This window comes from Psychrobacter sp. Ps7, assembly GCF_022129225.1.
Taxonomy (GTDB): Bacteria; Pseudomonadota; Gammaproteobacteria; order Pseudomonadales; family Moraxellaceae; genus Psychrobacter; species Psychrobacter immobilis_A.
Genome location: NZ_JADQAH010000002.1, coordinates 1 through 115,343, shown reverse-complemented (window position 1 = coordinate 115,343; position 115,343 = coordinate 1). Strand labels below are relative to the sequence as shown.

Here is a 115,343-nt window from a genome sequence, read left to right as displayed (position 1 = left end):
GCACCTTTTCATAGAACCTTGAGATACCGACTGATGAGCTTACAGATCTCATTGATTGTGCTAAAAATAGTCCTGCATTACTAAAAAGCCTTCGTTTTTCTAATCGGTAAACAAATCAAATATTAATGGAAATTTGTAGACTGATAACCGTTTAATAAAGACGAAAGGTCAATAATCAGCACCAAACGGTATAAAAACCCAAAAACTTGGCTTTTTGCTTGAGCCGATGTATATCAATATTAACAGCAAGGGTTTATAATAGCTGACTTAGTCAACATTTATTCTCCACCATTACTAACTGTTATTTGATTAATTGAATAACCCGTCATAGAGAAAGCGATATGCGTACAGATTCATTCCAGCAAATTTTGGAAGACCTAAACAGCTCATCAGCCGATGTTGAAGCATCTGCCCTTATTTCTAACGATGGTCTGATGATTGCCTCAGCACTACCAACGGGCGTTGATGAAGACCGTGTTGGCGCTATGTCAGCGGCTTTATTGTCATTGGGTGACCGCGCAGGTCGTGAGTTGGCACGTGGTAGTATCGATCGTATTATGATTCAAGGTGAAAAAGGCTACGTGATTATGACCTCATCTGGAGATGAAGCGGTACTTACTATTATGGCAAAACCGAATGCAAAACTTGGTTTGATATTCTTAGATATCAAGCGTGCCTCAGAAGCCCTTGCAAAACTTATCTAACTGGTAAATTTGGATTTTTGTCGATAACACATTTTTTATTATTTAACGTCATATAGCACATAGCGCGACTGATAAATATGACTTTAAATCAAAATGAGGTGACTGTCTCATAAAAAATATTTAAGATGGCACACATTATTTGTATGGAATAATGGCCTGATAAATATTGGGACAACGACTGAGCTGAAAGGCAACCTGATGTTATCGACAACTACCACACCAGATTGGCTTTTTAATCATTATAAATATAACGATAAATAAAGGAGATTACGATGGGTTCTCCAATCCCTGATGCACATAAGCCTGATATGCCCGCTGAGCAGATTACTCTGACTTATTATGATGGTACATCGCGGACTGTCTATGATACTGGTATTGAACGCCCTTATCCTGATGGCAAGCTGATTGTATCGCGCACCGATTTGGATGGTGTGCTGACTCACGTCAACGATGCTTTTGTCGAAATCAGTGGCTACAGCGTTGATGAACTTATTGGTCAGCCACAATCTATTTTGCGCCACCCTGATATGCCAAAAGCCGCTTATAAAGATTTGTGGGATACCGCAGCGGCTGGGCAAAAATGGCATGGCTACGTTAAGAATTTATGCAAAGATGGTAGTCACTATTGGGTCTATGCGACCGTTGTGCCAAACATTCGTCGCGGCGAAACAGTGGGTTATACCTCGGTACGCCGTAAGCCATCACGTAGCAAAATCGAAGCTGCTATGGCTCAGTATGCCCAAATGAATCAAAATGAGGAAGGCTAAATCATGACGACACACAATATGTTAATCGCCCCTGATTTTTCTCCTGAGCGTTTTGCAGGCTGGCACATGTTTAATATTTTGATTCAAAAACGTGCCAACCTAAATATGCATCTGAACATACCTACCTCACATGCTGAACAAGAACAAATCATTGAGGCAGGTGACATTCAAGTTATCTATGCCAACCCATTTGATGCAGCTACTTTGATCCGTGAACAAGGCTATCGCGCTGTTGCACGCCCTATCGGCAAATCGGATGAGATGGTCATTGCTGCTGCGGCAAACAGTGATATCAAGCGCTTAGAAGACATTAAAGCGGGTGCGACCGTAGCAATGGCAGACAACCGTGATGTTAAGCTGATTGGTTTACGCTTATTAGAAGCTGTAGATATAGAAGAGTCTGATCTCAACTGGGATATCACTGAAACTTATCAGGCAGCTGCCCGTAAAGTCATCAAAGGTGATGCTCAAGCGGCTTTTTTCTTGGCAGAGATTTTTCATAGCTTTTCACGCCTGACCAAAACTCAGCTGTCGGTGTTGATCGAAAGTGATTTGGCAGATATCAGTCATGTATTACTAATTAAAGATGACTTTCCTGATACAGAAATATTCATGAATGCGATTCTGAATTTGCATAATGATGACGATGGTAAAGAAGCATTGGCTGAACTTGGCATGCATCAAGGGTTTGAAGCCATGGACGAAGAAGATGCTGAATTTATGATAGATTTGATGCAAACTTTACTTGATTAATTATTACTTATTAATTGGCACGTTGCACCATTTCCCTTAGTGAAGTCATAGGCTATTGTCACTCAATAGTGGCTATATCATTTTGACCATACGATATTAGCCATAAGCTGTTAGCCATATAATAGACACTATGACGTAAAGGACACTATTATGTCTGATTTAGACCTTATTAAAGAAAATGAGATGGAAGCGCGCCGAGTATTTCGTTTATATTCGCGTAAAGTATTTTTGGCACCCAATAACCGTCATTTTCATGAACAACGTATCAATGCCGCATTACTTTTAACCGAAAAAGAGCCGCTACAAGGTGCCGTCGCAGACTTTTTTTATGGCTGTTGGTATGACATTCCTTACGATGTAAATAATCTGTTTACGCGTATTAAAGATCGCTTGTACCCTCATGTCCAGCAAGGGTTTCGCGATTGTATTAGTAAGAAGCGATATATTCAACGCAATAGTATGCTGGCGACTCGCTGGAGTGTCCTGATATCGCCATCTCTCAATGAGCAAAAACAGCGATTGCTTATCAGTAGCGATGACGCCAAAGAAATATCCAAAGACATCACCGCTGAGCTCATGCAGGCGCGTGAAGATAAGGATTGGGGCACGATTGAGCAGATCGAAAACGAATTCTTTGCTCACTGTATCGCTCGCAATGATCGACTTGCCTTCTCGTTAGTATGGTTTCGCTTGGGTAAAAGCGACTGGCAGTTCGATGAGCGCTGGAACAACTGTCAACAGCATCTTGATCAGACCATCAAGACCTAATTTATCGCCGATTTAACCCTTTCATCACAATGGTAGCCGCTATGTCCTCTTACTTAAATGCTGATAAAACGTATCTAACCCTCACTCCAGCCGGTATTTTTGAGGCATTTTCACAAAGTGAGCCCACTGATGAACAGCTGTCATTACAAGACTTAATGTCCTATGGGGAGACGTTGCTCGCCGCTGATTGGCTTGAGCGTTATTCTGACGAATGGCTACAGAGCTTTATAGAACACGGCTGGATTGAAAAGCTGTCTTTGTTGTTACCCGCACCCAATCTGCCGTTGGACCAGTTTTTACCGTATGTGGTTGCCAGCTTATCCGGTAAACGCCGTGCCGCTATTGGCTCTGATGAAGGGTTTTGCCTAGCACGAATCGGTTACAGCCAAGAAGAAGCGGACATGCTAAGTGTTGCAGCTGCTGACTTTTCAGGTTTTATGATCCGCCAAAAACAACGCGGCTGGGCGGTCGAAAGCCAAGCCATCTCGTTTTTTCAACAAGTTGACTTATTGATTCCTGAGACCAGCTTTGTGTTTTTATGGATTGATGGGTCAGGTTACGCCCTCATCATCGATGGCGAGCCTTTGACTAATAGCCGCGCCTTTGTTGAGATGGTATGGGCATTGAAAACGTCTGGCTTAAGATTTCTTAGCTAATTCAACCAAACCACTTGATATACCATTAAATATCAGTATGACACGCTGCCGTACTGACCAGTGCGCTTATATCAAACTAAGCGCACTTCTTTCAATCTCTCACATCTGCTTTACCTTCAATATCTTTTTTTCTTTCCTCTTCTGCTATAGCCGATTTAATACGATTTGTATACAAGGATAAAGTACTACAAATTGCACTTAGCCTTTACGCATTATTAAGATGTGATATTCAAATAAATTATGAAATAAAAAAAAGACGCTTTAAATAGCGTCTTTTTTGTTTGTTGCTAGGGCGTGTCCTCATTTCAAAAATGGTGATAAAAATGATTTAAATTGCCGTCAAACGAGGAAAATAGCGCAGATAATATCGGGATATTAACCAGCTATTTAACGATGTTTGGCAAAATTTAGCCATTTTTAGCCCGTTTAGATATGATCAATTGAATTGAGAACACGCCCTAGAACTAAAATTATATATTGCGCACCACAATTGATTGTATACGTGAATACATGATTAATGATATGCCGTTAGATATCAACTCGACGGCTAACAGTATGCCAAGAATATACGTCGCTGACTGCGGATAACTGGTAAATATCATGATAGCCAATATAATCGAGAGCAGCCCTGAGAGTAATATTGGGATAAAAGCCACTGTCCGACGTAGACCGAAAGCAACAACAACTCTGACTATACCTGTTGCCATAAATAAAATAGCAATTACCATGGTCAAGGTCAATATGCCTTGCAACGGATCTTGTAATAATTCAATACCAATCAATACACCAAGTACACCGCCGATGGCCGCCAGCACTTTTCCAGTGGTACTATGTGCTCGGAACAAGGCAATAAACTGTAAAACACCCACTAAAAGGAAGATAAAACCTGCTAACTGCTCAGCGGCCAAAGTGGCGCTAAGAGGATTAAAAAATGCAAAGATACCGCCAAGAATACTAATGATGCCAATGACTAACCACAGTGTACGATTCATAAGACGACCTTATTTTACATTTAATAGAAAATAAATTCTATCGCAAACCTTACCTTGTGTTGTATAACGGTAGTAATATCTTCGAGTAGTCCTGTTAATATCAGAGTGTAGGCATTGATTTGTGGTCACAAGCCTGCTAACTGATTGTTCCACTGTTGCCGCGTCATGTTATAAAGTACATGCTCAGCCAGCCGATGGTTAGGGTCAAGGGCTGGATGATAGAAGTTGGCTCGGGTATTCATCATGCCAAGGCGCTCCATAACCAATTGCGAGCGCTTATTGATAACCGCTGTGAATGACACAACCTCATCGAGCGACAGCTCAGTAAAAGCAAAATTCAGCGCCGCACGCGCCGCCTCTGTAGCATAGCCCTGTCCCCAATAATCTTTATGTAGTCGCCATGCAATTTCGACAGCCGGGGCAAAAGACATATCTGCGTGAGTATCATTCAAGCCAACAAAACCGATAAAATCATCATATGTTTTGGTGCTATTTTTTAAACATACTGCCCAAAGTCCCCAGCCTTGATTAGCGATAAGCTGCTGGCATTTACTAGCGATGATGTCACTTACTTTAGGCGTTAATAACTTGGGGAAATATTTCATTACTTCAGGATCAGCATTTATTTCAGCAAAAACAGCAAAGTCACTTGCTTGCCATTGCCTGAGGTAAAGACGTTCTGTTTCTATCACATTTATCATTTTTATCACTTATGGATTGACACTATTAATACTATTTATCCAGCCAGCCTTTTTGCTTAGCATGAGCAAGTTGCTCAGGAGTATCGATATCATAGCTCAGTTGATGATTAACAACGGTACTTATCTGACTGGGCGGCAAACCTCTAATTAAATAACGCAGCCCTTTATCGCCTACCAGCAATGCTTGCCACTCTCTGAGTAAATCACAATCAATCGTTAAAGGTAGTCCGATAATATTTTGCTTCAATGCAGTGGCAGCAGACGTTTCATTTAAACTCCTATTATTTAAATGCTGCCAGCTACCATAAGTACTTGCCACTACAGACCGCTTATCTGCCAGCAGTTTTACCAAATGCTGCTCATCGAGTAAAACTTGATCAACACCCATGATTAATACACGCTCGATTAATGAGCTTGTCAACTGTGTGACTGCCTCAATAGCCAAATTCAAACTATACGCCATCCCTATTTCAGGCGTAGAATTTACGACCATTTGAATCATAGAGTACTGAAAAGCCAATTCATTCATCGCACTGGCTATTAATGGTTGATTATCAGGAATGACTATGATAATTGCTTGCGGTTTTGTAGAAAGTGCGAGTTTGGTCATGAAGCAAATTAAGGGTTCGCCATCTTTACACAGTAACTGTTTTGCTTGACCTAAACGCAGGCTCAGTCCACTGGCCAAAATAATGACCACATGGTTTGGTGGATTTGATAGATTTATTGGCTTTAGTTGCGTAGATGCCAAAATAGATGCGTCGCGGCTCATGATAAACTTATCGATGCACGAGCACTTGTAGCAGTCGTCTCTATAGAGTCAATATGTGTAGAAAATAGCGTTGTAAAGTTAGTGTTTGACAGATGAGTGTCTGAGTTTTCTGCTGATAGGTTTTGATTATGCACGACCGCATTGACTTGTGCCATGATACCCAGTGCTAATGCTTCAGGTCCATCTCCGCCCAGCTTATAGCCAATCGGATAATGCAGCTTATTGATACCTAGGTTTAAACTGGCAGGATTTGTAAGCCTTGTACTAATTTCTTCGATTAAGCGCTCGGTACGGTAGCGCGGTCCTAGTTGTCCAAGATATTTATAGTGATTAGCATGCTCTAATAATACGCCAAGGCGAGCACGGTCTTGGCTGAGACTATGCGACATCAAAGCAACGGCAGCATTTTTACTTAGTTTTAGTAAAGTATCACTATCATCTAACGCCAGTACCATCACTCTATTGGCCTGAGGAAAACGCCGCTGCGTGGCATATTGCGCTCGACTGTCTACCACTGTCACATGCCAATCTTGCAGCTTTGCCATCGTAACTAGCGGCATCACATCATTGCCAGCACCACAAATCAGCAAACGTATCTGTGGTTGTAGGCGCTGAATCAGCCATTCTGTGGCTAAATCGTCATTGTCATTGTCATTGTCATTGTCATCTTTTACGATAACGTACTCAGCATTTTTATGGAAAAGTTTATATTCGGATAAACTTTCAACTGCATTGATAAGTGTGCTTGAAGCATTAGATACCACTTTATCTGAATTATTAGCGTCTATAGCGGTGAGTTTTCCTGACTTAATATAATTATCTAGGTTAAGACGCACACCAATTTGAAGTTGAGAATTTGGATTATTTTGGGTATTAAAATAGATTGTAGAGCGGATTAAAGTTGCTACCGTTACCGGCTGCTGAGACTGACGAACCTGACTGATGACATTTAACAAAGGCATTGCCGTTGCCAGCCTTTCAAACAACACGTGTACGCGCCCATTACAGCCTAATCCAAAATTTAACTCGTCCAAATCAATATCTTGTTCATCGTATTTATTATCTGTACCCTTATTATCACTGCCTCTATCAAAATCAAAACCCTCTTCTGATACGCTTGCTTGCGCTGTACCATTTTCAGCATATTCGATGTCGTCACCCGTTTGGTAGACTTGCACGTTTGCACCTTGACGCGTGAGCCAAAAAGCACGTTTAATAATATGTGGCTCCAAACAGCCACCGCTAATCATTCCGACCGAACGACCATCTTCACAGATGAGCATCATTGCGCCTGCGCGGCGATAGGCTGACCCTTCGGTACGCACGACGGTTGCTAATACCGCGTCAACATTTTGTTGCTGAGCCTCGCGTGCCAGCTTAAGAATATCAGCAATTTGATTCATAATGTCTCTTATATACTAGGGTATGTCATCAGTTAGATTGTGAGGCTTAAAGTGAGAAAAATTGTAGATAAACAAGGAAGAAATTGCTGTTAATATGAACATATTGACAAAATTTCTGACGATGTTTAGCAAAATTTAGCCATTTTAAGACCACTAAATGTATTCATGTGATAATTGATGACATACCCTAGCTATCATTGATGTCTATATACGGTCTATATCCATCATGGCCCACTTATAAAACCAGTTTATAAAACCCGCTAACGACTACAATTAGCGGGTTTATATTGTCCATCTATTTGACTAAAAACCTACTCTGGTAGCTCATAAAGTAATTTGTCGAGGGTAATAGGAAAGTCATAAACTCGTACACCCACGGCGTTGTAAACGGCATTAGCAATAGCAGCGGCAGCACCGGCAATCGCCGTTTCCCCAATACCTTTTATATGCATTGGATTGGTATACGGATCGTCCTCTTCTACCAAGATAACATCAAGCTGAGGGACATCCGCATTGACTGGGACATGGTATTCTGCAAGATTATGATTACATAGCCGACCGTCACGCTTATCGTGAATCACCTGCTCCATCAACGCAGAACCAATACCAAATATCATACCGCCATAGCACTGCGAGGTCGCGGTTTTGTGATTGAGGATACGCCCTGCTGCAAAGGCACCAGTCATACGTTTAACGCGTATTTCACCAGTCACTCGGTGTACAGCGACCTCGGCAAAATTAGCACCAAATGACGCTTGGCGATGACTTTTTGCATTTTTACCCGGTGCAATTTGACCTTTGGCACTGACTTTTTGGTCATCATATTGAGCGACGATATCGGCTAATGAATGAGTCTGGAAATTACTAAAGTCATATTCTTTCGATTCAGTTAGTGAGATTCCCGTTATTTCAGCTAATTTATCTTTTAAATCAGCCACTTTATCTACGATGTTATCGCTCAAACCTGCTACTTTTTCTTTTCCTGCTTCTATAACGGTTTCTACCACTGTTTCTACAAAATTAGCATCATGCTCACCTACCTGCTTAATTTGACCGTTATCCAGCTGAATGGTGTCAGGGTATAGACCGACTTTTTCTGCGATCATCTCACGTAGCTGCTGACAAGCAAGGTAAATACTACTGCCTGAACTGGCAGCGCCCATACTCCCCCCTGAACCAACCGCAGGTGGCAAACTGGTATCACCAAGTTTCATTTCAATATGATCTATTGGTAGCCCTAATAAATCTGCAGCAACTTGAGTAAATACGGTATAAGAACCTGTACCGATATCGGTCATGTCTGTCTCAATCACGGCTTTGACGCCTAGCGCTTTTGAGTTATCTACTTGCAGGGTCGCCCGTGCTTCTGATGGCGCTAAGCTGTTGCCGCGAGCTGCCGCTGCCATACCCATACCCACCCACCAATCACCTTCTAAGCGACTGGCAGGCTTAGCATTGCGTTGATTCCAGCCAAACTGTTCAGCCGCTTGATCGATACAAGCGATAAGCTTACGCGTGGAAAACGGGATGTCTTTACTAGGATCTTGCTCAGGCTCATTACGACGGCGCAGCTCGACAGGGTCTAGGTTGAGTTGCTCTGCCAGTTCATCCATCGCACACTCAAGGGCAATCTGTCCGACTGCTTCGCCGGGGGCACGCATCGAGCCTGACAATACTTGGTTCATGTCTACTTGTTGGTAATTGACTCGGCGATTGTCACCGCGATACAGATAATGCGTAGAGAGCGCTGCTGGCTCAAAAAAGGCTTCTCCTGGCAAATTACTAGAGACCGTCTCATGAATCATGGTGTCAATAATACCGTCTTCGCTACAGCCAATTGCGATGCGTTGACGCGTGTTTGAGCGTCTAATAGTTGCCTCCATTACTTGAGGACGTGTCATAGTGATTAACACGGGACGACCCAAGTCCTTTGCGGCGAGTGCGGCGGCTATCGATTCTGGAGAAATCCCAAGCTTGCTACCAAAACCGCCACCGACGTAGCGAGCAATTAATTGTACATTTTCTGGATCCAAATCCAATGCATCAACGATTTGCTTTTTGCACGAGGACAGCATTTGATTAGAGGAGTACATAATCAGCTTCTCACCTTCCCAGTGAGCAAGCGTTGCATGTGGCTCCATCGCTGCGCTGTTTTGACTTGGCGTATGATAAAAGCGGTCAAGGGTTACCGCAGCATCAGCAAGACTTTGTTCTGGATTACCCTTTTCTGAATTTTTATCCGAACCTTTTTTTTCATTAACATCATGAGCATTTGGCAGCTCTGTCGTAAAGTTCAATGCCGCCTGATTAGTTTCATCCTCATAACTCACTTTGAGTGCTTTTGCACCTTCGGTCGCCGCCTCAAACGTCTCAGCAATGACAACCGCGATCGGCTGACCATGATAAAAAATTTCACTAACGCCTTGCTTAGGTGATTTGGTTGCACCGCCCTGTTGGGCATTGCGTAAAAAGTGCTCAGGATCGGTCACCACTTTAATAATGTCAGGAATAGCCTCTAAAGAGCTGCTATCAATTTCCTTAACGCGTCCTTTGGCAATCGTTGCGCTCACCAATACACCATAGGCTTGATTGTCTAAATGAATCTCTGCCGTATAAGGTGCTTGACCACTGACCTTTAGTGATCCCTCAACTCGGTTAATGGGCTTACTCACCAACTTGCTCGCTGTTTTATCAAAAAGCGACTCAACTGGCCCATTCATCATCATCTTTTTGGTCGGTTCTGCTGGCAATATTGAATCCAATAATGACATGATTATGCTCCCTTGCCCGCTAATGCGCGTTGAATAACTTGTTTGAGTAGACGACGAGTCAGCGGTATTTTAAAATCATTTTGACCACTACCTTTAGCCTCTTTTAATAATAAGTCCGCTGCTTGTTTGATGACATTTTCATTGCCATCAGTACCCGTCAGCAATGCCTCAACGGCTTCGTTGCGCCATGGCTCAGTGCCAATACCGCCGAATGCTAGGCGCACTGTGTCCAAACGCCCATTATCAGTCACGTCTATGATCGCTGCACAAGACACTAAGGCAAAAGCATAGGACGCGCGATCACGCACTTTGTCATAAGTGTGCATACCGCTGACAGGCGCTGGCAACACCACATGGGTGATAAGCTCACCAGGCTCTAAAATGTTTTCGATATGTGGCGTGTCTTTTGGTAGAAAATAAAAGTCTTTGATGGCAATTGTACGCGTTGAACCATCCCTTTTTAACGTCTCAATAGTGGCATCTAATAAGCGCATCGCGACGGCCATATCAGATGGATGCTGGGCAATACAGGACTCGCTAGTACCTAAAATTGCCAAGGTACGATTTTCACCATTGATAGCTGGACAACCAGAACCTGGGTTGCGTTTATTGCAGGCGCTGTCTGTCTGATAAAAATAATAACAACGCGTACGCTGTAATAAATTGCCACCAGTCGTCGCTCTATTACGCAACTGTCCCGTCGCACCTGCCAAGATCGCCCGTGATAACACTGGGTAATTGGCAATGACTTCAGGATGCGCGGCCAAGTCGCTATTGGTCACTAGCGTACCGATGCGTAAGCCACTACCTGTAGTCTTCTCAATTTGAGCTAATGCTAAGCGAGTGATGTCCACCAGCTTAATTGGCGTTTCAATCTCTAACTTCATCAAGTCTAAAAGGTTGGTACCCCCTGCGATAAATGAGGCGTCTTTTACACTAGCAGATTGGGCTGCCTGCTCTGGCGCGGTAGCACGGCTATATTCAAAGCGTTTCATGAGCGACCTCCTGACGTGCTAGTTGCCGTCTTATTCTTCATAGATTGACTACCTAGCTGCGCTTCACTAGATGGTGGCGACCAAATACCCGTCACCTCTGATTTTTGTACTGCGTCAGCTTTAGATGAATCATTCATTTCATTTTCTAGTACTTGTGAAATGGCCTTAATAATATTGGGGTAAGCAGAACAGCGGCAAATATTGCCACTCATACGCTCAGCGATTTCTTGTACCAGCAATCCATCAGGGTTTTGCAAATCTGTAGTGACATGACTGGGCCAGTTTTGTTTAATCTCATCGATCAGCGCTGTTGCTGAACAAATTTGCCCAGGGGTACAGTAACCACATTGAAACGCATCATTATCTTTAAAGGCTTGTTGCAACGCTGACAAAGATTCGGGCATGCCAATACCTTCAATCGTGGTAATCTCATCACCATCGTGCATAACTGCCAAGGTCAAACAGGCATTGACCCGACGCCCATTGATAAGTATGGTGCAAGCGCCGCATTGACCATGGTCACAGCCTTTTTTAGGTCCCGTAATTTTGAGGTGCTGACGACAGACATCGAGTAAGGTCGTGCGTGAATCAAGATTGTCGAGCTGATAATCTTGCTTATTAATGGTTAAGTTCAAGGTAGACATGCTGGCTTCTCGCTGGCAGATAATCAGAAAAAATAGGGTTAAACGCTTCTTAAAAGTCGCGCCAATCGATTTATTATGACTTATTAGAAATGTCGATTTGTTTTTACTTTGTAGTTATTACAGTGTAGTTTTTAATCTATGAAAACTTTACTTCTCACTATTTTATCTGGCTTATTCACTATCAATTTTATAAATAAAACTTAAACACCCATTTTATTAGCAAAAAAAATAGCGCTATAAACATGCCGTTTATAACGCTATTTGAGATCAATATAGTCAGTTAAAAATACCAGTCGGGCATTACGCTTTAGTAATTATGCTCGCTTCACTCAATCGAGATTTTGGCAAATCGGCATTAAAATCGTCTTCGCTACGATAACCAAGTGAGATAACGGCAACGGCTGTGTAGCCTTTGCTACGTAGCTCAAATTCTTCATCGAGTGCCTTTAGATCAGCACCTTCCATCGGTACAGCATCAATGCCTAAAGTAGCAGCACCCAGCAATAATGCGCCCATATTTAGATACACTTGCTCGACCAGCCAATGCGGCTCGTCTTTTTGCTCATAACGACGAATGTCCAAAAACATTTTGCGCACTTGATGCATTTGCTCTTTGAATTTTGGTTCTGCGAAGCGACCATCCACCTCTTCTTTATCCAATACTTCATGCAAAAATTCATCATCAGCATAGATACGACTACAGAAAATGATAACGTGGGAGGCTTTCTCTACCTTTGCCGTGTTGAAATCAAACATCCCTTGCGTACCTTTTGCGATACGTGCCTTGCCAGCCTCATCATCAGCGATTACAAAATGCCAAGGCTGAATATTAGTGCTTGATGGGCTAAGTCGCAGGATATCCTTTAAACTTTGAAAGTCTGCTGCTGATATTTTTTTATTGGCGTCAAACTCTTTGGTGCTGTAACGCCAGTTCATGGCTTCAGTAATGTTTTTCATTTATGACTCCAAGATTTTTAGTACCGCCACTTTAAGCAAAAACCCGTTTGATGACCGTTACAGATTGGTTAAGTAGTCACTTATTTTGTTATTAAGTTGCTGATAATTCAGTGCATCGCTGAGTTATTTGAGCCGCCATTTGAACAGTTATTTAAGCAGATACTTATTAGACAGAGACTCATTAAACAGTAACTTAGACGATATTGTAATTGTTCCCTCATTCTCTTAGCATTGGTTAATTAGCATTGATTTATAAGGCGGTCGACCACAGACAGCTTATATATAAAATAAATACTGAATTAGGCAGATAGATATGGAACATTCGAAGCAGTTATCCTCAGAGCAGCCACTACGCATAGATATCGTCTCAGACGTTGTTTGTCCTTGGTGCGTCATTGGTTACCGCCAACTGGCAGAAGCCCTCAAGCAAACCAACACCGAACACGAGATTCACTGGCATCCGTTTGAGCTTAATCCAAATATGCCAAGCGCAGGACAAAATATGCGTGAACATATTATGGAGAAATATGGGTCGAGCAAGCAAGAATCTGATGCTAGCCATGCTCGATTAATGGAAGCGGGTAATGAGGTTGGCTTTACGTTTAACTTTAACGATGACACGCGCATGCATAACACGTTCAACTTGCATCAATTGCTGCACTGGGCAGATCAGCAAGGTCGCATGCATGCCTTAAAGCAGGCGTTATTCGTCGCTCATTTTACCAATGGTCGCAATATTTCTGACAATGCCGTGCTTGCTGATATCGCAGCAGAGATTGGACTAGATCGTGATGAGGCACTAGCCGTGTTAGCAGACCAAAGGTTTGCTAAAGAGGTGCGCGCAGAAGAGCAACATTGGCAACAACAAGGCATTCAAAGCGTGCCAGCGGTGATTTTTAATGAGCGTCATCTGGTTAGTGGTGCACAAGGCGTGGAAAATTTCAAAAATATCTTGCAGCAGTTGGCTGACATGCCAGACTAGGTTTTTTGACAAGATTTCGTTTGCTGTTCAAAAAAGGATCTATTATGTTCTCTGATAAATCTCTCCCTATTATCGTGTTTGATGTCAATGAGACGCTACTCGACATTACCACTCTTGAGCCATTATTTTCTCGCCTATTTGGCAAAAAAATACTACTAAGAGAATGGTTTGCGCAATTGGTGCTATATTCACAAACCATGACGTTATCAGGACTTTATACGCCTTTTGGCGAGCTTGGCGTCAGTGCCTTACAGATGACCGCTGATATTCATAACGTCAGGCTGATAGATAGCGATATCGACGAACTACAAGAGCGTATGAGCAAAATGCCTGCTCACCCTGATGTAGTTCCAGCATTAACCAAGCTGCGTGAGGCAGGGTTTCGACTGGTGACGTTGACCAACTCAGCAAATAGCGCTTCCCCGACCCCGCTTGAAAAAGCTGGCATCAGCCATTTCTTTGAACAGCATTTTAGTGTTGAAACTGTCGGTAAATTCAAGCCTGCGCCTGAGACTTATCAAATGGTCGCTCACGCATTGTCTGTTGAGTTGTCAGATTTGTGCCTAGTCGCTTGTCATCTTTGGGATACCATTGGCGCGCAAGCAGCTGGCTGCCAAGGGGCGTTTCTCACGCGACCGCACAATGCTTTATTATCAGCGCCAAACGTTCCAGCGCCAGACTTTGTCGCAGCAAATCTAACCACGCTTGCCGAACAGATAATTTTTTCCACTAAAAAATAATTGCCAATGCAAAAAAAATGCCGCCCTATATAAGGACGGCATTTTTGGTTTAGCATACTGCTATTTTATAAGGCTAAATCTATGATCACTATTATTAATAATGATTTTTAAAAATGAATAACCGTACGGATACTCTCGCCTTTATGCATCAAATCAAATGCTTCGTTGATATCTTCTAATGGCATGGTATGGGTAATGAAATCTTGTAGTGGAATCTCACCAGCCAAATAACGCTCAACATAACCTGGTAATTCACTGCGACCTTTTACGCCGCCAAATGCTGAACCGCGCCAGACACGACCAGTCACTAACTGGAATGGGCGAGTAGAGATTTCTTGTCCAGCACCAGCGACACCAATGATGACCGACTCGCCCCACCCTTTATGGCAGCACTCAAGCGCCGAACGCATGACATCGACATTACCGATACACTCAAATGAATAATCAACGCCGCCATCAGTCAATTCAACGATGACTTCTTGGATTGGCTTGTCGTAGTCTTTTGGGTTAATACAGTCAGTCGCGCCAAGCTTTTTAGCCAGCTCAAATTTGCTCTCATTGATATCAATAGCAATGATACGACTGGCTTTTGCCATTGCCGCACCGATGACCGCTGATAGACCAATACCGCCGAGACCGAAGATTGCGACCGTCGCACCCTCTTCTACCTTGGCCGTATTCATCACTGCACCCATACCAGTCGTGACTCCGCAACCCAATAAGCAGACTTCTTCTAGTGGTGCTTCTTTGTTCACTTTCGCCAAAGAAATCTCTGGTAACACCGTATATTCAGAGAAGGTTGAGCAGCCCATATAATGATAAATTGGCTCACCATCCTTATAAAAACGCGTGGTGCCATCTGGCATCAGACCTTTGCCTTGTGTCTCACGTACCGCCGAGCAAAGATTGGTTTTACCAGAGGTACACATTTTACAGACGCCACATTCTGCGGTGTATAACGGAATGACATGATCGCCAACTTGCACACTGGTGACGCCTTCGCCGATTTGCTCAACGATACCGCCACCTTCATGACCTAAAATCGCTGGGAATACGCCTTCTGGGTCTTCACCAGATAAAGTAAAAGCGTCAGTATGACAGACGCCGCTTGCCACGATTTTTACCAATACTTCACCTTTACGTGGCAGCATGACATCCACTTCTTCGATAGATAGTGGCTCATTCGGGCCCCAAGCAATGGCGGCTTTTGATTTAATAAATTTATCTGACATCGTTATCTCTCTTTTTAATTCATTTTATGGGTTATTGAGCACAGACCTCTATTCAGCTTATCTTGCTTGTTGAATGGAGGCAAGCGGCAGTTGTAGCAGTCTGTAAAGCTTTATACTGACTATTATAGTTTTTTCTATAGCGATAACAATGTGCTATATTTGCAAATATCTTTTACACAGTGGTAATAATCATGCGCTGGGATGGTATTAGCGAATTTGTTTATGTAGCAGATTACGAAAGCTTTACGCGCGCGGCAAAAGAACTGGGCATTTCTACCGCGCAAGTCAGTCGGCAGATAAGCGCTTTAGAGAAACGACTGAATATTAAACTGCTGTATCGCACGACGCGTAAGGTATCGCTGACTGAAGAAGGTCGCGTGTTTTATCAGCACTGCCGCGGTGTGCTCGATGGATTGGATGCCGCTGAGCAAGCAGTAAGCAATTTACAATCAAAGCCGCAAGGTAGGATTAAACTGACCGCTCCTGTCACTTATGGCGAGCAGCAATTATTGCCACTGGTCAATGATTTCATGGTGCAATATCGCGATATCGAAGTGACGGCGTTTTTGAGCAATCAAAAAATCGACCTCATTGATGGCGGTTATGATTTGGCGATTCGTATCGGCAAATTAAGCGATTCGACGATGATGGCAAAAAAGCTCAGCCGTCGTACCAATTTCGTCTGTGCCGCGCCTGCTTATCTCGAAAAATACGGCATACCACATTCTTTGAGCGATCTGAGTCAGCATAACTGCTTACTTGGCACGCGTGACTATTGGCACTTTATAGAAGATGGCAAAATAGATTCTGAAAAAAACGCTGATAAAGAAAAAAACCTGCGCGTGTCTGGCAGTGTCCAATATAACAGCGGTCACAGTCTAGTTGATGCTGCGTTAAAAGGTCTGGGTATCGTGCAGCTGCCTGACTATTATGTGCAAAAATTCTTAGCATCAGGTGAGCTGGTCAGCTTATTGAATAACTATCGAGAGCCTGAAGAAAGTATCTGGGCCATCTATCCGCACAACCGTCATTTATCGCCAAAGATTAGACTGCTCGTCGATTATCTAGCAGAGCATTTGGTTTAGCTATGCGTTTTGTCTTAGGCATTGCTTAAGGTGTGTTGCAATGCGAGGCTTTACTATGCGCGGTTTATTACGCACAATGCTACTATCGATGCTACTAAGCACAAGGAATATTATGTTTCACACTAAATATTCGATATTGCCAGCCAGCAATCGCTGAATGAACAATGACAATAAAAGGACTTTTTATGCTTAAGATTCTCTCTATCGCTACCCTAGCGTTGGCCGTATCCTCCTGCGCCAGTGTTGAAAATATTTTAAACGCGCCGGAAAAAGCACCATCAATGCCAGCAACGATGACTGCTATCAATGCCGAAAAAGGCTTGGTTACGCTGCAAAGCAATCATTCCGTGCAAGATACTGCTGATAAACTGGCAGCAATTATTGAAAGCAAAGGTATGAAAGTATTTGCACGCGTCGATCATCAGAAGAATGCCCAAGGTGTCAATTTAACATTAAGACCGACGCAAGTGATTATGTTTGGTAATCCAAAAGCGGGTACGCCATTGATGAATTGTGAGCAAAGCGTCGCTATCGACTTGCCGCAAAAAATCCTCATCAGCGAAGATGCCGATAAAAAGGTCTGGTTGTCTTACAACAATCCCGAATACCTAAAGAGTCGTCACGATATCAAAGGTTGTGATACTGAAATAGCTAATATCGCAAAAGCCCTTGATGGTGTCAGTAAAGCCGCTATTGCAAAGTAATACCAAACCCAAAAAATACGATTAGCTGCGTCAGTTTTGCTTGTTCCGCTCGCCTAGCCTACTAGATGTAGTACTTGCACTCGTTTTCCTTGCTACTCTAATTTTTTGAGAGGGTATAAGCGTTGGGTGAAAACCTAAAGATATAAAAAGGTGGGATGCAAAAGCACTCCCACCTTTTTATATCTTTAAAAGCTTCATTTACTAGCAATGCTCAGACCGTGCTATTTGCTCATGCAACTCTACTTTTAACTTCTTTGCACATTCGATAATTTTTTTTCGACCAGCAGGAATAGCCCCATATTCAATCGCTATTTCTCGCATTTGTACCGTGACGTCATAGTGCGGATAGCTGGCGTTTCGATGGAATAAACGCTTATCCACTTCAATCAGTGCGGCAAAATCATGCAGCTCTTGCAGGGTATCTGCCAGCATATGGCACCACTTATAGCCTTTAAATTCTATCTGCATAAAATCCACATATATCGCCATAGAACCGCCTCCTCTATTATCCTTAATTTTTTATCATGTGCTAAGCAACGCTTTCACAAAACAGCCACTAGAACAATTCACTCGCATCTTTCTTTAGCTGTTTGAGTACGGCTTTGTATTCGCTATGATTGGTTCCAAGTGTGCTTAGACGCCCATAACGGAGCTGACGATAGTCCTGCCTCATCTGCATGATTTTTGCTTGGACAATATCTGAATGACCGCTATCTGTGAGCTTACTAGCTTTACTACTATCAGCGCTACGTGACACATTTACATCGCTATTTACATAACTACCGATATCATTAGTTCGGTCATCAACAGCCCTAGCCAAGCGCTCAAGCCAAGCCAGCTGACCTTCACTTTCATCACGAGCAAGTGATTTATCCGCTTTGCCAATACGTTTTGATAGCTGTGCAAGCGGCTGGTCTGCTGGATGCCAGCGCTTGCGGCGGCGTTGCCAAATGACAAAGACCAAAATCACCATGACAGTAATAGCACTCGCTGCCAACCAGATAATTTGCTGCATCACTGAGCGGATATTAAACCATTTAAGCAGCGAGTCAGCTTGTTTGTCCTGATCGTAACCAACGACGTCTTTTTGCCAATAATAGCTTGCTTGATCTGAGAGGCGGCGTAAGGTTTGTAGCATTTGATATTGCTGATAGCTGATTTGTGCGCTAGCGCCATCGCCGAACATTGCCGCTCCTTGTGCCTGCGTCAGCGCATCCATCCCTTGCTCGACACGCTCAGGCGCAACAAAAGCCGTCGGATCGACACGTACCCAGCCTTGACCCTCAAGCCAAACCTCCGTCCAAGCGTGCGCATCCTTTTGCCGCACCTCCCACACATTGCCACCGCGGCTCAGCTCACCACCTTGATAGCCGGCGACGACGCGCGCGGGTATGCCAGCGGCGCGCAGCATAAAGGTAAAACTGGAAGAATAATGCTCACAAAACCCAGCTTTGGTCTCAAATAAAAACTCGTCAATACGGTTATTATTCAGCCGTGGCGGTGATAACGTATAACGAAAGTCCGTTTGGTTAATCCAGCGTTCAATAGCCGCCATATAGCGCACTGGGTCTGAGTCTGATTGCGCAAATAGCTGCTGTGCCAGTGCTCTTGCTTGCGGATTTCCGTCGGCTGGCAAGGTAAGATTTAGACGTCGTAACTCATCAGAGAGAACAGGGTCAATGCGCATCGGTGCAAATTGCAATACTTCATAACGTAACTGCTGAGTGACGGGCTGATCTTTTAATAAGGTAAAGTTTGAAGTAATACTGACATCTTGGCGCTGGGCAAAAGGATAATCAAGTCCAAATAGCCAGTTTTGCTGCGTCGGCTCTAAGATAATTTCATAGCTAGTAGGCGCAACTTTTACTTCATCAGGGACAGTTGCAAAGGCATTCTCAATCCAAGATGGCATTTGCGGTGCAGGTCGCCATTGTCGTTGCTGAGGGCTAGGACGCCATGTAATACCGTCAAAGTCGCTAAACACCAAACCACGCCAATATAACTGCTGTTGTGGCGGGCGATTATCTGCAAACTCTACCCGAAACGCCAGCTCAGTCGATTGTCCCAAATTGGCAAAATCCCCGGGTGACATACTGTCGGACACGCCAGTGGTTGCTTGCTGACCTGATAGCTGTACTGACCATAGTGGTGGCAAGCGCGGGAAGAACAAAAATAGCACGACTAATAACGGCAACGCCCCGATACCCAGCACACCCAAAGTACGCAAGCGACCATCACCGCGAGTGTTGCCGTCATCATTAAGCGCGATAAATGCCAATAAAATGATAACTGCACCAACAATCACTTCTAAAGTCGTCACAAGACCTTGATCCATCAAAAACAGCGCGGCAAGGACAAATAGTGATAAATTTAGGACCACATAAGCATCACGCCGTTTATACATCTCCCACAGCTTGCTGATGAGACAGAGCACTAAAAACGCCACGCCCATATCCAGTCCAAACGCTGTATTGTAAGTCAGCCATAGACCTGCCAGTCCCAATAAAAAGCCGAGCATTTGCATGCCTTGATAGACACGTTTTAAATGCGCTATTTTTTTAAACTTAGCTTTTATAGACGGCAGCTGTGCGGCGATGCTGACCACCGCAAAACCTATCAACCAAAACGGCAGATGCGCCGCATGAGGTAAAATAACGGTAATTTGAGCAATTAGCACCCAATAATAAGCAGGCAAGGCGAATAGCTTACGAGTCCATTTTGCAGCGCTATCCTGTAAAGCACGATCAGTGACGTTTTGACCCAGTGCCAACTGCTCAAAGCTTGTGGGACTTGTTTCAGGAAAACCTATAAATGTGTTTTCAGCGTCATTTGTAGGGAGTTTTTTTGAGTTGCTCCTATTTGAGTTGCTCCTATTAGTCATTGTGCTTTCGCCAACCTTAGCAAGCACGCTTGTGCAAAACTGTCGCCTTCACCCATTGGTGCAGTAGAATGGGTATCATTGGGTAAGCGCATATGAAATGTCACGCCCAGCTCACCTAATTTCATCGCCCCATACGCCAGTTGTGCGAGTTTTTGCTCATGATGTGCTGCTGGCATATCCGCATAATCCAACGTTTGCTCATGACCGACTGGATCAGCAAAGTGCTTGGTCAACATGCCTTGACCACGTGCTACATGTCCCCACGACACCCGTGCCAGCGACTCGCCTTCAACGTAGTTATCTAGCCGCTCAAAATCATCTTGACCTTGCCGATATTGCCCACCTGTTGGCAAATCCTCCTGACTGGCAACGACATATTGCGTCTGCCAATCAAACACTTCAGGTTTTGGATAGACCCAAGCAGTACGGGCAAAATAAACATAGGACCACGCCCGCATAATACCCAAAGGATAAACCGTTTTTATTTTTAAGCGTGGTAATTCAAACTGCCCACGATTCTGCGTCGGTACTGGCAAGCGAATCACTTGCTCGCCTTGCAGTCGTGTCACCAGTATTGACTGTTTATTATCAGCGCCATGTTTGATTTTTTTATGGGCTTTTTTATCTGTCTTGCTATTAAGCTTGCTATTAGCCTTGTCATCAGCCTGCTCGAAGCTAAATAACAACTGTCGTCTTGGTTGACGGCTCTCACTACGCAACTGCAAAGTCACCCAAACAGGCGCGCCCGCTTCTGCCATAGTCACTTCAAGCAAACGTACTTGCAGACCTGAAATGTGCGCAAAGGTTACATGAAAGCTGATAAGCCAGACGCTGACCAAATAAAAACATAAACCTAATACCAAGTTATTGCCATAGTTAATGCCAGCGATAAAGGTAATAATTAATAACACTGCATATAGCGTCCCTTCACGGCTAAAAAAGATATAGACGTTACGCAAATTGAGGGTGGCGCTATCGCTTTTGGGCGCACGCGAGGCGAACCAACGGCTTAATGCGGAAGTGGCTGGTACGGTTAAGGCTTTTGGCAAAAAGCGCATGACTACCCTATCCTTACCATAAAATTGATACTCTCATTCATAATTGGTGATAGCTTTAAAAACAAATACGCTATGAAACAACAAGCAGCTGAAAAATAAATACTCAGATAACAGTGATTGAAATAACAACTATTGTAATAACCATCATTTAACTGATAACAGCCACTTCTGCCAATATACGTTGCGCGATAGTCTGCGTCGCCTGCCCACCAGTCACATGCGCTGGGACAAAGCGCTGACCGAGACGATGATCTGTGACCGCGGCAAATACCGCTTGGATATCCTCAGGTGTCACTTCCATATGCCCCGATACATACGCATAAGCCTGCGCGGCACGCTGTAGCGACAATACTCCACGCGGTGATAAGCCATGATACTCGGAGCTTGCTCGTGTCTTTGCGACCAATCGCTGCAGATAATCCAAGACCACATCCGCGACATAAACGTGTTTAACACCTTGCTGTGCTAATAAGACCGCCTCGGTATCAAGCAGCGCATGTAAATTTTTTAGTAGCTCGCGGCGATCCTGACCTTTTAATAGCTCACGTTCTGCGGTAGGCGACGGATAACCAAGCGACAAGCATAGTAAGAATCTATCTAGCTGCGATTCAGGAAGCGGATAGACACCTGCTTGCTGCAAAGGATTTTGGGTTGCAATGACAAAAAACGGCTGCGGCAAAGGATAGGTTTGCCCATCTTGAGTGACTTGCCGTTCTTCCATCGCTTCTAGTAACGCGCTTTGCGTCTTAGGGCTAGAGCGATTAATCTCATCAGCGAGTAGCAGCTGAGTAAAAATAGGACCTGCTCGAAACTCAAATTGCTGTTCCTTTTGATCATAAATGCTCATGCCTAAGATATCTGCTGGCAGCATATCATTGGTGAACTGTACACGACTAAAGCTCAAGCCTAATAATTGCGCCAAGCCTTGCGCCAACGTCGTCTTGCCCATACCCGGCAGATCTTGCAGTAACAGATGTCCACCTGCCAAAATACCACTCAGCGCAAGCTTAACCACTTGCGGCTTATCCAGTACTATTTGATTTAACTGCGCCATAAGTTGGGCAATTTTTTGCTGATTGTGACGACAGTCGGCAGCGCTAAAGGTCGACTTATGAATCACCTCTGCTGCTGATTGATGTGGTGTTGTAATGGCTATATCGATAGCTGCGTGGGTCATAGTCAATTATTGGCTCATTTCTTATGGGATTAGTGTTTCTAGGGCGTGTTCTTATTTTGAAAGTGGTGATAAAAATGAGATAAATGGCAGCCAAACAAGGAAAATAGCACAGATAACATCAAGATATTAACCAATTGTTTGACATGATTTGGCAAAATTTAAACATCTTTAGCCCATTTAGTCGCTTTCGTTTAGCTTAAGGACACGCCATAGATTGTCTATTGCTTTGAGTCATCTTCAGTTATCGGCGCGGCACGAAGCGTTGACAGATAAGCGATGACATCTGCGCGTTCTTGCGCATCAGGCATCGGGTTTGATAGCATTTTTGAGTCTAGCATGGCTTTTTCTGCATCCGCAATATAAGGGTCGAGCGTTTGCGCATCCCATACCCAACCTGATGTTTTCAGCCCGTCACTATAGGTGTAATCTTCTAGCTCTGCGGCGGGCGCACCGTATATATTCATCAGCTGCGGACCTTTTTTGTTGAGCCCCGCATTCAGCTGATGACATTGACCACAAGCGTCTTGATAAATGATCGCTCCGTTATCAGCATCACCTTCCGTATAGAGCGGCAATGTTACAGCAGCACGATGATCCGGTGGCGTACTTTCTCCACAAGCGCTGAGCAATAAAACAGCAGCAAATATACTGCTTATTTGATATTTATTAATGATGGGCATTTTCGGCAATCTTTGGTTAAGGAATGTCAGCTATAGGTGAACAATATAGATAATAAGGTAGGGTCAAACACATGCAAAGTGGAACCCTCTTCACATCTAAACAGCTGCTTGTAAAAACATAACGTTATTTATTGGGGCATATCGAGCCAATAAACAACGCTTATAGGACAGTTTGAGTAAGGCTTTTGTAATGTATGACGATAAAGAATTTATGGACTATTAAGCCGTGTAGAATATTCCATAAATAGGCACTGTTGATAGTTACATATCAAACGCGCCCTAAATGACTTTAGGTCGCAACTTTTATCGTACTGCTGGGTTCTTCTAAATAATAGCCTTGTAAATAGCGCGCGCCCACGCTCCAAGCAACGGACATGGTCGCCGCATCTTCAATATAAGGCATCAATACGTCCACATTGACTTCATTAGTACGCATAATAAGTGATTTGACAGTTTCTAAATTGTCTGCTGAGTCAATGCCATCCACATAGCTGCGTGCTAAACGCACCATATCTGGCTGCACAAAACTGACAATCTCTATGGATTTGGCAGAAGAACCGAAGTTATTGATGCCCATCTGACAGCTGACTTGACTAAGGGCGGCAAACTGTGTTTTTGCCACTGTAAGATGGTCTGAGACGTCTTTTTCGTTGAACTGCAAGGTGAGCACACCAGCTGCACCGCCCACCGCTTTTATAAGCTGACTGGCAACACTAGGCAGTTTTTTGTCTATCAATGAGGCACTAGTCAATTGCACTAGCAATCTGGCTTCAGGATGTGTTTTACGTACCTCATTGACCTTTTTACAGGCATTGATGAGCACCCAACGATCTATTTTTTCGAGCAATTTATGCGTCTTGGCGACTGCCATAAATTGATCAGGTGTCAATATCGTATTGTCCGCATCCGCCAATGGCAACCGCAGATATACTTCAAAAAAGTCGCTTCGGTCATTGTTAATATCATATATTGGCTGGAATGACAGCTCAAAACGGCTATTGGCAATGGCATCAACTAAAGATTCGGCAAGCGCATGATCATCACTATTGGCATGCTCGCTTGGATCGTACAAATGATAAGTGCCGCCATGATTAGAGGTCTCTATCATAATCTGATTGATAGCATCCATCGCACGTTCGAGCACGATACTTGGCTCTGCTGTATTGGTTTCGATTTTGACAATACCAATACTGACAGTCGTACTGGTCGTACGCTTATCTACTTCAATGAGCATATCACTGATACGTGAACCAATTTGCTTAGCCAGTGTTTCAAGCTCTGTGGTGCTCTTGTCCTCGACCAGTATGGTAAAGGCGGTATCACTGAAACGACTCACATGCCCGTCTGATATCAGCTCATCTAACGCATAGGCGACTTGCTTGACGGTCGCATCTACCCCTTGCAAACCTAGACTGCTTCTTATTTTACCGACATTATCGAGCTGAATATACAAAAGCCCAGCCGTCAGTACACCTTGACGTGCTTGCTGGTACACGATTGCCATTTGTTCTTCAAAGCCGCGGCGGTTGTTGATTCCTGTCAGGCTATCTTTACATTCAGCGGCCGCCAAACGCTTGGCGACTTCCGCACTGTTATTATGGTTTTGTTGGATAATAACCTGCGTCACTGGCTCGCCATCTAAGGTCGCGGCTGCTAATTGTAGCTTTGCCTCAAAAGTACTGCCATCCATCCGCTTACTTTCAAAATTGAACTCGACTTCTTGGCGGCTACCTTTATCAAATTGACGTAAGAACTGTTTGAAACCCTTAACGTTATCACCGCCTGCAATGAGGTCAACAACAGGCACGCCTATGGCATCATTCATTGACTCAAAACCAAAAAGCTGAAGATAAGGGTCATTGGCAAAAATATGGATACCCTGATCAATATAGGCGACCGCACTTTTAGAGTTTTTAATCAATACGTTGGCGCGTTGCTCTGCTTCAGAGAGAACATGGCGCAACGTTCTAAGCTCACGGCGACTGCGTAAATTATCATGCTGTAGGCAGATAGACATCACTACTGCCATCTCTTGGTCTACTTTGAGCGATTTGACCATCGTGCCACTAATAATATCAGGTAGCCCCTCATCATTATTGGTGGACGCTGCCATCTCTTCATTGAATAGGCAGATCATAGGCAAATCAATACTTTGCTCTTGAACGACGCCCACCACATCGGTGAAACTCATATCATAAGCATTGCCAAACACCAAGACATCCCACGGTTGTCGAAGTGACTTTAACAGCTCCTCTTTATCGTCCAAAAACCCTAAATTGATGGTGTCATAATAGCAACCTAGTAAGTGCACAAGACGCTCAGCGTAGAGCTGATCGTCATCAATGACTAAGAGGTTTAAGATGGACTGAGTACGCATAAGAAGCCTTTTGGATCTTGTGATCTTATTTTTATGTTTGATACCCTACACCTTTTCCAAGCATTAACCCAGCAAGGAGAATACTATCAGGGATAGGCTTAGCGGTTTTTAGTAGATTGGCATCGTCTTTCGAATCAAGGCGACATCTTGGCGAAGCAAAAACATCGTATAAACGAACATAACTGTATCAATCATTATAGACAATAACTTGACTGATTGCAGACTAACTTATCATCATTATTCAGTACATTTATTCACTGCTATTATCGAATAAAAAAATTCAATGAAGTAATCTTTAAACCAGCATTTATTGACATTACTATTTGACAATTTTCAATAGACGCTCAAACAAACTAAAGCTGCACCACCTCATACTGGCTGAACTCATCCGTAATCAGCAACCTCTGTCCCAAACGTAAAGGGGTTTGTTTGCTATTAATACGCATAATGACTCTATCATCGGTCTGAAAGTAAGAAGTCGGTACAATCAGAGTACCAGTGGTTTGTAGTCGCTCATCTCTACCAAGGATAAATGCTGGCACAAAATGGCGACTACGCGTTTCTCTGCCTTCACCTTCTAAACGCAAGCCACAAGCCACTAGCTGATGTCCGAGTACTTGCCACTCGATCTCTGGGTTTTTGCTATCAAAATCAAGCCAGCGCGCCACGCCCATCGACCAATCAGGCGGCGTGATTGTATCAGATCGACAGACTAAAAAAAGGCTCATCATATGTAATGCTGGTGGTGCAGTCGTCGCAGATGCATTCTCATCAGCCACTATGTTAAGACTGTCTTTATGAACACTGTCTTTATGAAAGACATCTTTATGAAAGACATCTTTATGAAAGCGGTCTTTATTTAAAGTATCTACTGTTGATGATAATCGTAGGGTACGAAATAATGACAAATCATCATTACGATCAAAGGTTTCACTGGCTAATACGTGGCTGCTGTCTTGTTTTTTATTCACGGTATCATAACGAGGACGCTGCTCATCTGGTAACTCTTTTATAGCGATTAAACTGGTAAAGCTATGCGAATGGCTCACCCGGTAATGAATATTATTAAAACCTGTAATCAAAACAGCGTCTTCTTTCGCACTATGTTTAGTCGCTAGGGTGAGCGGCGGCTGTAAATAGCGGTAATTGAGCGTCATCGCTATTTTATTAAGCAAGTGACTCTCAACGCCGTCACCCCCTTCCTTAACTAAAGCCTGTTTGCGTCGTTTAAGATACTCAACCAGCGGGGCAATTTCTATAAATAAACAGTGATAGCGATCATCGTATGGGTTGATTGTAGAACTGGCCGTCAGGTAAGTTGGCGGATTGTCACTTTGTAAATCAACGAACACGCGGGTCTCGGTGGTTGGCTCAATCGTCGCAACGATATGCTTAGCCCATTCAGGTAACAAACGTTGGACGAGCAGAATATTGGGACGACGCATGGCACGTACATTTAATAGACTGTATAAACAAATTTGGCAATACAGCTGATGAACCGTCTTGGCACGCTGGGTGCCTGCCGTAACACTCATATTAATCTCAGCCGCATGGTACTGATAAGCAAGGTAATACAGCTGATTGATTTTGTGCCATAAGTAAGATGAGGGTTTTTGATAGCACAGTGCTTCTTCGCCCAATAGCTTCTGATACATCTGCAGCGTCTGATAAATAGCAATGGCGAGTGTCGTTGATGAAGACTTATCACCATTAAAATAGCGCTGCCAGCCATTGCTTGCAGCGTATTTTCGCTGATTATTGAGCAATGAAGTTTTATGACGTATCACTCTGTCATAGACCATAATCATTGAATAATATAGCGACTTTATTTGAGCCACATAACCTATTTGAATGTCGCTAAGCGCACCTGTCTCATAAATATAAGACTGTCGCAAAGTGGCAATTAACTGATCTGAGGCGTCTATCACTGTCGCCATAAGGGTAAGACGTTGCGAATCATCTATATTGGCCACGCGTAGTACCGTAAGTATTTTTGCCAATTGTTCAGCTTGCTGTGCTTGCGTTTGCGAAGGTAACGCTGCCAACAATTTTAGCAAATAACCTTCTTGGCCATTAGCGGATCGCTTAGAAACTAGTGGCAATGCCTCTGTAGAAGATAGGTGCTCTTGAAACGTCGATAAAGTTATCATCAGTATTCCTAGTAACCTTGAGTAACTTGGCAGGAGGCAAATATTCAACCATGCCGTATGCAACAACACAAGATAAAAGATACAAATCAGCAGCAACCATCGAAATCGACAGCACCCATTTTTAGTAACGATTAAGTTCTATAGCATCATCTAACCGCACGCCTATCTTCTAAAAACCACGCTTTGTTCACTAATTTTTCAATATACCATAGTGCCTATATTAACGATCATTGTAAATATCAATCGGTACTTTGAAAGGTTTATTTGGTAGCTCTCTCACCAGCTTGGGTACCAAATAACCAGGGAGTGCTGCCAACAATGACCAATACAGCTCAATTGCGAAGCGCTCATCATTATCGAAATGTGCGGCACCAGCAACTTTGTCTAATACATGTAGATAATAAGGCAGTACCCCACATGAAAACAAACGCTGACTTAATTGCATTTGAACAGCAACGCTATCATTGATGCCTTTTAATAGCACCGCTTGATTCAATAAAGTGATGCCAGCCGCTCGAGCACGTTGCAGATGCTCTGCTGTTAAGGCATCGATTTCATTGGCATGATTACAGTGGATGACCATCACAATATGACAGCGACTTTGAGACAGTCTGGTCAATAACGCATCATCCAAACGCGCTGGTATGACCAGCGGCAAGCGTGTATGCAGACGAATAGTGGTCAATTGGGGAAGTGACTCTAAAGAATCTAGCCAAGCAAACAGGCGTCTATTTGTCACATTCAGTGGATCACCGCCACTCAAAATTACCTCATTAATCTCGGGGTGTGCAGTAATGTAATCAATGATATTTTCTTTGGCCTCAGCCGTCGGCATATTGGCACTATAATCAAAATGCTGACGGAAACAGTAACGACAATGAATGGCACAAGCACCTGTCACGGTCAATAATACTCTGGATTGGTACTTATGCAGCATACCCTTGACTGGGTTTTGCGTATTCTCGCTCAAGGGATCCGCCACATAGCCCGTTACCTTGATTTGCTCGCGCTGATCAGGCAATACTTGTCTCAGTAAAGGATCATTGCTATCGCCGATACTCATTTTTGCCACAAATCCACGTGGTACGCGCAGCTCAAAATGCTTAGGCACATAAACCTCTGCACGCAATGATTCTAGCTTTAGGATGCTTAACAGCTCATCGATAGACGTAATGGCCTCGGATAATTGCGTTTGCCAGTTTTTTTGTGTGATTAAATGGTTTATCATGACAACCTAATACCTGTGCCCAAAAGTCGCTATTATACGCGCTTAGTGCGTAGCCTATCAAAGCATACGACCTATCCTTTAAACACTTAGCGTAATAAGCGATTTTAACGCAGCAAGCTATTCATTCCCTTATCTACCACCCTATTTATAACCCCTAGGAGTTTCTTGTGGCAAGTTTTTCTACTAATGAATTTAAAGCTGGTCTAAAAGTCATGCTCGATGGCAACCCTTGCGCCATTCTTGAAAACGAGTTTGTCAAACCAGGTAAAGGTCAAGCCTTTAACCGTGTTAAATTGCGCAACCTTCGTAGTGGTAAAGTATTGGAACAAACCTTTAAGTCAGGCGATAGCTTAGAAGCTGCTGATGTCATGGACACTGAAATGAACTATCTATATAACGATGGTGAGTTTTGGCATTTCATGCACCCTGAAAGTTTTGAGCAGATTCAAGCGGACAAAACAGCGATGGGCGATTCAATAAAGTGGCTAAAAGAAAACAGCAATGCACTATGTACCATCACTTTATTCAACGGTACTCCTCTTTCAGTAACACCGCCTAACTTCGTTGAGTTGCAAATCACTGAAACAGATCCTGGTGTGCGTGGTGATACTTCAGGTGGTGGCGGCAAACCTGCCAAGTTAGAGACAGGTGCTGTCGTCCGTGTGCCATTATTTGTACAACAAGAAGAAATCGTACGTGTTGATACTCGCACAGGTGACTATCAAACTCGCGTTAGCCAATAGTATGTAAAAGTCATAGCCCTCGATATAATATGACTTATATAATAGGACTTAACAGTTAGCCTCTAGCTGTTATTCCACAAAAAAGCTGAACCACTGATAAAGCGGTTCAGCTTTTTTTATTTATGAATATTGCCTTTGATATTGTCTCTGTAGTTAATTTGATTGAAAAGTATTCCAAAACAACCGAGTAAAAATCGATATGGAGTATGTCAAGCAAGATTAACGCTGTGGTTTTTTATAGTGGATGAACTGTCGCTATTGATGACAGCGATGATAAATAACCTTCTATAAATATCTACCAAACCACTACTCTGCTGATGAGTGTTTCTGTATCAGCCAATATTGTACCAATGCATTCAACTGCTCTTGTTTAAAAGGCTTGGTACAGTAATCTTGCATCCCAACTTTTAAATACTTTTCGCGCTCACCATCCATTGCATTGGCGGTCAACGCGATAATAGGTGGTAATGATTGAGGATCATAGAGTTCATGCAATTTAATAGTGGCCTGTACGCCATCTAAAATAGGCATATGATGGTCCATTAAAATGACATCATAACGCTCAGGTGAGAGCGCAAAAATCTCAATAGCCTGCTGCCCATCAGTGACATGCGTGACCGTATGACCACTATTATTCAGGGCTTTTTTAGCGATGATGGCATTGACGGTATCGTCTTCAACTAACAATATATGACCAGCACGCTCATGGGTCGGCTCAATCATCGTAAAGTCATTTGACTCTTGCCACATCTCATACTGGTTTTCATCGATAGTCGGTAGCGGTAATAAAACACTGAACGTAGTGCCCACACCCACTTCGCTATCCACATCGATATAACCGCCCATCAAATCAACCAAAGACTTACAAACCGAGAGCCCTAGACCTGTGCCACCATAAAGACGGTGGGTGAATTTATTTGCTTGGTCATAAGCATCAAATATCGCATCCAATGACTCAGCTTTGATGCCGACACCCGTATCTGTGACTTCAATGCATAGGGTCATGACTTCATGATAGATGGTATTACTGATAGCTTCTTGAGCCGTTATTTTGCTGAGATCACTTGCCGAAATACCTTGAGCGCGATATTGGTCAGCGCTGTCGTCGTCAAAACCATCACAATGACAATTGGGTACATGTTTGACATCAATAGTGACTCGCCCACCCTCACGAGTGAATTTAATCGCATTATTAACAAGGTTTGCTAAAATTTGTTTGAGGCGTACCGGATCGCCTTGCACATAGGGCGATAACGACTCGGTATAATGGTAGTCTAAAATGAGCCCTCGCTGACGTGCTTTGACAGCAAAGAGGCTGACCACCTCATTACATAATGCAGATAAGTTAACAGGAATAGAATCAATGGTCATTTTCCCAGATTCTACTTTCGATAAATCTAAAATCCCGTTAATGATCGCCATCAAATGCTCATTGGAAACTTTGATATTGTCCACGTATTCTTGTTGCTCACTGCTAAGTTTGGTCTCACCAAGCATCTCCACCATACCAATAATGCCATTCATCGGTGTGCGGATTTCATGACTCATATTGGCCAAAAAGTCTGATTTCATCTCATTGGCATGTTTGGCATCACGCTGCTTATCCTGTAGCTGCAAGGCATCAGCCGCCATCATCGCAAATTGAGCCAACACCTTTGCTTTTTGCTCATCAAAGTCATGATTGGGCTTCATATCCATCACACACAGCGAGCCCAAACGATAGCTTTTATTGTCCTCATGCAAGATAATTGGCGCACCAGCATAAAACTGTAGGTACGGCGATTCTGTCACTAGGGGATTGTGGCTAAAACGACTGTCTTTAGTTAAGTCTGGTACTACAAAGACGTCGTTAGAGAGCACGGTATAATTGCAAATAGCCACTTCACGCGTCGTGCGGCAAACACCGCCCAGTCCTTGGACAGATTTTAGATACTGTGTTTCTTCGTCCATGAAAGTAATGGTCACAACTGGTACATCAAAAAATAGCTTCGCCAGATCAATTAGACGCTTAAATGCAGGCTCATCATTGTCATTGAGCACCTGATACTTCCTAAGCTTATTGATGCGTTCTACTTCATCTGCCGCCACTGGGTAGCTGTGTTTAGGTGCGTTCAATATAGACAAGATAGACTCCATTAAATAAGATCAGACGCTCGGCTTGATGCCCGCCTGTTTTATTAATAACTGTAATGCTTCACTCACCATAATCATCGCAACCACCGATGTGACCACTACTGCTGAGCCGTAACCACCACACTGCAAACCGCCTGTCTGACAACTCTTATCTACACGTGGTGGCTCTGTAGAGTAGACACATTTGATCCCGAACTTTTCTTTTAGTGTACTATTAATGCCTTTTTCGTGGCGCAGCTTATTGCGTAATTTGGCAAGTAAAGGATCTTGGTAACTGTCACGCAAGTCGCTCACCCTAATCTGACTAGGGTCTATCTTGCCACCTGCGCCGCCTGCACAAACCAGTTTTAATTTATTAAAACGACAATGTAGCGCGATGGCAAGCTTGGCATTCATATCATCTACGCAGTCCAAAATAACCATAGGTCTGCCTTGAGCAACAGCGGCTTTTGCTTCATCGCGACTTGGCAATAAAGTGGCGACGTTTTCTACAGTTAAAAAATCATCGATCAAGTTTAGCGTTACTTTGGGATTAATTTCACGAATACGGGTGGCCATCGCTGCAATTTTACTCTCACCAAAGGTGCTGTCTAGTGCAGGCAACTGCCGATTGACATTGGACGCAACCAATACGTCCAAATCGATCAACGTAATAGTGCCCACTGCCGTTCTTGCCAAAGCCTCAGCTGCCCAAGAACCAACGCCTCCAACGCCAATAACGTATACATGCGCATCGGCAAAAGTAGTGACAGCTGTCGTACCATAAAGAGTGCGCGTACCTTGAAAACGGCGTTCATATTGCACATTGTCTTCGCTCAGCTCTTCTGTCTTTGTAACGTCTTCGGTGCCAATGGACTCTGTCATTGTTTGCTCAAATGGTTGTATTTCACTCATAACAGATTAAATGCTCTTTTAAATTATTTTGGTGGCGCTTATATTACGTCAATTTCTTGATTCACGGCTATATCATTCACTATCATATCAATGGCTAGCCATACAATAAACCGTCAGTGACTAAAATATGTGGCACTACGATAACGGATAATCCCATTTTGTTTGCAAAGCACTGCAACTGTTGTGCCACAATTGCTTAGCAAGACTGGCGGGTGGTACATTGAGCAACTCACTCAAGCTTAGCAACACCCATGGCAAGTTGGCAGGTACATTTCTATTATGTACGGCTGTACTCCTCCTTGCACTGTCTGATTTTTGAGTTGGCACTGATGAATCATGGTCAGATATTTGGCACATGATAGGCGTCATATCAGGGCAATCCGTTTCTATTACCAAACATTCAACACCATAGCTATCAACCGCTGCTTGAATGGCGCGGCGCAGTTTCTTAGCATTGGGATTAGTGATTTGACCAGTAACCCCAAGCTTAAATCCCAACTTAACAAATGCTTTGGCTTCTTGCGTCCCACCACTAAAACTATGCGCGATACCGCCAAGTTTGTGCGCATCGTAGTCATGCGCTTTTAGTATGGCCAATGCTTCTGCATGTGCTTTACGAATATGTAGCATCACTGGCAGCTGATGAGTTACCGCCATGTCCAATTGTGCCTTAAAAAATCGTACTTGTTTGGCAAATATGTCAGGCGCTTTCATCGCCTCAGTGAAGGTGTCTAAACCAATCTCGCCGATTGCTAATGGGCGTTTATCAGCAATCCTTTTTGCCATAGCGGTTAAATGAGCGTCAGTATGCTGTTTGATATAAAAAGGATGCAAACCGACCGCAATATGGCTACTAAAATTTGACACTTTTTGTCTATCGACATTGGCTGTCGTAGGTAATGACAGCGTATTTAACAGGCGTTCAGTCTCATACATCCGCTCAAAACGCTGATATAGATAACCCACTAATATCAGATGGCGTACCCCCTGATTGTGAGCCTGCTGCATCAGTATTTCTCTATCATCATCAAATATAGGGGCATCAAAATGAGTATGCGTGTCAATGAGAGGATAAATAGTAGGTAAGGGCTGTTTGATCATCTTAGGTGAATCGATAGGGGTCATTGATAGACTCCAAAATTAATAGTTTTCAGCGAGGCGTTCCGTGATTTGTCATTCAATAGACATTATTTGTCATTTTATAGCAATCATCACGTCAATGAACACTTTAGGATGGCAACTTTATTTAAAATGATTTCGACAGTTAAAAAATGCCAATCAACAAAAGAGCTTTTGATAAGTAAAGAGACCTTCAACATGCCCTATTAGTATTATCATGATTGGCTTTTGCATTGTGCCCATCTGAGTGCTCATCTGATACATTGTGCTCATCTAACGGTCTGGTATCAGCTTGTCGACTGCTACGCCGAGGAATCACCAATAAGGCGGTGGCAGCGACTGCTAATAAAAACCACTTTTTAGTATTTGTATGACTTGTCATTGCTTCCACCCCTACCTTTATATCATCATCTGCAATATTTATCAGCAAGTGTTCATACTTACTACTCAATTACTCATTAGTATACTGCGATATAAAAACTGCTATGTTTATCTGTGTTATGAATACGCAAGCTAATGTACGGCGTAGTTTATTTATTACACCGTGTCTCTACATGCTATAAGAATAGGAGGCAAGCGCTTTATTAACCTATCATTAATAAAGCGCTTTTTTGAGTGCTTAACGATTCAAAGGATAAGTTGTCATACCATTATTAGGACTGTCTACTTTGGTAAAACCTTGAGACTGAGACTTTGGTGTCTGATCGCGCTTAGGAACAAGGGGATTGAGCGGCATCAATTCATAATCTGCACTAACATCGCCATTCCAACCTTCCGTACCGCTCAATGGCAGCTGTTTGATGGTACCGTTTTTATCAATGACCAATTGTAGGACGCGCATTTGGTTAAATTTGCGCTCGGTGACACTGGCGACTGCCCTGCCATCACGTAGGATGGTTGGCTGTAAAAATATGATTAAATTACTTTTTTGCGTCGTGTCATTGTCAGAGCGGAACAGTCGACCAATGACTGGTACATTACCCAAGCCAGGGACTTTTTGTTGGCGCGTGGTGCTATTTTCACGCATCAAGCCACCGAGAGCAATGGTCTGCTGATCATCAGCCAGAATCGTCGTATTGATGAGACTTTTATTGGTGATCAAACCACTGGCGTTACCCGTACTGCCCGGCACCACCGAAGAGACTTCTTGTGAGACTTCCAAGCGTACGGTGCCATTGTCGCCAATATGAGGAATGACATTTAGGTTGATACCAATATCCTGACGATCAATGGTTTGAAAGGGATTGCTAGAATCGTTGCCACTGGTGGTAAAGGAACCTGTCACAAAAGGCACGTTTTGACCCACTAAAATACTGGCTTTTTCGTTGTCCAATGTCAAAATTGATGGCATAGACAGCAGATTGGCACTGGTAGAAGAATCAAGTGCTTGCAAGATAGCCCCATAAAACTGGGTGTTTCCCTGACTGTCTTTGCTGCTATCACCAATACCAATCAAAGCACCAGCTATCGATCCTGCTGCTGCACTGATACTGGCGGCACCGCCACCCAACGCCGCGGCAGCAAGTGCTGTAGCACTCGCGCCTACGTTATTGAAGTTTACGACTCCGTAGCCGCTATTGGCATTGCCAAGCGCCCATTGAACACCAAGCTGGGTCGCATCATCACCTGACACTTCTACAATAGCCGCTTGAATCAATACTTGCGCGCGGCGACTGTCCAACTGATTGACCGCATCTTCAATCTCAAACATTAGCTCAGGTGCTGCATTGACAATAACGGCATTTTGGGTTTCATCAGCGATAATACTAAAAGGTCGCCCGCCAACACCTGTACCAGCACTACTCGAATTGGCACCAGAGGTCGCTGAGGTCGTCGCATTGTTCGTTGTGTTAGTGCTAGACTCATTAGTCAAAGTAGCGCCCGTGCTACTGGAATCGTTCAATGATGCCGACTCTAACGAGGACGTTGCTCCAGCGCTATTAATAGATTGATTGGCGAGCAACCCGCGTAGCATATCTGCAATATGACCTGCACTGGCGTATTTTAATCGAAAGACGCGCAGACCACTCAAACGCCTTGTAGGCGTGGTGTCCAATTGATTGACCATCTCTTTGACTTTAGCAATCATCTCCGGACTGCCTTTCACCAACAATCTATCACTAGAGGTGTCAGCGATGACTTTAAGCTGGTTATTACCACCTTGTGCTTGCCCGCTACCAGCGCTTGCAACCAAGGCGCTAATCAATTCCATCATACGTTCAGCATCGACGTGACGTAGTGGTATCACTTGCAAACTGTCATTGACGTTGCTATCTAAATCGCGGATGAGCGACGTCAGCTGATTAAGACTATCTGCACGATCGGACAATACCAAGGCATTGACACCAGGCACGGCAGCGGCATGAGCTGATTGGGGCATAAGCGGACGGATGACACCCAGCACTTCTGCGGCTTGGGTATTGGTTAAATAAATAACACGAGTAGCTAATGCCTCACCAACACTGTCACCGCGTAAATCAACAGCCACGCCAGATTGTTTGGCGACATTATCTGGCACCAATTTGATGGTCGTTCCCGAGTCAATCGCTGCAATACCGTTGACTTGCATCACACTCAAAAACAGCTGATATATTTCGTCACGCGACAAGGCTTTGTTAGAAATCACCGTCACATTGCCATTAATACGTGGATCAAGGACAAAGTTTTGGTCAGTGATGGTTGCCACCTCATTAATAAAGGCTTTGATATCGGCATCTTGTAAGTTGACTTTCCAGCTCTCAGCACTCGCAAGACCCGTACTGGCAGCCCATAATGGTACGGCGAGGCAAAGAGGACGACACAGGCGCATCAGGCGCTGCAAAACATGGTACAGAGGCGTGACTGAAAAATTATGAAAACTTACCATATTGATGATTACCTACAGTGATGTCGCTTAGTATGTACTGGATTTATTGTGTGCTAAGGTGCTCAATGATTGCTTTGCTCACTTAACGTTCTGCCCACAATGGCATTATTTAAGTGGCACTATCTAAATACTTATTTACTTAAAACTTGTTTACTTAAAATAAGAGCTCTCACCCATTTATTGTGCTTAAAACTGCTGACGAATGGTAATGACTTGATCGCCGCGTTGTACCTCTATTTGCGCCTCACCTGATTGCTGTACCTGTTGCAGCACACTAGCATCTTGGGCAGGATTACTACCCACGCTTTGACCATTAACCGTTAGCACTTTATCACCTGGCTCAAGTCCTAGACGATTACGCAGCTTTGCTGGCATTGCAGGTGTTACCTGATAGCTTTCCCCTGCTGCCATAACCCCCATCCTACTCAAATAACTGGCGGGGTTTTCTTGCAATTCTGTCACCGCCTCATCGATAGCAGATTGCGGGCTACTGTCACTGCCTGTCTCAGCGGACTCTTCCTCAGTATTTTGTGTAGGCTGAGAGGCGTTTGGCAGCATGCTGTTCTCTGGCAAGCGCTGATTACTGACGGCACCTGCGATCATGTCACTTTGGTCTAGCGGCATCGCGGCTGGCATGCTAATGACGGTTTGCTTGTCGCTAGCATCAGCGATGACAACCGAGTTCCAGTCGACAGCGACAAGGGTATAGCCACTGTCTTTTAGCGCATCACCGATTCGATAGTTTTTCACTTCACCATTGATATCCAGTAGTGCCGAGGACATGCTCTCTGGCATTGCTAACAGAACGCCTTTTAGATTGACATTGGGCGGTGGCTGCACTGCTGCTGCAATAGGATCAGGGTCTGCAAAAATAGCAAATAATCCACTATAGTCCTTGCCAGATGCCGATGTGTTTTGCAAAGGTGCTGGTGGCAACATCGGTGCCAATGGTGCTGCGAGCAACAACCATAGTAATCGAGCCGCTGTCCAACATAACCAAGCAACAGCCAATAACAATACCCAACCTGAGAATCGATTAAGGGTGTTAAGCACAGGTTTTAAAGTTGTAGAAACATTCATCATCTAGCGTGTCCCCAGCCCATTTAGCAACGGCTGACGCACACTAACAACTGGCGTATCTTGAGGTGCTTGCCCTTTATACTCAGGCATACTTTCTAATAAACGCTGCGTCAAACTGACATCCAACATATTATCGCCATCGATATATAAGTCGCCCAAGCGCTTATCTTGATTGTTTAATAAATTGATATGGAGCAGGTTTTTATTGTTTTTTTGCTCGGCACTTAACTCAGCACGCATCGCAGGCATGGTCAGATAAAAAACCTTGCCACCGCTAGGATAACCTATCTCACCGCCGACCCATGTCAACTGACCATCCGCTTGACTAAAACCAGATGAATTTTTTGTTGAAGCGTTTTCTGCGGCGGCACTTGAGCCAGACTGACGGCTGAGCGAGACATTATTGACCTGAATCGGTGTATTGGGCAATTGCCAATCAACCAAACTTGCCAACGTCTCAGGTGCTATCTTGCCGCTCATATCATCCACTTGCCATGAGCTGGTGCCTATTTTTACTTGTCCATTGAGGCGAGTTTGTGCTGAATTAATATCGACCTCTGCACTTATCTTACCCAATAACAAATGCCATGGCTGCCACGACCATTTTGCCGTACCTGTGAGCGGTGTCGCTGCTAAAGGCATCTGCCAGATAACGGAGCCTTGCCATAAATTACCCGACACATGCTGTACATAAGGCGTTTCGGGAGCATACTTTTCAAGCAGCCACGCCGCTGGCATTTGCAACACAGCAAATAATGCAAATAATACAAACCCAACCAGCCACCACAGCTTACGAGGGCGCTTATGAGACGACGCAGATACTTGGGGCACGGTTGCATAACTCTTATATAAGACAAAAACGTCATTATCATAACAAACAATGGCATACAGATGACAGAAAAAAAGCCAGTATCTTTTTACCAAAATAATGGCAATAAAGATACTGGCTTTTATCAGCTTCTAAGACGAAAGGACTATCACGATCCAACGCTATAATTGCACACAAATCATGAGAAACAAGCCCGATGATCAGAGTAGATGTAACATGGTGCTTTTTTAAAACAGAACTCATTTAAACAAGCGCTTATTTTAGATAGCCTTTAGTAAAAATTGCACCTTGCTAAATCTAAACCGACATCATCCTGTTAACCATTACACTATCTAGATAGCAAAATCTTCGATACTACGACCTGCTGCTAGCGCTTCAACCAACCACGTTGGCTTGCGACCACGGCCAGTCCATGTTTCTTCGTTATTGTCAGTATTGCGATACTTGATGCTACGTTTTTTCTCTAGCGTTTCACCAGCTTTTAGAATCTCTTCGATAGAGGCATTGCTGTCTTCTGCAATTTTCTCAAACTGCATATAAGCGTCATACAAACGCTGATGTTGTTTTTTGGCAATAAGCTGCTGGGCATTTTCAGTGATGGCACGTAGCTCATCAACGTTCAGGTTTTCTAAATCAATGGCGGTATTTTTGCTCATAATAAATCCAACTGTAAGATAAAAAATATAACCTTAATAGATATTATTCACTATTAAGAACTAAGAATGACTTATTCATCATTAAATACAACGATGAATGTCAAAAATCGATATTTTTTCAACCAAATAAAATATTGTTAGCCACAATACCTAAGGGCGTAGATAATATAAACAAAAAACCTTGCTATCACAACAGTAGATTATTATTTGTTCTATAACAAAGGTCAGTGAATAGTAAAATCGGGTAAATAAAAAATCACTATTTATTTAATAGTTATTCGTAAACAGTTATTAATTTTAAGATAAAACCAGTCTCTATAAACAATGTCCTAAAAACGGTTAAACGAATAACTCAGCAAACATAAATCTATTAAAAATAGCGACCAATTTATATATACCTACCGATTAGTTAAAAGCGCCATTGATTAATCATGCTGATCGCTAAGCTCATTCATCAAATTATAGGCTGCTTCGGCGCTCAATAAATAGGGATTAAAATCAATCGTTGTCGAATATTTTAAATAAATCGCCGCATTTTTTTCAGTCGGGGAAGCATAATTCATGGACCATTTAGACCATGCTCGATGCTTTAACTCACGTGTTTCAATAACCTGTAAGTCATGATGACGCGGATCAGCAATTAAACTATATAACAGACGATTGATCTGTGCTCTTGGCCCTTCAACGGTTTGCAAAAAATAATCTTTATTAAACGTCAGCATACCAGTGATGCCATTGGCGGCATTATTTACTTGTGCTTGCTGCAAGATTTCGTTGAAGTCGTTGGCCGATACATCTGGGTTGGCACGGCTAGCGTATGTCATGCTCATCAAAATGTGTGCATCTTCCATTGCTGATGTCATATCTTATCTCTTGTAAAATGTCATGGGTGTGATGGTCCTTAGCGTTTATAAACGTCAGTCAATTAGCCAATAGAAAACCATGGTTTCTTCTTTTTGGCGGCGCTCACTGCTTCTTGCTCTTGAAGGTCTGATAACGTCTCAATCAACATCATGATTTGATTGGTGTTCATCAAATAAGGATTAAACTGAGTACCTGTCGAAAATTTGAGCGCAAGTCCTTTGTTTTCATCGCTTGGAATCAAATACTTCATTGACCATTTACTCCAATGGCGCAACTCTACTTCACGGCATTCGATGATTTGTAAGGCATGATGCCGATCATCTTTAACCAGTTTTCTGAGCAATTCATTGATGACGGGTCTCGCTCCTTCAATACTTTGCAAAAAATAATTGTGATTGAACACCAAAGCACCTGTAATACCATTGCGCTCATTGTTTTGCTGAGCTTGTGTCAGGATGCGCGTTACTTCACCTTCAGGATTGTCGGTGTTATAGCGGCTAATATAAGTTAAACGTAAAATAATATGCTCGCCATGATGCATTTTTAGGCGATTTAATTCTGAAAGCTCAGCTGATTCCACAAAACACTCCAATTAGTTTGCTAAATTTTTCACCTATCACCACCCAGCTACTGCCTTTTATAACCGAGTATTTGTGGTATAAGTCATTTTTTTTATAACATAAGTCGCGTATATATTAACGTTGAATTTTTTTGATAAAATCATTCATGCCGCGCGATAAATTACTGCTACTGGTGCTCTGTATTTCTTTGACCAAGCTCAATAATTGCGAGCTATCCGCGCATTGTTCTAAACTCAACAAGTAACCCCAAGCTTCTACTGGTGGGGCGTTTTTTTCAATATAGTTGGCCAACTCTGACTTTATCGTTTCGTAGCTCGCACCAGACAACCTAGCCTTGAAAATACTACTGATTGATTTCTTGCCTAATGCTGCCATTTTATTGAGACCTTTATCATTAAAGGTGCGATCAAACTCTGTCTCAATATTTCTTTCAGACGACGATGCTTGAGACTGATAAGCCGTCGATGCTTGCGGCGCAGTGAATGTTTGGGAGGCAGCATTATCAGCGCCCACTATCTCTATGCACTCAAGCCCTAACAGCAACTCAAATAGTGGTGCAACACCGCCAAAATCGGCAAACATTTTGCTACGATCAAGCGTATCAAGATAGCTTTGATACGTGCGTTTGCCATCGATCATAATAAGCAATGTTCTCGCTTCACGCGGCAATATGCCGAGACTCTGAGATTTAATCTCTTCTCTGCCCAAATTAGTTTTTTGAAACACATCACCATCTTTCATTCTTTGTACTCAGCACTAGCAGTAAGGTGGGCACTTTTATAGTCAATTGATTATAAAAGCGTGACAGCTTTAACCTTTCACATTGAACCAACCCTATCGTAAGCGGTCGACCAGATGAATTTTTATTATTTCGACTATTGAACAGTCAAATTTTGACTTTTTATTGGTTAATAAAAATTACTTTAAATCAAAGCCCCACATTTAATATTGTTTGAATTATTGATTCGAGTGGATTATATCAACCCATTTAATGAACCGTTAGCATTAATTAAATCCAATAGAACAGACGGTCTATATAGGATATGAAAGGTAGTTTTCATAGATTTCAATATAAAATTTGATAAAACAATAAGAATAAAAAAATCGATAAACTCAATAAGGCAGGCTAATATTTATCCGTTTTATCTTCTTACTAAATCGTTTACCAACCAATAATTAACTTTCTATTCTTTAAAATAACCATCAAGGCGCAACTTTAAAAACAAACAAACGTTTTACTTTTTTAGCGAGATAATATAGCAATTGACAAAGTCTATCTTTCTTAACGCGCTCACTCTCATACGACCTTTATGCGCACTATAGAAAATCTATTTTTTTAAGTCATTTATCCCTAGCCATAAAAAAACCCTGCAATTGCAGGGTCTTCTATAGATTATTCTTAACAGATAACTCTAAGGTATATCCTAAAACGGAATATCATCATCGACAGGACCGTCAGGCATTGCTGTTGGCTTTGACTGTGCAGGCTTTTGCGCAGGTTGATTGAACTGATTCTGCTGAGCAGGTGCGCTTTGATTGTTAAAGCTGTTTTGACCACCTTGAGCAGCTGACTGGTTGTAACCGCCTTGCTGTGCTGGCTGATTGTTTGCTTGCTGACCAAAGTTGTTTTGATTGCTTTGACCACCTTGATTGCCATAGCCACCACCTTGACCCTGATTTTGACCGCCAAAGCTATTATCACTTTGACCACCAGTCGCACCATCTAGCATTTGCATTTGCTCAGCACGAATCTCAGTAATATAACGGTCTTGACCATTGGGATCTTGATATTTACGGGTACGCAAACTGCCTTCGATATAAACTTTACTGCCTTTACGCAAATACTGCGCGGCAATTTCACCCAAACGATTAAATAGAGAAATACGATGCCATTCCGTCGCTTCTCTTTTTTCGCCACTTTGCTTGTCGGTCCACTGCTCTGACGTTGCAACCGAGATATTGGTCACGCTACCGCCGTTATTAAATTGACGTGCCTCAGGGTCTGCTCCAAGGTTACCGATGATGATAACTTTATTAACTCCGCGCATGATACCGTCCTTTTACTTATGAATAATTTTATGAATCGCTTTAATGACTGTGCAGCTAAGCGCATTCATTAATGATTTTACTGTAATCAATTTTTATTGGAATATCTACAAGCTATCTATTAAAGACGACAATCTATGTCGTTTAGATATATATTATAATTTCTGGGTTTAAAAAACCATGATATTGCTATTTTGCCATTTTATTAAGCGAATTAATACTATTACCAGTTACTGACTTATCAACTCACTCTGTCCTTTATAAACTTATTTAGAATCATTGCTCTCATTATTGCGATGCATGCTCAAAGTGACGCTACCCAGCTCTACGCCAAATTTTTTCATGACTGAGCGATTGAGCATGACGTTTTTATCGACCAGATACATCCAGTCATCAAAATTCACTTTGTAGGTTTTATCCTCAACGGGTAGCTCTAACAAGTAATTCCAATGCAAGGTATTGCCAACCACTTTCCCTGTTGCCTCGCCAATGACATCGCCTGCTGTTCCTTTCCAGCTACCATCAGCTTGTTTGGTCAATCGCCATATACGCTGTGATTTTGACCCATCTGCCCATGCGAACTTCTCATCTAAAACGATGACATTATCGCCTTCGTGAGTGGCATCAATATCGACGTAAAAGCGTTTTTTAACCTCGCCATTGCGACCTTGAAACATGCCCCAACCATCGATTTGACCTGAGAAGAACTCATGCATATCGAGCGTGGGCGTGCTGTTCTGATAGGCTTGGATATTTTGCGTGGCACAGCCAGAGGTCAGTAGCGTGGCTGACAGCCCAAAGCCTATCGCTAGCTTTTTAAACTTACTCATATTAATTCCTTTTAAATAGAGATGAACGATTAAAATTCGCTTATTAATAATGACTGCCTATTCAGTTGTGTCTATACAGTGTTATTTATATCAACCTAAGAGTGTTGCTTATGTACGTTTTAAATATCTAGTGGACTCTGTGCCAAACTCGATAGCTGCATCCGCGAGTCATCTGTCAATTGTGTCTTGTCTAGCTTGAGATAGGCAACTTGCTCTTTTGCCATCACGACCAGCTCATCGACGCCATCTACCGCCAGCATTTGCCGTGACCAGTCTTGGATATTAATGTCTTTAGGGATGGTCACCGTGGTACTCGATAAATACGGTGGCTGAGCAATCGGAATGATAATGAGTAGTGCCACGCCCATAATGACGGCTAAAATACCCCACGCCAGCAAATTCGGCTGACTTAATAACAAACCACCCATCGCCCCGCCGACAAAAGCGCCGAAGAACTGGCTGGATGAATTTAGCCCCATCGCTGTGGCTTTATTGGCGACAGGGGCGCGCTTAGATATCCACGAAGGAATCGTTGCCTCAAGCAAGTTAAAGCCCATAAAGTACAATAACAGACCTAATATAATACCAACGCCAACCTGACTGCCAATGGCCAATATCGCTAAAGCAGCGGTCATTAACGCAATCGCGCCTAAGAATACTTGGCGCATTTTGCGTTTCTTTTCAGCGATGATAATAAAAGGAATGGCGACGGCAAAACCAATAAATAACAGCGGCAAATAAACCAAGCCTTGCTGACGTACCGACAGACCCATCACTTCATTAAGCTGATGCGGCAATATCACAAATATCGCCGTCATGGTTAGATGCAGAGCAAAGATACCGATATGTAAACGGTTTAAATCACCGATTTTGAGGACGGTCGCTAATTGTTGACCAATAGTTTTATTGTCTAAATTGTGTTTAAGTACTCGTAGCGGTGTCGGCACAAACAACAGTAACAGCATCGCCAAAACAGCAAAGCCTGAGGTCAACCAAAATAAACCAGAGATACCCAGCGAGCCAACCAATAACGGACCAAAGGCAAAAGCGAGCATGATAGAAGTCGCAATGGTCAAGCCCATCGTTGCCATCGCTTTGGTACGCATTTCTTCGCGCGTCACATCAGCCAATAATGCCATCAATACTGCAGATACCGCGCCACTACCCGCCAGCGCCCGACCAATGATAACTTCGTAAATATCAGTCGCATTTGCCGCAATGATACCGCCGAGAGCAAATAAGATGAGTCCTAAAAAGATAATCGGCTTACGCGGGAATTTATCCGCAGCAAGACTCATAGGAATCTGAAATATCGCCTGCCCTAGACCATAAATACCGACCGCCAAACCAATCAAAAATGGCGTCGCGTGCGCATAATTGTCACCATATACAGAAAACACAGGCACAATCATAAACAGACCAATCATCCGCAAAGCAAATATACCACCGACCCCGAGGATTGCCCGTTTTTCTACGCTATTCATACTTGCCTCACTGGTTCGTCATTGCTGATTTATCACTACTGCGCTGCTTATACTATTGTGATGCTATCAATACTTTAGCTACAAATTAAGCCCACTAGTATAAGACATTCGCCGTTTGCTTGCCGAGACTTTTGTCTTATTGGTGCAGCCTCCTATACCGTCTCAACCCAAGCCATTCATATTACGCGATTATTTTGTTACCAACTGCATCGGATGCGCAATCACACCTTGAATAATGCGGTCGCCATGACAATAAAGTAAGGCGTCATAAACATTATTACTCGTCAGCTAGAGCGATCGCTTAGATGACAAACTCCTCTATAAAATGACATTTTGGTCAAAACCATGACAAAAGGTGACTACTACTTAACATTGATTTGATTTAGATTTGCTTAGTCATACGAAAACCAATCACCTCAAAGGCTGTAGAATAAGAAAACAGCAAAATGAACGCCAAGCAGCATACCGCTCAGCAATTATAAAAATTAAAACAGTAAATTAGGCATCTATAGCTCTCACTTCATCAACGTATGAACACTTTATAAAAATATTATTTATAACAAAATCTTTGATAATAAAACTATTTATAACAACATTATAAATTTACAGAATATCCACGTTTTTAACCAACCATTTAATTGATCTGTATTTAGCTTTTAATTTGAGATATTTCCAACCCCCTTTTAGCAAATAGGAAACCTAACACCGATGGCACACGAGTATATTAAGGTTCGAGGCGCACGCACTCATAATCTAAAAAATATCGATTTAGACATTCCACGAGATAAGTTCGTAGTAATTACAGGTTTATCAGGCTCTGGTAAATCGTCACTGGCATTCGATACGCTGTATGCCGAAGGGCAACGTCGTTATGTCGAAAGCTTATCGGCCTATGCACGTCAATTCCTCTCACAAATGGAGAAACCTGACGTCGATAGTATCGAGGGCTTATCCCCTGCGATTGCTATCGAGCAAAAATCGACCAACCATAACCCGCGCTCAACTGTGGGGACGATTACCGAAATTTATGACTATCTGCGCCTACTTTATGCGCGTATCGGTACGCCGTTTTGCCCTGAGCATGGCGAGCCAATGGTCGCGCAGTCGGTCACTGAAATGGTCGATCAAGTCATGGCGTTGCCAGATGATACTAAGATTATGATCTTAGCTCCAGTGATTCGTGAACGTAAAGGTGAGCATACGGTGTTGCTTGAGCAATTAATTGGTCAAGGTTTTGTACGTGTGCGTGTCGATGGTGACGTATATGACACCGATGAGCTACCAACACTCGATAAAAAGAAAAAACACACCATCGAAGTGGTCGTTGATCGCTTTAAAGTCCGTGATGATTTGGGTAACCGTGTTGCTGAAAGTTTGGAGACGGCGCTACGCTTGGGTCAAGGTCTGGTCACGCTACACTTTATGGATGGCAATCCTAAAGAAGGCGGCGACGCTAACCAAGTCATGTCAGCCAAACACTCCTGCCCTGTTTGTGATCGTGCCGTGCCTGAGCTTGAGCCGCGTATGTTCAGTTTTAACAATCCATATGGCGCGTGCCCAAGCTGTGACGGTCTCGGTAAACGTCAGTATTTTTCGGCTGAAAAACTGATTACTCATCATGAAAAATCTCTCAATCAAGGGGCGATTAATGGTTGGGATAAGCGTCATGCCTATTACTTTGGTTTGCTCTCTACCGTTTGTAATCATTTCAAAATTGACATGGATGCACCGTGGCAAGATTTGCCAAAAGAACAGCAAGACCTTATCATGCAAGGCTCAGGTAAAGAAAAGCTGACTTTTAATTTCACTGATGAGCGCGGTCGTAAAACCAATAAGACCGTGCCATTTGAAGGCGTATTGCCTTATTTAGAACGTCGCTATGCCAAAACGCAAAGCAATCTCGTGCGTGACGAGCTAGCCAAATATCTGGCTGATACCACTTGTAATGTCTGTGATGGCGCGCGACTCAATGAAATTTCACGTAACGTCCGTGTCGAAGATCACACCATCGCCGAAATCGTCAAGCTGTCTATCGGTGACGCAGCTGACTATTATAAAACGCTAAAAATTGGCGGTCATAAAGGCGAAGTCGCGGAAAAAATCTTTAAAGAGATTAACGAGCGCTTAAACTTCCTTGTCAGTGTCGGTCTTGATTATCTATCCCTTGCTCGCTCTGCTGAAACGCTATCGGGCGGAGAAGCGCAGCGTATTCGTCTTGCCAGCCAAATTGGCGCAGGTCTGATGGGCGTGATGTATGTCCTTGATGAACCATCGATTGGTCTACATCAACGCGATAATGATCGCTTGCTGAAAACTTTAACGCGCTTACGTGATTTGGGCAATACGGTACTGGTCGTTGAGCATGATGAAGACGCCATTCGCCAAGCAGATCATGTGATTGATATCGGTATTGGTGCAGGTGTACATGGCGGTCATATTATCGCTCAGGGCACGGTCGATGACATTATGGCAAACAAAGAATCGCTGACTGGACAATATATGTCTGGTAAGAAGAGAATCGAGATTCCAGCCATTCGTCATAAAGCCAAAACGATCGATATGGAAGTCAAAGGTAAAGCCAAACCCAAACAAGTTCCGATGACGATTGAGCTCAAAGGTGCGTCAGGCAATAACTTGCATGATGTAGATTTGACCATTCCCATTGGTATTATGACTTGTGTGACTGGTGTCTCAGGTTCGGGCAAATCAACGTTGATTAACCGTACCCTTATGCCATTGGCAGCGACGCAATTGAATAATGCCTCAACGCTCATCGCGGATAAGCATGACAGCATCAGCGGTCTTGAGCATCTGGACAAAATGGTTGACATCGATCAAAGCCCAATTGGGCGTACGCCGCGCTCAAACCCAGCGACTTATACGGGTGTGTTTACCCCTGTGCGTGAGATGTTTGCCCAAACTCAAGAAGCGCGTGCTCGTGGTTATAAGCCGGGCCGCTTTAGTTTCAACGTAAAAGGCGGACGCTGTGAGATGTGTCAAGGTGATGGTCTCATCAAGGTCGAAATGCATTTCTTACCGGATATGTATGTGCCGTGTGATACCTGTGAAGGCAAGCGCTATAACCGCGAGACTTTAGAGATTCACTATAAAGGAAAAAATATCGCTGACGTACTCGATATGACTGTAGAAGATGCCACTGAGTTCTTCTCAGCCATTCCAGCGATTTATCGCCGCCTGCAAGCATTGATGGATGTTGGACTCAGCTATATCCGTCTTGGTCAGTCTGCGCCAACGCTATCAGGCGGTGAAGCGCAACGTGTCAAACTGGCGCGTGAGCTTGCCAAACGTGATACTGGGCAGACGCTGTATATCTTGGATGAGCCGACCACTGGTTTGCATTTCCATGATATCGATAAGCTGCTGCATATCTTGCATACCCTACGCGACAAAGGTAATACTATCGTCGTCATCGAGCATAACTTGGATGTTATCAAAACAGCGGATTGGGTGATTGATCTTGGCCCTGAAGGCGGTAAAGGTGGCGGACTCATTATCGCGGAAGGTACACCAGAGGAAGTGGCAGAAGTTAAAGGCTCATATACGGGTGAGTTCTTGAAGCCAATGCTTAAGCAAGCGATGAAAGAAGTGAGTTAATCGAATTTAGGTAATAATTAATGAAAGGCTACTCTTTAGGGGGTGGCCTTTTTTGTTAGGGTAGGTTTTGTATTCAATGCTAATATAGACAATATTTTAAGAACATCTGTAAGGTAATAAGTGATGGCAAATGTAGCAAATCTAGAAAAGAAGCTTTTAGAGCTTATCAATAATAAAGACTCTTTTGCTGTTGCTTTGACTGGTGAATGGGGTATTGGTAAGACTCGTTTTTGGAATGACTTCTACAAGGAAAACCATACAGATTTAGGAGTCAGTAAATATTCTTATGTTTCACTATTCGGCATTGATTCAATAGATGCTCTGAAGTTCGAAATTGCACTTAGTACTCATGATACTACACAAAAGAAGGACTACCTTACTGGACTAAAAGGTATATTCAAGAAAGGCTTGGATGCTATAGACTTACCAAAACTTGAAGGTACAGGCGTCACTCTATCTCTTGGTAAAGGTTTAATTAGCAGTGCCATTACCAGTCTTATTGGAGACACTTTGATTTGTATTGACGATATTGAAAGGCTATCTAAAAATATAGATATCAAAGATATGATGGGGTTAGTTAATCACTTGAGCTTAGAAAAAAACTGTAAAGTAGTAGTAATATTACATGAAGGTAAAGCAGACAAAGACTTTAGAGAATATAAGGAAAAAGTGTTTGATGAAGTGTTAACTTTAGATAACTCACTATCTATCATCAAAGAGATAATCATAAATAATGAGCTTTTTCCTATATACGAAAATTTTTATCAAACTATGAACATCAAAAATATAAGGTTTTACCAGCGAGTTGAAAGAACTTTGAAAGCTATACTAGATAATTCAGACGACGACCTGTCTTTCACTAGTAAACAACAAATTTTGGAAGCTCTTTTAATTATACGTACGGCTCATGATATGCCTTCTACTTTTGACAATACTATCGATTTTGATTTCTTTGTGAAGTCATTCAGCTCACCTAGAGTCGATGAGCTTCGCGGTTATGACTTTGATCTTGCATTCAAATTAGATGATGAAGAGAAAGTTGAAGTAGCAAGAAAATTTAAGATAATGGATGATGTTATTTCTCAGTTTTATAGCTACTTTGAACTGTCAGGCTGGAGTAAAATAATAACAGACTTACTCATCAACTTAGATGCAGAAAGTGATGTTATCGAAGAATTAAGTCGATCAGATAGACTCACAGAAACTCAATTAGAAAGCGATAGAGAAAAGCAAGGTTTGATGGCTGAATATCGTAATTTAAACTCAGATCAAAGCTTCAATCAGAGACTGATTGACAATATTAAAGATAGAATAGACAGAGAAGCATTCCCTAATTTGAGCTTCTATTATAATATACTCGAAAAAAATGCTTCTCCTGATTTAGCCAACCAATTTGAAGCGCTAGTGAAACAATATATAGAAGAGAGAGTTAAGAAAGGACCAGAAGAGTGGTTTGTAGGGGATTATTATCTTAGAACTCCAGTAACTCCTGATATTTTTTATAACTTTCTTTTGCAAACCATTGATGATCAAAAAAAGGGACTGGCTCTAAATACTGATACCAGTACTCTATTCGAAATTTTTATGCGATTTTGCAAACATGGAAATGATAGTGAGGATTTTTTTGAAGCTATACAAAATATTAGTAAAGAAAATTTCAGTTCTGTTGTTTGGCAACCACTTGATGATGGAATAGATAGAATTAGATATATTCAAGAATTACTAAAACACCCTGCTTTTAAAGTTAAGATTTCTAATAAAGTTGAGACTGCCAAATTTAACAACGAAGATAGACTTGATACAGCGATTTGGCATTATCAAGAGCTGGTAAATGCTCAAAAGCCGCCTCCTTTTATCCATCAATCAGTTATTATGCAAAGCAAGTTAAATGAAGTTAAGCGATGGACTCTAGAATTGCTTCAAAAGAGACTCGTAGAGAAACCGAATAGTAAAGCAGCTATCGAACATCTTTTAGAACTTACGGATAACTTAGAGAATATATAATCGTAATACTGAATAGCTGTCATGAGACGCGGTTTAGCCCCGATTGTAGCGGTTATCCTACTCAATTGAACGAGTTGCGAGGACTAGATTTTGGATTGGCTACGCGGAGCAAGAGACAGTACAAACCGTAGCCCTCGCCTCGTATCAGTGAGTAGATATGAGCGGAAAGCGGGATTGGCTCCAATACTTAGTTGTTAGATCTCGTACCTCGCCGCTAACCTACTTGACACCCAACACCAAGACGTAAGATGAAATTTAAACCAACCAATTTTCAACATTTATTCGCAAAAAAAGGTAAGTCTTTTGACTTACCTTTTTTGATAACATTTACTTTTGAGAGTATCTACTGAGTTATTTACGTTTAATGGTTCTAGTAGTTACTCCAGTCGTTGCCCCACTAGTTGCGTTAGTAGGTGCTTTAGCCGCCGCTTGATAAACTGGCGTAACCTCAGGTAACAGTGCCTGAATTTTAGCGATACGCTGCCCAGAGTTTGGATGGGTAGACATTAAAGTAGCTATGGTGTTGCTACGACCATTGGCAGCCTCCATTTTTTGCCATACTGCAACGGCAGCTTCTGGATTGTAGCCTGCCTGCGCCATCAAGCGTAGACCACCCGCATCGGCTTGTGACTCCTGACTACGAGAAAATGGCTTATCAAGTCCGTAGTCACTAATCAAACCCAACGCATCATCACTTAACCCTGTTCTTGACTGTAGTTCGGCACCACCTAACTGCAGCGCTAAGCCGGTCAGAATTTTTTGCCCAGCATCTTTTTTACTGTGCTCAGATAGCGCATGGGTCATTTCGTGTCCCATGATTGCCGCGATCTCTGCATCTGTTAACTGTAGCTTTTCTACAATACCGGTATAAAAAGCCATCTTACCACCCGGCATTGCCCAAGCATTTAATTCAGGTGAACGTAGAACAGTGATCTGCCAATCAAAAGGGACGCCTGTTGTATTAGCGCGAACGGCGTAGGGCTTCATACGATTAAAGACGTTTTTCACTCGAATGGCGGTAGCAGAAGTATTATCTACCGCGCCTTGACTACTGGCTTTAGAGACCACTTGAGAGTAACTTTTAGCCGCATCAGTATTTAATGTAGCCGTATCGTACCCTGCCATATCGGCGACCGTAGTACACCCTGCTAAAGTAGTAATAGTAGTCAGCAATAGAGCATTTTTTATGTTATTAAAAGTGATCATTAGACGTCCTGGTTGAGAAATACAATTAAGTTAAATAGCTAAGCTAAAGGCAAGGAATTGATAGACTTAAAATTCCACTATCGAAATCTATGTCTTGCAACACATTAATTGAGAACGATATATAATTGATAACGTAACTAAAATTCAATCAATATGTAATTATCATGTAAGTAATGTGTCTAGATTATCGAGGAAGAGATTATCACTACAGAAAACAAAAGTCTATTAATTTTATAATCTATTATTTGTTTGATATCACAATTCCCAGCCTCCATTTGACGCCTACAACTTTATTCCTTTAATTAAAATCGCTGCTTAGAGAGCATCCTGCAATAGATTCCACCTAAATAAACGCTCGTATCACATTGATCACTCGCGCATCTACCGTACGTTCTATTTTCTCTTTGCCAAAAAAGTTTATAATTTATAGTAGCATCAAACATAATGTCCGATAATGTCTGCGCGTCAGCTCCCAGACCCTTTATAATAGTGTATCAATACCAACCTGCGTATCTCACCCATGACCTCTATCAGCTACGTAAAGCAGCAACGCATTACTCGACTATGCGTGCGCTGCGGCTTACTCCTCATGCAGTATGGCGCTGAGTCTGCCGTGGTGGTGGACTTGTCCAAACGCTTGGGGCTTGCGTTGGGGATGAACAGCGTCGAATGTTCGCTGAATTTTAACGCCATCACCCTGACGACCATCTGTGACGAGCGCTGTATCACCACCACCAGAGACACGATCAATCAAAGCATCAATGTCAATTTATTGGTACAAATTCAGCAAATTATCAATAAAACCGAAGCCACCGTAGACAGTATCGATTTGATTGACCGCACTACCCTTGCCTTTGATGAGTTAGATAAGACCGTATACCCAACGTGGCTGGTGGGCATATTTGTTGGTGCGTCTTGCGCAGCGTTTGCTTATCTGAATGGTGGCAGTTGGTCGATTACCGCCGTGACATTTATTGCGGGTATGGTAGCGATGTTCACCCGTATTTATCTGTCCAAGCATCACTTTAATCCCTTTATCACCGTCATTGTGACGGCTTTTATTGCTTCTTTAATTGGAGCGACGACCTACTATTTTGATATTGGTAATAATGCCGATATTGCGGTTGCCTCTAGCGTCTTGCTACTGGTGCCCAGCTTTCCTTTGATCAATTCTTTCTCAGATATCTTAAAAGGCTATGTCAATATTGGCGTTGGGCGTGCGGTATTTACCTATATGCTCACCCTATCCGCGTGCGTTGGCATCGTGATGGCGCTAGTTTTACTACAAATACAGCACTGGGGGTTTTGACATGTGGTTCATTGAAACCGTTGCGCTATCGTGTATTATTACCCTTGGTTGGACGCTGATGTTTAGCGTACCCAAACGCTATATTTTTCCTTGTTTGCTGATGACTGCTTTTGGCTTCGGATTAAAGACTGCTCTCGTTTATCAGCATGTGCATCTCGTGGTTGCCAGCTTTTTTGGGGCAATGCTTGCCAGCTTTTTGGGCGTGTATTTTTCTAAGAAATATACCTTACCACCCAAAGCACTTATCTCGCCTAGTGTCATTTGTATGATGCCCGGTATCGCCGCTTATAAGGCGATGGTGAGTATGGTGCAGATTGGCTATTTTGGCTTTTCAGACGAGTTATTTAGCCAAATGATGGTGTATTTGTTCGAAGCTTTATTTGTCACCTCAGGATTGGTGCTTGGCTTATCCATTCCGGGACTGTTATTTTATAGACGACGTGCCATTGTTTAAGTAAGTTTAGATGGGTTTAGATAGGATCATTAGATGTCAGGCTATTTTTGCCTAAATGCTTTTATATTCTGATGCTAGCTGGTACATCCTCATAAGCAAAACCTTGTAAGATTAATAATGATACCCATTACAATAGAGTTCAAAACAACAGAATTAAAAAATAATAGACGGCAAAATTGTACCAATACGCATCAATACGTCCTGAATAAAGAGACTTAACCATGACAAAACATTATGATTATATCGCCATTGGCGGCGGTAGCGGCGGCATTGCTTCCATCAACCGTGCGGCGAGCTATGGCAAAAAATGCGCCATTATCGAAGCCAACCAGTTGGGCGGCACTTGTGTGAATTTGGGCTGCGTTCCCAAAAAGGTAATGTGGTATGGCGCGCAAATCGCTGAAGCTATTCATAAATATGCGCCAGATTATGGCTTTGATGTGGATATTAAAGGTTTTGACTTCCAAAAACTGGTACAGAGCCGTCAACAATATATCGAAAACATTCACCGCTCTTATGACAATAATTTGGCCAAAAATGGCGTAGAAGTGATCAAAGGCTTTGCCAAATTTGTCGATACCAATACTGTAGAAGTGAATGGCGAACTGATTACCGCTGACCATATTTTGATTGCCACCGGCGGTCACCCGATTCAGCCAGATATCAAAGGCGCAGAATACGGCATCGACTCTGATGGCTTTTTTGCGTTGAATCATTTGCCAAAACGCGTGGCGATTGTGGGAGCTGGATATATCGCTGTTGAAATCGCAGGCGTGTTAAACAGTTTGGGCGCTGAGGTGCATTTATACGTACGCCAACACTCACCGCTACGCTCCTTTGACCACAGTGTAGTAGAGGCATTGCTGATAGAGATGGAGCAAGACGGTATTCAATTGCATACCAATACCACGCTCACGGAAGTCAATAAAAACGAAGATGGTAGCCTGACTTTGTGTACCGAAAATGGCAGCCTAGACACGACAGATTGCTTGATTTGGGCGATTGGTCGTGCGCCATCGACAGACAATATCAACCTGCAAGTGACGGGTGTGGAAACGAACGAAATTGGCAAAATCAAAGTCGATAAGTTCCAAAATACCAATGTTAAGAACATCTATGCAGTAGGCGATATCATCGAAAACAGTGTTGATTTGACGCCAGTAGCGATTGCCGCCGGTCGCCGTTTATCCGAGCGCTTGTTTAACAACAAGCCTAATGAGCATTTGGACTATACGTTGATACCAACGGTGATCTTTACCCATCCTGCTATTGGTACGATTGGCTTATCTGAAATCGACGCGGTTGAGCGCTATGGCAAAGAAAATATCAAATGTTATAACTCAACATTTACCTCTATGTATAGCGCGGTGACACAGCATCGTCAGAAATGTATGATGAAACTGGTGTGCTTGGGCGATGAGGAAAAAGTCATTGGTCTACACGGTCTTGGCTTTGGTGTCGATGAGATGATTCAGGGCTTTGCCGTCGCCATCAAAATGGGAGCGACTAAAGCGGACTTTGACAATACGGTTGCCATTCACCCAACTGGCTCAGAAGAGTTTGTGACAATGCGCTAGTTTGATAGAAAGACTGGGCTAAGTTAGTAGAAAGGCTACCCTTAATGAGGTAGCCTTTCTTTATAGATAATGACTTGCACTACTTGCTACAAGTCCCTTTTATGCCGAGTTTGAGGTCAGCGATTGCTTCCCTGCCTTCACTTTCAGGTACCAGTTTAACACCCGCACCACCAACAATTAAACCTGGCTTAATATATTGTTTTACAAAGTAGTTATTACCCGCTGTAGTATCAATCATTAAATCATTAGGAGAAAATTCAGATTCGGTAGAAACTTTGTGCGGCATATTGCCGAGTACTTCATGATAGAAAAAAGTGCCTCGTGCAGTTTCACCAATACATTCATCATCTACCCACACATCTTTCTTTAGAGCTCCACCCACCACACTATTGCTACGATAAATATATAGACCAGCATTGTTGGCACTAGGTGCTTTCACTTGCTTGAGTACGCTAGATACTTCGATATTTTCAGTGGGTACAGAAGCACAACCGGCAAATAGTATTGATGTAATCGTTAGAAAAGCGATTTTTTTTAGCATGTTATCTCTCTAAGAATAAAGTAAATGTGATTTGAAAGTTCTGATGATTTTGTTATGAGTAACTTTAAAAAACATAGCTCTGCTTTAATTGCCTAATACCCATTCATCTTTCACTTGATAAACCTTGAAATTGGTCTTGTTAGTGCGGCTCTCCCCCGCGATTGTCTGAGTGATATCAGCGGTACACATATAAGTATTGTCACCCTCGACAGTATCACAGTTGATATTTTCGACGCGTTCAAGCTTTGGCATCATACCCTCCATCATGCCGCTCATCGCCTTTGCCATCTCATCATTGCCTGCATTCGCCATCGCATCGTCCATCATACTATTGGCTTGCTCGTATTGTGCCTCGATTAACGCTTCAACTGTGCTTTCAGAAGGTGCATTAGAGCATGCGACAAATAGCGGTGTTAGTAATGCTATGACTGCCAGTTTTTTCAGATTAGTCATCTCAATCTCAATGTATCTATAATGTTACTTCACTATACAGAATTACTTCTAAATACCCAACTTAATTTTAGAATACAAGGTTAGATTTATGATGAATAGCTTTAATAATTTAGTGAGATGAAGGAATTAACGTGCGGTGTATACTGACAGTACATTCACGATACTGCTATGATGTGGTATTCAAAACCGTTGCGAGATAACTGTGTGGCAGGTGTACTTTTTTATATTACCGATTGGTCTGGGCATTATGACCTTGGCAGCAAGTTTGTTATTTTTGTTTGCCTATCTGATGTCTGATGACAATGCCACGCGCTTGCCCGCTTTTAACTGGTTCAAGCGCTTAATTATCGTGGCATTTATCTTGCTAAGTGTTGGGCTGTTTATGACCTTTGGTCATTTTTGGGGTTAATAAAATCAGCCTTTAAACATTCAAGATTTTTCAATGAACCATTTTTTCTAATTCTAACAATTCCAAATCCTCACGCTTTGGCTCACCATTATTGCCGTCATTTGGAAATGGCATTTTATTACCATTTAGCTCATAACCTCGGCGCTGATAGTAAGCCAACAGCTCAGGACGATGACTTAAAATAGACATGGTCAAACGCGCAGTGTTTTTAGCTGCTGCTTGCCCATCTGACTGTAGATGACGAGTAGCAAAGGTTTCTGCCGCTTGCAAAATCACATTGCCAACGCCATACCCCTGCAACTCTGGATCTACCGCAAACATACCGATGTAGGCTTTGTTATTTGAGTCAGCATCGGTTTTGATATCGACAGCGATACAACCAACTATCTCACCCGTTTCCTCTCCATCACGGTCGCCCGTTGTCGTTTTTGGATAGACAAAGTAATAGTGATTAGGGTCATTAATCACGGCAGCGAGCTCGGCTGACGTGGTTCGAATACCGCCAATTAAATCCGCCTCATTGGTCCAACCTGCGGTCTCGCGATAACAGCGATTTAATAATTGCTCAAGTGCACCAATATCATCGGCTTGCGCTTGTCGCAAAAACACGGACTCTCTCTCCGAGTTATTTTTATCTATAGTATTTTTATTCATATTATAATTTTTCCTTTCCTTGTTTGTATTAAAAAAACTGACCCAAATCGATAGGTCAGCCTTAATAGTAATATGTATCCATCTTGAGTACTAGGGCGATAACGCCTGTGCTTGGTCGATAATATTAAATCCTGCCTGAAGCTGTGCACGCGTTGGCGCATGACCACGGCGGAGCAGTTCAGAAAAGGCAACCAATTCTTTATCACGCCCTAAAGTGCTAGCCGCACTAGCACGTGTGTCTTCCCCATCATCAAAGTAGTATTCGATATAATCTAACGTATCTGGTGAACCAAACAAGATATTATTATCGGGTGTCGCCGCATGTCCACTATAGCGTAAGCTCTTGCCATATTGCATCGTCCAAAAAAAAGGGATGCGCGCGGCGAGCGAGCTGACACTATCATCATTTAATATCGCAGCCGCAGTCACTAAGCCATGTTGCAAGGCCACGCGCCAATGTTCGATGCGCATGCGCCCCATTTGCCCAGAAGCTTTTGCAATATCACCCAAGGCATAGACCCCATCACGCAGCTGTAAATGCTCATCCACTTGCACGCCATCTGGCGCGTTTACTTCTTCGAACAGCTCTATACGTGGTGCTACGCCAGTCCCTAAAATAACGATGTCTGCATCAACTTGCTCACCACTCGCCAGCGTGACGCCGCCCACTTGTGAAAAGGTCTGGTTTTCTTCTTCATTCTCAGACGGATTAACAACCCTTTTGACCTCAGTGATTTCATTGACCCTGGCATCAAAGACAAACTGAATGCCATTTTCCTCATGCAGCTTGATCAGCGCATTACTGACGGTTTCGGAGACGATATTTCCCATCACCCGATGCTCTTGTCCGATGACGGTAATAGAAGCCGTCGTGCCTGCTTGTGCCAATGCGGAAGCGACCTCCATACCGATAAAGCCAGTACCGATAATAACCACACGCTGGTCATGACTGGCCGCTTTGATCAATTTGGCATCATCCATACTACGCAGCGTATAAACGCCATCAAGCTCAGCCCCTTTAAAAGGTGGTATCTTTGGCTCAGCGCCTGTTGCAACTACTAAAAAATCAGCAGTTTGTCTGTCACTACAACCATTTTTATCTTTAATGATAATGGTACGTTCATTGGGCGATACTTCGCTGACGGTTTGATTTAAGCGCAAATTAATATCGTGTTTGCTCGCCCAATCTGCACCGCCTAGTAGAAGCTTCTCTTCAGGCATATTGCCCGCTAAAAATGCTTTGGACAATAATGGACGGTTATAAGGGGCTTTATCATCAGCACTAATCAAGGTGATTTTGCCACCATAGCCAGTGTTACGCAGCTGATGCGCTGTCATAAAACCTGCTGCGCCGCCGCCCACGATGAGCGTATGCGTATCGATCAGCTTATCATTTGCAATCTTTTTGTCTATCTTCGCTGAAGTATTCACCGTCAAGCTGTCGCCATTATCGGTCACTTCATATTGAGTCAATCCTGCTATCGCTACTGGCTCTAACAGCGTGCCATCACGGCTATCAAAAGTCGCATGATGCCAAGGACAGACCACGCGATTGCCACAACGTAAGCCTGTGCCTAAATCTGCGCCTGCGTGCGGGCATTTGCCATCGAACGCCTGAAATTCATCGTCGTCGCGGGTAATCAAAATGATACTATCATCATCTTGCTTGTAAGATTTCATGCCGCCACTGGCAATATCAGCCTTATTAATAGTTACTGTATCAATCGTTGCATTGGTCATAAGTCTTCCTTAACAGTTATAATGGTTCCCTGAATCAAACGTGTTGAAAATAACCCTATTGCATCAGCCAGTTTCAACGAAAAATACCATTCTCGATACGTTTGTTTAAATGCTTTTTTAAAACGCTATCCATTGATAGTAACAAGACACTTTCGCACACGCTGTTTTTTTTGTATGTTTCCTGCGTTGCAAAACGTAATCGTTAACTGTTAATCCCTATGCTTACCTATTTTTTTAAATCTTATCCTCAAAATAAAAGATAACTTTATGACTTCTCGTGATGACATGACCGATATTAATGCTAGCCCTCAATCCGCTCTTGAAAACAATCAATTTGATAATGAGCAGTTTGATACGGCAAGTATAGATATTACCGTAGCGACGGATACTGCGCAGTTACCGCAGCCTCTTCAACCACCTGTGCAGCAAGCAACCTATAAAGCCCACGCAACAGACTTTATCGTTAATGAGCTATTGCCGCTCGAATTCACCGGTGAAGGTGAGCATTTATGGCTGCATATCCAAAAATTAGGGATGAATACCGCTTATCTTGCCAAACTGCTGTCAGAGTGGGCAGAGATTCCTCTGCGTGATGTTGGTTATTCAGGTCTTAAAGATCGCCATGCATTGACAACCCAATGGTTCAGCTTACGGATACCAAAAAAACAGCTGCCAGCTGCTGAGTTTGCACCAGTCGATATCGGAGCCAATGAATCGGTCACGATCATCGACCAGCAATGGCACAACAAAAAGCTCAATCGCGGCACGCATCGTGCCAATCAATTCATCATTACCTTGCGTGATATACAATTTGCTGATTTTGATACAGCATTGCCAGCACCTGAGCAATTATTGTCGGCGAAGCAAGATGTCGAACAGCATTTAGCAAGCATCGCTATAGCTGGCGTGCCCAATTATTTCGGCCCTCAGCGTTTTGGACGTAATGGCAATAATATTAGAGAAGCATTATCGCTTTTTGCGCGCCCACCACAACAAAGTCGAGCACAACCCAAAAAGAGCAAACGCAAGCACGCGCCACGTGAGCAGAATACAATGGAGCTGTCTGCCGCACGTAGCTTAATTTTCAATGAGATATTGGCAGTACGAGTGTGTGATGGCAGCTGGAATACTGGGCTGGCAGGCGAAGTGTTTAACTTAGAAGGTTCAGGGTCAATATTTACTAGCGAAGCCATAGACGACACGTTGCGTGCACGCCTTGAGACGGGTGATATCCATCCCACTGCTGCATTATGGGGCAAGGATAATGATAAAGTCAGCGGCATGGCGGCAAGTACTGAGAAAAATGTGATTCAGCAAAATCCGCTACTGGCTCGCTTAGCCAATGGCTTAGAGCAGCGCGATGTAAAAGCACAGCGACGCGCGCTGCGCCTACCTATTGAAGCGCTGTCTTGGGAATGGCAGGATAAAGATAATGAACAGACATTGGTGCTGAGCTTTACGTTAACGACAGGTAGCTTTGCCACCAGTGTCTTGGCAAGCTTAGTAAAACAATTAGGGCTTGTTGAACATTTACAAATGGGCACTGCTAATAGCTAAAATTGTTCCAGATAAGGCGCAAGTCAACGATAATGTTAATACCTTAGTTAGAATTGCAACGTAGTATGGGGCAATTCTAGTATCAGCCCCGATATTAACAGAAGGGGACAGGACTCTTTTTTGCCGCTTCATTGTTAAAAAGAGACGCTTAGAATGACTAAACTTACTATTTTTAACTTCGAATCGCCTGAAAAATAGTCCCTGTCAGTGCCATGGTCGAATGTTAAACACGCCTTAATACACTAAAGCGTAATTAAACCTTCGACTATGGCAGCTAGCTATGTGCCATAGAGCGCTTCAATATTATTATTTTTTGCTGCCAACATCTCGTTGGCACTCACCACTTGATCACGACCACGGCCTTTGGCTTCATACAAAGCCTTATCTGCCATACAAATTAAGCGCTGGCAAATATCGTGAGGTAGCTGCACTGCGGGAATTTTACGATTCACGCGTTTGCTACTATACGAGGGGATTCTCTGCGGTTTAGCAAGCGACTGCGAGGCATCCTTTTTATTCAGAGTTTCGCAGGCTTGTTTTATACAATTACGCTCACCATGGGTTAGTGTATATAGCCCCAAGCTGGCAGTCACACTAAAGGTTGTATCGTCATCGAGAATGATAACGTGTTTGGCGATAACACGCCGTAATTGTTCAGCAATTATCATAGCTGTGTCGTGCTTCGTATCTGGCAATACAATCAAAAACTCCTCACCGCCATAGCGACTCACGATTGTTTCATCAGTTAAAGACTGCAAGAGCGTCTGCGCGACCTCTACCAATACTCGATCCCCGATCTCATGACCGTAACTGTCATTGACCTCTTTAAACCAATCCAAATCCAATAAAATAACGCTGATATCTTGATGGTCTTCTACTGACTTCAGCACCTGCTTCATTTGCATCATCCCGTAACGGCGACTTTTGAGTTGGGTTAGCTCATCTTGATTGGCATGCTGTAGAATTTCTTTTTTACTGTCATCCAATATTAGTAACAAAGTACGAAACATATAGATAATAAAAATAGCTTTTGGTAGCGCCATATAAATATGTGTAGAACGCCAAAAAAAAGCGGAAGATCGGCGCAACTGATCAACACTGTCCCAATTTAGCGTGCCATTTTGAAAAATAGAGGCAGAGATGGCATTTTCGATTGTCGTAATTTCACTATAATTGATATAACTATAATAGGTATCAAGAGGAATGACCGTGAGCGTCATTTGACGCAGATTGGGCAAAGTAACGCCAAGATAAGGAATAAATGTGACTGCTAGAATGACGGCTGCGTGCCCTAAAAATGCTCTCCATACATAGCGCCGACGTATAAGCATCATCCCCAATATCGCACCGCCGACTAAAGAGACGCCCGCGACCAAGCTACTATGTCCTAGAACTAAAATAACCATTGCAATATAGGCACTATAGACCGTAATGAGTATGCCTTGCCACTTATACAAATTGCTATTGGCTTTTTTGACAGGTGAAAAACGACTGGTCATCCATAATAAAAACAAAGCTACCAGTGTCACGCCGAACCATAGTGGATACAGCAGGGCTATATCGACATAGGTGTCATAAATATCGCGGCGCCACCAAACAAATAAACACCATAGCCAGTGTAAAGATACCTCCATCACCATAAATAAAGCCAGTAATGACGTTTTATCAGCCGCTTGCCACTCAAAAATTGCTTGAGATAGCTTGGTGTAGCCTAGATGAGATATCGATACAGCCATAGTAGGGCTACCGCAAATATTGAAAGTAATTAAGTCGACATTAAAACCATTAAATAAAAATCAAAAGCCTGAATCAACAATAATAAATGATATGACTTTTTACCTTATACCATTCCCAAAAACTTAAGTAGATAAGAATGCGAGTGTCGGTACTACCTTTTGTAAACTAAATGGGAGTTAACCCCGAAATTTCATTTTAAAAAAAATCCCACTCATCTAGTGTGGCAATTTCTGTCGCAGTTATCAATTTATTTAGTACCTTCATGCGTCAATATATGACGCATGTTTTTTGGATAACCTGTCAATTGATGTTTGAGCTTAATCAACATTTAAAACTGTACTCAGCAATGAATTTTTGGCTAAGAAAACATCGCAAAAGACTGCCAAACTCCCTGCTGATCAGGGTTCATTGTCGGTACATCACCCAAACGACGCCACGGCATATTGCTACCATGAAAGTCACTGCCGATCGAGGCGACAAGATTGTGCGCAGCGATACTGCGATCGACCATTCTGCGAGTACTAACCGGTTCGCTATTCGACGGCAGCTCACAAGCATCGCCACCAAGACCAGCAAACTCTTCAATCAGTTTACGGACTCGTGTTGCTGAAAGCTGATAACGCGTGGGATGCGCCAACACCGCCTTGCCACCACAAGCATGAATCAGCTCAATGCCGTCAGCCATGCTCAGTGCATCAATCGCCACATAAGCAGGCTTATTATCTGCCAAATACTTATCAAAGGCTTTTTGTACCGTCTTGACTTCACCACGCTCAAACAATACTTGACCAATATGCGCACGCCCGACCGCTTGTGGATTGCCGCCTGCTTTATCAAGTACGGCTTGCCACAGCTCATCATAGTTAATATCTAATAGCTCGCTGAGCTTTTCAGTGATTCGTTGACCACGCGTGGCACGGCTATCCTGTAATTGTTGCAGCGTTGCATGCATTTTTTCGCGATCGGTAAAATCTAACCCCAGCACATGGATGATTTTATTGGTTGATTTATTTTTGCCATAACCACCAATAAGTGTATGCTCACAGCTTATCTCGACCCCATTAATCAGCTGCATATCGCAGGCAATGGCAGCCGCACGCGCCTCATCAATTCCTGCCAGCGTATCGTGATCGGTCAATGCCAATACATTGACGCCGGCCGCATGGGCGCGCTGCACCACTTCCGTTGGTGCATAAGTACCATCAGAGCAAGTGCTGTGACAATGTAAATCGAATTTCATAAGAGAAGCCTTAGCATTAAAAATTAAAAGTGTAGAAAATAAAAAAATGAGCACATTGGCAATAAGCCGTTATATTTGGCAGTTGTCATGATTATGAGTCATAATCATCAGATATTGCTACGCAGGCTCGTGATATAGCACGATTATCGTGTTGATTGCTTTTTTTTGGCGCAGTAGACGTGTAAACTACCCCATACGTTTTTGTCGGACATCCCCTTTGCTATGAAAGCTTTATTAGACTTTATTCCCTTAATTGCCTTTTTTATTGCTGCTCGCTACAGTGGTATCCTAGCGGGGGCAGGTGCGTTGCTCATCGCCACCATCATTGTTTATGCCATTCATTTTATTCGCCAAAAAGGCACGTTTGATAAACAGCAATGGGTTGTCTTACTATTAACCATTTTGTTTTGTGGTGGTACTTTATTGTTGCGTGATGATATCTATCTGCGTTGGAAGTCACCTATTATCAACGGTATCTTTGCACTAACACTTTTAGTCAGTGCTGCGATTAATAAACCACTGATGCAACTGGCGATGAAAGATGTTTTTTTGCTAACGATGAGTGGTTGGAAAAAACTCACTCTCGCTTGGGCACTATTCTTCGCCTTTATGGGCATACTGCATTATATCACAGCGTTTACGATGTCAGATGAGGCATGGATTAACTTTAAAACTTATGGCTGGATTCCGATTATGTTGGTATTCGTCATCGCCCAGTTTGCCGTATTAAAAAAGCACCTCAACCCTGCGCTCACCGATAAAACCGTCAAATAATACTCAATTTATCATTTTATAATAAAGCCAATGCTATTTCTAAATGCCAATAGCGACAATCATTAATCGCAATTAGCTCGGGCGCATTAAGCAAAACACTTTAAATCAATCATAGTTTTTATTAATCGAGGAAGTCTCATGTCCTTATTTGCCATTATTGGTCATGACGTGGCCAATAGCAGCGCACAACGTCAGATTACCCGCGCTGAACATGTCGAACGCTTGCAAGCTTTAGATCATGACAATCGACTGATTATCGCTGGTCCAACACCCATCGAGCATGGCAAAGGTGAGATGTCAGGCAGCTTAATTATTGCTGACTTTGACTCTGCAGAAGCAGCGCAATCATGGGCAAACGATGAGCCTTACTTACGTGATGGCGTGTACAGTCACGTAGATATCAAACCCTTTATCCATACATTGCCAAAAGCGGATGACAGCGCATCAGTTAAAGTAGCAAAATCGTGATTCAGTGCCTATCTTTGTTAAAAAGTCGCTCTTATCAGCGTAGCATCGTTAGTATGATTTTTATGGCTACTGTTTCAGCACAGGCTGCGCCAACAGTGACGACTATCGATGTGGCTGATCCAACACTCACGACACCCGTGCCAGCTCAACCAATATCGACCGCTCAACCAACAAAAAACTCAGTGATGAATATCAGCGATACATTGGCGGCGCAATTACAACCATCTGATAAGGCCTTATCCGATGCCAATCAGCAGCTATTAAGCCGTAATGCACAGTTGCAGCGCGAGTTGAATGACTTGCAAACTCAAGTGAATGTTTTGGTCTACGAGAGCAAAGGTCAGCTTTTTTTATACGGTGCATTCACTGTCTTAATTAGCTTGCTAGTCGGTATTTTTATTTCTTGGCTGGCGTTTGTTCGCCGTGAACGTTGGTAACTAGTACCACGCGCTTTTTATTGATTTATCTTATGTGACTGTCTATGTCTAAATCCATGTTCGAATCAAAAGATACTGATACATCGTCGACACCCTCTAAAAACACTCAGTCACTAAGCTTTCACTCATCAAATATCACCCCTGCCAAGATTGATTGGCAGATGGATGATACGGGTAATAAAGTGCCGGTATCGGGTGAGTTTGGTGATGTTTACTTCTCAAATGCTGATGGTTTAGCGGAATCGCGTCATGTGTTTTTGGCGCACAATCAATTGCCTGAACGACTGACCAATCTTGCACCAAATCAATGCTTTACGATTGCTGAATTGGGCTTTGGTACTGGACTGAATTTTCTCGCTACATGGCAGCTATGGCGACAGCTGCGGGATATACACCCTCAATTAGCAACTGCAAAACTGCATTTTATTACCACTGAAAAGTTCCCGATACCTCGTACCGACCTTACCCAAATACTTGCCTTATGGGGACAGCGCGCGCCTGAATTGACAACACTGATTGAGCTATTATTAGCGGCCTATCCGCCTCTTATTGCGGGCTGTCATCGTTTGAGTTTCTTTGATGATAATTTGACCGTTGATATATGGTTGGGTGACGCAGCTGAGAGCTTAACCAAACTGGCAAATAACTCTTCTAGCTCGCATGCACCTTATGTTGACGCTTGGTTTTTAGATGGTTTTGCGCCCTCTTGCAATAGTACCTTGTGGGCGGATGGTATTTTTGCACAAATACAGCGTTTATCACGACCCAATACAACTGCTGCCACCTATAGCTGTGCCGGTATCGTCAAACGTGCGCTGCAAGATTGTGGCTTTCAGATTAAAAAAGTGAAAGGCTTTGGTCGTAAGAACGAGATGCTAACGGCGATCATGCTGGATACCATAAATTTAACTGACAATAATAATGAAAACAATAGTAAAGACACAAATAGCAAAGACATAATCTCTTACAATAATACTAGCACCGCCGCGCCCGACAACGATAGCCAATCAGCCAAACCCACTGACAACCTGCCCGCCCATAGCATTGTCATTGGCGCTGGCGTTTCGGGGCTATTAACGGCTTGGTCATTGGCCAATCGTGGTATTCCAGTGACTTTGCTAGATAAATCAGCACCTTTGGCGGGCGCATCAGGCAACCCTCGTGCTCTGCTCGCTCCCAAGATGACGCCCATTCATCATGTCGATGAACATTTGCATACCATAGGCTATCTCTATAGCAGCAGGCTATATCGATGCTTAAATGTAGACGCTAAAAAATCAGGATTAGTGCCAATACTTGAACCAACGGGCGCTCTTGATCTGCTTATGAAAGCCAATATTGGCACAGAGCAAATCGCTGATTATCCCGATGAGATGGCCACCACACTATCCCATGAGCAGGCGCAAACTATCAGCGGGTTAAAAACACAAGATTTATCAGAGAATCTATATTTACCTCAGTCTGGCTTGGTCAATCCACAAGCATTAAAAGATACTATCCTAATGCATCCGCTCATCCACTTTCAGCAAGTAGACGTTAAGAGTATTAGCGAAACAGAAGAAAGTATTTGTATCGAAGGCAGTAATCAGGATAAGCAGACGATATCCATTAGCGCTGATAATGTGGTCATTTGCGCAGCTTTTGAGAGTCATCAACTGGACAAGCGTATTTTTGATTGTCGTAAAATTCGTGGTCAGCTTTCTTGGTTTACGCCCACAACCGAGCAGCTCACCATATTACCCAAAATACCGCTTAAATACAGCGGTTACTGTGCGTTATTTACCGCGCAAACAGGCGATGCACAATTGAACGATGTTGTAGAAAAACGCTCTCAGTTTTTATTAGGCGCAAGCTTTATACGTAATGATACCGACATAGATATCCGCACAAAAGAGCATCAGATTAGCCGCGACAAACTAGTGACTGCCATTCCTGAGATGGACTCGATTATTCCAACAGATATTAGTTTGTGGCAAGGACGGGCGGGGATTCGTACGCAAACGCCTGATTATCATCCTATCGTTGGAGCGTTAGCAGACAGTAAACGAACTTGGGTAATGAGTGCCATGGGTGCTAAGGGGTATGCCATCGCACCAATATGTGCTGAAGCGCTAACAGATATGATGTTAGGAACATTTGCCCCCTTATCAACAGCGATGCTTGCGCGCCTGTCGCCAAATCGTACGCGTTTACAAACACCGCTTACTTGAAATTTTTAGTCAAAGGTTTAATCACTGCCTTCCATTCTAGATTTAACTGCACCAAAAAGTGATTTTCCAGTGTCAGAGTCGCGGGACTCTTGATGACCAGTTTTAGTACTACTTTGAGTGTCAGTCGTAATCATTGGTGCAGTTAAAGTGCGAATTTGTACTTCGTCACGGGTATTTTTTTGAATGGTCACTGCAGCAAATAAACTCATGGTAAATGCCATCATATAAAAGCCTTTTTCACTTAAGCTTAAACTTCCCGCATTCATCAAACCAATCGCGATTAGCGCAATGGACAATCCAAGAGCCGCCCAGCTGATTAGATAATACATATTGGTTGTTGGAATACCTTCACTACGATCACGAAGGGTTTTTTGCAAACTGATTGCTGAATAAAGACCTAGCGCCAGCACCGCTATATAATAGCCTTTTTCATTTAATAACATACTCTGTGCATTCCATAAGCCAAGTAAATACGCTAGGACACCCACCAACATCACCGCCCAAGAAGTCCCGACATAAGCAGTAGTTGGTTTATAAGCGGCTAGCTGACTCTTCGTAATCGTGTCATTATTCATCATCTTCCTTAATTAGAAATAGGCAAGCACTTAGTCGTAAAATATATAGTGGTAAGATACATAATAGCGAGATAAACAGTAGCGAGATACAACTTTTATCGACCGCTATTTTGCCTTAACATAACACAAGCATGTTATATTGTAATCTAAAAACTTTTTTTTAATAAATAGCATTTTTTATGACAGAGTCCCGACATGTCTTTTTTTACCTTACTCATTTTGCTTAGCCTAATTGTTATTGTGCCCATATTTTTTGTGATGAAAGAAAAGTCTAAGCACACACAGATTGCTTCTATACAGCGGCATCAAGAATACTTAGCTTCTGCGAATCTTGTCGCTACCCAGTCTAAAGCAGAGATGGCGGTAAACAACGAGGTAAATCATGAGCGAGCTAACGGGCTCAGCATGATTAATTTTTCAGCTCGACATCCTTTTATCAAGCTACTTTATGACGAGCAAGTACCTAAGGCGTTTCGATCTGTGATGGATGATATTGGACAACAATATGAGTCCACCCATCATGAAGAAATCACTGAATCACAGCTATTTACTCTCAATAAACTCATCACCACACGTGTTCCAGAATTGATTGGCGACTACCTTAGCCTCGATCAACATTATGCCAAAACAGTCATTATCGATACCGACAAACAAAATACCAGCTATGACATGGTATTAGATCAATTAAACTCGATTTTAGACTTTTCTCAAAAGCTCAATATCCAAAGCCAAAGTGGCGTTGTAGACAAACTACTTGCCAGCCGTCGATATTTAGATGACGTGTATAAAGAAAGCGGTATGGCAGCCGACAACCTAAAACTGAAATAATAATGCCTGTAGATAGTAAGCAAGAAATTGATAGTAATAGCAAATGACGGTCATATTTGACTTTGAGGGATAAATAATTCTACGTCGTTCACTATATTTAAACAAAAACTCTGCCAATGGGTAGCCGTATGATTATGAAAATCGATGCTCTTACAATTGTAAAATCAAAACCCTTTTTTCAGGCAATTTCTGCTATTTTTTTAAGTCTCTCACTATTGAGTGCTTGCCAAAAAACACCAGAGCCTGAGACAGATAACGAAACAATCTCTGAAGCGGCAGTACAAACCACACCCGTGCCTACCAACATTAATGTTGATACGACCGCTAATAATGGTGATGATATCGCAAATCCTGAAGTAAGCTCAGAACAAGATGTAAGCTTAACTGAGCTAGAGAATGACCTTGGTGCAACAGAATCGGCAGTAAACAATACTGCCCCAGCACCAAATCCAGAACAAGCTATTAAAGGCGCGCAAATTACTGATGTCCGTTATAAAAATGCGGCTGGTGAAGCACTCTCGGTCGTTTTTGAAACCTCAGCAGCAGGCGTACTCAACGCTATCATCAGCCTACCGAACAAACCAAAAATGACACTAAGTGCACCTGAAGGTCAAGGCAATAACCCGACTTATCGATCAAGCGATGGCAGCATCGAGCTGGTCAGTCATGCGGGTGGTGGTACTATCGACCTTGTCCAAAATAACAAAATTACTAGCTTTGATGCAGTCAGTGCCGAAGCAGAAGTCATCACTGAGTAATTGATTAAAAAATACAGCTTAGAACCTTTAAAAAGTTACATAAAAGAAATCTCTTAAGCATTAAAAAGGCGGCAAATATTTATGATATTTGCCGCCTTTTTAATGCTATTAACTTTTCTCTAGCCAAATCCAGTTACTTTGCCAAACAGACTGACCAGCCAACTTATTACTGCCCACAGTCCCCAACCAATCACTACAATAACGATTAATCCCAACAGATCAGGAATGTGCAAATACAACCACGCAATGATAGGATTGTGCCAAAAAGCGCCAAAACGGCTACGCTGTTTGTCTTCTAGCGATTGATGCAAAAACGGCCGATCCATGTGCATCGTTTCAGTAATGCCATATTCATCGTGCAGATGCTCATGTACGATGCCTAAAGTCTTACGACTGGGGCGAATAAAAATATCGAGCAGCGTGCCAATACCCGGTACGATACCAACGACCATATCAATGAGTGCCAGTCTGACCGCAGGCGTCATTTTATGCGCTGGCACGCCTAACTGACGCCCTAATACAAAAGCATAGCTGGTTAAAGCCAGTCCCGCTAAATCTCCTGCCAGCGGAATCGTCGAAAGCGCCGCATCTGCACCCATGCCTTGTTTGGTAAAAGGCACACGTACCAGCGAATCCATCGTATTAGCAAACTTAGCCAATTTACGCTCGGTGGCGATCACTTGTTCGCGTGTTAATCCGTGCTCAGCTAGCTTTGCTTGATAATCGATGACAGGTGCATTGGCATCAGAAGATTTTTTCGCTTTTGACTTTGAGAGCTTTTTGAAGTTATCCATTAAAAGTCGTCCATAGACAAGCGATTGCAATGAGAGCAAAGACGTAACGCCCTACCCATATATTGGCTAAAAACGCCTGAAAACAGGCTCTTGCATTACGAGTAGCACAAGCGCTATTTTGCTTAGCAAACATCATCGCCACTAACGCCAAGCCAAATACTGGCGTCAGGCCTAAGCTTGTCGGTGCAAAGTAATGCCAAATGACCGCGCCCATGATAAGCAAAAACAATGTTTGTAGCAGCGAGATAATAATCACATCATAGCGACCAAATAATATCGCCGTTGATTTGACCCCAATTTTTAAATCATCTTCACGGTCAGCCATAGCATATTGGGTATCATAAGCCACGGTCCAACACATATAAGCGACAAATAACAGCCAACACCATATATCAGGCGCGCCTTGTATCGCCACATACGCCATCGGTATCGCCCAACCAAAAGCCGCTGCTAAAAACACCTGCGGCAAATGGGTAAAACGCTTCATAAATGGATAAATGAATGCCAATAACACTGCGCCAAGCGACCAGTAAAATACGGCTATCGGCAAAAAGAACAGCAAACTGGCACTGAGTAATACCAATACTAAAAAAGCAGCGATTGCTTCTTTAGCAGACAGACGCCCATCAGCTAATGGACGTCCTTTGGTGCGCGTCACATGACCATCGACCTTACGATCGGCAAAATCATTGATCGCGCAACCTGCCGCCCGCATAAAAATTGCGCCAAGCGCAAAAATCACCAACATCTTAAGACTTGGTAGACCTGCACTTGAACCTTGCTGTTGCGCTTGACCCATCGCCGCCAGCATTACGCCCCATAGCGTTGGCCATAATAATAGCTCAATACCTACTGGTTTATCAAAGCGCGTCAGCTGCAGGTAAGCTTGTAGTTTGTCATCGAATGTCATGGTATTTTAATTATCACTGATAGAATATTCTGTATGCCTATTTGTATTTATATAACTGTCTGAAAGCCAATAGATTAAGCTAATAGATTGGCGAGCTACTGAATTTGCTGCCACAATTTGTTGGCCTCGATGAGCGACAGCTCAGGATATTGTTTGCGTAAGGCTTTAATGGCAGGGATTTTGTCTTTTGGTGCGGCTTGTTGACGCAAAAATGCCACATAATCTTCAGGACGACTGAACTCTTTTAAACGGGCTTCTAGCCTTAATATTCGAGTGCGCAAAATGATATTTATTAATAATAATCCTGCACCCATGATCCAAATAATTAGCGTCGACATTCCCTGCTCCTAAATTCCCTAATTCTAAAAATACAAACTTGTTAACTGAGCACAGTCATTATCATAAAAAATGGCTATTAAACAAAATAACCATCAAAGCGTACGGCTTCGTTATGCCAGCTCTCACTTGGTTGTTGATGCGCAAGTAACGGCGCAAATTGCGGACGCTTAACGACCACGCGGCCAGACGTTTGAGCATTTTGACGGACGACTGCTTGCGCACTTTGTAGCAACTGTTCTTCTTGTTCTAGCGTTGGGGGGCTAGCCAATTGGTGTAAGGCTTGCATGTGCTTACCCACTTTAGCGCCTTTACCCGTTTTGCTATCTTGGTAACTGTCTTCCGGAAACATAGGATCCAGATACACCACATCGACTGCTTTCTTATCGATTTCTTTAGTGTCATTTATTGTATCAGCTGCTAGAGTTGCAAAATAGCCAAGCGCATCGGTATTGATAATATGCAGACGGCTTATCAGCTTTTGCCAATTTGCTAGCCCACTCATACGCTGCTGCTCTACTAACAATAACAATGCCATCAAGGGCTGTTGCTCAAGCATGATGACCTGAGCGCCCGTACTAGCTAATATCAAACTGTCATGACCAAAGCCTGCTGTGGCATCGATAACATGACTGTCAGACGTGATTTTGACTGCTTGTAATAATAACTCAGACTTACGCCCCGCACTCACTACACGGCGTTGCAGCTTATCCCATTCTGGTGCAACGCTTAACCCATCGCTCAGCCATGATAGCTTGTTTTTTTCATCCAACAACAAAATAGGTTGGGTAGCTGTCTGGCTTAACTGCTGGCGACGTTTTTGACTAAGCTTATCGGTAAACAGCTCAAGGTGTAAAATAATGGGCAGCTGATGTGCGACTATCAGCGCTTGTATATCTGCAACCTGACTATGCTGCGACTCGCTGACATAGTATAGTTGGCAGTGCATAATGTTACTACTTTCTTTGAACCCTTGGCGTGAAGCGGTCATCTCTACTTTCCTATTCGCGGCTTATAGACTCATCCTACAATCGGCTCTAGCCTGCCATTTGATAACCAAAACCCCAAGCCGCTATTAATACAATGATGCCAGTAATAATGCGTAACCATGCAAAGATTTTAAAATCACGACGACTGACCCATTCTACTAGCAAACGGATACAGAGTAAGGCGACGATAAATGACACCACCGTACCTATACCTAATACCAGCCAATCCTCGCTATTGGTCAATACATCATGATGCTTCAGCAAATCCAATAATGCCGCGCCCACGATGACTGGAATACCCAAAAAGAAAGAAAATTCAGCGGAAGCTTTACGTGAAACGCCGAGCCATAGCGCGCCGATAATTGTCGCGCCTGAGCGTGATGTTCCCGGTATCAATGCCAGACATTGCAGCAGACCAATCATCAACGCGGTTTTTAGACTGACGTCTTCTGCTTCTTGCGCAATAATCGTTTTAGGGCGATTTTCTACATAGAATATCAATAAACCACCGATAATCAGCATAATTGCCACGACGATAGGATTAAATAAATATGATTTAATCTCATCAGCGAAGGTAAAACCAACGATCATCACCGGAATAGTCGCCACAATCAAGCTAAGTCCTAGCTGGCGTGGATTACTCATGCCTTCAGCTTTGCCTGTCAGCAGACCCATAAGCGCTTGCCATAGTCTGTCCCAGTAATCATAAATGACCGCTAAGATAGCGCCAAGCTGCACCACTACCACAAATAAATCGACTTTTTCTTTGGTCCAAAAGCCCATCAAATCCGCTGATAAAATCAAGTAGCCAGTGCTAGAGATGGGTAAAAATTCAGTGATACCTTCAACGATACCCATGATAACAGCTTGAATTAATAAAATGATATCCACGATGGCTTTCCTAAATATGGATCTATTGGCTAATAGTGTTTTAGAGTATTTTTATATTTTATATAGCGCTGATAATGGCTGGCATTAATATGATGGTTACGCCTTACCTTGCTCTTTTAGCGTTTTCCACGCTTGATTGCGCAGATACTTTGGCAACGCTTGCGAGGCTTCTGTGCCGCCTGTTGCCCTAAATTGAGCAATACCAAGCTGCCCTATCACAGTAGCATCAGGGTGAATATCTGCCTGAATGATCTGACCATCATGTAATGTTAATAACGGCGCACCATTGCCAGCAATGGGAATATTAAGCACCGTCTGGCTGTCATAATCGAGCAACTGCTCGGTATCTTCGCCATTTTCTTGCTTAACCGCCTGCATAAGGTTGTCTATTAGCACATATTGCCCAAAATAAACTTGCTGCATACGCGCATCAAGGGCGCTATACACTTCGGTCACGCCATATTTCTGATACGCTGCTTGCGCAATCGCTTGTAGGCTTGAGACTCCTACACAAGGAATATCATGGGCGACAGACAATGCTTGTACTACTGCCGTATTAATCCGTATGCCACTAAAGGCACCAGGACCACGGTTAAATATCAAGGCTTGTAAATCAGCAAGGTTGAGCTTAGCCTCGGACAAAGCGGCGTCAATCATCGGTAGAATTTGCTGGGTTTGCTGGCGTTTACCCGTCTCCGTATGACTCGATAGCACTTGACCACTGGCATCTAAAATCGCGATCGAACACTGATCAAACACGGTATCCATTGCTAAAAACATCATAACCTCGGCCTATTCACTTAGCATTATAAAACAGCGCCTATCATAGCATTTAGGATAGGCAAATTTTATTAATTTCTAAATTTTCATACTTAATCCATCAATATTTATGGGAACATGACAGACATAAAAAAACCCAAAGCGACTTGCACCTTGGGGTTTTCATTAAGAATTCAATACTATAGCAATCTAAGCATCTATCAATTAAAAACGGGTTTTAAACTTTTTTGGCGCTTGATTCTGCATTTCCTGCATTTGTTTTTGCATCTCTTCGGTGCTTGGCATGTTGTTTGGATCCAGACCCATCTGCTTAGCCATTTGTTGTGGATTCACATCCTTGACGCCGCCTTGCTGACCGCCGCCACCAAATAAAGGACCGCCACCGCCGCCACCGCCGCCACCTGCACCGCCGCCACCCATCAACCCTTGCATCGACTTCATCATTTTACTGATACCTTCAGGCTTAGAGATCATTTTCATCATTTTTGCCATTTGTTTGTGTTGTTTAAGCAAACGATTGACGTCTTGAATCTCACGTCCAGAACCTGCGGCAATACGGCGCTTACGGCTTGGGTTAATTTTATCGGGATTTTTGCGCTCAAATGGCGTCATCGAATTAATCAACGCTTCCATCTCACGTACTTTTTCTTCTGGCTTAGCATCTTCGACCGCTTTTTGCATATCCGAGCCGCCCATACCTGGCATCTTATCTAAGAAGCCTGCCATGCCGCCCATGCTTTTCATTTGTTGGAACTGGGTCAATAGATCCTCAAGGTCGAAATCGCCGCCCTTTTGCATCTTTTTCGCCATTTTTTCGGCTTTATCACGGTCGATTTTTTGTTCAACTTCTTCGACCAAACTCAGTACGTCACCCATACCAAGAATACGCTGAGCGATACGTTCAGGATGGAACAGCTCTAACGCGTCTAATTTTTCACCGCGACCTAAAAACTTAATCGGCTTGCCAGTAATCGCACGTACAGAAAGTGCCGCACCGCCGCGAGCATCACCGTCAGTCTTGGTTAAAATCACACCTGTTAATGGCAGCGCATCATTAAAGGCTTTGGCAGTGTTGGCCGCATCTTGACCAGTCATCGCATCGACGACGAATAGCGTTTCAGACGGATTGACCGCTGCAGTTAACGCCTTAATCTCAGCCATCATAGTCTCATCGATAGCCAGACGACCAGCGGTATCAATAATCAAAATATCTTGGTACTGAATCTTTGCTTCTTCGATAGCACGTAAGGCAATATCAATCGGGTTTTCGTCGCTACTTGAATTAACAAACTTGGCATTCACTTGACCTGCCACTTGCTCAAGCTGAGCAATCGCCGCTGGACGATAGACGTCAGCGGATACTAGCATGACTTTTTTCTTATGGCGCTCTTGTAAAAACTTCGCCAATTTACCAGCCGTGGTGGTTTTACCTGCACCTTGCAAACCAGCCAGTAAATAAACAACTGGTGGCTTACCCGTCATCTCAAGCTGCTGATTGGCACTGCCCATCATTTCGGTCAGTTCGTCATGGACGATTTTGACAAAGGCTTGCCCTGGCGCTAACTCTTTGAGTACTTCTGCACCAAGCGCTTGCTCTTTGACGCGCTTCACAAAGTCACGGGTGACGGGTAGCGCGACGTCGGCTTCTAGTAGCGCCATACGCACTTCACGCAGGGTATCTTTGATGTTGTCTTCGGTCAACTGCCCAGTTCCTGCGATATTACGCAGGCTCGACGATAAGCGTTCTGTTAAGGTATCAAACATAAATAACTCTCAGTTAAAATAATTCTTGGTGAAAACAATATTTACTTAAAATAATGCTTACTTAAAACAATACTTAGCTAAAACTGGCTTCAGCTTAAATGGCGGATAAATATTATTAGGGAATACTGTAAAGTATTTAATCGTATCTTCATAAAAACAATGATAAAAAACAGTCTATTATCAACACTATAGCACCAAGAAGATGCCAAAATTATATTGGTTTTGCAAATACAGCATTACCAAAGCTTGGCGCGGCGCTTTATGACTTATAGACAATCGCTTTACAAGCTAGGCATATTAGCGCTTATTCAAGCAAACTTGGCCAAGCATTTATAAGGAATAAGCAAGTTGGTGCTCAATTGGCACCCATTTTATGATAAATTGGACGATTATTCTAATCATTCCGATAATACCACTTTAGCATTAAATTGAGCGGCTATTTTACGCTCAGTATGAGATGAGGCATTCTATCTGTGCACTTTGCATTCTTACTTGCTAGCCTAGCCTATATCTTAGTCAGCGCTTACCTTAGTTGGGCACTGACTCGGGATAAGCCTATCCATAAAGGCATCAGCTTGGGATTATTGATGGTCGGCATGCTCGCGCATGCGGCGCTACTTTATCCTTATGTTGTGACGCTTTACGGGCTAAACTTCAATCTTTTTAATGTCATTAGCCTAATCAGCTTGTTCTTTTTGTTCTTCTATTTTTTATTTTGTTTATATCGCCCTATTGTCAGTCTGGGCATACTGGCAGCGCCAACAGCATTGGTAGGGTTAACAATTGGCTATATTGGCCGTGCGCCTTATCAACCCATTACGAATATCAGTATTGGGCTTGAAGCTCATATATTACTATCACTTGCCGCCTATTGTGTGCTGCTGATGGCAGCGGTGCAAGCGCTATTTTTGCGCCTACAAATACGCGAACTCAAGCACCACTCTATTCATCGCTTTTGGGTCAATAAACTACCATCACTACAAAGTATGGAGAGTCTATTATTCGATATGCTATTGGTCGGTTTTGTCCTACTAAGTATCGCATTGGGCATTGGCTTTATCTATGTAGAGGATTTGATGGCGCAGCATATTGTGCATAAGACCGTGTTTAGCCTGCTGTCTTGGTTATTGTTTGGGGCGCTACTGGTCGGTAACTGGCGTGCTGGATGGCGGGGCAAACGTGCCGCTAATATGACTATCTATGCTTTTATCCTATTAGCTATCGGCTTTGTGGGCAGCAAGTTTGTGTTAGAGATGCTGATATAAAATCAGCGCTGCAATAGCAATAGGTCCAGAAAAAAGCCGTGAGTATTAATGAATAATACTCACGGCTTTTTTTAACCTTCTGTTAACCAGCACTTCTCAATTTGAAATCGCTCTAATTGAAGGCTAATTAAAAACCACGGTTTTATTACCCGCTACAATCACGCGGTTTTGTACATGCCAGTTCACGGCGCGTGCCAAGACATTACGCTCGATATCACGACCAATAGCGCGCAGCTCCGTCACACCTTGACGGTGAGTGACTCGGTGTACATCTTGCTCAATGATAGGGCCTTGATCAAGCTCAGCGGTGACGTAATGCGCGGTCGCGCCAATGAGCTTGACGCCTTTATCATAAGCCTGACGATAAGGGTCAGCTCCCACAAATGCAGGCAAAAATGAATGGTGAATATTGATGACTTGCATCGGCCAACGCTTGACAAAATCAGACGACAATATCTGCATATAACGCGCCAACACTAGCAAATCATTACCTTCCATCAACTCATGAATTTGCTCTTCTGCCTCTGATTTATTGTCTTTGGTCACTGGCACATGATGAAAAGTAATACCGAAGTTCTCTACCGATTGGCGCAAGTCTTCGTGATTACTAACGACAGAGGTAATCTCACAGTCAAGTAAACCTCGCTGATGCCGCCATAACAAATCCAGCAATGCATGATCAAACTTTGATACTAAAATACCAACTTTCGTCTTAATCGCATTATCATGTAAACGCCAAGCCATGTTATGGCGCTTGGCTACCGTATGCGCAAAACTGGCTTCAAAATTCTCAATAATCTCGCTCAATTCTGCCAAAGCAAACTCTAAACGCATAAAGTATTGACCACCCTCATGAGCAGTTGAATACTGATCGAGAGTGATGATATTAGCGCCATAGCGATGGATAAACTCAGATACCGCTTGCACGATACCGGCTTGGTCACGGCATTTAATCAATAGCGTGGCAGTATCGATTGCCGTCTTATTAGACAGGTTATTAGATAGTTTATGAGATGTTTTTTTTGCTGAAGTAATCGTTGCAGTGTCTGACATAGTGCGCCCAATCAAAAAATTAAACTTGCTACTGACTTTCAATACGGTCATTAGCATAGGAAACCGACTATTCTAATCGCTTTTACCTAACTTTGCTGATTGAGTTGGTTGTATTTCGTTATTGAGATTATAAATACGAAAACCCCCAACGCAGGGTTAGGGGTTTAGAGAGAAACAATAGTTAGTGAACAATATTATTCGATAATTATTGTCTTCACAGTAGTATTAGCAGATGGTGAAGGCGTTACTACTGTTACTTTTATCTGATCGTTAGGTCGGCAGCTATTATAGACAAGCGTATATAGGACGTCTTTATCTTGAACTTTACTATTCCCTAGACTAATAACATTAGGAACCGTTTTATTTCCTGAGATAAGCTCTGCTTCACAGGTAACATTTGTATCTGCCACTGATAATGTAGATCCTGCAGGAATAGTAGTGGGTAATGAGCCAGTACCGTTTGATCCAATTCGAACATTTTCTGATGTCGAGCCTGATTTGACAATAGCAATGGTATTAGGCTCAGCCTTAGATACTTGAATTCTACCATCCACTAACTCTGCCACAGGCGTGTAATTGGTTTTATCTTTCGCTGCAACGTCAATAGTAGTACCTGATGGCATGCTTACAGTTAAAGCACTATTACCATACATCTTAAAGTTTCGAGTAATAGGTTTTTTAGGATTATCTACTGAATTAGCAGGCAAACTGTTTGATAAGCCATCAAACACAGGATTGTTAGAAGCTAAACCTAGCACAAATTGATAGCGCAGTGTAGCAGCTAAACCGTTATCACAAGTGTCATCGATATTAGGCTGAAATAATGAAGAGGAAGCACAAGTAGCACCTGACAAGCCTCTTTTATATACAAACTCACCTAAGTTTTTATCATACTTATGATTTTCATTGTCGTCGCGGAAAAAATCACCAATATTGTGAGTTAATATATCACCAACACTAAACTTGTTATCTCCATCCACATCGGTATAAGATTTATCGCCCTCTACGTAAGCAATCACCGTAGTACGATTGTCTGCAGGGCGCGGATTCTGTGTCGTAAACTCAACATCACAAGTTCCTTTAGAAGTTGTGCAGTTTGGTGTTACTCTGCCACCTTCACTGACGAAACTTACCACTGTGCCATCGGGTACAGGGTTACCAACTCTGTCAACTAAACGTGCCGTAATAGTAGAACTATCACCGTCAACATCAAAGGCTAATACATTCTTAGTCATTGAAATACTAAAGCCATTTTGGGTTGCACGCCCTGTAGCCACAGAAACATCTTTCGATAAAGCAGTTATAATAGTCAAATTGCCATTTGGTAGTTTTAAAGTAGCTTTTATCTCTACAGGTCCAGGCTTGACACCAGGATATAGATCCACTACCACTTTACCTTGCGAATCACTGGTTAACGGCTTCGGATTTTGATTATTTAATGTCACAAAGCTGAAGTCTTCAGGGGCAAAATTCTTACTTATTTCAACCTGTTGGTTTGCCGCAGGTCTACCGTTGGCATATACAGTAAATTCTATCTGTCCTGAGTTTGATGACCCACTATTACTAGCACCTAACTGTACTTTTTCAGTAGTCGTATAAACAACAGAATTCGCTTCGACACCAGCGATATTAACCGTCATTGTTTGTTTGTTTGCTGGATTATTAGCTGGGGTAGCTGTAACAGTCTGTTGACCTGCACATAAGTTCCCATTAGCATCAATAGCAGTATAAGTCGTCGTTACATCGCCTTGGTTACTAGAGACCACACTGCTTGTATCAAAACTACCACAACTGGTACCAAAATTCACCGTTATATCATTTTGAAAGATATTATTTGCAGCATCTTTTGTTTTTAGTGTGATATTTGTTTTACCACCTGAGGGCAAGGTATCATTTGATAATACAAAACTTGTTAATAATACTTCTATAGATTGTAATGAAAAGTTATAACCCTGAGTCGTTTTGGTCAGATCATTATAATCAACGGTTGCACTCAGCTGATAGCTACCTGTATTGGTGTTATCTACAGGTTTAATAGAGATAGACGCTTCACCATTTTCATTAGTTAAAACGGTATTATTACTATTTCCAAAGATAACACTTTCAGCTTGAAAAGATACCAGAGCGTTACTTACAGGCTTTCCTGCACTGTCCGTTACAGTTACTTTTGCACTTGCACCAGCTGAAGTAATAGTACGAGTAACATTGCCATTATCATCTGTTAAGATTATAGGAGTAATTTTAATTTCACCTACTATTGGACCTGTGCCATTATTACCATCGCTACTAGGTTTCTCTACACCCAAATCAGGCGCTGGCGCAATTGTATCTGTACCATCACCGCCGCCACATCCTGCTAATGTTAAAGCCAGTGATAACGCTGTCAATTGAAACAACTTAGAAGAAAGTGGACGTGAACTATATGACATGTTTTGGACTCCGCGTCAGCAGTAATTTATTCGAGCAAATAAGCGAAAATCATTACACAGAATCATAATAGATTGGTAATGATACATAGATTTACATTAATACCCGTTGTATTAACAGATTGTATTAAATATATAACAGCAACTTTACTGACTTTTGTTATAACTTACAACTAAAAATTAATTTTTACTATTAAATAATCAACAACATAGCCAGCGAATTTCAGGGTATAATAGCCATCCTTTAGATCGACAATAATCATAAAAATATTTGAGTATTCATCTCTTTTATGGTATAAATGTCGGCTTTAAAATTTTCTGAATTGGTACGCTTGTTATTTGCCTTTAGATAACAGCAATATCAACTCAACATTCATATAGTTTTGTTTGGTGCAAAGCTGCCGCTTGCTGTGTCCATGCCGCAAAAACGTGCAACTTGCCCAGACTGGTATGAGAAAAACTCATACCTCATAGATTAGGAGTTCGCCATGTCTCGAGTTTGCCAAGTGACTGGAAAGCGCCCTATGGTGGGTAATAATGTTTCGCACGCAAACAACAAAACCCGTCGTCGCTTTCTACCAAACCTTCATAACCATCGTTTTTGGGTAGAGTCTGAAAATCGTTTTGTACGTCTACGTGTGTCTACCAAAGGTATGCGCACTATTGACAAACTTGGTATCGATAAAGTGTTAGCAGATATGCGCGCACAAGGTCAAAAAGTATAAGTTAAGACTGGCAGCTTAATATCTCGATAATTTTCGTCATTTAAGCTGCTTTTCTACTACATCTTATGTAGCGACTTAATATTTTAGATCCGTACCTATCGTTTGAAGACCCCTCATTTACAGGAAAGCTATCATGAGAGATAAAATTAAATTAGTATCAACAGCTGGTACTGGGTATTACTACACCACTACTAAAAACAAACGCACTATGCCTGGCAAAATGGAAATGAAGAAATTCGATCCAAAAATTCGTCAGCACGTGATGTTTAAAGAAGCTAAAATCAAATAACTGCTATAATTTATAGAATATATTTTCATAAATACTTCCTATAAATAAGTTATTTGAAAAAAAAGGGTATATCAATTGATATACCCCTTTTTATGCTTGCTACTTTTTATGATAACTATTTTAATTGACTACTACTAGCCAGCTTAACAGCAACCCAGCTCATCACTAACTATAGTGCGTCGGCTCTTTGTCATAAACATGCGCATGCCATTGGCTCATCTGCTTTTGCATAATGACCTGAATCGCGGCATGAATCATATGCTGACCTATCGCTTGGGTGTCACTACCGAGCAGCTCTTTAAGCTTTTCAGAAAAATCAATGGTCATCAGCGGCGCTTCGTCTTGTTCCGCGTCACGTAACAATAAGCGACCATCTTCTGCCTCTACCAACTCAAGGGTAGTCTCTTTGGCAAATCCTGCAAATTGATCCGTACTTTCGTTATCTACTTCTATATCATTATCGATATCGTATGGCATGAATTGGTTCCTCATTGTCCCGTCTAATACTTGCAAGAAAAATCGCGCACCGCAACATTATTGTTTTACAGTAATACGGGTAAAACTATCTTAGTCATACAATGGACGCTTTGGTCTTGAAATTCAAGGCTTGTCACATAAGTCTTCTACATAAAGGCTCTTTGGGTGTGCTATCACTGATAGTATTAGCGCCAGTAGCGTAATTTTGCCACAGTAAATAAGAAGGCAACAAACATGCCGAGATAATACATGAGCTTTAACTCTAATGTCGGATCTCGATATTTAAACGGTAAGGCTACAGTGGCTGTGGCGGTCGGAAATATCAACAGCATAAGCAGCCAGTTTTCGATGACATTGAGCCAGCCTTGTAAATCAGTACCGTTACGTAATGATGCCAGCCCTAGCAGCAAACAGGCGATAATTAAGCTAGTAAATAAGCCATTGGGTAGGTCTTTTGGATAGATGATATTGGCAATCTTGGTCGGTATGATTCTCATGTAAAATTCCAGTCACGCTTGTAGCGCGTGACTTAATAATTAAAAATTGTGTAAAAACAGCCTATCATAAATATTGCAGTGCACTATTTACCAAACAGCTTTATCTCTGCTCATAAGACTCTAACTGTAAGTACCCATCAACCATAACATCGATATACAAGAGGTTAAATAACCCAAGCTAATGGCATTCCAGCTCTCTATATGCATGTCTTTAACTTTGTTAAGTATCTTCGAACCTAGCCAAAAAAACAGGGGAATGCCCAGCATAAATGCAGGCACAATGACCGCAGCATGACGTAATACTTCACCAGTATCATCACCAACCATTAGCCGAAAGCCGTAACCTGCCAAACTTAGAACCAAAGCAAATACAGCCAAGCCAATAGTAATACCCTTTGGCACCAAGCTGCGTTGCTGTATCTCATTCTGAATTGGCTGCTCAGTGCTTTGCTCTGACTCAGGTGATTCTGACGAATTGATTGAGTTTTTTATGTCCATATTTCACCTTTACGTAACTTACCGTTATGCATCGTTATCCGTTATACAGCACATTTTGCTACTATTCTTTTATGACAAAAATGACTGACGAACGCATTTATCGATCACATAAGACCGTAGTTATTCGTTACCATTAGCCAAAGCCAGCTCAGCACGCATAGCATCAATAGCCACTTTATAGTCATCTTGGTTAAAGATCGCCGACCCTGCCACAAACATATCAGCACCCGCTTCGGCAATGGCTCGGATATTACTGGCTTTGATACCGCCATCTACTTCTAATCTGATATCACGACCACTGGTGATGATGCGCTGACGGACTTGGCGCACTTTTTCTAACGTCCCTTCAATAAATGACTGACCGCCAAAACCTGGGTTGACGCTCATCAATAAAATTTGATCTACCTTGTCCATCACATAGTCTAAATAATGTAATGGCGTTGCGGGATTCAATACTAAACCACATTCAGCACCGCCATCTTTGATCAGCTGTAAAGAGCGATCAATATGGGCGCTGGCTTCTGGATGAAAAGTGATAACACTCGCACCTGCTTCCAAAAACTGCTCAATCATGCCGTCAACTGGTGAGACCATCAAATGCACATCGATTGGTGCATCAATCCCATAATCACGCAGCGCCTTACAAATCATACTGCCAAAGGTGAGATTGGGTACATAATGGTTGTCCATTACATCAAAATGAATCACATCAGCACCTGATTCCAACACCCTTTCAACTTCTTCACCTAAACGTGCAAAATCAGCTGAGAGTATTGATGGGGCGATAAGATAAGGTTTAGAAGGAATAATCATAGTTGAGCTACCTGATTCTGTTGAAATAAAATACGAATAAAAATAAAAAGAAACTAAGAACTGGCTCAAAAAACTGTGCCTTTAAAGCAATAATATTAAGAACTCAAACTACTAGCGCTGCTTATACTGGGTTTTGCAATAAGCACGACCGACATCGAAGCCTCGCTTAGCTTGATGTTTGGTCGCGCGATTACTGACACGCTGACGCCATAAGCGAAAAGATGACGGCTTTAGCGCTTGGCGCATCAGCTTAATCACGCCTGCTTCATTGAGACCATAGCTATGCTCTATCGCCCCAAACGGTGTTCTGTCCTCCCACGCCATTTCTATCACTCGTGAGACTTGCGCGTCATCTAGCACTTTATCACCCGACTCATTAACTACGGTTGCGATAAGCTCATCTGAACGTGTCTGTCTGTCATGTGATTCAGTACTAATATCAGCATGCTGATTATTTTTTAGAGCCGCGGTCATATCGGCTTGCATGGTCGCAAGCGATGACTGAACGGTTTGCTGCTTACAAGCCAAACCATCGGCTACTAATGCTGTCAGATTACTTGCCATAAAACCTTACCTTTAAAGATGCTTAACAGATACTTAGCCAACTTCTATTTTACATTAATCTATTTTATATCAATAAGTACGCTTGACTAAATAATCAGCGTAACTGTCTGTCAATTTATCGATCAGATCATCATTCTAATACTGGACTTAGCTCATTTGTGCCATACGCCAGTGATGTTCAATATGATCGTTAATCACCGTTTGAATAAAGTAGTAGCTATGATCGTGACCCGCCTGATAACGCAAGGTTAAGGGCTGATTGGCTTTGTCACAAGCGCGTTGTAATTTAGTGGTTTGTAGTTGACCCTCTGCTAAAAAATTGTCAGCCGCGCCTTGATCCACTAAGATACTTGCATACTGCTGCCCTGATTTTTCAATCATCTGTGCAGCATCTGCCTGCGCCCATCGTGACTTATCATCGCCGAAGTATTCTGTATAAGCGGCTTGCCCCCATGCTGACTCACTGGCCGCGCACACAGGCGATAAAGCTGAGACACTCACAAACTTGCCTGGAAACTTAAAGCCCAATAGTAATGCTCCGTGACCGCCCATCGAATGCCCTGTCACGCCGATACTATCAATAGGAAATTCTGAGCGTAACAAGTCATATAACTCATCAACGATGTAGCTTTGCATATTAAAATGCTCTGACCAAGGCGCTTGCGTCGCATCGACATAATAGCTGGCACCCTGACCGACAAAATAGCGGTCGTCGTTTGGCACATCTCTGTCATCACTACTTCGAGGTGATGTATCAGGCGCAATAAATATCATGCCAAGCTCGCTGCATTTTTGCTGAAAATGCGCTTTGTGGGTGACATTATCAGCATTGCAAGTGAGACCTGATAAATATAGAATCGCAGGACAACGGCGACCAGCAAGCGCTTCATCTGGCAGATAAATGCTAAAGGTCATCGGCGTTTTGGTCGATGATGATTGATGCCTATAGTAATGCTGCTCACCATCAAAACAGCGGTTGACGCTGATCTGCGTGATTTTTGAGTTGGTAGATAAACTGTGTTTATAAGAGTTGTTCATAAGCGACATCCTTTTTATCCAAAGTAAAGTACACGATGACTTATAAAAAGCATTGGTAAAGTAATACTAGTACTTCTCCAAACTCACTTAGTACTCAATCATTATACCATTCACAAGAATTAAAGTAGTAAGGAAAGCGAGTGTCAGTATTACAGATTCTAGACTGAACGAGCTTAATACGGCTCATCGTAATTTTTGGGTTATGGGTTTTGGGTTTACTGTTAGTTGTTAATTGGCAGTGATCGCAGTATTAGCCACTGGCTGACCAGAGGCACTATCCTCTACGATATTAATGGCGATAGAATCACTGTCATTAATAATGCTGGCGACTGGTGGTCGAGTTTTATCAAACAATACTTGTTCGAATGCTGGCAAAGCAGTCTCCATCAGACTACCAATCACCATCTGCGGCTCTGAGGGTTCAAAACCCATCGCACTTTCACGCTCATTCACACGCAAACGGGCATCTTTAAAGGCAGATTCAAAACTGGTATTGCCACGCAGGCTTTCAGCAAAAAACGCTTGCCCAAAATAGGTCATCTCAGCAGTATTGGTACAGCCAAACGATGCCTTATCCACCGCTGATGCGGTAATCACCACCGTGGTTGGGGAGGCCAATTCATCGATAAATGAGCCTGAATAGCAAGCAGATACCACAATCACCCGCCAGCGAATACCTGAAGCGTCTAGCGCCTCCCGTAACCATGCGGCATCTAGATTCTCCATTGCTAATGGTGGATTTGCTAATTGAATGATATTTTCGTTGCCGTGTGAAGACAAGGTTAGGAATAACACATCCTCATCGGCATTCATCTGCTGACCAATTTTCTTTAATCCACGCAGAATACTGGTTTTGGTAGCGATTGGCTCATCAAGCCAACTATAGGTATTGTTGATCAACGAGAGTGAATGTCCACTAGTGCCAAAACGCACATCGAATAGCTCACGCACTTTATTAATCTCAGAGCGAAAAACATCTTGACCAGAGAATCCTGCCACACCCATAAAATACCAGTCGGTCTTGCCCGAAGTGCTGGGATCGATACTATTTAATGCTTGCTGTAACAAACGAGGCTGCTCATATAATGCCGCTTCTGCTAAAACAGGCTCTACAGGAATCTGCTTAAATATAGGCTGGTCCGCGACATTACGCTGCCAAATCGTCAACAGTGCGACTGCACCTACCAATACAATGACCCGCTCCCACCACGGTATGCGTAGACGACGAGAAAAAATCCATAATAACGCCAAGGTCTGCCATAAAAACAGCACCAAAAACAGTATGGGTAAAAGTGAATAGCTCCAATCTGGCAACCAACCATAACTGCCCAAAAACTGCACCAAACTTTGTAATAGTGCAGATAAGGTATCAGCCACTAGCCACAATACCACGGGCACAAACACCAACGTTTGATTGCCAGAACGCCGTGCCAAAATGATGCCGCCCAATAAAATTATCATCGGCCAAATCAAGTAGCTGACCAACCCTTGCTCATTAAAGATACTGCCATTTTCCGCGGCCAACCACGAAAAAAGCACGTTGCTACCGAGCGCTAAGAGTGCAAAGACAGCAAATTGAATAAAGGTCGGTTTTACCCAAGAAAACGCGCGCGTCGACCCTACTAGCATCCACAAGGTTGCAATAATATTGGCAGCGAAATTGAGCGAAAAACGCTGAAGCGATACGGTTTTTAACGACGCAAGTGACAAAGACTTAGACCTCTAGCCAGTCGAGAAAAGAAAGTGAGTTGATGATGATTTTTGGTGTGGCAACTACCTACGAAATGTCATTAATTCACATTTTTTATATAGCATATGGACATCAAGATTACATGCAATTCACAATGAGATAATTTTAAGAGACGAATAGCAAAGACTAAAAATATGACTAAGCAGTTTAGCTCGCTAATATAACGCGATTGTAACGGATTGTCGGTCAAGAGGATAAGGCTGATTTGTAAAATTCGCTTAAATTTGGCTAAGAACATATAAAAAAGGAGGTCTTGAATCCAAGACCTCCTTTTTTCTCAATAATGACTGTATCAAAGACTCACTACTATCTCATCAAAAGCTCATTCACACGTTTTAGATAAGCGGCTGGATCATCTAACTGACCGCCATCTGCTAACAATGCTTGGTCAAAAATCACTTGCGCCAATTTATCAAAATCGACGTCAGATTGCTCGCTAGTCTCTAACTTTTTAATCAATGGATGATCAGGGTTGACCTCTAATGTTGGCTTGCTTTCTGGCACATCTTGACCCATTTGTTTAAGCATCTGAATCATTTGTGGTGATAGCTCGCCTTCACCAACGACCAAGCAGGCAGGACTATCAACCAAACGCGTCGATACTTTCACATCTTTGGCACGTTCGCCTAACGCTGCTTTAAGTTTATCGACAACAGGCTTCATGGTTTCTTGCGCTTTTTCTGCTTCCGCCTTTTCAGCTTCGTCTTGCAAATCGCCCAAATCAACGGCACCTTTCGCGATATTTTGTAGCGGTGTCTCATCAAATGAGGTCAAGAAATTCATCGCCCATTCATCGACACGGCTGGTCATCAAAATAACTTCGATGCCTTTCTTTTTAAACAGCTCAAGTTGTGGACTATTTTTAGCAGCCGCTAGATTGTCAGCCGTTAGATAATAAATGGCTTTTTGACCGTCTTTCATACGCGCTTTATAGTCTTCAAAGCTGGTCGTCACACTATCCTGAGTACTGGTCGCATAGCGGAGCAATTTGGCAATACGTTCTTGATTGCCCATGTCTTCGCCAACGCCTTCTTTGATAACATCACCAAATTCAGCGTAGAACTGCGCGAATTTTTCTTGCTTATCACTGTCTTCACTGTTGGCTAGACTGGCCAGCAACGTCAAAATACGACGGGCGTTACCATCGCGGATAGACTTCACATCACGCGACTCTTGTAATAGCTCGCGGCTGACGTTCAATGGCAAGTCTGCTGAATCAATCACCCCTTTTACGAAACGCAGGTACATTGGCAATAATTGCTCAGCTTCATCCATAATAAAGACGCGCTTCACGTATAGCTTTAGTCCATGCTGCTGGTCACGAGTATATAAATCGACAGGGGCTTTTTTCGGAATATATAGCAGCTGAGTATACTGAACACGACCTTCGACACGGTTATGCGTCCATGCTAGTGGCGCATCCATGTCATAGGTGATGTTTTTATAAAAATCGATATACTCTTCATCTTCAATCTCAGATGCCGTACGTGTCCATAGCGCGCTGGCTTTATTGATAGTTTCCCATTCATCGGTCAATACCATCTCGCCGCTGGTTGGAGCGCTGTTTTCTTCAGAATCGTCGCCCTCTTCTTTGACATCTTCTTGCCAAACTTCTTTACGCATCTGAATCGGCAAGCTGATATGGTCTGAGTATTTATTAACCAACTGCTTAATTTTGCCACGGTCTAAATAGCTGTCTTCACCCTCACTATATTGCTCTTTTAAATGCAAAGTAATGGCGGTGCCACGAGTTTCTTTCGTGATAGGCTCAACAGTAAAGCTACCGGTACCATCAGATACCCAGCGCACGCCCTTATCCGCAGGCTCGCCCGCTTTACGTGATTCGACGCTAATCGTATCGGCAACGATAAAACCTGAATAGAAGCCAACCCCAAACTGTCCGATTAATTGACCATCTTGCTTTTGTGATTCAGATAGCTTGTCTAGGAAAGCCTTAGTACCTGATTTAGCAATTGTACCCAAGTTTTCGATGGCATCGACTTCATTCATGCCAATACCATTATCGGTAAAGGTGATGGTTTTGGCATCTTCATCGACAGCAATGCGAATTTTTAGCTCACCATCGTCTTCATAAAGACTGTCATCATTGGTCGCTTCAAAGCGCAATTTATCACAAGCATCAGAGGCGTTTGAAACCAGCTCACGCACAAAGATATCAGAATTAGAATAAAGCGAATGGGTGACTAGATGTAGCAGTTGCGCTACTTCCGCCTCAAAGGTATGTTTTTTTAATTCAGGGCTGCTTTTATTAACATTGATGCTATCAACTTTTTGGTTATCAACTGGGGTCTGTTCACTCATAAAAAACTCCTTTAATTTATGTCAAAAACGTATCATAAAATAGCAAGCATTCAACTGTCTCTACTCAGCTACAAATTAAGCAGTTCAATTTCGAATATCGCTAAGCTGTTTATACTAATAGGGGCGCAGCAGAAAATTTCAAGCTAAAAAGCACAATTCAACAAAAACACCGCCCTAGTTTCCTAAGGCGGTGTCGTTATATCGATAATAGGTTTAGCAAGTATATTCAGCAAATAGATTTAGTAATACGTTTTTAGATAGACCTATCAACTATAAGCAGCTAGGCAAATGCAGCGCTGGATCTGACTCACGAGCATTCATCGCATCTTCAACCGTTAAGCCTAGTGCTTTGGCAACGCCTGCGCCATAAGCAGCATCACACCAGTTACAGTTGCGAATGTGGCGATATTGAATAAAGTCCGGCACACCAGCCATATTATTCGCTGTGTTTTCAAATAGCACTTGTTGTTGCTCAGCACTCATCAAATTAAACAATGCGCGAGGTTGACTAAAATAATCGCTATCGTCTTCACGGAAGTCATAATGCGCCGCATAGCCGTCAATTTTTAATGGTGGCTCAGCATAATCAGGCTGCTCTTGCCACTGGCTAAAGCTGTTTGGCTCATAATGCGGGCGACTGCCATAGTTATCATCGACACGGCCTTGGCCATCACGATGATTGCTCATCACAGGGCAACGCGGCTTATTTACCGGAATCTGTTGATGATTGACACCGACACGATAACGCTGAGCATCGGCATAGTTAACCAAGCGGTTTTGTAGCATTTTATCCGGTGAAACGCTGATACCCGGTACTAAATTACTTGGGGCAAATGCGGCTTGTTCCACATCGACAAAGTAATTGTCAGAGTTTTTGTTTAATTCAAACTCACCCACTTCAATCAGCGGATAATCCCCTTTTGGCCATACTTTGGTCAAGTCAAACGGATGATAAGGAACGGTATCCGCCTCAGCTTCTGGCATGATTTGCACATACATTTTCCATTTAGGAAAATCACCATTTTCGATGGCATCGTACAAATCTTTTTGATGACTCTCACGATCAGAACCAACCACCTCTGCTGCTTCGGCATCGGTTAAGTTCTTGATGCCTTGTTGCGTGCGGAAATGGAATTTGACCCAAAAACGTTCTTTGGCTTCGTTCCAAAAACTATACGTGTGCGAGCCAAAACCATGCATATTTCTATACGATGCTGGCAGACCGCGATCACTCATAACGATGGTAACTTGATGTAAGGCTTCAGGTAATAAAGTCCAAAAGTCCCAGTTGTTGGTCGCCGAACGCATATTGGTACGTGGATCACGTTTGACGGCTTTGTTTAGGTCTGGGAATTTGCGCGGATCACGTAAGAAGAACACAGGTGTATTATTTCCCACCATATCCCAGTTACCTTCTTCGGTGTAGAATTTCAAAGCAAATCCGCGAATGTCACGCTCGGCATCAGCTGCGCCGCGCTCACCTGCGACGGTACTAAAGCGCGCAAACATCTCAGTCTGTTTACCCACTTCGCTAAAAATATCCGCACGGGTATAATTAGTGATGTCATTGGTCACGGTAAAAGTACCAAATGCGCCAGAGCCTTTGGCGTGCATACGGCGTTCTGGAATCACTTCACGGACGAAATTTCCTAACTTTTCATTGAGCCAAACATCTTGCGCCAATAATGGGCCGCGTTTGCCGGCGGTCATGCTGTTTTGATTGTCTGCCACTGGTGCGCCATTGCCCATGGTCAATTGGGTCGGTGCGTAAGGACATTTTTTATCGCTCATATCGTTGCTCATAGTCATACTCCTGTGAATAGCAAATGGATTAAAGTACAAAACCTATTCTGAATACGCTTCTATTAATAGTTCCAGAATAGTTGTCAGCTTGTTCGAAAAACGGTTTGTTTTTTTCATAGTAATGTCTAATGACAGTCATGTTCTGTGGTTAGATACTATTACAACCCATTACCATTGATTTGTATAATTAATTAATTACATGATTTCGTTTTGTTTTTCAGAACCACTGAACTTGTTTTTTACTCATGCAAATACTTTACTCCTTAGGATGGTTGTTATTAATAACGATAAATATTAACAGTGCAACTACTCTCTATCAGCCTTGCTATCACTTTTTTAAAGCGAATTGACCATATTAAATAGAGCTTAATTAAATACCACAGAGCAATTAACGCGGCATCGGACGAATGGTCAAAATTTGCTCACTACGACCAAAAGGGCCATGAACGTCATGTAACACAGCGCTCGTTAAGCCAATGCCATCATTGCCATACTGCTGCACCGCTTCGATGCCAAGCCAGCGACCTTGCGGCGCGCGATGCATATGAATTTGCAAATCCGTATTGGGAAACATCCATTCTAATTCTGACAAGCCAAGCCCAAGCCGAGGCACAACGCCATTGGCCGTGTCGACCATGCCCAATAGATGCACCAAGTCATCAGTTTGCTTGCCCTCGATCATATCCACATCATTAGTAATCCAGACCATACCGCGTCCTGGGCGACGCTGCGTATCATCAGCGACCAAGCGCACACTTTCAATAAACCCGCCCGGCCAGCCTTTCATGTCTTCCCAAATGGGCAACTCTTCGGGCTTATGTACCGCTTTTTGGTCTTCAATGCCTGCAATCTCGCTGGTATCTTGGGTCATTAGACGCCATGCCCGCGCAATAATTGCATCACGACCGCGACTGCTCATCACTGCTTCAATAAGCTCAATAGTCTTACCTGGACGAATACAACGCGTGGTAATGGTAAAGTCATCCAGTGGAATCAATCCTAAGATATCTAGGCTAATGCGAGCGATACGCATGTTTTCTTGCGGCACATAACCGTTGAGCTCAGCCGTGAGCAATCCTGTCGCTGGTGCCATATGCTGTTCATGCTCATTCCAAGCACCTTGGGCATGTTTGGTGGGCTGATAATGTGCGACGTTGACGCCGTCTTCTCGCTGTTCGCGTTTGATAAAGTTATAATAAGCTGACATGACTGTCCTATGATTTATTTGATAAGCTCTTGTTGTTTTAATTTAAGAACCTGTCGACTCTTAATGACAAAAAATAATGCAACGACCATCGCGGCAATTAATACGCCATAAAAAACATTCTTTTCTCGCATAAAATGCAGAATATTACTGCCTAACACGAATCCCACCACCACGATGACAAACAAATTCACTTTCAATTGTTTGTTAACCTCACCGAGAGTGGCTTCTGCCAATACAAATCCTTTTTTTTGCTTTTTCATTTTGCATTACCTACTATACGTTACCTATTAGATGTCTTGTACAAAGCCTTATCTATTTACCCACTTGGGTGACTGGGATACGCAAGGCTTTAGGCAGACTGAAAGTGACATTTTCTTCGATGCCTGATAGCTCACTCGGTAAATCACCACCCCAATCTTGCAGCTGCTGTAGCACTTCTTGAATCAGTACTTCGGGTGCTGATGCGCCAGCGGTGACACCGATACTCTGCACACCATCCAACCAGCTTTTATCCATCTCACTGGCATTGTCGATTAAATACGCACGGCAATTCATCCGCTCAGCCAGCTCACGCAGACGATTAGAATTGGAAGAATTGGGCGAGCCAACCACCAAGACCACCTCACAGCGACTGGCTAAGTCTTTTACCGCATCTTGGCGGTTTTGCGTGGCATAACAGATATCGTCTTTGCGCGGACCTTGGATACTAGGGAATTTTTCACGCAGTGCATCGATGACGCGTGCGGTGTCATCCATAGATAAGGTCGTTTGGGTAACAAATGCCAAACGTTCGGCATTTTGTACACTCAATGCTGCCACATCGGCTTCGTTTTCAACCAAATGAATGTGACCGCCGTGGCGACGGTTAAAGCGCCCCATCGTGCCTTCCACTTCGGGATGTCCAGCGTGCCCAATCAATACCGCATCCATACCCTCTTGCGCAAATTTAGCGACTTCGATATGTACCTTAGTGACCAGCGGACAAGTGGCATCAAATACGGTCAAATCGCGGCGTTCAGCCTCATCTTCGACAGCTTTTGATACGCCATGAGCAGAAAAAATAACGATAGAGCCGTCTGGCACTTCATGAAGTTCTTCCACAAAGACCGCACCGCGATTGGCCAAATCAGAGACGACAAATTTATTATGTACCACCTCGTGACGGACATAAATGGGCGGTTCAAAACGTGTCAATGCTTCGTTCACAATCGCAATCGCGCGATCCACACCAGCACAAAATCCACGTGGATTGGCAAGATAAATTTGCATAAGAGGGCCTATCATTAGATAATTTATTATTAAAGCTTAAATACACGACATTAATGTCAAAAGCTTTAATTCAAAAATTGGGATGAATTCATTACGCTACTTTAGCATAATTTACTTTTATTGCCTTTGAAAATAGCACGGTACTAGAGGCTGTTTTAACTAGAAGCAAACACATTCATACGTTCAAAGTATTTATCCATAGTGATAGCGTTAACTGCACTCAATGCACCAAAAATGTGATTTATACTAAATCGCCCTATGCCATCTTTACGCCGCTTCGATGATAACGACTGGTCAAAGGCGGCTTTAATTAAAATAAAAGCCACAAAAGCAGTTTATAATAGTGCATCGATGACAATGTCTATCGCCATACATGATGGCGATTTTTCTTTTTACCAGTTTTGAATTGTTTACTAAAACAGCTTTGGCTTTTTTATTCGCACAGATTTGACTAGCACACACTCCATTAGGACACATTGTATGACAGGTTCATTATTTATTATTACCGCCGCCTCAGGTACGGGTAAAACCTCACTGGTAAAGCAGCTACTTGCCACGACTAATGACTTAACCGTCAGCGTATCACACACCACGCGCACGCCACGTCCCGGCGAGATTGATGGTCACCATTATCATTTTACCGACGTCGAAAAATTTGTGACTGCCATCGGTGAAAACAAGTTTTTAGAACATGCTGAGGTCTTTGGTAATTACTATGGCACCTCGGAGCAAAGCGTGCGGACGCAGTTAGAAGCAGGCGTCGATGTTATTTTAGAGATTGATTGGCAGGGCGCACTACAAGTCAAAAAAATCTTTACTGACGCCATTATGATTTTTATTTTACCGCCAAGTATTGCCACTTTACGTCAGCGTCTATCGACGCGTGGGCAAGATACTATGGAGGTAATAGAGCAACGTCTGGCTGGCGCAGTGACTGAGATGGCGCAATATGTCCATTTTGATTTTGTGATTATTAATGACAATTTTGAGGTCGCTTTGACTGAGCTAAAAGCCATTATCGTGGCAGACAGGCAGACGCTTAAGCGTCAACAGCAGCGGTATCATCGCACCATCAGCAATTTACTTAGCAATAAAGTAGAAGAGTAAAGCAAGAGCGAAATACTACTGTCAACTCAGTCGATGAGCGCTTATTAATAGATACGTTAATAGACACGCAAAAAGCAACTACGCGGCTGGGCAAAAAATGCTATAATGTCTCGCTATCCCCCCTTTATATTTTGATATTATTTTTATTGAGTGGCGGGCAAGCTCCGTGACTAATAAAAACAACCGAGGTAGCTACATATGGCACGAGTGACGATTGAAGATTGTTTGGATAATGTTGATAATCGCTTTGAACTGATTTTAGTGGCAAGCAAACGTGCACGTCAATTGGCTAAAGGTATCGCAGAACCATTGGTTGATGTGGATAATGACAAGCCTACGGTATTGGCATTGCGTGAAATCGCTGCTGGTAAAATCACTCGCGATATCCTAAATCAGCCAGAGCACAACTTTGCCACCAGTTCATTAGATTTGGCACTGTCAGGCGATCATGGTTTTTAAGACACTGTATTATTAAGATACAGCATTGAAGATTTGTCGTATGAAGCCTATAAAGCTAACCACTGCCTTATAAGATAAATCCACACAGTGATGACATATTGACGAGAGACCACAGCATAGGCTGTGGTTTTTTGGTTGTAATGGCTGATTGCTGTGATATTGCTTTGACTGTTTTAGTCACCATTTATACCTGAAAACCTACCATTGAGTTAGAATTTCTAAATTTTTATAGCACCTGTTCGCTTAGCAGTTGACATTGAATGCGATTTACGATTAATTAGAGGATGGTCTACCTATTTTTATCTTTTTTCTCGAAATTTTTTATATTTATAGTATTCCAGCATTCATTCAGTCACCATTTACCCGATAGACAGTCAGGCAAACAGGTAATGGAAAATAGGATCGTTACTTTATGAGTCAAACCTTACCCAAACTCAGCCATCATTTAGTCGATGAGGCTCAATATAATTTACTGCGCTCAGTAGGTTACCTCACTGCTGCTGAACGCCGTGATATTATTGATGCCTGTGAGTTCGGTGATATTGCGCACATCAAAGATAAGCGTAAATCAGGAGAGCCTTATATCACCCACCCGATTGCGGTGGCCGAGATACTGGCAGGTTTTCGTTTGGATCGAGATACGATTATTGCAGCGATTTTGCATGATACGGTCGAAGACACCGAGGTGAGCGATGAGCAGATTGAGCAGCGCTATGGCAAAATAGTGGCGAGACTGGTCGACGGTGTGACTAAGCTAAAGTCGTCCTCCCACAATAAACAGCAAAACAAAGCAGCCACCTTTCATAAAATTTTGACAGCCACCCTTGCCGACCCACGTGTATTGATTATTAAGCTTGCAGACCGCTTACATAATATGTCGACACTAGATGCAGTACGCCCAGAAAAACAACGCACTACAGCACAAGAAACATTGGACTTTTATGTGCCGTTTGCGCGGCTGATGGGTCTTAATGATATTGCCGATTATATCGAGGTGCTCTGTTATCGTAACCTTGATTCTGACATGTACAACAAACTGTCTGACAAGCTACTACAGCACGGGCTTGGGCGTAACTTTCAAAGAGAGGCCATCCATCGCTATTTGAGTATTGTCCTCAATAATTTGGGGTTGAATGGTCTGGTCAAAGTTTTAGACAATCGCGTGGTCATCTACCGTCAGTTTTTCCGCAATCGCGGTGAAATCAACGCTCTGCTCCGTCATTATGCCTTTGAGATTGTCCTCGATAATGTCGAAGCCTGTGACAAATTGGCCTATTACTTAATTAAAAAATACCAGATTGATGACTCTCATATCGCTGATAATATTCGTCGTCCGCTACCAGGTGGCAATCAATCACTCACGCTTATCTATGAGCGCGATAACGATGTCGTCAAAGTGACGATTTTGACCAAGCAAATGCAAAGCGCAGCGCGGCTTGGTGTCATCGGTGCAGAGCATGCCTCAGACGTTAGCCAATCGGTTATCCAAGCCTCATTACGCAATATGAAAGACTTGGTCGATGAAGACAGCTTAGATGAAAATAGCCCAGACTTTTCAGCGGCGGTCTCTACCATTAATGAGCTGATGGATTACCTACACTCCAGTAAAATCATCTGCTATAGTCCAAAGGGTCGCGCTTATGAGCTACCACAAGGCGCAACCGCACTAGACTTTGCTTACGCTGTCGGACCGATGGTCGGCAATGTAGCCGTTGGTGCCAATATCGATGGTAAAAAAGCCAAACTTGGCACAGTCGTTAAGAATGGGCAGCTGGTTGAAATAGAAGTCAATAGCCACTCAGAACCAAAAGCAGAATGGCTAGGATTTGTCGTGACCAATAAAGCGCGTGAAGAGATTTTGCGTTGGTTTAAAGACTTGTCTCCTGCTGATAAGCAACACCATGGTCAACAAGCCTTAGATCGGGCGCTAAAAACCTATCAAAAAAGTCTCGATGACTTAACCGATAGTGATTGGAAAAACCTCACTGAATGGCGTGGCTTGACCGAAAAATCCGAACTATTTGAGCAAATAAGCTCTGGTACGTTACTACCACAGCTGGTAGTGACTCGCTTGTTTAGCGATGAAGTCAATGATTTGCAAGCACAAGAACACAGCGATGATATGATCCAACCACAGCAGCTGATAGTCAATGCGTCTGGGGTTGAGCTTGATTTTGCCAATTGTTGTCATCCTATTTATGGTGATCCTATCGTCGGTCACTTGTCCCGTCACGGTCTGGTTGTTCATCGACACAAGTGCTTTTCACTTGACGATATTCGTAAAGACAATCCTTATCAGGTTATACAACTGCGCTGGCGTAATGACAAGGCCGTAAAACAAGGTGACGCTGGCGAGCATGACATAAAAAATACCGGAAAGATTCGCTTTCCAGCCTATTTAAAACTATCTATTGCCCTCAGCGACGAACAAATTACTGAAGTAATCTATCATTTACGCCAATTAAATATAGGGGTAGAAAAAGTAGATGTGCGCAGTAGTGACACCATCATCCATATTATCGTTCGCAGTCGCAATCATCTAGCACAAGGCATTCGCGAGCTACGCTCCTTGCTAGGTTTCCCAAACATCATCAGGCTGTATCAGCTGTAGTGCTGGTAACAAGGTGTAGTGCGCGTGATACATCGCCACCAACACTCACTCAATAGAACATTGAATAATGGATTTAGAAAATTTTAGAAAGACCTGAAATAATGATAAACTGTGTTTTTTGATTTTTAACAAATAAACATAGAGCGTGTCATCATTTGCAAGGTGAAAACCAAAATGTAAATGATGAATAATGCGCCCTTACCTACTAAACCAGAAAAAGATAAAAAGGATATAATATGACTCGTCAAACCATTCAAACTGATAAAGCCCCTGCTGCCGTTGGTACTTATTCACAAGCCGTCAAAGTCGGTAACACCGTCTATATTTCAGGACAGTTGGGTTTTGACCCTGATACCATGGAATTAAAAGAAGGTTTTAAAGCACAGGCTGAGCAAGTGTTCGAAAACATCAAAGCCATCTGTGAAGCGGCTGGTGGCAGCTTAAATGACGTGGTTAAATTTAACGTGTCATTAACGGACTTGAATGATTTTGCGGCACTAAACGACGTGTTCGTTGCCAATTTGAGCGAGCCATATCCTGCCCGTGCAGCCGTCCAAGTAGCGGCGTTACCTAAAGGCGGTGTGGTCGAGATTGAGTCAATTTTATATATTGAGTAACTTAAGCCATATCATCATGTAAATGGTAAGGCTTAATACATAGACGTACTTAATTCTCAAGTCATTACGCCAAAAAAGCCACTGCTAAAAAGTAAGGCCAAAGTAAGCCCAAATATCAATATTTGGGCTTATTGCTATTATTCTTATCAATATTACAATCTAGATATCTAAAAGCTGGTTATCTAAAGACCATTTATCTAAAAACTGTTTATCCAAAAACCATTTACCTGAAACTGGGAACGCATTCTATGTTGGTACAAGTTGCTCTACCCGTGCCCCTTTATCGGGTATTTGACTATAGCATACCAGCAGATATAAACGCCTTCTCAAGCCCTTCTTTACCTCATATTGGCTGCCGTGTCGAAGTATCCTTTGGTCGTCAAACTTTAATCGGTATCGTCGTCGCTCATATTCCAGAAGCAAATAGCAGCGTGCCACTTAATAAGCTAAAACCTATCAATAAATGCTTGGATGCTGAGCCTATTTTGGACGCCAGTATGCTAAAGCTGGCACATTGGCTGGCGCGTTATTATTACTACCCACTTGGTGACGTTTTAGCAGTCATGCTGCCAACGCTCGTTCGTCAAGGTAAGCCGCTGGATTTACTGATTACCCATTGGCGAATTTTGCCGCAGGTAAGCGACGATGACTTTCGTGCCAACGCCAAAAAACAAAAACAACAATTTGATATGCTTAAGCTGCATGGCGAGCGCGGCGCGAGTGAAGATGTTTTATTGCTAGAGGGCATGGAGAGGAGTTTTTTAAAGGCGCTCGAAGACAAAGGTTTAATCGAGCGCTATATTCAGACCAAACAAGCACCTGCGCCTGTTAAATTAGCGAAAATGCCCCTTGATCTCAATAACGAGCAACAACTCGCCGTTACCGCCATTATTGCGGCTCATGAAGCCAATCGCTACACGGGATTTTTATTAAATGGCATCACTGGTAGTGGCAAGACAGAAGTCTATCTGCAAGCGATGCAAGCCGTATTGGAAGCTGGCAAGCAGGTGTTGATTTTGGTACCAGAGATTGGATTGACACCGCAAACGCGCGCGCGTTTCGCCAGTCGCTTTGCCGCTCACATTGTCTTATTGCATTCTGGCATGAACAATACTCATCGCTTACAAGGCTGGCAAGACTGCCGTACCGGTCACGCTCAAATCATTATTGGGACACGCTCAGCGGTGCTATATCCTTTTGCAGATTTGGGCTTAATTGTCGTTGATGAAGCGCATGATGGCTCTTATAAGCAGCAAGATACCTTGCGATATCATGCCGCCGACGTGGCACTTTATCGCGGACTACAAGCCAATATCCCTGTCGTACTGGGTACGGCGACGCCATCTCTTGAGCATCTAAAACTGGTCAATGACGGTAAGCTGGTGGAGTGCCAACTGCAAACTCGTCCCGGTAATGCGAAGCTTGCGACCATGCAGCTGATTGATGCGCGCCTGCAAAGTACTCATCAGCAAACGACGGACGACGGCGCGCGCTATGATACTGGGCTGACCGATGCGCTGATTGGGGCAATACGGCAAACGCTAGAAGCGGGCGATCAAGTATTAATATTTTTAAACCGTCGCGGCTATGCGCCAGTTTTGCTATGCGAAGCTTGCGGTTGGCAGGCAGATTGTCCGCGCTGCGACGCGCATTTAACCGTTCATTATAATAGCCATTCCCAACACAACGCTTATAGTAGCTCCTATTTAAAATGCCACCACTGCGACTGGCAAGCTTATATTCCAAAAGTTTGCCCTGATTGTGGCAGTCAAAATTTGGATGCCAAAGGGATGGGCACGACAAGGCTCAGCGAAAACCTGCATGCGATTTTTGCCAATCCGCAAACCAGCAAAGAGCTTTACCCCATTATCCAAATCGATCGCGATACCACCAGGCGTAAAGACAGCTGGGAGAATATCTATCAGCGTATCAATCAAGGCAATCCTGCCATCTTGGTTGGCACGCAGATGGTCGCCAAAGGTCATCATTTCCCCAATGTTACGCTTGTCTGCTTACCCAATGCTGATCGTGGCTTTTTATCAGCCGACTTTCGCTCGCCGGAACATACTGCGCAGCTCATGATTCAAGTCGCAGGGCGTGCCGGTCGTGGTGATAAATCGGGGCGCGTACTCATTCAAACATTGCAACCTGACAATGAGCTGTTATTAAAATTGGTCAAAGATGGTTATTTGTCTTTTGCTCGCGAGCTATTGCAAGAGCGTAAAATGATGGGTTTACCGCCGCATAGTCATGCTGCCCTGATACGCTGTGAAGGCAAAACCCTTGCCGCCACGACGCAAGCCCTTAAAGATGCGATTGCCATTTTGCCAAATGGTCATAATCTCGCCGTACTAGGACCTATCGATGCACCAATGAGCAAAAAGAATAGCCGTTACCATGTGCAATTGCTACTTTTAGGCAAAAATCGACAGCAATTACATCATATATTACAGCACTGGTGGCAGCCCGTACTGACCTTGCCAAGTACCAAGTACCTTAAACTCACTTTGGATATCGACCCTGTTGGTTGGTAGCCGCCAACACCTAACCATCACTCTTCAATTCGGATTATCACTTTATCGCTGTCCGCTACTAGGGCTTGTGCCCATTTAGAGGATAGTTGATTGAATTGAGGACACACCCTAAAGAACGCTATTCGAAATAGTAACCAATGGTTTACTGCCTAGATACAGCAAGCATTTATTAAATATGCTAAATTCTTTATATCTGGCTAGTCCGCGTACAGCAAGCCCAGCCTTATAAGCAATCAAATTTCCTCTTCTGTCATTCTGAGTGTTGTTATGAGTCAAAATAAATCAAACGCTGAACAAGGCAATCATTCTCATCAGAATGATACTGTTAATGTGGCTAACCATCTGCATAAAGAGGATGAGAGCAACTACACTCATGACAATCAAGCCTCTCACGATCACGATGAACACTTAGAGCAAACAACAGCCCCGCGAGATACCAAGGGCTATCAGCGTACTTTGCTGTTCAGCTTTATCATTATCACAGGCTATATGTTTATTGAAGCCATCGGTGGCTGGCTGACTGGCAGTTTGGCGCTATTATCTGATGCAGGTCACATGCTAAGTGATGCAATCGCACTTGGCGCGACGTTAATGGCCTTTAAGATTGGTGAAAAAGCAGCCACTCATCAAAAGACGTTTGGTTATAAACGCTTTGAGATTTTAGTCGCAACAGTCAATGGTGCGACGCTGGTCATTATTGCGCTAATGATTTTTTATGAGGCGATTAAGCGATTTAATTCACCGCCTGAAATTGCTACCCAAGGCATGCTTATCGTTGCTACTATCGGTATGTTGGTCAACATTTTGGTCGCTTGGCTGATGCATCGAGGCAGTCGTGGTGGAGATACACATGGTCACAGTCATGCTGGTAGTCACAAAGACAGTAATGAAGACACTCAAGGAAAAAATGCGAGTAAAAAACCAGTTAACCTTAATATGCAAAGTGCTTACCTGCATGTATTGAGTGACTTAATGGGTTCGGTTGCCGCTATTGTTGCCGCGCTTTTGATGATGAGCTTCGGCTGGGTTTGGGCGGATGCAGCGGCCTCGGTGATTGTCGCGATACTGATATTATTTAGTGGTTATCGTGTCGTGCGTGATTCCGTACATATTTTGATGGAAGGCACGCCAGAAGGCATATCCTTAGTGGATGTCGAAAAAAAACTGCTTACCCATCCGCAAGTACAAGAAGTCCATGATTTGCATGTTTGGAGTATTACCAGTGGTCTAAATGCGTTGTCTTGTCACGTCGTTGTCGATGGCGAGATAAGTATTCATGAATCAAGCATATTGATTGCCAATTTAGAACAAAGCTTGCTTGAGCTCGGCATCCATCATGCGACCATTCAGGTAGAAAGCGCATCACATCCGCAAACTGAGGCACATAGCGATGCGCTGGTCTGCGACATCTCAGAACAACAAACAGAGGGTAATAATCATATTGGTCACAATCATTAAGCATGAGACATTGAAAATCAGACTTTGAAAGTCAGACATTAAAAATTGAAAAGACCATTCTTCATTTAAATATCAATTCAAACGTCGTCTATGATTGATTAGCGACGTTTTATCAAGTGGTGGCAATCATAACGCCATATGCACCAAATTAGCCAAAGCGCTGTTATTAACCAAATACCTAACCCCAACGATAAGAATATGATTCGAATCCAAAAATCTCATACGTCAGTCCTGCCCCGAAAACCCTTAAAATTAGTTTGCTAAAAATATTCAATAATCCGCGCAACTTACTATCAGCGGACGAATCATCGTGCATGAACATAACTTCTTATGCGCCGACATAAACAAGCTTTATTTTAAATAAGCTTATATCACGCCGATTTTTAGCATTGTAATGGCATGTTAAAAATGATGGGAAATTTAGCCACGCCGCCATATTTTTCATATAAATTCTGTATACTTAAAGCTGAAACACCCAATTTACCACTAATGGATTATTTTCTGCCATGTCGAGACGCTCAGCTCCTTTTATTGCTCCAAGCCACATTGATGACCCTATCTCAGCAGAGGGTAAAAAGCATGCCAAAGCATTGTTATCAACATTGCAAGAAGACATTGCCAGCTTTCGAGATGAGCAGTTTCCGCCTGATATTTTGCGTCAAATTCGTGATATGCCAATTTATGAAGGCAATATCGCCGAAGTCCAAGCATATCAGCAGCGTTGGCATAATCTGCTTGAGCGCGCCATGGCGTTTTATCCTGCGGCCAACCTACCGCCCGATCATCTGCCGCTACCAGCCAGCCTTGAGATACCGCAATTTATCTATCATGTGCAAAGGCTACATTTGACCAAGACCCGTGCAAAAGAATCGAAAAGCTTCGGTTCGGTCGGTGCGCTTACTGATAAGTGTGGTGATTATAGTGCTGATGAAATTGCGCGTATGAGTGCAGTATTTGATAATGATGATGAGGCGCGTTTGGTGGCGCATCGTGAATTTATTGATTTGCGCGCCTATGTATTTTGCCGTGATAGCAAGGGCGAGATGCTGGAGCCTGAACGCGTACGTTTTTATCGAACGGGGCTTATCGTCCATGCGCTGCCCGATTTCAAAATCGTAGACAGTCGCCAGACCCCGCGTAAGCGCCGTAACGATGCTTATAACAATCCACTTGCCGATAATGGTGTGTGGAAGATTTATCGTAAAAAATAACGTATGCTAAGATTTTTTATTTTTGCCATGCCCAAATTGTACCGCTTATTTTATCATGATTGCTAAGGATTCCAGATGTTCGCTGCCGCCACCGGCTCACCAAATTTAATGTTACAAGCTACAATCTTCTTAGGAGCAGCCCTGCTCTTTGTACCCCTTGGTAAACGTTTTGGCATTGCGACGGTCTTAGGTTATCTCATTACAGGATTGATATTGGGGCCCAGTGGTCTGGACGTCGCAGGCGATGCTGAGAGCTTGTTGCACTTCTCTGAGTTTGGCGTGGTCATGCTGCTATTCATTATCGGGCTTGAACTGCAACCCTCACGATTATGGGCACTGCGGCGTTCGATATTTGTCCTCGGTGGTTTGCAAGTTGGTCTGACTGGCACATTATTAATGGGGCTGTTACATCAAATTTTTGGCTTACAGCTCGATACTGCTTTTATCGTCGGTTTTGGCCTTGCCTTGTCTTCCACAGCTTTTGTACTACAAATACTGACGGAAAAACAGCAGCTTTCTAGCACCCACGGTCGTGAAGCGTTCACGATTTTATTATTCCAAGATATTGCAGTTATCCCTTTGCTAGCCGTCATTCCTTTCCTATCAGGGGTGCGCGAACAAAGTTATGATTTGATTTATTTTGGCAAAGTTTTTGCGGTTTTTGCTGGACTGATTTTTGCTAGTCGTTATGTCGTTCGTCCCTTCTTTAAGTTTGTAGCCTCTAGTGGTGCATCAGAACTGCTGACCGCCGTTGCGCTATTTATCGTGATGGGTGTGTCTATTTTGATGGGTCAAATTGGTTTATCGATGGCATTGGGTGCTTTTTTGACAGGGGTACTGCTCGCAGATTCTGAGTATCGCCATGAGCTAGAAGCCAGTATTGAGCCGTTTAAAGGATTGCTACTTGGCTTGTTTTTCATGTCGGTCGGCATGCTGACTGATGTCAAACTTATCTTGGCAAAACCTATCTTTATCATCGGCTGTGCAATGGCATTGATGGCTATCAAATTTGGTGTCATTACCGCCATTGCAAAGATATCAGGCAATCGCTGGCCAACCAGTATCAGACTGGGTGTAACGCTCGCTCAAGGTGGTGAATTTGCTTTTGTTTTATTCAGTGTCGCTACTGCTCAAAATGTGTTGCGACCTGAGCTTGCCAACACCCTGAACCTTATCGTCACTATCTCCATGGCGCTCACACCGCTGGCATTTTTGTTACTTGAGAAAATCGGTGAGCCTTTATTTGCCAAAAGCAAACCCAGCCGAGAATACGATGCCATTCCCGATCATGAACATCAAGTCATTATTGCTGGCTTTGGGCGCGTCGGTCAGATTATCGGTCGTGTACTACGCATGCATAACATCGAATTTACCGCCATTGAACGCTCAGCGAATCGTGTCGATTTCGTTCGTAAATTTGGTAACCAAGTCTATTACGGCGACCCAAAAAACCCTGAGATATTACGCGCAGCTGGCATTAAAAAGGCCCGTGTGTTTATTTTAGCCATCGATGATTTAGAGCGCTCTATCACCACGGCTCAATACTTACGTAAAAACTATCCAGACTTGATTGTCTTGGCACGGGCACGTGACCGTCAGCATTATTATCGATTGCGTGAGGTCGGTGTGCGTCATATTTGGCGTGAGACTTACCTATCATCCTTGGATATGTCACGTGAGTCTCTACAATTGCTTGGCATCTCACCAGAAAAAGCGCGTGAGACGGTGCAAACTTTCCGTGATTACGACGATGACTTGATTGAACGTCAGCAAGCGATCTATGATGATGAAGCCAGCATGATTGAATCCGCACAATCAGCGATAGCAGAGCTAGAAAGCTTGTTTGATGAAGACATTGATAAAGCCCGAAAAATGGACTTAACGGATTTTTATGACGCGTTGAAAAGTAAAGCAACACCCGTTGATAAAAAGGACGACGTTGCAACTGACTCTAACACCTAAATATTTATATATTTTAAAGCGTGTTTGATGATTCACAAATAGTCAGTGTCATGGTTAAATCATCAAACATGCCCTAATCGGGCATACAGCTTGCTGGTGCCAGTTTCTTATTTAGTGAACTTGTACAGTTCCAACTATCGCTGTCTGGCACATGGTAAAAAACCAGTGTCTGCTGATTTAGATAGCGGATAGGGAACTGAACATTTTGTATGGTCGCAATGACTGCACAATCCGTTTCTACTACGCCAGCGGCCTCTTTATCGATATCAATTCGTATCTGCTGAGTGCCTGTATCGATAGGCAAATCCATTGGACATTGCCCTGTCTGTTGATAAATCAGTGCCACACGATTTTGTGCCGTTTTGGCTATATCATACGCATCGAACAGCACTTCATTGGCTTTTGGCTTGGCAATAATTGGCAGAAACTGTATCTTAATGACCATTAAAGCAAAAGCAAAAATACCAAACCCCAATCCTAACCCAAATAAACTGACCCCACCTTCTCGGCGCAGATGCACCTTTTGCGCTGCTTCATCACGCGGATAATCATCGATAGCATCTGCAATCTCACGTCGCGCCATGCGGTAATAATACGCATCCGTCCAACGCGCCACCATGAACGACCAAAATAACCAAATGATCGCGGCTATACCTATGCGTGTCGCCATCTGGTAAGCATCAGGGATGAAGGACATTGCCAAAAATTCAAACGCAACCAATACCAGTGCCACATTGAGCTGAATAAACGACCAGCCAGCCACGCTATAGACAATCGCATCCATATAGCGTTTGCGATAGAGGAGCCAAGGAAACGTCACAAAAAATGCTGCCCAATGCCATTTTGGCGAAAGATAACCTTGTGCATCGAACTGCTCAAAGCGTTTTAGATAATAATGCTGGCTACGGTGACCGATGAACCATTTATCAAGTTGTGTACGCTTAGCAGGAGTCAGCTGTTCTTGGTAAAAAGGGGGCGGCGAATCCGTCTCGATAAATAGCATAGATGACCCCTATTAACGATGAAGAAAAATTTAAATCCATTACTCACTTTATATGATAACGCCAAAACCGATGTGCAGAACAGTAAAACGACAGATAAATACCGCTAATTCAATGTAAAAGAGCGTCAAGGCAGCCGAATGGCAATCTATATGTGATACGTCAAACAAGGTCAACGCTTTCATTCTTTTATGCTGGATCAGCGATAACAATATTAAAAAAGGATTGTGCGTTCACAGCTGTATAGATTTAACTTATAATAAGCATACATCACCCATTTTATTAAGCCTTGTCAATCCTATGAGTCAACATCCTGATATTAATGATAACATCGATAGTACGAATACTACTGATGAGCAAAAAGTCCTCAGCACTAACACCGAAAGCAATACTGATATTGGCATTGAAGCCAGTATTAGTAATGAGAGTGAGCCTGAAGAAAGCAAACATCTACGTATCGTCAACACCTTTATGAAACGACGTACGCACATGAATAAAAATGCCGAACTGGCACTAACCGCGCCAGAATTTGCTGAGTATCTGGTCAATAACAGTTTCGGTGATGGCAATCTTGATGGTATTGACAATCTACGAACGCTATTCGCTGATAGCCCTAACGGTAGTGAAGCACCGCTTACTTTAGAGATCGGTTTTGGACTGGGTGATTCGTTCATTGAGATGGCGGCAGCAGAACCTAGCCGCAATTTCGTTGGTATCGAAGTGCACGAGCCAGGTATCGGTAAATGCGCCTATATGGCAGGTACGCAAGCGCTAACCAATGTCAAAATCATCAACGGTGATGCCATCCAATTGCTCAAGCAACTACCAGAAAACCATATTGATCGTATCCAGCTTTACTTCCCTGACCCATGGCAAAAAAAACGCCATCACAAACGCCGCTTCGTCAGTGCTGAACGCATGGCGATTGTGACTCGTAGTCTAAAGCAAGGCGGCTGGTTCCATACCGCAACCGACTGGGAGAATTACGCCTTTTGGATGGTTGAAGTATTAGACGGTTTTACTGATTTAACCAATCAAGCAGGCGCAGGTCACTTCACCGACCGCCCTGACTTTCGTCCAATGACCAAATTTGAGCGCCGCGGTATAAATAGTGGACATGGCGTTTGGGATTTAATCTATATTAAAGACTAGATTTGGCTCACTTATCTTCGGTGACTTCTACATAGCGGCTAAATTATTTAGCCGCTTTTTTGTGCTTGCAAATTATCTAATGACAATATTATTTGATTTTTTTCAGCTACAACCCTTAATAGACAAGCTATAAGTATTTTTATTAAAAATAATAAATTTTTTTAATACGTGAAACATCGTCTATTGTCATAGAATTTTTAAATAAATAACGCTACATATAGGGGTAAAAAATATATTCCAGCGCCACACTCACAAGTCACCTACCTACTCAAACATTGATAGTATAAGGGATTCATGAGTTCTCCCCATAAGCTGTGGATAACCCTGTGCATAAGTACGCACTTGACAACAATTTCCCTAGATAGCTCAAAGGATGAGGTAAAATCGTTCATTTTTTATACAATTTAAAAAACCTTTTAAATCAGTAAGTTAAACTGTATTTCATAATACTGTAATTTATTTTCAATATATTTTTAAATTAAATTAATCCTCACTGATGTTTCACAAAAGCTAAATTTAGACGCTTTATTTCTTGTGGACAACTTTTAATGCTATTGACAAAGGGCAGCATCATCCTATCCAAAATTAGGATGTATTCAGCAACTAGATTACACAAGTTATCACTTATATACAATGCGACAGTTAGTGTCGTTTAGCATCATCTAATCTTCTATATGCTCCTTGGTTTTTGTTATAATCACCTTATCTGATCAACCGCATTTTAGCAAACAGTTAAGGCTCAACGAGCATAATGTTACCTACAAATTACATCTGTTGGCGCTGATTATGAACTTAATTTTACTTTTATCGTTATTTGATTTTACTGTATAGTAGAGTGATATATCCTATATTACTGTCTACACCATCGATACCCTAACCCATTCATCCTAGATAGACATTGAACGAACGCTGCCTATTATGTAGATAGCCATCAATACTATTGAGCCGTTAACCTTCTTAGCTACAAACATTTTATTTATCATACCAAATTTATAGTTTTAACCAATGATTGAAGACAAGGAATCCAGTATGGACGACAATAAAGCCAAAGCCCTTAAAGCAGCACTAGGTCAAATTGAAAAGCAGTTTGGTAAGAACACCATCATGCATTTAGGTGACGACTCAGCTATTATGGATGTCGATGTAGTATCAACAGGTTCGTTGGGTCTGGACATTGCACTTGGCATTGGTGGTCTACCAAAAGGCCGTATCGTAGAGATTTATGGCCCAGAAAGCTCAGGTAAAACGACCATGACGCTACAGGCGATTGCAGAATGTCAAAAACAAGGCGGCACCTGCGCCTTTATCGATGCTGAGCACGCGCTTGATCCTGTTTATGCGCGCAAACTTGGTGTAAACACTGACGAGCTATTACTTTCTCAGCCTGATAATGGTGAGCAAGCACTTGAAATTACCGATATGCTTGTGCGCTCTGGTGCTATCGATATGATCGTCATTGACTCAGTTGCTGCCTTGACGCCGCGCGCAGAGATTGAAGGCGAGATGGGCGACTCACATATGGGTTTGCAAGCGCGTCTTATGAGCCAAGCCCTACGTAAAATCACAGGCAACGCCAAACGCTCAAACTGTATGGTGGTATTTATCAACCAAATCCGTATGAAAATTGGTGTGATGTTTGGTAGCCCTGAGACCACGACTGGTGGTAACGCACTGAAATTCTACGCCTCTGTACGTATGGATATCCGCCGTATCGGTGCGGTCAAAAATGGTGATGAAATCATCGGTAACCAAACCCGTGTCAAAGTTATCAAAAACAAAATGGCACCGCCTTTCCGCCAAGCAGAGTTTGAAATTACTTATGGTGAAGGTACCAACCACTTAGCCGAAGTGATTGACTTGGGTGTTGAAATTGGTGCAGTTGGCAAAGCAGGCTCTTGGTATAGCTATGGCGACGAAAAAATTGGTCAAGGTAAAGCCAATTCTGTGCTGTTCTTAAAAGAAAACCCTGCGATTGCGCAAGAAATCGAAGCTAAAATCCGTGAAGAAAAGCTTGGATCAAAGAAAGAGATTAAAGCCGAAGATAAAGCCAATGAAGCGTTGGTTTCTGATCCTGTACAATAACGGCGCAATGATTAACCGTTATCAATAATCATGACTTGTTATGAAAATTAAATTGTTATGAACATTAAAACCTTAGCTGAAATACTCGCTGAATCCGATGCCGATTCAGCGAGTAGTCCTACTATCAAATCAAAAAAACCGTCCAAATCTTCCAAACACTCTGAATCCTCCAAATTTTCTCAGCATTCCTATCAAGGCGATCCTAAAAAAACAACTAAGACACGTAAGCATTCAACTTACTATCATGAAAACCATTCATTATCTGACGATGCTGAATTTGCAGTAGAATCCGTTGACGCACCCCCTTCTACCAATAGAAATCCTGCTAAAACCAAGAAACGTAAAAAGCGTTTTCACCCAGCGGCTAACTTTAGCCCTGAGCCTAGTGATGTGCCTGCTTATCAGCAACCAGAAGCGCAAAGTATCAAAGAGATGCTGGCTGAAGTTAAACAAAATATTCATAGTGAACCAGACGATAGCGCGGCTACTGATAATGAATTTAACAAAGAATCACAGTATACAACCGATGCTGCCATTACCAACACTTCTGCGCACAGCACAGTCGACAGTCAGATGGATAACCTACCTGCTGCTCTTAAAGCCTATCTGCGCACGCCTGAACAACGACAAGCAGAAATAGATGAGATCAAAGCCGAAAGCCGCTTGCGTTGGTTAGCTTTTTATTATTTATCGCGCCGTGAGTACGGCAAGGCTGAGCTTAAGCAAAAGCTTATTGATAAAGAGCAAGCCCCAGATAAAATTGATGCGCTACTCGATGAGTTTGAAGAAAAAGGCTACCAAAGTGATTATCGCACGACGCTCATGCTCATTCGTGAAAATATCCGTAAAGGTCGGGGACGAGGACGTATCAAGCAGGAGTTTTATCGTAAAAAAATTGCCATGCCCAGTAATATCGATGAGTTAATCGATATGGCAAATGCAGAGTCAGAAGAGTTTAGGGAGTTTGTAGATGATAGCGCAGATAATCTGGTAGATGGTATCGATTGGCTCAAACTGGCGGTCACAGCGCGCACTAAAAAGTACGGCGATGACATCCCCACTGAACAAAAAGACAAAGCAAAGCAGCTACGGTTTTTGCAATATCGAGGCTTTCAGAGCGATATCTGTTTTGCCGCGCTCAATTATACGCTCGAAAAGTTAGATGAGCGCTTTTAAGCCACCCTCACCTTTTTTAAAAACACCCATCTGCACATAAGACAATATGACTTGAGCGATCTATTAATAATAGCCGAGCACTTTCCACCAAATCAAACCAGCACCGATCCAGATGACCAAATTGACCACACTCATAATCGCGCCAATACTCCACCACTCTCTTAACGTCACATAACCAGAGTTAAAAATGACTGGCGCAGTACCGGTTGCATAATGCGTAAGCGTCATCATGATGTTGCCCGCTGCGGCTAAGATCAGCGCATATAACATCGGCGGTGCACCCAAGCTTAAACCCACCGCATAAAATGCTGCAAATAATGCAGTAATGTGAGCCGTGGTACTAGCAAAGAAATAATGGATATATAAGTATACTAGGGTCAAGATAGTCACAGCCCCTATCCAGCCAAGCCCAGTCGTGCCGATCATCGATTCGATATTGCCAGAGAACCAGCTTATCAGTCCAAGCTTATTAAGATAAGCGGCCATCATAATAAGGGCGCCAAACCAAATAATGGTATCCCATGCTGACTTCTCTTTTAAAATATCGTCCCAAGTCAGTACCCCAGTCAATATTAAGGTCGTCAAACCAATAAATGCTGTGGTGGTAGCATCGACGCTATATTGCTCACCTAACATCAATGCGGGAATATTCGCCCACAATAACAGCATCAGAGCAAATACCCCGAGCATGATCTTTTCTTGGCTACTTATTTTTCCCATTTCTGCCAAATTGTCCTTGGCAAAACCTTTTGCATCGGGCGTGATTTTAACATCAGGGGGATAAATTATATAAATGACTAACGGCATCACAAGCAGGCATAGCATACCAGGTACAAACATCGCCACCGCCCAAGTGGTCCATGACAGCTGAATATCACCGCCTGTAGCTTTATTCACTAAATCTACAACCAAAGGATTGGGGGCAGTAGCCGTGATAAACATCCCAGAAGTAATCGGGTTGGCATGATAGTTCACCATCGCCAAATAACGACCAATCTTATTTTGAGTGCCTTCTTCTGGCGTCGAATGAAAGCTTTGCGCGATAGACTTCATAATAGGATGAATAATACCGCCGCCACGCGCCGTATTAGAAGGCGTAATGGGTGCTACCATCAATTCAGCCGCAGTCAAAGAATAAGCCACGCCGATGGTTTTTTTACCAAAAATAGAAATAAAATAATAGGCAATACGCCGACCCAAACCCGTTTTTATCAAGCCACGCGATATCATGACTGCAATACCAATTAGCCAAATCAACGGACTTGAGTAGCTTGATAGTGCATCGCTAATGGCTTGTGCTGGGCTATCACTAGTCACGCCTGTCAGTGCGACTAGGGTGACGGCAATGATAGCAATGGCACCAATGGGTAATACTTTGCCGATGATGGCGACAATAGTGGCGATGAATAACGCCAGCATGTGCCATGCTTCAGGCGTAACGCCAGTAGGCACAGGTATCACAAACCAAATGATCAAGCCGACCAAAATGGCAACCGCTGCTTGAATAGGCTTAAATGGCATGATTAACTATCCTTATAAATGCTTATACCATCACGCAGTCATATTATATAAAGGATCATCAAAGTAGCCACTGCGACAAAAGACTCAATGAATCATATGACCATCTTATAAGATTTATAGAATTATTTTTCTATTATTCACCATTTTTAACATATCTATTTAGAATAAAGAGTAAATATTCAGTAACTGAGTACCAATAGTAGGGTTAAACTAACAGCCATAAAAAAAAGCACGTTGGATAACGTACTCTTTTTCATAGTATTAACTTTGTGGCATTAACGATTGCAACTTTCTTCAAAAAATAAGTTTATTTTAACGCACCTAATCGACTAGATAACTGATTGATGATTTGATCAATCTCTTCATTGGCTTCAGATTCATTATCCAAATTGCCACTTGGTGTCAGCTGATTCATTACTTCTGGCAGCAATTCAGCAAGACCTTGACGGACTTCTACGTCATTAGCACCAGTATGTGCTGCAACCTGCTGAATCTCATTTTCATCGAACAACTGACTGATATCATTTGGATCAAGGTTGTCATTGTCTTGCTGGTTACTCATCCAAGAACGCGCTTGGTTTTCATAACCCATGCCTGTGATTTTAGATAATGCACCACTCAAGCCGCCATTGCGTTTGATCCAGCTTAGTACCATTGGCATAAGTGCAGCGATTAGCATACCTTTACCACCGAATCCGCCTTTGGTACGCTGACCACCCAATACGCTGCCTAAAATGTCACCCAAACCACCAGCACCAGCATTAGAATTGACGCCGCCACGTTGATTGCCACCAGTGAGTCCACCGCTTGTTAACCCACCGAGAATATCATCTAAGCCAAAACCATTGTCTGGCTGACGATCATACTGGCGTGGATTGTAGCCTCCAGTTTGACTACCACCGCCGAGCACGCTACCCAATATATCCCCAAGACCACCTGTACGACGTGGATCAATGCGTTGATTTACAGGATTACGCTGCGCATCTTCAGGATCCATCGCACGACGGGCCACCTGACTAACCAAATTCCCTAATAAGCTCATTCTCGATTCCTTTTTGTCATATTATTTATTATCTATAAACCGCTAAAAACTTCGCTGCTAATTTAATATATTAAGCAACAGCGTGATTTACTTATGCGATTCACAATTCTCTTGCAATATAACAAATCTCTTTCGCTATCCAGATAGGTGTTTTGTTATGACATGTAGGCGTTCGTAAATTCATGGAAAAAACCGCTCATTGGGTGCTATAAAAAAATACTGCCTTAACTCGTATTTTCGGCGTGTATTTTAGACATATTAAACATTCGACCATGGCACTGATAAGCACTATTTATGAATATTCAATATAATCTAGCCAAAACATTCAACTCTCGCCATTGTTCAGGGCTCACTTGATCTCGAAAGATGGTCACTGATAAAGAGCGCTGATAAGGCTCTACAACATTGAATTCAAAGCTTATCGCCCAGCTATATCCAGAGACAGCGATTAATTGTGCCTGCCATAGCTCATCACCGCGACTCGTACGGATCAGTAGCTGCCAATGTTGATCAACACGATGACTAAGTGGTGGTTGGCTCAGGTGCAGCAGTATGGGTCGTGATAATGTCAAATAAATAATCACCGCGGCGGTAACGATTAAAATAAGCACATATTGCCATAACAGTAAACAAGCAAGCCACGCCAGTACAACCATGACGGCGGTCAACCCACTATAAAGCAGCAAACGCAAATAGCTGGCAGGCCGAATAGCCGTATCAATACGCAACGAATTTGCCAAGGTCATATTTTATCACCAAAAAAAACGGCAGACCATTATGTTACTTAGGCCCAGCTATGCCAGCTCTGAACAACCATTTTTTATATCTAAATCAGTCTTTAAGTCAAATCTTTGGTATGACGCCATGTCTTAATTTTATTGACTAACGCCCATATTTCTTCGTTTTCTGGACGATTTTGATTGGTGAAATAATCCAACAAATCAGGGTCTTCATGAGTCAGCATTTCTGCAAACGTCTCTTGTTCAGCAGGCTCTGCCGTTAAGTAAATCTCTTTGACATAAAGATCAATATAAAAGTCTAACTCTTTTAATCCGCGGCGTGCTTGATAGATAATGCGGCGCTGTTCATTGGTTGGTTCTGG

At 42.9% G+C, this 115,343-nt stretch carries 102 protein-coding genes; 37 read left to right on the top strand and 65 right to left on the bottom strand.

Annotated elements, in window-relative coordinates; translation table 11 throughout:
* The first annotated feature begins 341 nt into the window (after positions 1–341).
* The 5 genes from I3257_RS01510 (at position 342) to I3257_RS01490 (ending at position 3,648) form a co-directional block, all read left to right on the top strand.
* The gene (locus tag I3257_RS01510; protein ID WP_010201036.1) at positions 342–704 is read left to right on the top strand and encodes a roadblock/LC7 domain-containing protein; all 363 of its coding nucleotides are present in this window, start codon (positions 342–344) and stop codon (positions 702–704) included.
* A 272-nt stretch (positions 705–976) separates the two neighbouring features.
* Positions 977–1,471, top strand: coding sequence for a PAS domain-containing protein (locus tag I3257_RS01505; protein WP_055124629.1), 495 nt, complete (start codon positions 977–979; stop codon positions 1,469–1,471).
* A gap of 3 nt (positions 1,472–1,474) precedes the next feature.
* On the top strand, positions 1,475–2,224 hold the full coding sequence (locus tag I3257_RS01500; protein ID WP_238048593.1) for a PhnD/SsuA/transferrin family substrate-binding protein: 750 nt from the start codon (positions 1,475–1,477) through the stop codon (positions 2,222–2,224).
* 150 nt (positions 2,225–2,374) lie between these two features.
* Complete coding sequence (locus I3257_RS01495; RefSeq protein WP_060491697.1) at positions 2,375–2,992, top strand: hypothetical protein; 618 nt, start codon at positions 2,375–2,377, stop codon at positions 2,990–2,992.
* A 41-nt stretch (positions 2,993–3,033) separates the two neighbouring features.
* On the top strand, positions 3,034–3,648 hold the full coding sequence (locus I3257_RS01490; protein WP_045444387.1) for a hypothetical protein: 615 nt from the start codon (positions 3,034–3,036) through the stop codon (positions 3,646–3,648).
* 470 nt (positions 3,649–4,118) lie between these two features.
* Here I3257_RS01490 and I3257_RS01485 read toward each other — a convergent pair whose 3' ends face one another.
* The 8 genes from I3257_RS01485 to nfsB form a co-directional block, all read right to left on the bottom strand.
* Positions 4,119–4,640 carry a DUF308 domain-containing protein gene (locus tag I3257_RS01485; RefSeq protein ID WP_238048592.1) on the bottom strand — a complete coding sequence of 174 codons (522 nt, stop codon included), beginning with the start codon at positions 4,638–4,640 and terminating at the stop codon, positions 4,119–4,121.
* A 125-nt stretch (positions 4,641–4,765) separates the two neighbouring features.
* Positions 4,766–5,341, bottom strand: a complete 576-nt coding sequence (locus tag I3257_RS01480; RefSeq protein ID WP_201605089.1) for a GNAT family N-acetyltransferase — start codon at positions 5,339–5,341, stop codon at positions 4,766–4,768.
* Positions 5,342–5,372: 31 nt separating this feature from the next.
* On the bottom strand, positions 5,373–6,113 hold the full coding sequence (locus I3257_RS01475; protein WP_238048591.1) for an NTP transferase domain-containing protein: 741 nt from the start codon (positions 6,111–6,113) through the stop codon (positions 5,373–5,375).
* A complete protein-coding gene (locus I3257_RS01470) occupies positions 6,110–7,516 on the bottom strand; it encodes an XdhC/CoxI family protein (protein ID WP_238048590.1) in 1,407 nt (468 codons plus the stop codon). Before I3257_RS01470 ends, I3257_RS01475 begins: the two co-directional genes overlap by 4 nt.
* 311 nt (positions 7,517–7,827) lie before the next feature.
* Positions 7,828–10,287, bottom strand: coding sequence for a xanthine dehydrogenase family protein molybdopterin-binding subunit (locus I3257_RS01465; RefSeq protein WP_238048589.1), 2,460 nt, complete (start codon positions 10,285–10,287; stop codon positions 7,828–7,830).
* A 2-nt stretch (positions 10,288–10,289) separates the two neighbouring features.
* A complete protein-coding gene (locus I3257_RS01460) occupies positions 10,290–11,282 on the bottom strand; it encodes a xanthine dehydrogenase family protein subunit M (protein WP_238048588.1) in 993 nt (330 codons plus the stop codon).
* Entirely contained in the window at positions 11,279–11,926 is a 648-nt protein-coding gene (locus I3257_RS01455; protein WP_238048587.1) for a 2Fe-2S iron-sulfur cluster-binding protein, read from the bottom strand. The genes I3257_RS01460 and I3257_RS01455 overlap by 4 nt, the downstream gene beginning before the upstream one ends.
* Positions 11,927–12,226: 300 nt before the next feature.
* Positions 12,227–12,883, bottom strand: a complete 657-nt coding sequence (gene nfsB, locus I3257_RS01450) for an oxygen-insensitive NAD(P)H nitroreductase (protein ID WP_238048586.1) — start codon at positions 12,881–12,883, stop codon at positions 12,227–12,229.
* Positions 12,884–13,196: 313 nt separating this feature from the next.
* Here nfsB and I3257_RS01445 point away from each other — a divergent pair, with 313 nt between their 5' ends.
* Both I3257_RS01445 and I3257_RS01440 read left to right on the top strand, forming a co-directional pair.
* On the top strand, positions 13,197–13,865 hold the full coding sequence (locus tag I3257_RS01445; RefSeq protein ID WP_238048585.1) for a DsbA family oxidoreductase: 669 nt from the start codon (positions 13,197–13,199) through the stop codon (positions 13,863–13,865).
* A 44-nt stretch (positions 13,866–13,909) separates the two neighbouring features.
* Entirely contained in the window at positions 13,910–14,605 is a 696-nt protein-coding gene (locus tag I3257_RS01440; RefSeq protein ID WP_238048584.1) for a haloacid dehalogenase type II, read from the top strand.
* 107 nt (positions 14,606–14,712) lie between these two features.
* Here I3257_RS01440 and I3257_RS01435 read toward each other — a convergent pair whose 3' ends face one another.
* Positions 14,713–15,837, bottom strand: coding sequence for an S-(hydroxymethyl)glutathione dehydrogenase/class III alcohol dehydrogenase (locus tag I3257_RS01435; RefSeq protein WP_055124643.1), 1,125 nt, complete (start codon positions 15,835–15,837; stop codon positions 14,713–14,715).
* A 191-nt stretch (positions 15,838–16,028) separates the two neighbouring features.
* Between I3257_RS01435 and I3257_RS01430 the strand changes: the two genes are divergently transcribed.
* Together I3257_RS01430 and I3257_RS01425 are read left to right on the top strand one after the other, a co-directional pair.
* Complete coding sequence (locus I3257_RS01430) at positions 16,029–16,922, top strand: LysR family transcriptional regulator (protein WP_238048583.1); 894 nt, start codon at positions 16,029–16,031, stop codon at positions 16,920–16,922.
* A gap of 185 nt (positions 16,923–17,107) precedes the next feature.
* The gene (locus I3257_RS01425; RefSeq protein ID WP_238048582.1) at positions 17,108–17,626 is read left to right on the top strand and encodes a DUF302 domain-containing protein; all 519 of its coding nucleotides are present in this window, start codon (positions 17,108–17,110) and stop codon (positions 17,624–17,626) included.
* A gap of 201 nt (positions 17,627–17,827) precedes the next feature.
* Here I3257_RS01425 and I3257_RS01420 read toward each other — a convergent pair whose 3' ends face one another.
* The 8 genes from I3257_RS01420 to epmB all read right to left on the bottom strand — a co-directional run bounded on the left by I3257_RS01420 (position 17,828) and on the right by epmB (position 29,177).
* Positions 17,828–18,115 (bottom strand): DUF4031 domain-containing protein, encoded by a 288-nt coding sequence (locus I3257_RS01420; RefSeq protein ID WP_238048581.1) that lies wholly within the window; start codon positions 18,113–18,115, stop codon positions 17,828–17,830.
* 67 nt (positions 18,116–18,182) lie between these two features.
* Positions 18,183–20,507: a DUF3488 and transglutaminase-like domain-containing protein gene (locus I3257_RS01415; protein ID WP_238048580.1), complete on the bottom strand. Its 2,325-nt coding sequence runs from the start codon at positions 20,505–20,507 to the stop codon at positions 18,183–18,185.
* On the bottom strand, positions 20,504–21,565 hold the full coding sequence (locus tag I3257_RS01410) for a DUF58 domain-containing protein (RefSeq protein ID WP_238048579.1): 1,062 nt from the start codon (positions 21,563–21,565) through the stop codon (positions 20,504–20,506). Before I3257_RS01410 ends, I3257_RS01415 begins: the two co-directional genes overlap by 4 nt.
* A 148-nt stretch (positions 21,566–21,713) precedes the next feature.
* The gene (locus I3257_RS01405) at positions 21,714–22,721 is read right to left on the bottom strand and encodes an AAA family ATPase (RefSeq protein ID WP_238048619.1); all 1,008 of its coding nucleotides are present in this window, start codon (positions 22,719–22,721) and stop codon (positions 21,714–21,716) included.
* A gap of 239 nt (positions 22,722–22,960) precedes the next feature.
* Positions 22,961–23,422: a c-type cytochrome gene (locus I3257_RS01400; protein ID WP_238048578.1), complete on the bottom strand. Its 462-nt coding sequence runs from the start codon at positions 23,420–23,422 to the stop codon at positions 22,961–22,963.
* A gap of 289 nt (positions 23,423–23,711) precedes the next feature.
* Entirely contained in the window at positions 23,712–25,799 is a 2,088-nt protein-coding gene (locus I3257_RS01395; RefSeq protein ID WP_238048577.1) for a GGDEF domain-containing phosphodiesterase, read from the bottom strand.
* Positions 25,800–26,152: 353 nt separating this feature from the next.
* Positions 26,153–27,949 carry a hypothetical protein gene (locus I3257_RS01390; RefSeq protein ID WP_238048576.1) on the bottom strand — a complete coding sequence of 599 codons (1,797 nt, stop codon included), beginning with the start codon at positions 27,947–27,949 and terminating at the stop codon, positions 26,153–26,155.
* Between the two features lie 220 nt (positions 27,950–28,169).
* Positions 28,170–29,177 carry an EF-P beta-lysylation protein EpmB gene (epmB, locus tag I3257_RS01385; protein ID WP_238048575.1) on the bottom strand — a complete coding sequence of 336 codons (1,008 nt, stop codon included), beginning with the start codon at positions 29,175–29,177 and terminating at the stop codon, positions 28,170–28,172.
* A 167-nt stretch (positions 29,178–29,344) separates the two neighbouring features.
* Here epmB and efp point away from each other — a divergent pair, with 167 nt between their 5' ends.
* Complete coding sequence (gene efp, locus I3257_RS01380; protein WP_087815712.1) at positions 29,345–29,920, top strand: elongation factor P; 576 nt, start codon at positions 29,345–29,347, stop codon at positions 29,918–29,920.
* 306 nt (positions 29,921–30,226) lie between these two features.
* Here the strand turns inward: efp and I3257_RS01375 are convergent, their stop codons facing one another.
* The 14 genes from I3257_RS01375 to I3257_RS01310 form a co-directional block, all read right to left on the bottom strand.
* A complete protein-coding gene (locus I3257_RS01375; RefSeq protein WP_238048574.1) occupies positions 30,227–32,044 on the bottom strand; it encodes a GAF domain-containing hybrid sensor histidine kinase/response regulator in 1,818 nt (605 codons plus the stop codon).
* 21 nt (positions 32,045–32,065) lie between these two features.
* The gene (locus I3257_RS01370) at positions 32,066–32,917 is read right to left on the bottom strand and encodes a ThiF family adenylyltransferase (protein WP_226950193.1); all 852 of its coding nucleotides are present in this window, start codon (positions 32,915–32,917) and stop codon (positions 32,066–32,068) included.
* A 165-nt stretch (positions 32,918–33,082) separates the two neighbouring features.
* Positions 33,083–34,072, bottom strand: a complete 990-nt coding sequence (locus I3257_RS01365) for a TatD family hydrolase (protein WP_238048573.1) — start codon at positions 34,070–34,072, stop codon at positions 33,083–33,085.
* Between the two features lie 187 nt (positions 34,073–34,259).
* Positions 34,260–34,448 carry a hypothetical protein gene (locus I3257_RS01360; RefSeq protein ID WP_238048572.1) on the bottom strand — a complete coding sequence of 63 codons (189 nt, stop codon included), beginning with the start codon at positions 34,446–34,448 and terminating at the stop codon, positions 34,260–34,262.
* 237 nt (positions 34,449–34,685) lie between these two features.
* On the bottom strand, positions 34,686–36,932 hold the full coding sequence (gspD, locus tag I3257_RS01355; RefSeq protein ID WP_238048571.1) for a type II secretion system secretin GspD: 2,247 nt from the start codon (positions 36,930–36,932) through the stop codon (positions 34,686–34,688).
* 186 nt (positions 36,933–37,118) lie between these two features.
* Positions 37,119–38,015 carry a type II secretion system protein N gene (locus I3257_RS01350; RefSeq protein ID WP_238048570.1) on the bottom strand — a complete coding sequence of 299 codons (897 nt, stop codon included), beginning with the start codon at positions 38,013–38,015 and terminating at the stop codon, positions 37,119–37,121.
* The gene (gspN, locus tag I3257_RS01345; RefSeq protein WP_238048569.1) at positions 38,016–38,843 is read right to left on the bottom strand and encodes a type II secretion system protein N; all 828 of its coding nucleotides are present in this window, start codon (positions 38,841–38,843) and stop codon (positions 38,016–38,018) included.
* Positions 38,844–39,173: 330 nt separating this feature from the next.
* A complete protein-coding gene (locus I3257_RS01340; RefSeq protein WP_045453321.1) occupies positions 39,174–39,497 on the bottom strand; it encodes an H-NS histone family protein in 324 nt (107 codons plus the stop codon).
* Positions 39,498–39,922: 425 nt separating this feature from the next.
* The gene (locus I3257_RS01335; protein ID WP_201561037.1) at positions 39,923–40,360 is read right to left on the bottom strand and encodes a BLUF domain-containing protein; all 438 of its coding nucleotides are present in this window, start codon (positions 40,358–40,360) and stop codon (positions 39,923–39,925) included.
* A 62-nt stretch (positions 40,361–40,422) separates the two neighbouring features.
* The gene (locus I3257_RS01330) at positions 40,423–40,941 is read right to left on the bottom strand and encodes a BLUF domain-containing protein (RefSeq protein WP_238048568.1); all 519 of its coding nucleotides are present in this window, start codon (positions 40,939–40,941) and stop codon (positions 40,423–40,425) included.
* Between the two features lie 115 nt (positions 40,942–41,056).
* Entirely contained in the window at positions 41,057–41,668 is a 612-nt protein-coding gene (locus tag I3257_RS01325) for a hypothetical protein (protein WP_238048567.1), read from the bottom strand.
* Between the two features lie 698 nt (positions 41,669–42,366).
* Positions 42,367–42,990 carry a single-stranded DNA-binding protein gene (gene ssb / locus I3257_RS01320; RefSeq protein ID WP_238048566.1) on the bottom strand — a complete coding sequence of 208 codons (624 nt, stop codon included), beginning with the start codon at positions 42,988–42,990 and terminating at the stop codon, positions 42,367–42,369.
* Between the two features lie 264 nt (positions 42,991–43,254).
* Positions 43,255–43,818 (bottom strand): DUF3833 domain-containing protein, encoded by a 564-nt coding sequence (locus I3257_RS01315; RefSeq protein ID WP_238048565.1) that lies wholly within the window; start codon positions 43,816–43,818, stop codon positions 43,255–43,257.
* A gap of 119 nt (positions 43,819–43,937) precedes the next feature.
* Positions 43,938–45,302, bottom strand: coding sequence for an MFS transporter (locus I3257_RS01310; RefSeq protein ID WP_238048564.1), 1,365 nt, complete (start codon positions 45,300–45,302; stop codon positions 43,938–43,940).
* A 708-nt stretch (positions 45,303–46,010) separates the two neighbouring features.
* Here I3257_RS01310 and uvrA point away from each other — a divergent pair.
* Both uvrA and I3257_RS01300 read left to right on the top strand, forming a co-directional pair.
* On the top strand, positions 46,011–48,917 hold the full coding sequence (gene uvrA / locus I3257_RS01305; RefSeq protein ID WP_238048563.1) for an excinuclease ABC subunit UvrA: 2,907 nt from the start codon (positions 46,011–46,013) through the stop codon (positions 48,915–48,917).
* 123 nt (positions 48,918–49,040) lie between these two features.
* Entirely contained in the window at positions 49,041–50,921 is a 1,881-nt protein-coding gene (locus I3257_RS01300) for a P-loop NTPase fold protein (protein ID WP_238048562.1), read from the top strand.
* A 351-nt stretch (positions 50,922–51,272) separates the two neighbouring features.
* Here the strand turns inward: I3257_RS01300 and I3257_RS01295 are convergent, their stop codons facing one another.
* Positions 51,273–52,127 (bottom strand): M48 family metallopeptidase, encoded by an 855-nt coding sequence (locus I3257_RS01295; RefSeq protein ID WP_238048561.1) that lies wholly within the window; start codon positions 52,125–52,127, stop codon positions 51,273–51,275.
* Between the two features lie 520 nt (positions 52,128–52,647).
* Here I3257_RS01295 and I3257_RS01290 point away from each other — a divergent pair.
* The 3 genes from I3257_RS01290 (at position 52,648) to gorA (ending at position 55,467) form a co-directional block, all read left to right on the top strand.
* Positions 52,648–53,436 (top strand): threonine/serine exporter family protein, encoded by a 789-nt coding sequence (locus I3257_RS01290; RefSeq protein WP_238048560.1) that lies wholly within the window; start codon positions 52,648–52,650, stop codon positions 53,434–53,436.
* 1 nt (position 53,437) lies between these two features.
* Positions 53,438–53,890, top strand: a complete 453-nt coding sequence (locus I3257_RS01285; RefSeq protein WP_238048559.1) for a threonine/serine exporter family protein — start codon at positions 53,438–53,440, stop codon at positions 53,888–53,890.
* Between the two features lie 221 nt (positions 53,891–54,111).
* Entirely contained in the window at positions 54,112–55,467 is a 1,356-nt protein-coding gene (gene gorA, locus I3257_RS01280) for a glutathione-disulfide reductase (protein WP_238048558.1), read from the top strand.
* 79 nt (positions 55,468–55,546) lie between these two features.
* Here gorA and I3257_RS01275 read toward each other — a convergent pair whose 3' ends face one another.
* Positions 55,547–56,008, bottom strand: a complete 462-nt coding sequence (locus I3257_RS01275; RefSeq protein ID WP_045444289.1) for a DUF2846 domain-containing protein — start codon at positions 56,006–56,008, stop codon at positions 55,547–55,549.
* Between the two features lie 84 nt (positions 56,009–56,092).
* Positions 56,093–56,461: a hypothetical protein gene (locus I3257_RS01270; protein ID WP_238048557.1), complete on the bottom strand. Its 369-nt coding sequence runs from the start codon at positions 56,459–56,461 to the stop codon at positions 56,093–56,095.
* A 211-nt stretch (positions 56,462–56,672) separates the two neighbouring features.
* Here I3257_RS01270 and I3257_RS01265 point away from each other — a divergent pair, with 211 nt between their 5' ends.
* Entirely contained in the window at positions 56,673–56,870 is a 198-nt protein-coding gene (locus tag I3257_RS01265) for a hypothetical protein (protein ID WP_238048556.1), read from the top strand.
* A 30-nt stretch (positions 56,871–56,900) separates the two neighbouring features.
* On the opposite strand, the gene I3257_RS01260 is transcribed toward I3257_RS01265, so the two are convergent.
* Together I3257_RS01260 and I3257_RS01255 are read right to left on the bottom strand one after the other, a co-directional pair.
* Positions 56,901–57,524: a GNAT family N-acetyltransferase gene (locus I3257_RS01260; protein WP_238048555.1), complete on the bottom strand. Its 624-nt coding sequence runs from the start codon at positions 57,522–57,524 to the stop codon at positions 56,901–56,903.
* 90 nt (positions 57,525–57,614) lie between these two features.
* Positions 57,615–59,264 carry an FAD-dependent oxidoreductase gene (locus I3257_RS01255; RefSeq protein WP_238048554.1) on the bottom strand — a complete coding sequence of 550 codons (1,650 nt, stop codon included), beginning with the start codon at positions 59,262–59,264 and terminating at the stop codon, positions 57,615–57,617.
* A 267-nt stretch (positions 59,265–59,531) separates the two neighbouring features.
* Between I3257_RS01255 and I3257_RS01250 the strand changes: the two genes are divergently transcribed.
* A complete protein-coding gene (locus I3257_RS01250) occupies positions 59,532–60,821 on the top strand; it encodes a tRNA pseudouridine(13) synthase TruD (RefSeq protein ID WP_238048553.1) in 1,290 nt (429 codons plus the stop codon).
* Positions 60,822–61,099: 278 nt separating this feature from the next.
* Here the strand turns inward: I3257_RS01250 and I3257_RS01245 are convergent, their stop codons facing one another.
* Together I3257_RS01245 and I3257_RS01240 are read right to left on the bottom strand one after the other, a co-directional pair.
* Positions 61,100–62,557, bottom strand: coding sequence for a GGDEF domain-containing protein (locus tag I3257_RS01245; protein WP_109589568.1), 1,458 nt, complete (start codon positions 62,555–62,557; stop codon positions 61,100–61,102).
* Positions 62,558–62,916: 359 nt separating this feature from the next.
* Positions 62,917–63,798 carry a PHP domain-containing protein gene (locus I3257_RS01240; protein ID WP_109589570.1) on the bottom strand — a complete coding sequence of 294 codons (882 nt, stop codon included), beginning with the start codon at positions 63,796–63,798 and terminating at the stop codon, positions 62,917–62,919.
* 222 nt (positions 63,799–64,020) lie between these two features.
* Between I3257_RS01240 and ispZ the strand changes: the two genes are divergently transcribed.
* The 4 genes from ispZ (at position 64,021) to mnmD (ending at position 67,687) form a co-directional block, all read left to right on the top strand.
* Positions 64,021–64,572 carry a septation protein IspZ gene (ispZ, locus tag I3257_RS01235; RefSeq protein ID WP_045444273.1) on the top strand — a complete coding sequence of 184 codons (552 nt, stop codon included), beginning with the start codon at positions 64,021–64,023 and terminating at the stop codon, positions 64,570–64,572.
* Between the two features lie 138 nt (positions 64,573–64,710).
* Positions 64,711–65,040, top strand: a complete 330-nt coding sequence (locus I3257_RS01230; protein WP_109589571.1) for a YciI family protein — start codon at positions 64,711–64,713, stop codon at positions 65,038–65,040.
* 62 nt (positions 65,041–65,102) lie between these two features.
* Complete coding sequence (locus I3257_RS01225) at positions 65,103–65,477, top strand: hypothetical protein (protein WP_238048552.1); 375 nt, start codon at positions 65,103–65,105, stop codon at positions 65,475–65,477.
* Between the two features lie 44 nt (positions 65,478–65,521).
* Positions 65,522–67,687 carry a tRNA (5-methylaminomethyl-2-thiouridine)(34)-methyltransferase MnmD gene (mnmD, locus tag I3257_RS01220; protein ID WP_238048551.1) on the top strand — a complete coding sequence of 722 codons (2,166 nt, stop codon included), beginning with the start codon at positions 65,522–65,524 and terminating at the stop codon, positions 67,685–67,687.
* Positions 67,688–67,704: 17 nt separating this feature from the next.
* Here mnmD and yiaA read toward each other — a convergent pair whose 3' ends face one another.
* Positions 67,705–68,262, bottom strand: a complete 558-nt coding sequence (yiaA, locus tag I3257_RS01215; protein WP_238048550.1) for an inner membrane protein YiaA — start codon at positions 68,260–68,262, stop codon at positions 67,705–67,707.
* Positions 68,263–68,457: 195 nt separating this feature from the next.
* Here yiaA and I3257_RS01210 point away from each other — a divergent pair, with 195 nt between their 5' ends.
* Positions 68,458–69,090, top strand: coding sequence for a hypothetical protein (locus I3257_RS01210; protein WP_238048549.1), 633 nt, complete (start codon positions 68,458–68,460; stop codon positions 69,088–69,090).
* A 128-nt stretch (positions 69,091–69,218) separates the two neighbouring features.
* The gene (locus tag I3257_RS01205) at positions 69,219–69,848 is read left to right on the top strand and encodes a hypothetical protein (RefSeq protein WP_238048548.1); all 630 of its coding nucleotides are present in this window, start codon (positions 69,219–69,221) and stop codon (positions 69,846–69,848) included.
* Between the two features lie 119 nt (positions 69,849–69,967).
* On the opposite strand, the gene I3257_RS01200 is transcribed toward I3257_RS01205, so the two are convergent.
* From I3257_RS01200 to ffh, 7 genes are all read right to left on the bottom strand, one after another.
* The gene (locus I3257_RS01200) at positions 69,968–70,642 is read right to left on the bottom strand and encodes a DUF4112 domain-containing protein (protein ID WP_227676601.1); all 675 of its coding nucleotides are present in this window, start codon (positions 70,640–70,642) and stop codon (positions 69,968–69,970) included.
* Complete coding sequence (gene ubiA / locus I3257_RS01195; RefSeq protein WP_201554670.1) at positions 70,635–71,552, bottom strand: 4-hydroxybenzoate octaprenyltransferase; 918 nt, start codon at positions 71,550–71,552, stop codon at positions 70,635–70,637. Before ubiA ends, I3257_RS01200 begins: the two co-directional genes overlap by 8 nt.
* A gap of 95 nt (positions 71,553–71,647) precedes the next feature.
* Positions 71,648–71,890 (bottom strand): hypothetical protein, encoded by a 243-nt coding sequence (locus I3257_RS01190; protein WP_060491739.1) that lies wholly within the window; start codon positions 71,888–71,890, stop codon positions 71,648–71,650.
* A 77-nt stretch (positions 71,891–71,967) separates the two neighbouring features.
* On the bottom strand, positions 71,968–72,879 hold the full coding sequence (locus tag I3257_RS01185) for a class I SAM-dependent methyltransferase (RefSeq protein ID WP_238048547.1): 912 nt from the start codon (positions 72,877–72,879) through the stop codon (positions 71,968–71,970).
* A gap of 46 nt (positions 72,880–72,925) precedes the next feature.
* Positions 72,926–73,768 carry an undecaprenyl-diphosphate phosphatase gene (locus I3257_RS01180; RefSeq protein ID WP_109589588.1) on the bottom strand — a complete coding sequence of 281 codons (843 nt, stop codon included), beginning with the start codon at positions 73,766–73,768 and terminating at the stop codon, positions 72,926–72,928.
* 96 nt (positions 73,769–73,864) lie between these two features.
* Complete coding sequence (tsaB, locus tag I3257_RS01175; protein ID WP_060492298.1) at positions 73,865–74,548, bottom strand: tRNA (adenosine(37)-N6)-threonylcarbamoyltransferase complex dimerization subunit type 1 TsaB; 684 nt, start codon at positions 74,546–74,548, stop codon at positions 73,865–73,867.
* A 204-nt stretch (positions 74,549–74,752) separates the two neighbouring features.
* Entirely contained in the window at positions 74,753–76,312 is a 1,560-nt protein-coding gene (gene ffh, locus I3257_RS01170; protein WP_238048546.1) for a signal recognition particle protein, read from the bottom strand.
* Between the two features lie 473 nt (positions 76,313–76,785).
* On the opposite strand from ffh, the gene ccsA reads away from it, so the two are divergent.
* Positions 76,786–77,577 carry a cytochrome c biogenesis protein CcsA gene (ccsA, locus tag I3257_RS01165; protein ID WP_238048545.1) on the top strand — a complete coding sequence of 264 codons (792 nt, stop codon included), beginning with the start codon at positions 76,786–76,788 and terminating at the stop codon, positions 77,575–77,577.
* Between the two features lie 123 nt (positions 77,578–77,700).
* Here the strand turns inward: ccsA and purU are convergent, their stop codons facing one another.
* Together purU and I3257_RS01155 are read right to left on the bottom strand one after the other, a co-directional pair.
* Entirely contained in the window at positions 77,701–78,630 is a 930-nt protein-coding gene (gene purU / locus I3257_RS01160) for a formyltetrahydrofolate deformylase (protein ID WP_238048544.1), read from the bottom strand.
* Between the two features lie 194 nt (positions 78,631–78,824).
* A complete protein-coding gene (locus I3257_RS01155) occupies positions 78,825–81,059 on the bottom strand; it encodes an Ig-like domain-containing protein (RefSeq protein ID WP_238048543.1) in 2,235 nt (744 codons plus the stop codon).
* A gap of 485 nt (positions 81,060–81,544) precedes the next feature.
* Here I3257_RS01155 and rpmB point away from each other — a divergent pair, with 485 nt between their 5' ends.
* Positions 81,545–81,781, top strand: a complete 237-nt coding sequence (gene rpmB, locus I3257_RS01150) for a 50S ribosomal protein L28 (RefSeq protein ID WP_010201401.1) — start codon at positions 81,545–81,547, stop codon at positions 81,779–81,781.
* 133 nt (positions 81,782–81,914) lie between these two features.
* On the top strand, positions 81,915–82,070 hold the full coding sequence (gene rpmG / locus I3257_RS01145; protein ID WP_045444249.1) for a 50S ribosomal protein L33: 156 nt from the start codon (positions 81,915–81,917) through the stop codon (positions 82,068–82,070).
* 165 nt (positions 82,071–82,235) lie between these two features.
* Here rpmG and I3257_RS01140 read toward each other — a convergent pair whose 3' ends face one another.
* The 12 genes from I3257_RS01140 to ispH form a co-directional block, all read right to left on the bottom strand.
* Complete coding sequence (locus tag I3257_RS01140; protein ID WP_045444246.1) at positions 82,236–82,547, bottom strand: hypothetical protein; 312 nt, start codon at positions 82,545–82,547, stop codon at positions 82,236–82,238.
* 185 nt (positions 82,548–82,732) lie between these two features.
* Positions 82,733–83,044, bottom strand: a complete 312-nt coding sequence (locus tag I3257_RS01135; protein WP_045444243.1) for a hypothetical protein — start codon at positions 83,042–83,044, stop codon at positions 82,733–82,735.
* A gap of 120 nt (positions 83,045–83,164) precedes the next feature.
* Positions 83,165–83,542, bottom strand: coding sequence for a hypothetical protein (locus tag I3257_RS01130; RefSeq protein WP_238048542.1), 378 nt, complete (start codon positions 83,540–83,542; stop codon positions 83,165–83,167).
* A gap of 120 nt (positions 83,543–83,662) precedes the next feature.
* Positions 83,663–84,355, bottom strand: a complete 693-nt coding sequence (gene rpe / locus I3257_RS01125) for a ribulose-phosphate 3-epimerase (protein ID WP_045444632.1) — start codon at positions 84,353–84,355, stop codon at positions 83,663–83,665.
* 111 nt (positions 84,356–84,466) lie between these two features.
* A complete protein-coding gene (locus I3257_RS14215; RefSeq protein WP_227678228.1) occupies positions 84,467–84,715 on the bottom strand; it encodes a TIGR03643 family protein in 249 nt (82 codons plus the stop codon).
* Positions 84,716–85,066: 351 nt separating this feature from the next.
* Entirely contained in the window at positions 85,067–85,957 is an 891-nt protein-coding gene (gene fghA / locus I3257_RS01115; RefSeq protein WP_238048540.1) for an S-formylglutathione hydrolase, read from the bottom strand.
* Between the two features lie 228 nt (positions 85,958–86,185).
* Positions 86,186–87,667, bottom strand: coding sequence for a C13 family peptidase (locus tag I3257_RS01110; RefSeq protein ID WP_238048539.1), 1,482 nt, complete (start codon positions 87,665–87,667; stop codon positions 86,186–86,188).
* A gap of 346 nt (positions 87,668–88,013) precedes the next feature.
* On the bottom strand, positions 88,014–90,029 hold the full coding sequence (gene htpG, locus I3257_RS01105) for a molecular chaperone HtpG (protein WP_238048538.1): 2,016 nt from the start codon (positions 90,027–90,029) through the stop codon (positions 88,014–88,016).
* 270 nt (positions 90,030–90,299) lie between these two features.
* Positions 90,300–91,832: a catalase gene (locus I3257_RS01100; protein WP_275950079.1), complete on the bottom strand. Its 1,533-nt coding sequence runs from the start codon at positions 91,830–91,832 to the stop codon at positions 90,300–90,302.
* 388 nt (positions 91,833–92,220) lie between these two features.
* Positions 92,221–93,039 (bottom strand): thioesterase family protein, encoded by an 819-nt coding sequence (locus I3257_RS01095; RefSeq protein WP_238048537.1) that lies wholly within the window; start codon positions 93,037–93,039, stop codon positions 92,221–92,223.
* Positions 93,040–93,053: 14 nt separating this feature from the next.
* Positions 93,054–93,299 carry a hypothetical protein gene (locus I3257_RS01090; protein WP_055124696.1) on the bottom strand — a complete coding sequence of 82 codons (246 nt, stop codon included), beginning with the start codon at positions 93,297–93,299 and terminating at the stop codon, positions 93,054–93,056.
* 52 nt (positions 93,300–93,351) lie between these two features.
* Positions 93,352–94,308, bottom strand: coding sequence for a 4-hydroxy-3-methylbut-2-enyl diphosphate reductase (ispH, locus tag I3257_RS01085; RefSeq protein ID WP_045444223.1), 957 nt, complete (start codon positions 94,306–94,308; stop codon positions 93,352–93,354).
* A 480-nt stretch (positions 94,309–94,788) separates the two neighbouring features.
* On the opposite strand from ispH, the gene gmk reads away from it, so the two are divergent.
* From gmk to I3257_RS01045, 8 genes are all read left to right on the top strand, one after another.
* Positions 94,789–95,415: a guanylate kinase gene (gene gmk / locus I3257_RS01080; RefSeq protein WP_055124697.1), complete on the top strand. Its 627-nt coding sequence runs from the start codon at positions 94,789–94,791 to the stop codon at positions 95,413–95,415.
* 198 nt (positions 95,416–95,613) lie between these two features.
* Positions 95,614–95,874: a DNA-directed RNA polymerase subunit omega gene (rpoZ, locus tag I3257_RS01075; protein WP_045444217.1), complete on the top strand. Its 261-nt coding sequence runs from the start codon at positions 95,614–95,616 to the stop codon at positions 95,872–95,874.
* A 412-nt stretch (positions 95,875–96,286) separates the two neighbouring features.
* A complete protein-coding gene (locus I3257_RS01070) occupies positions 96,287–98,485 on the top strand; it encodes an HD domain-containing protein (RefSeq protein ID WP_238048536.1) in 2,199 nt (732 codons plus the stop codon).
* Positions 98,486–98,721: 236 nt separating this feature from the next.
* A complete protein-coding gene (locus tag I3257_RS01065) occupies positions 98,722–99,102 on the top strand; it encodes a RidA family protein (RefSeq protein ID WP_045444211.1) in 381 nt (126 codons plus the stop codon).
* A gap of 248 nt (positions 99,103–99,350) precedes the next feature.
* Positions 99,351–101,636 carry a primosomal protein N' gene (locus I3257_RS01060; RefSeq protein WP_238048535.1) on the top strand — a complete coding sequence of 762 codons (2,286 nt, stop codon included), beginning with the start codon at positions 99,351–99,353 and terminating at the stop codon, positions 101,634–101,636.
* A gap of 267 nt (positions 101,637–101,903) precedes the next feature.
* A complete protein-coding gene (locus I3257_RS01055; protein ID WP_238048534.1) occupies positions 101,904–103,094 on the top strand; it encodes a cation diffusion facilitator family transporter in 1,191 nt (396 codons plus the stop codon).
* Positions 103,095–103,600: 506 nt separating this feature from the next.
* Complete coding sequence (locus I3257_RS01050) at positions 103,601–104,305, top strand: hypothetical protein (RefSeq protein ID WP_238048533.1); 705 nt, start codon at positions 103,601–103,603, stop codon at positions 104,303–104,305.
* Between the two features lie 75 nt (positions 104,306–104,380).
* Complete coding sequence (locus I3257_RS01045) at positions 104,381–106,267, top strand: monovalent cation:proton antiporter-2 (CPA2) family protein (protein WP_238048532.1); 1,887 nt, start codon at positions 104,381–104,383, stop codon at positions 106,265–106,267.
* Positions 106,268–106,340: 73 nt separating this feature from the next.
* Here the strand turns inward: I3257_RS01045 and I3257_RS01040 are convergent, their stop codons facing one another.
* A complete protein-coding gene (locus tag I3257_RS01040) occupies positions 106,341–107,270 on the bottom strand; it encodes a DUF2628 domain-containing protein (RefSeq protein ID WP_045444200.1) in 930 nt (309 codons plus the stop codon).
* Positions 107,271–107,568: 298 nt separating this feature from the next.
* Here I3257_RS01040 and trmB point away from each other — a divergent pair, with 298 nt between their 5' ends.
* The 3 genes from trmB to I3257_RS01025 all read left to right on the top strand — a co-directional run bounded on the left by trmB (position 107,569) and on the right by I3257_RS01025 (position 111,678).
* Positions 107,569–108,420 carry a tRNA (guanosine(46)-N7)-methyltransferase TrmB gene (gene trmB, locus I3257_RS01035; protein WP_238048531.1) on the top strand — a complete coding sequence of 284 codons (852 nt, stop codon included), beginning with the start codon at positions 107,569–107,571 and terminating at the stop codon, positions 108,418–108,420.
* A gap of 1,029 nt (positions 108,421–109,449) precedes the next feature.
* The gene (gene recA, locus I3257_RS01030; protein ID WP_201560657.1) at positions 109,450–110,502 is read left to right on the top strand and encodes a recombinase RecA; all 1,053 of its coding nucleotides are present in this window, start codon (positions 109,450–109,452) and stop codon (positions 110,500–110,502) included.
* Between the two features lie 57 nt (positions 110,503–110,559).
* Complete coding sequence (locus I3257_RS01025; protein WP_238048530.1) at positions 110,560–111,678, top strand: regulatory protein RecX; 1,119 nt, start codon at positions 110,560–110,562, stop codon at positions 111,676–111,678.
* A 63-nt stretch (positions 111,679–111,741) separates the two neighbouring features.
* Here I3257_RS01025 and I3257_RS01020 read toward each other — a convergent pair whose 3' ends face one another.
* The 4 genes from I3257_RS01020 to I3257_RS01005 form a co-directional block, all read right to left on the bottom strand.
* Complete coding sequence (locus I3257_RS01020; RefSeq protein ID WP_238048529.1) at positions 111,742–113,199, bottom strand: anion permease; 1,458 nt, start codon at positions 113,197–113,199, stop codon at positions 111,742–111,744.
* A 307-nt stretch (positions 113,200–113,506) separates the two neighbouring features.
* Positions 113,507–114,241, bottom strand: coding sequence for a YidB family protein (locus I3257_RS01015; RefSeq protein WP_238048528.1), 735 nt, complete (start codon positions 114,239–114,241; stop codon positions 113,507–113,509).
* Positions 114,242–114,543: 302 nt separating this feature from the next.
* Positions 114,544–114,987 (bottom strand): hypothetical protein, encoded by a 444-nt coding sequence (locus I3257_RS01010; protein WP_238048527.1) that lies wholly within the window; start codon positions 114,985–114,987, stop codon positions 114,544–114,546.
* A 92-nt stretch (positions 114,988–115,079) separates the two neighbouring features.
* Positions 115,080–115,343 (bottom strand): succinate dehydrogenase assembly factor 2 (locus tag I3257_RS01005; protein WP_238048526.1); only part of this gene is annotated, 264 nt, incomplete at its 5' end.

Coding starts and splice junctions, on each gene's coding strand:
- I3257_RS01255 (WP_238048554.1), bottom strand. CDS start 59,264: ATGACCAATGCAACGATTGATACAGTAACTATTAATAAGGCTGATATT.
- epmB (WP_238048575.1), bottom strand. CDS start 29,177: ATGATAAACCATTTAATCACACAAAAAAACTGGCAAACGCAATTATCC.
- I3257_RS01275 (WP_045444289.1), bottom strand. CDS start 56,008: ATGCTAAAAAAAATCGCTTTTCTAACGATTACATCAATACTATTTGCC.
- I3257_RS01230 (WP_109589571.1), top strand. CDS start 64,711: ATGTCCTTATTTGCCATTATTGGTCATGACGTGGCCAATAGCAGCGCA.
- I3257_RS01370 (WP_226950193.1), bottom strand. CDS start 32,917: ATGACAGAGTCCATTGGCACCGAAGACGTTACAAAGACAGAAGAGCTG.
- mnmD (WP_238048551.1), top strand. CDS start 65,522: ATGTCTAAATCCATGTTCGAATCAAAAGATACTGATACATCGTCGACA.
- yiaA (WP_238048550.1), bottom strand. CDS start 68,262: ATGAATAATGACACGATTACGAAGAGTCAGCTAGCCGCTTATAAACCA.
- I3257_RS01135 (WP_045444243.1), bottom strand. CDS start 83,044: ATGAGAATCATACCGACCAAGATTGCCAATATCATCTATCCAAAAGAC.
- I3257_RS01210 (WP_238048549.1), top strand. CDS start 68,458: ATGTCTTTTTTTACCTTACTCATTTTGCTTAGCCTAATTGTTATTGTG.
- I3257_RS01315 (WP_238048565.1), bottom strand. CDS start 43,818: ATGAGTAAGTTTAAAAAGCTAGCGATAGGCTTTGGGCTGTCAGCCACG.
- recA (WP_201560657.1), top strand. CDS start 109,450: ATGGACGACAATAAAGCCAAAGCCCTTAAAGCAGCACTAGGTCAAATT.
- htpG (WP_238048538.1), bottom strand. CDS start 90,029: ATGAGTGAACAGACCCCAGTTGATAACCAAAAAGTTGATAGCATCAAT.
- I3257_RS01185 (WP_238048547.1), bottom strand. CDS start 72,879: ATGACCGCTTCACGCCAAGGGTTCAAAGAAAGTAGTAACATTATGCAC.
- I3257_RS01130 (WP_238048542.1), bottom strand. CDS start 83,542: ATGGACATAAAAAACTCAATCAATTCGTCAGAATCACCTGAGTCAGAG.
- rpmB (WP_010201401.1), top strand. CDS start 81,545: ATGTCTCGAGTTTGCCAAGTGACTGGAAAGCGCCCTATGGTGGGTAAT.
- I3257_RS01055 (WP_238048534.1), top strand. CDS start 101,904: ATGAGTCAAAATAAATCAAACGCTGAACAAGGCAATCATTCTCATCAG.
- I3257_RS01500 (WP_238048593.1), top strand. CDS start 1,475: ATGACGACACACAATATGTTAATCGCCCCTGATTTTTCTCCTGAGCGT.
- I3257_RS01360 (WP_238048572.1), bottom strand. CDS start 34,448: ATGACAAGTCATACAAATACTAAAAAGTGGTTTTTATTAGCAGTCGCT.
- I3257_RS01155 (WP_238048543.1), bottom strand. CDS start 81,059: ATGTCATATAGTTCACGTCCACTTTCTTCTAAGTTGTTTCAATTGACA.
- uvrA (WP_238048563.1), top strand. CDS start 46,011: ATGGCACACGAGTATATTAAGGTTCGAGGCGCACGCACTCATAATCTA.
- I3257_RS01045 (WP_238048532.1), top strand. CDS start 104,381: ATGTTCGCTGCCGCCACCGGCTCACCAAATTTAATGTTACAAGCTACA.
- I3257_RS01200 (WP_227676601.1), bottom strand. CDS start 70,642: ATGGATAACTTCAAAAAGCTCTCAAAGTCAAAAGCGAAAAAATCTTCT.
- I3257_RS01340 (WP_045453321.1), bottom strand. CDS start 39,497: ATGAGCAAAAATACCGCCATTGATTTAGAAAACCTGAACGTTGATGAG.
- I3257_RS01480 (WP_201605089.1), bottom strand. CDS start 5,341: ATGATAAATGTGATAGAAACAGAACGTCTTTACCTCAGGCAATGGCAA.
- I3257_RS01470 (WP_238048590.1), bottom strand. CDS start 7,516: ATGAATCAAATTGCTGATATTCTTAAGCTGGCACGCGAGGCTCAGCAA.
- I3257_RS01400 (WP_238048578.1), bottom strand. CDS start 23,422: ATGCCCATCATTAATAAATATCAAATAAGCAGTATATTTGCTGCTGTT.
- I3257_RS01490 (WP_045444387.1), top strand. CDS start 3,034: ATGTCCTCTTACTTAAATGCTGATAAAACGTATCTAACCCTCACTCCA.
- I3257_RS01240 (WP_109589570.1), bottom strand. CDS start 63,798: ATGAAATTCGATTTACATTGTCACAGCACTTGCTCTGATGGTACTTAT.
- gmk (WP_055124697.1), top strand. CDS start 94,789: ATGACAGGTTCATTATTTATTATTACCGCCGCCTCAGGTACGGGTAAA.
- gorA (WP_238048558.1), top strand. CDS start 54,112: ATGACAAAACATTATGATTATATCGCCATTGGCGGCGGTAGCGGCGGC.
- I3257_RS01060 (WP_238048535.1), top strand. CDS start 99,351: ATGTTGGTACAAGTTGCTCTACCCGTGCCCCTTTATCGGGTATTTGAC.
- I3257_RS01395 (WP_238048577.1), bottom strand. CDS start 25,799: ATGCGTACTCAGTCCATCTTAAACCTCTTAGTCATTGATGACGATCAG.
- I3257_RS01485 (WP_238048592.1), bottom strand. CDS start 4,640: ATGAATCGTACACTGTGGTTAGTCATTGGCATCATTAGTATTCTTGGC.
- I3257_RS01365 (WP_238048573.1), bottom strand. CDS start 34,072: ATGACCCCTATCGATTCACCTAAGATGATCAAACAGCCCTTACCTACT.
- I3257_RS01140 (WP_045444246.1), bottom strand. CDS start 82,547: ATGCCATACGATATCGATAATGATATAGAAGTAGATAACGAAAGTACG.
- I3257_RS01015 (WP_238048528.1), bottom strand. CDS start 114,241: ATGAGCTTATTAGGGAATTTGGTTAGTCAGGTGGCCCGTCGTGCGATG.
- ffh (WP_238048546.1), bottom strand. CDS start 76,312: ATGTTTGATACCTTAACAGAACGCTTATCGTCGAGCCTGCGTAATATC.
- I3257_RS01090 (WP_055124696.1), bottom strand. CDS start 93,299: ATGAAAAAGCAAAAAAAAGGATTTGTATTGGCAGAAGCCACTCTCGGT.
- I3257_RS01205 (WP_238048548.1), top strand. CDS start 69,219: ATGATTATGAAAATCGATGCTCTTACAATTGTAAAATCAAAACCCTTT.
- nfsB (WP_238048586.1), bottom strand. CDS start 12,883: ATGAAAAACATTACTGAAGCCATGAACTGGCGTTACAGCACCAAAGAG.
- I3257_RS01010 (WP_238048527.1), bottom strand. CDS start 114,987: ATGACCTTGGCAAATTCGTTGCGTATTGATACGGCTATTCGGCCTGCC.
- I3257_RS01475 (WP_238048591.1), bottom strand. CDS start 6,113: ATGAGCCGCGACGCATCTATTTTGGCATCTACGCAACTAAAGCCAATA.
- I3257_RS01505 (WP_055124629.1), top strand. CDS start 977: ATGGGTTCTCCAATCCCTGATGCACATAAGCCTGATATGCCCGCTGAG.
- ispZ (WP_045444273.1), top strand. CDS start 64,021: ATGAAAGCTTTATTAGACTTTATTCCCTTAATTGCCTTTTTTATTGCT.
- I3257_RS01440 (WP_238048584.1), top strand. CDS start 13,910: ATGTTCTCTGATAAATCTCTCCCTATTATCGTGTTTGATGTCAATGAG.
- fghA (WP_238048540.1), bottom strand. CDS start 85,957: ATGAACAACTCTTATAAACACAGTTTATCTACCAACTCAAAAATCACG.
- I3257_RS01495 (WP_060491697.1), top strand. CDS start 2,375: ATGTCTGATTTAGACCTTATTAAAGAAAATGAGATGGAAGCGCGCCGA.
- I3257_RS01510 (WP_010201036.1), top strand. CDS start 342: ATGCGTACAGATTCATTCCAGCAAATTTTGGAAGACCTAAACAGCTCA.
- I3257_RS01095 (WP_238048537.1), bottom strand. CDS start 93,039: ATGTCAGCTTATTATAACTTTATCAAACGCGAACAGCGAGAAGACGGC.
- I3257_RS01065 (WP_045444211.1), top strand. CDS start 98,722: ATGACTCGTCAAACCATTCAAACTGATAAAGCCCCTGCTGCCGTTGGT.
- rpoZ (WP_045444217.1), top strand. CDS start 95,614: ATGGCACGAGTGACGATTGAAGATTGTTTGGATAATGTTGATAATCGC.
- ssb (WP_238048566.1), bottom strand. CDS start 42,990: ATGCGCGGAGTTAATAAAGTTATCATCATCGGTAACCTTGGAGCAGAC.
- I3257_RS01410 (WP_238048579.1), bottom strand. CDS start 21,565: ATGCGCTTTTTGCCAAAAGCCTTAACCGTACCAGCCACTTCCGCATTA.
- I3257_RS01025 (WP_238048530.1), top strand. CDS start 110,560: ATGAACATTAAAACCTTAGCTGAAATACTCGCTGAATCCGATGCCGAT.
- I3257_RS01245 (WP_109589568.1), bottom strand. CDS start 62,557: ATGGCTGTATCGATATCTCATCTAGGCTACACCAAGCTATCTCAAGCA.
- I3257_RS01350 (WP_238048570.1), bottom strand. CDS start 38,015: ATGATGAATGTTTCTACAACTTTAAAACCTGTGCTTAACACCCTTAAT.
- I3257_RS01455 (WP_238048587.1), bottom strand. CDS start 11,926: ATGTCTACCTTGAACTTAACCATTAATAAGCAAGATTATCAGCTCGAC.
- rpe (WP_045444632.1), bottom strand. CDS start 84,355: ATGATTATTCCTTCTAAACCTTATCTTATCGCCCCATCAATACTCTCA.
- gspD (WP_238048571.1), bottom strand. CDS start 36,932: ATGGTAAGTTTTCATAATTTTTCAGTCACGCCTCTGTACCATGTTTTG.
- I3257_RS01070 (WP_238048536.1), top strand. CDS start 96,287: ATGAGTCAAACCTTACCCAAACTCAGCCATCATTTAGTCGATGAGGCT.
- purU (WP_238048544.1), bottom strand. CDS start 78,630: ATGTCAGACACTGCAACGATTACTTCAGCAAAAAAAACATCTCATAAA.
- I3257_RS01300 (WP_238048562.1), top strand. CDS start 49,041: ATGGCAAATGTAGCAAATCTAGAAAAGAAGCTTTTAGAGCTTATCAAT.
- I3257_RS01430 (WP_238048583.1), top strand. CDS start 16,029: ATGCGCTGGGATGGTATTAGCGAATTTGTTTATGTAGCAGATTACGAA.
- rpmG (WP_045444249.1), top strand. CDS start 81,915: ATGAGAGATAAAATTAAATTAGTATCAACAGCTGGTACTGGGTATTAC.
- I3257_RS01465 (WP_238048589.1), bottom strand. CDS start 10,287: ATGTCATTATTGGATTCAATATTGCCAGCAGAACCGACCAAAAAGATG.
- I3257_RS01310 (WP_238048564.1), bottom strand. CDS start 45,302: ATGAATAGCGTAGAAAAACGGGCAATCCTCGGGGTCGGTGGTATATTT.
- I3257_RS01425 (WP_238048582.1), top strand. CDS start 17,108: ATGCTTAAGATTCTCTCTATCGCTACCCTAGCGTTGGCCGTATCCTCC.
- ubiA (WP_201554670.1), bottom strand. CDS start 71,552: ATGACATTCGATGACAAACTACAAGCTTACCTGCAGCTGACGCGCTTT.
- ispH (WP_045444223.1), bottom strand. CDS start 94,308: ATGCAAATTTATCTTGCCAATCCACGTGGATTTTGTGCTGGTGTGGAT.
- tsaB (WP_060492298.1), bottom strand. CDS start 74,548: ATGTTTTTAGCAATGGATACCGTGTTTGATCAGTGTTCGATCGCGATT.
- I3257_RS01100 (WP_275950079.1), bottom strand. CDS start 91,832: ATGAGCAACGATATGAGCGATAAAAAATGTCCTTACGCACCGACCCAA.
- I3257_RS01445 (WP_238048585.1), top strand. CDS start 13,197: ATGGAACATTCGAAGCAGTTATCCTCAGAGCAGCCACTACGCATAGAT.
- I3257_RS01460 (WP_238048588.1), bottom strand. CDS start 11,282: ATGAAACGCTTTGAATATAGCCGTGCTACCGCGCCAGAGCAGGCAGCC.
- I3257_RS01190 (WP_060491739.1), bottom strand. CDS start 71,890: ATGTCGACGCTAATTATTTGGATCATGGGTGCAGGATTATTATTAATA.
- I3257_RS01225 (WP_238048552.1), top strand. CDS start 65,103: ATGGCTACTGTTTCAGCACAGGCTGCGCCAACAGTGACGACTATCGAT.
- I3257_RS01415 (WP_238048580.1), bottom strand. CDS start 20,507: ATGACTAATAGGAGCAACTCAAATAGGAGCAACTCAAAAAAACTCCCT.
- I3257_RS01260 (WP_238048555.1), bottom strand. CDS start 57,524: ATGAATAAAAATACTATAGATAAAAATAACTCGGAGAGAGAGTCCGTG.
- I3257_RS01270 (WP_238048557.1), bottom strand. CDS start 56,461: ATGACTAATCTGAAAAAACTGGCAGTCATAGCATTACTAACACCGCTA.
- I3257_RS01420 (WP_238048581.1), bottom strand. CDS start 18,115: ATGGCGATATATGTGGATTTTATGCAGATAGAATTTAAAGGCTATAAG.
- I3257_RS01295 (WP_238048561.1), bottom strand. CDS start 52,127: ATGATCACTTTTAATAACATAAAAAATGCTCTATTGCTGACTACTATT.
- I3257_RS01435 (WP_055124643.1), bottom strand. CDS start 15,837: ATGTCAGATAAATTTATTAAATCAAAAGCCGCCATTGCTTGGGGCCCG.
- I3257_RS01335 (WP_201561037.1), bottom strand. CDS start 40,360: ATGACATCAGCAATGGAAGATGCACACATTTTGATGAGCATGACATAC.
- I3257_RS01285 (WP_238048559.1), top strand. CDS start 53,438: ATGTGGTTCATTGAAACCGTTGCGCTATCGTGTATTATTACCCTTGGT.
- I3257_RS01050 (WP_238048533.1), top strand. CDS start 103,601: ATGTCGAGACGCTCAGCTCCTTTTATTGCTCCAAGCCACATTGATGAC.
- I3257_RS01390 (WP_238048576.1), bottom strand. CDS start 27,949: ATGATAACTTTATCGACGTTTCAAGAGCACCTATCTTCTACAGAGGCA.
- I3257_RS01020 (WP_238048529.1), bottom strand. CDS start 113,199: ATGCCATTTAAGCCTATTCAAGCAGCGGTTGCCATTTTGGTCGGCTTG.
- trmB (WP_238048531.1), top strand. CDS start 107,569: ATGAGTCAACATCCTGATATTAATGATAACATCGATAGTACGAATACT.
- I3257_RS01250 (WP_238048553.1), top strand. CDS start 59,532: ATGACTTCTCGTGATGACATGACCGATATTAATGCTAGCCCTCAATCC.
- I3257_RS01040 (WP_045444200.1), bottom strand. CDS start 107,270: ATGCTATTTATCGAGACGGATTCGCCGCCCCCTTTTTACCAAGAACAG.
- I3257_RS01290 (WP_238048560.1), top strand. CDS start 52,648: ATGACCTCTATCAGCTACGTAAAGCAGCAACGCATTACTCGACTATGC.